Source organism: Bordetella ansorpii, assembly GCF_900078315.1.
Classification (GTDB): domain Bacteria; phylum Pseudomonadota; class Gammaproteobacteria; order Burkholderiales; family Burkholderiaceae_B; genus Bordetella; species Bordetella ansorpii.
Window position 1 is genome coordinate 1255800 of record NZ_FKBS01000014.1, and the last position, 112133, is coordinate 1367932.

Here is a 112133-nt window from a genome sequence, read left to right on the forward strand (position 1 = left end):
TCGGCGATGTACTCGTCGATGGCGTCGGCTGTGATGGTGACGGGAGCCAGGGATGTGACGGAAGGGCGCACCGTGGCGACCTGTCCGCGCAGCGTCGCCGCCAGGCTAGTGCCCGCCAGTGCACGATCCAGCGCCTGCCGCGCGCTCATTTCGCCGCGGATGGCAGGCGCCTGCAAGCCCGCGACCTGGGCCGGGTCGAACAGTACCGACAGGCCGGTATCGCGGCCGAGTTCGACCAGGGTGCGCGCCAGCTCCTGCGCGGGCAGGTCGATCTTGACGATGGTCTGGCTGGCCGATTCCTGCGCGCGCGCCTGCGCTGTGTAGGCGCTGCCGGTGGCCAGACACATCAGCACGCCGAGCGTACGCGCCGCTGCGGCGTTGCGCCGGCGCTGTTTTTTATGTTGCATGTGGGGCTTCTCCAGTGCGAGTCATGAGGCTGACTGGAGGAAAGACACGCGAGCCCGCGAATTCCTGATATTGAGACCGATTTTTATTTGTAAAACTTGGGCGGCCGTCCCGGCCACCTGCAAGAGGGGCTTATTTGGACAACAACCGCATCGCCTGTTCCAGCCCCGCCACCGTCACCGGAAACATGCGGTCCTGCATGATGTCGCGCATCAGCGCGATCGATTGCCGGTACTGCCATGACGCCGTCGGTTCGGGATTCAGCCACACCGCCTTGGGCCACGCATCCAGCAGCCGGCGCATCCACACCGCACCGGTTTCCTTGTTGTAGTGCTCGACCGATCCGCCCGGCTGCAGGATTTCATACGGGCTCATGGTGGCGTCACCCACGACGATCAACCGCCAATCGCCATTGAAGCGGCGCAGGATGTCCCAGGTTTCGAAGCGTTCGGTGTTGCGGCGCCGGTTGCTCTGCCACAGGTTTTCGTACGGGCAGTTGTGGAAGTAATAGACCTCGAGGTTGCGGAACTCGCTGCGCGCGGCCGAGAACAATTCTTCCACGCGTGCGATGTGGTCGTCCATGCTGCCGCCCACGTCCAGCAGCATCAGCACCTTCACGTTGTTGCGCTTTTCGGGCACCAGGCGCAAATCCAGGTGCCCCGCGTTGCGTGCGGTGCTGGCGATGGTGTCGTCCAGGTCCAGCTCCAGGTCGGCGCCATCGCGCGCGAAGCGCCGCAGCCGGCGCAGCGCCACCTTGAAGTTGCGCGTGCCCAGTTCGACCTGGTCGTCGTAGTCGCGGAACTGCCGCATGTCCCACACCTTGATGCCGGTGCGGTTGCCGGCGGAGTCGCCGCCCACGCGGATGCCTTCGGGGTGATAGCCGCCGTTGCCGAACGGCGAGGTGCCGCCCGTGCCGATCCACTTGCTGCCGCCGGCGTGGCGTTCCTTCTGCTCTTCCTGCCGCTCCTTGAAGAGCTCCATCAGCTTGTCCCAGCCGTGCTTCTGGATCGCGGCCTTTTCCTCGGGCGTCAGGCTTTTCTCGAACTGCTTGATCAGCCAGTCGATGGGGATGTCGCGGCCGGCGGGCAGGGCGGCTTCGATGCCGCGGTAATACGCGCCGAAGGCCTTGTCGTAGCGGTCGTACAGCGACTCGTCCTTGACCAGCGCGGCGCGCGCCAGGAAGTAGAACTCGTCCAGCGTGGGCGACATCACGTCGGTGCGCAGCGCGTCGACCAGCGTCAGGTATTCCTGCACGGACACGGGCAGCTTGTGCGCGCGCAGGTGGTAGAAGAAGTCGATCAGCATGGCGCCGCCGCGTCGGGGTCTAGCGGCGCTGTCCGCTGCGGGTCATGGCGGCCAGGCGTTCGAGCAACTGCATGTCCTGCTCGTTCTTCAGCAGGGCGCCGGCCAGCATGGGCACGGCCGTGGCCGCGTGCGCGTCGATCTGCGCGGCGCTGGCGTCCTCGGCCAACAGCAGGCGCAGCCAATCCAGCAGCTCGGACGTCGACGGTTTCTTCTTCAGCCCGGGCGCCTCGCGCAGCGCGAAAAAGGTGTCCATCGCGGCACGCAGCACGTCCTGCTTCAGGTCGGGGAAGTGCACGCCGACGATGTCGCGCATGGTGTCGCGATCGGGGAAACGGATGTAGTGGAAGAAGCAGCGGCGCAGGAAGGCGTCGGGCAGGTCTTTCTCGTTGTTCGACGTGATGATGACCAGCGGACGGTGGCGCGCCACCACGGTCTGCTGCGTTTCGTACACATGGAACTCCATGCGGTCGAGTTCGCGCAGCAGGTCGTTGGGGAATTCGATGTCGGCCTTGTCGATCTCGTCGATCAGCACCACCACGGGCTCGTCGGATTCGAAGGCCTGCCACAGCGTGCCGCGGACGATGTAGTTGCGGATGTCGCGCACCTTCTCGTCGCCCAGTTGCGAATCGCGCAGGCGCGAGACGGCGTCGTATTCGTACAGGCCCTGATGCGCCTTGGTGGTGGACTTGATGTGCCACTGCATCAGCGGCCGGCCCAGCGCGCGCGCCACTTCCTCGGCCAGCATGGTCTTGCCGGTGCCGGGCTCGCCTTTGATCAGCAGGGGGCGCTGCAAGGTGAGGGCCGCGTTCACGGCCAGCTTCAGATCGTCGGTGGCGACGTAGCGGTCGGTGCCTTCGAAACGGGTGGAGGTCTGGGATTCGGGATGAACGGACATGTGGCGGCGCAGTCGTTTAGGAGCCCTGGAACAGGGGCCGTCTACAGTATGGACCCTGATCAATTATCGTACAATCCACCCGTTTGCCGGCCGGGGCACCCCGCCGCCGGCAGCCCAGCTTCAGTCATCATTATTCCTACTAGAGAAGAGACAGACCGATGAAGTTGAGATTACCCCTGGTGCGCCTGGCGCCCCTGTTTGTCCTGGTGGCCACCTGTGCCATCGCCGCCCCGGCAAAGGCCCAGGCGGCAGCTCCCGCGGCGCCCGCCGCCGCAGGGGCACCAGCAACTGCGCCCATCACGGGCAACGTGCAGAACGCGCGCGACAAGGTGTCCATGTGCATCGGGTGCCACGGCATTCCCGGCTACAAGGCGTCGTTTCCCGAGCTGTACCACGTGCCCATGATCGCGGGCCAGAACGCCAGGTACATCGAGGCGGCGCTGAACGAATACAAGAAGGGCGCGCGCAGCCATCCCACGATGGATGCGATCGCGGGCAGCCTGTCCGACCAGGACATCGCCGATCTGGCGGCCTACTACAGCAACCTCAAGTAATCGGGGCCGACACATGAAACGCGCTATCTTTGCCCTGACGGGGTTTCTCGTTGCCGTGTCCGCCCTGCCGTCGCAGGCGCAGAATCTCGCCGCCGGGAAGGCGGTGTTCGACAAGATGAACTGTGCGTCGTGCCACGGCGCCGACGCCAAGACGGCGGTGCAGCCGGAATATCCCATCCTGGCCGGCCAGCACGCCGATTATCTGGCTCACGCGCTGAAGGCCTACAAGCGCGGCGGCTCGAACAGCCCGGCCACGGCCAACGTGCGCAAGAATCCCATCATGGGCGCCTTCGCCGCGCAGATGTCCGACCAGGACATCGCCGACGTGTCGGCGTGGCTGGCGTCGCAGCCTAGTGGATTAAGCGTCAGGAAGTAAGGTCGCTCCGTTGTCGCCATAAAGTAAAACCCCGCATTGCGGCGGGGTTTGTCGGCTTGGCAATGATGATTAGCGGCGAGAGCCGGCCATCACGGAAATCTTGCCGTGCGCCTGCTCCCATTGGTCGACGCTGCGTGCTTTGGTGCGTAACGATTCGGCGCTCAATCCAGGTTTTGCCAGAGCGGCCTCTACGCGCTTGCGTGCTTCCTGCAATCGGGTTGTGATTTGCTTGCTGGCAAGCGTTCTGGCCGACAGGATCAAACCATTGGCCGGCTCAGCCTTGCGCGCCCGGCGCAACGGCTTACGCATGTCGTCTTCCTCGACGCGAGACTTTTTGCGTTCGGCGTGATCTTTGATGAACCGATGAAACTCGGACATGTTTTCTCCTTCGGAGGCTTCTATTTTACGGAAGCCTTAAGTCAATTTAAACATGGCAGAGGCCGATCTGCCTCGTAGTTTCATAGACCTGAAACCAAATGTCCGGTAGTAAGGAATGAGTTCCGGCAAAGGGTCGTCGATTACGATGCGTTTCGAATCCCAGATTGCCGCTATCGCTTCGAGGGTTACGTCCATGACGGACATCGCCACGCCGGCTGGTACGAGGTCTCGATCCTTTTCTACGACCAGCAAGCTCGTGTGCAGGCCCCGGCGACTGACTCGGATCAGTGCTAACAGACAGATGCGGTTTTCCACTTCAATGCCGACAAAGCAGCTTTGCGAATAGCTCCTGCATCGTCTGACGGCTCGGCTCCAATCAATGTGTACCTCCGGCCAATGCTGTACGGCGCGACGGACTTTGGCGCGGTCAATGATACGCAGGCGAGGTGGGGGCGATACCGCCCAGATTTCCGCTGCTCTGGACTCTGCCAAGGCTAGCGCTTGGCCAACCAGGCTATGAAACTCGGTACGGTTGACGGGCACTGTTGGCGAGGCGGTTGGGCTGAGAGCGGAGCGTCAGCCTATATTCACACCCCGTGATTATCAAGACATCCAGGACCAATCGATCCCTGCCGGGAGCCGACTTGCTTACTTGCCGGCCCGTTGCCGGATCAGCTCGATATACGCGTCGCTGTCCAGCGGCGTGCCCAGGCGCTGCGCTTCCCAGACCACCTGCCCCAGACAGTCCATGATGTCGTGGGCGGCCTGGTGGGCATCGCTGCGCGCCACCAGTTGCTGGTAGGCCGCCCGGATGCCGCGCGGATGGTCGATGGACAGTTGCTCGGCAATGGCCAGGTGCATCGACAGGTGCAGGAAGGGATTGGTGCGGCCTTTCTCGACCGGGTATTCCTCTTCCATCGCGCCGGGGCTTTCCAGGTCGGCGTGGTATTCGGGGTGTTCGATCATCCAGTCCAGCGCCATGGCTTCCAGCGGCGTCAGCACTTCGTTGGCCCGGTGCTTGCGCCAGGATTGGATGAAGAATTCGCGAACCTGTTCGCGGGAAGGATTGAACATCGGGGGTCCAACCGGCGCCGGGCGCCGGGCAATGCGGTCAGGGAACGTCCATTTTACGCCCTCGGTTTGCACGAAGCCGGACCGTGCCGGGCCGCGACAGGCTGGGCCGCTCACAGGGCGAGATAGAATGGCTGGATTCCGCCCTGGAGCATCCATGTCTTACCAACACGTCAAGGTTCCCGCCGAGGGCGGGAAGATCACGGTCGGCGCGGATGGCGCGCTGGCCGTCCCCGATCAGGTCGTCATTCCCTACATCGAAGGCGATGGCACCGGCGCCGACATCACGCCCGTGATGATCCACGTCGTCGACGCCGCCGTGAAGAAGGCCTACGGCGGCAGCCGCCGGATCCACTGGATGGAAGTCTATGCCGGCGAGAAGGCCACGCGCGTCTACGGCGCCGACACCTGGCTGCCCGAAGAGACGCTGCAGATCGTCCGCGACTACGTGGTCTCGTTCAAGGGCCCGCTGGCCGTGCCCACCAGCGGCGGCATCCGCTCGCTGAACGTGGCGCTGCGCCAGCAGCTCGACCTGTACGCGTGTGTGCGGCCGGTGCGCTATTTCCATGGCGTGCCTTCGCCCGTGCGCCAGCCCGAGAAGACCAACATGGTCATCTTCCGCGAGAACTCCGAAGACCTGTACGCGGGGATCGAGTACAAGGCCGAGTCCGAGCAGGCCCGGCAGCTCATCGGCTTCCTGCAGGACAAGCTGGGCGTGAAGAAGATCCGTTTCCCCGAGACTTCGGCCATCGGCATCAAGCCGGTATCGCGCCAGGGTACGCAGCGCCTGGTGCGCAAGGCAATCCAGTACGCGCTGGACCACGACCGCTCCTCCGTCACGCTGGTGCACAAGGGCAACCTGATGCAGTTCACCGAGGGCGGCTTCCGCGACTGGGGCTATGCCCTGGCGCGCGAAGAGTTCGGTGCCACGGTGATCGACGGCGGCCCGTGGTGCCGCCTGAAGAACCCGCGCACGGGCCGCGACGTGCTCATCAAGGACGTCTATGCCGACGCCTTCATGCAGCGCAGCCTGCTGCGTCCGGCCGAATTCGACGTGATCGCCACGCTGAACCAGAACGGCGACTACATCTCGGATGCCGTGTCGGCCCAGGTGGGCGGCGTGGGCATCGCCCCGGGCGCCAACGTGTCCGACACCGTGGCCATGTTCGAGGCCACGCACGGCACCGCGCACAAGTACGCCGGCAAGGACTACGTGAACCCCGGCTCGGAAATCCTGTCCGCCGAGATGATGTTGCGCCACATGGGCTGGACCGAGGCCGCCGACCTGATCATCTCCAGCATGGAGAAGACCTTCAAGACCAAGACCGTCACCTATGACTTCGCCCGCCTGCTCGAAGGCGCGAACCAGGTGTCCTGCTCGGGATTCGGGCGGGCGATGATCGATAACATGTGATGTCATTCCGCTGACATCGCTGGCGAGGTAGAAATGGGGTCGCGTCCTGGCGGCGTGGCCCTTCCGGCCTTCGGGCGGCAGCAGGCCCGGGGCGAGGGTGGGGGGGTGATTTTTTACCGCGCCATCCAGACCCGAGCGTTTCCGGGCGAATTGCTGCATAATTGAAGGTCTTATATAAGACCTGAATTCCCGGGCTGCGCCATCCGGCGGGACGGGCGGCCGCTTTTCCTGATCCATCAAGGTAAGCCAAGAACATGTCCACTGCATCGAAGATCATCTATACCCTCACCGACGAGGCGCCCGCGCTGGCGACGTACTCGCTGCTGCCCATCGTCGAGGCCTACACCCGTTCGTCGGGTATTGGCGTCGAGACGCGCGACATCTCGCTGTCCGGCCGCATCATCGCCGCCTTCCCGGAATTCCTGAACGACGCGCAGAAGATTCCCGATGCGCTGGCCGAGCTGGGCCAACTGGCCACCACGCCCGAAGCCAACATCATCAAGCTGCCGAACATCAGCGCCTCGATCCCGCAGCTGAAGGCCGCGATCAAGGAACTGCGCCAGCAGGGCTATATGCTGCCCGAGTACTTCGACGAGCCCGACACGCCCGAAGCCAAGAGCATCAAGGCCCGCTACGACAAGATCAAGGGCAGCGCCGTGAACCCGGTGCTGCGCGAAGGCAACTCCGATCGCCGCGCGCCGCTGTCGGTCAAGAACTACGCCCGCAAGCACCCCCACAAGATGGGCGCCTGGTCGGCGGAGTCGAAGTCGCACGTGGCCCACATGTCGGGCGGTGATTTCTACGGCAGCGAGAAGTCGGCCCTGATCGCCAACGCCGGCAACGTGAAGATCGAGTTCACGGCCGCCGACGGCGCCAAGACCGTGCTGAAGGAAAAGACCGCGGTCAAGGCCGGTGAGATCATCGACGCCGCCGTGATGAGCAAGAAGGCCCTGCGCAGCTTCCTGGAAGCCCAGGTCGCCGATGCCAAGGCCAAGAACGTGCTGTTCTCGGTGCACCTGAAGGCCACGATGATGAAGGTCTCCGACCCGATCATCTTCGGCCAGGTCGTCTCGGTGTTCTACGCCGACGTGCTGGCCAAGCACGCCGACGCCCTGAAGCAGATCGGCTTCGATCCCAACAACGGCATCGGCGACCTGTATGCCCGCCTGGGTGACCTGCCGGCCGACAAGCGCGCCGAGATCGAGGCCGACATCCAGGCCGAATACGCCAAGCGCCCGCAACTGGCCATGGTGAACTCCGACAAGGGCATCACCAACCTGCACGTGCCCAGCGACGTCATCGTCGACGCCTCGATGCCCGCCATGATCCGCGAATCGGGCTGCATGTGGGGGCCGGACGGCAAGCTGTACGACACCAAGGCCGTCATCCCCGACCGCAGCTACGCCGGCGTCTACCAGGCCGTCATCGACGACTGCAGGAAGAACGGCGCCTTCGACCCGGTCACGATGGGCAGCGTGCCCAACGTGGGCCTGATGGCGCAGGCCGCCGAAGAATACGGTTCGCACGACAAGACCTTCCAGATCGCCGCCGACGGCGTGGTGCGCGTGCTGGACGAGTCCGGCGCCGTGCTGCTGGAGCAGCCGGTCGAGGCCGGCGACCTGTGGCGCATGTGCCAGACCAAGGACGCCCCGGTGCAGGATTGGGTCAAGCTGGCCGTCAACCGCGCCCGCCTGTCCAACACGCCGGCCGTGTTCTGGCTGGACAAGAACCGCGCCCACGATGCCCAGATCATCGCCAAGGTCGAGAAGTACCTGAAGGACCACGACACCAACGGCCTGGATCTGCGCATCCTGAGCCCGGTCGAGGCCACCACGTTCTCGCTGGAGCGCATCCGCGCCGGCAAGGACACGATCTCGGTCACCGGCAACGTGCTGCGCGACTACCTGACCGACCTGTTCCCCATCATGGAGCTGGGCACCAGCGCCAAGATGCTGTCGATCGTGCCGCTGATGGCCGGTGGCGGCCTGTTCGAGACGGGCGCCGGCGGTTCGGCGCCGAAGCACGTCCAGCAGTTCGTGGAAGAAGGCTTCCTGCGCTGGGATTCGCTGGGCGAGTTCCTGGCCCTGGCCGCTTCGCTGGAGCACCTGGGCAACGTGGCGAACAACGCCCGCGCCAAGACCCTGGCCAAGACGCTGGACGAAGCCACGGGCAAGTTCCTGGACGAGAACAAGTCGCCGGACCGCAAGGTCGGTGGCCTGGACAACCGCGGCAGCCACTTCTACCTGGCCTTGTACTGGGCCCAGGCGCTGGCCGCCCAGACCGAAGACAAGGAACTGCAGGCGCAGTTCACCGGCCTGGCCAAGACCCTGACCGACAACGAGGCCAAGATCGTGGCCGAGCTGGGCGGCAACCAGGGCCAGGCCATCGAGATCGGCGGCTACTACCGTCCGAACACCGAGCTGGTGAACAAGGCCATGCGTCCCAGCCAGACGCTGAACGCGGCGCTCGCCGCCCTGGGCTGACAGCCGAAAAGCTCGGGCGGGCTGTTTGCCTGCCTGAGCCGGTAAGGTAGCGTGTCTCGAAACCCCCGACAGGTCCGCCTGCCGGGGTTTCTTTTTATGCGGTGTCGTGGCTTGCGGGCCGCGCTGGCGTGTTGCGACCCAGGCGTGACCGTCTCGCTGCCTGCCTGAAATGGAACGTCGCAATTCAGGCGCGGGATCGGCTGGGATGGCCGTCGCCGTCACGCGATAATCGCCTGGAGCATGAAATGGCATGCATGGCGCGTCGGTGAAGTCCCGATGCGGCCGTTCAACAGGTGACAGCAGATGAAGAAGATACTCTCCGCGCTGATGGGTGCGCTGGACACGAACGCGGGCGATGCGGCCTCGCCGCCGAAGCCGCCGCAAAGCGTTCCCGCGGGTGCGATGCTGTATTCCATGCCGACCATCGCCATGGACGACATCGAGTTCGAGAAGCCCGCTGGCGAGCGTGTCGAGGGGGCGCCCCAGTTTCATGAGGACGAATGGGCGCAACTCGAGTTTTTCCCGAAGCACCGCCTGCCCGAGGTGCAACGGCTGCTGGGCGAACTCAAGGCCTTCGATGCCGAGCATCGCGTCGAGCATGGCTGGCGGCAGATCCATCAGCGCGATCTCGCGCGCGAGCCCCTGGACGTATCCCTGGCAGATATCGAAGGCGGTCTCGGCGGGCAGGGGCGTCCGGCGCCGATCCTGACGACGGCTTCGCGGCCGCTGGGGCAGGTGAAGGATGGCTTCAGCGTGGAGCTGGGCACCAACGCCTACCTTTATGGCCTGCGGCAAGAAGGGCGGATTACCGTGCTTGCCGCGTCGCTGCAGGGCGCCGACGACATGCTGCTGACGCGCGCGTTCACGGCGCTGAGCAGGCAGTCTGGACTGGTGCTGGTGGACTGGCGGCAGCAGTTCCTGCTGGTGGGCGTCGACGGCGAAGGGCTGATCGAGGTGTGGCGGCCCTGACGCCTGCCCGCTCCATGGGACCGGTACCGAAACGCCGCGCGGCAGCGGCGGGCGCCCGGCGAATCACGCAGGCGCGGTCGCGCGTTCCAGATCCGTCAGCCAGGAAATGGCGTGTTCGCGGTCCGATCCGCACATGTCCGCCGATGGCTGCAGGCTGCCGCAGAAGCCGGGGCGCTCTGGCTTGCCGAACACCAGGCACAGATTGTCTTCCCCTAGCTGTATGCACCGGACGCCCGCGGGTTTCCCGTTGGGCATGCCCGGGATCGGGCTGGTGATCGATGGGGCGATGCAGCAGGCGCCGCAGCCCAGCCTACAGGCCAGTGCGTCGCCTTTCAGGTCTTGCATGGCGCGTCCTACACCCAGCCGCGCAGCCAGTAGACGAACAGGCCCGCGTACTCCTTGATGATCGAGCGGCTGGCATCGAAGGCGCGTTCATTGGGAATCCAGGGTGCGACCGAGCCGTCGGCCGGCAACAGGATTTGTGGCGGGGCCGGGGCGGCGATGGCTTCGACGCCTTGCTTGGAGAACGCCGCCATGGCACGAGGCATGTGCAGGGCCGAGGTGACCAGCAGTACCTTGTGGATCTCGTGCTGTTTCAGGGTTTCTTCCGTCAGCGCCGCGTTCTCGTAGGTGGTGCGGCTGGCGTTTTCCAGGATGAGGGCCTCTTCGGGAACGCCGCTCTGGCGCATCTGGTGCGCCATGCCGCGGGCTTCGCTGACGTCGCCTTCCAGGGCGCCGCCCGACAGCACCACCTTGGGCGCGCGGCCAGCGCGATACAGGTCGGTGGCGGCGTCCACCCGCACCACCGCCTTGTCGCGGTCATAGGGCAGGAACCAGTTGGCGCGGCCATTGGCGGTATTGCCGCCCAGGACCACGATGGCATCGGCTTCGGGCATCTGCGCGGCGGACTGGTAGGGATAGCGCTGTTCCAGCGCGCCGCCCAGCCAGACCGAGGTGGCGGGCAGGGACCAGGCGGCCGCCCAGATGACGCCTGCCGCGGCCAGCGCCATGCCGGTCCGGCGCACGCGGCGGAACAGGCCCAGCACCAGTCCGAGCGCCACCAGCGTCAGGCAGAGATTCAGGGGAATGATCAGGTTTGCGAGAAACGTCGACATAGTCATGGGCGCAATCTTATCTGCTCAAGCGCTTGCGAGCAGGCGCAGGACCTGGGTTCGGACCGCATCGGGGGGGGGCCAGTTCCCGTCCGAGCCCAGGCACGACGCCGTGGGTGACCACGGGCCGGTACGCTCGGGCTGGGTGACGCCGAACAGTGTCAACTGGCGCGCGCCGACGGCGGCGGCGATGTGCGACACACCCGAATCGTTGCAGACGACCAGCGCGGCCTGCCGGGCCAGCGCGGCGAAGGCGCCCAGCGACAGCGGGGGCAGCCTCTGCGCGGTAGGGGCGTTGCGGCGCGCTTGCTCGGCCTCGGCGGGCGGTGGGCACATCGCCACCGCGTGGCCGTCCGCCTGCAGGGCGCGGGTGAGGGCGTCGAATTCCGGCCAGACCTTGACGCGGCCCCGGTGCAGGCCGGTGGCGGTGGGGGCGATCAGCACCATCGGCCGGCCGGCCAGTCCGCTGTCTTGCAGCGCCGCCTGCGCGGCCTGCCGGTGCGCCTCGGTCAGGGGAAGGTCCAGGGTGGGGCCGGGTTCGGCGGGGCCCTGGGGCAGGTTCCACAGCCCAAGCGCCGTGCGCGACAGGTGATACCAGGATTGCACGGCGTGCAGCGAGGCGGTGGGCTTGGCCACCGGCCAGCGCAGCAGCACACTGCGGCCATCGTCGCGGTAGCCGGCGCCGGCCACGCCCGCCAGCCGGAATACCGCCGCGCTGGACAGCGAATCGGGCAGCAGCAGTCCGCGGGCGTTGCGCGCCCGGGCGCCCAGGCCGCGGCGGTGGGCCGCCACGGTGGCCCGGTCGGCCTTCCACTTGCCCGACATGGGCAGGAAGTCCTGCGTGGAAATCCCCGCCAGCAGGTCGCGAGCCCAGGGGCGGGCGCACAGCACCAGGGGAACTCCGGTTGCCTGCAACAGCCGCAGGCTGGGCAGGCTCATGCAGACATCGCCCACCCAATTGGGCAATCTCAGGTACAAACAGGAAATCTCGGTCATGGATCGGCGCCGGGGCGCGTTGGGGAAAAGGAACAGAGCGGGCCGTCCGCGCCCCGTCGGGCCGGTACAATCGCCGCACAATTGTATTAAAGCGAGTTTGCTTTGACTTCTGCTTCGCGCTACGCGTCCGCCGGCAGCGAGCCGGTACGCGCCACACTCTGGAAGCGCATCTACAGCCGGGTCGGTTCCCATTGGAAGCGGCTGGTGTTGACGTTGCTGCTGATGGCGGTGGCCGCGGGTACGCAACCCTTGCTGGCCGTCATCATGAAGCCGTTGCTGGACGACGGTTTTTCGGGCGCCAAACCCTACTACATCTGGGCGATTCCCATCGCCGTGGTCGCGCTCATCATGGTGCGCGGCATCACCAACTTCTTCAGCGACTACCTGCTGGCCTGGGTGGCGAACAAGGTGTTGCTGCAGTTGCGCGGCGACATGTTCGATCGCCTGTTGCGCCTGCCCGACGCCGACTTCAAGCGGGGCGACACCGGCCGCCTGCTCAACCGTTTCACGGTGGACGCGGGCAATGTCACCAGCTATGCCACCGAGGTCATCACCACGCTGATCAAGGAAACCCTGGTCGTCATCGCGCTGATCTGCGTGCTGCTGTATATGTCGTGGGCGCTGACGGCGATCGTGCTGGTCATCATGCCGGTCTGCATCCTGGTGATGCGCGCCTTCATCCGCCGCCTGCGCCGCATCAGCCGCGAAACCGTCAACATGAACGCCGAACTGACCCGGGTGGTCAGCGAAGGCATCGACGGCCAGCGCGTCATCAAGCTGTTCGACGGCTATGCCACCGAGCGCAAGCGTTTCGAGTTCGTCAGTTCGCGCCTGCGCCGTTTCGCCATGCGCACGGCCACGGCCGACGCAGCCCTCACGCCGATCACCCAGCTGTTCGTCTCGGTGGCGCTGGGCGTGGTCATCGCCGTGGCGCTGAGCCAGGCCCAGAGCGGCGCCCTGACGGTGGGCAGCTTCGCCTCGTTCATCACCGCGCTGGCCCAGATCTTCGACCCCATCAAGCGCCTGACCAACGTGGCCGGCAAGATGCAGAAGATGCTGGTGGCCGCCGAAAGCGTGTTCACCCTGATCGACCAGGTGCCCGAGACGGATACCGGCACGCGCCAGTTGGCCCAGCCGGTGCGTGGCGCCATCGAGTTCCGCGAAGTGTCGCATCGCTTCCCCGACGCCGAGCGCGATACGGTCAGCAGCGTGTCGTTCCGCATCGAGCCGGGCCAGACGGTGGCCCTGGTGGGCCGCTCCGGCAGCGGCAAAACCACGATCGCCAACATGCTGCCGCGTTTCGTGTCACCGACCGCGGGCCAGATCCTGATCGACGGGGTGCCGCTGAGCGACGTGTCGCTGCATTCGTTGCGCACCAACCTGTCGCTGGTCAGCCAGGACGTGATGATGTTCGACGACACCATCGCGGCCAACGTGGGTTACGGGGCACTGGGCGAAGCCGACGAGGCGCGCATCCGCGAGGCCCTGAAGGACGCCAATCTGCTGGAATTCGTGGAGTCGCTGCCCGACGGCCTGCAGTCGCCGGTGGGCGAGAAGGCAGCGCGCCTGTCCGGCGGCCAGCGGCAACGCCTGGCGATCGCGCGCGCGCTGATCAAGAACGCGCCCGTCCTGATCCTGGACGAAGCCACCTCGGCGCTGGACAACGAGTCCGAGCGGCAGGTGCAGTCGTCGCTGGAGCGCCTGATGCAGGGCCGCAGCACGCTGGTCATTGCGCATCGCCTGTCCACGGTGCAGAACGCGGACCGCATCATCGTGCTGGATGCCGGCCGGATTGCCGAGCAGGGCACCCATGCCGAGCTGCTGGCGCAGGGGGGCTTGTACGCGTCGCTCTACAACATGCAATTCCGCGAAGCTTGAGAGCATGACAACTTTCGCGGTATTGCCTGTGTTGTTTCCATGCCAATTCTGCAGTGCAGCATAAGACGTAAACGTAACCGTAATATCTCGTAGTTATTGCTCTATGGCAGGGATCGCACCTTACTGGGGCGGTCCTTTGCATTATTTGGTTTCGTTTTGAGCATTTGAGTTGTAATGGTTTCCAGCCAGATCCCTAGGCTTTGAGGGGTGGCAGATTTCGGTCTGCTGAATTCTCTTCGAACCTCATGTGGAACAGCGCGATGAAACTTACAAAAACTCTGTTTGCGGGTGCCCTGATGGCCGCGATGGCTGGCACTGCCGCCGCCGAAACTTCGGTGACGCTCTATGGCTTGGTCGATCTGGGGATTGTGTATCAACGCGGCAAGGTCGGTACCAGCGACGCCAACCGCCCCGAGTATGGCGGTGATTATCACTCCCGCGTCGGCATGAACAGCGGCAACCAGAGCGGCTCGCGCTTCGGTCTGCGCGGCGTCGAAGACCTGGGCGGTGGCTTGCAAGCCAACTTCGTGCTCGAGAACGGCTTCACGGCCAACGACGGCAATCGTGACCAGGCTGGCCGCCTGTTCGGCCGCCGCGCCACGGTGGGCCTGTCGAACGACGCATGGGGCAGCATCGACCTGGGCCGTACGACCAACATCGCTTCGGACTGGTTCGGCAACATCGATCCGTTCGGCACCGACTTCTGGACGGCGTCGATGGGTACGACCTTCAGCGCCGCCAACACGGTCCGCTACGACAACATGGTCCTGTACACCGGCCCGAACATCGGCGGTTTCCAGGGCGCGGTCGGCTACTCGTTCTCGTTCGACGACGTCGAGCGTCCGACCCAGTTCGCCACCAATGAAAACAGCCGCGCGGTCACCGCCGGCTTGCGTTACAGCGGTGGCCCGCTGCAAGTGGTCTTCACGTACGATCAGCAGATGCTCAAGCCGAGCCAGCCGTCGCCCCAGCAGTTCATTCTGGGCGCGTCGTATGACTTCGAAGTCGTGAAACTGTCGCTGGCCTATGGCCGTTCGTCCGACGGTGTCATGATCGGCCAGGGCTACGACCTGATGGGCGGCCGCTTTAACGACAACACCCCGGCGCGTGGCCAAGGCATGACCAACGACCACTTCACCTGGGACAACCTGAAGATCAACTCGTACATGGTCGGCGTGAGCGCGCCGATCGGCGGCGCCAGCAACGTGTTCGCGTCTTGGCAGCGTGCCGACCCGAACCAGGGCCTGGATACGACCGATGTGTACAGCTTGGGCTACACCTACGACCTGTCCAAGCGTACCAACCTGTACGCCTTCGGTTCGTATGCCGACGATGCCGCCTTCACGGCCGGCAACAAGATTGCGACCGTCGGCGTGGGCCTGCGCCACCGCTTCTAAGCAACACTGCGACTGCAGGGTTCGCCTCGCCTGAGCAGGGCCGGGGCACCCATCTCAAAGCCGCCTTCGCGAGAAGGCGGCTCTTTTTATGACAGCGGCGGCATGGCGCGGCGATCGAGAGACCCGCCGCGCGCGATAAGGCCGGATGCGCGGTCTCAGCCCGGAATGGCCAGGCCGCGTTCGACGGCGGGCCGGGCCACGAAGGCGTCCAGCACGCGGCGCACATTGGCGAACCGATCGAATTCGACCAGCTCGCCCGCGCCGTAGAAACCGATCAGGTTGCGGATCCACGGGAAGGTGGCGATGTCGGCGATGGTGTATTCGCCGCCCATGATCCAGTCGCGGCCTTGCAGGTGCTTGTCCAGCACGCCCAGCAGGCGCTTGGACTCGGCGACGTAGCGGTCGCGAGGACGCTTGTCTTCGTAGTCCTTGCCGGCGAACTTATGGAAAAAGCCCAGTTGGCCGAACATGGGGCCGATGCCGCCCATCTGGAACATCACCCATTGCAGGGTTTCATAGCGGGCGGCGACGTCCTGCGGCATGAATTGCCCGCTCTTGGCGGCCAGGTAGACCAGGATGGCGCCGGATTCGAACAGCGGCAGCGGGCGGCCGTCGGGCCCGTTGGGGTCGAGGATGGCCGGAATCTTGTTGTTCGGACTCAGCGACAGGAATTCGGGCGTCAACTGGTCGTTGCTGCCGAAGTCGACCTTGTGCGCCTCGTAGGGCAGGCCGGTTTCTTCCAGCATGATCGACACCTTCACGCCGTTCGGCGTGGGCAGCGAATAGAGCTGGATGCGGTCCGGGTGCTGGGCCGGCCACTTTTGCGTGATGGGGAAGTCGGAGAGTGCGTTCATGGAAGTCAGGGTCCGATGAAGGGTCGCTGGCGAGGCGCTATGTGTGCTGATCGCCGTCTACGTACAGCCACCGTCCGTCTTGCCGGACGAAGCGGCTGGTCTCGTGCAGGCGCGATGCGCGGCCGTCCTGCCGGCAGCGCGCCACGAATTCGACGATGGCGTGATCGTCATTCTGCTTCTCGTGCCGGCGCACCTGCAGGCCCAGCCACTTGAGGTTCGGCGGATTGGGCGCCAGGTCGGCCGGCCGGGTGTCCGGGTGCCAGGTCTGCCGTAAGTAGTCCAGCAGGTCCAGCACGAAGGCGCTGTAGCGCGAGCGCATCAGGGATTCCGCATCGGGCGCCTGCAAGCGCCTGGGGCCTTGGTGCCAGCGGCCGCAGCAGCCCGCATAGGGGCGCTTGCTGTCGCAGGGGCAAGGCGAGGTCGAGGAGAAGGGGGAGGCTTTCACGCGGGCATTTTGGCATGAAGCCGGGGCGTTCCGGCACTTGCCCGGACGGCATGGCGGGGTAATCCGGTGGGCCGTCGCGAGGGCTGCGGGCCGGTATTCCGGGCCCTGGAAAGGGCTCGGGCCGGTGGGGCCTCAGGCGACCAGGTCGGCGTACTCGGGATGGCGCCGCACGTACACGGCGGCGTACGAGCAAAGCGGGCGCACCCGCCAGTGCTGCTCGCGCGCCGCATCCAGCGCCACGCGCGTCAGGCCGGCGGCGATGCCCCGTCCGCCGACGGCCGGCGGCACACCCGTGTGGGTGATCGTCATCACGCCATCGTCCAACTGGTAGTCCAGCACGCAAAGGTGCCCGTCGACCGTGCATTCGAAACGGCTGGCCGCTGCGTTGTGGGTGATGTCCGTCATGCAAGGTTCCTCGTGGGAGTCTGTCTTTGGCTGGGGGCCCAGCAGGCGGCGTGCCCGAGCAGCCGCGCAGGCCAGCATCGGGTGCAGGCCGGTGCCATGCCGAGGCGGGTCGGCGTGCCCCGGCGCCCGTGCGCATGGCGCCTGCTAGCCTGTCCTCAGCCCACGACGATACATCACCCCCCACGCCAGGCCCAGCATCGCCGACACCAGCGATCCCGCCAGCACGCCCAGCTTGGCCGCGCCCAGCAGCACGGGATCGTCGAAGGCCAGCATGGCGATGAAGATGGACATCGTGAAGCCGATACCCGCCAGCAGGCCGACCAGCGCGATGCCGCTCCAGGAGACCCCGGGCGGCAGGCGGCACCAGCCCAGCCGGACTGCGAGCCAGCCCATGCCGATCACGCCCAGCGGCTTGCCCAGCACCAGCGCCAGCGAGACGCCGGCCACGATCCATTGCGGGCCGGCGGCGGACAGGTCCACGCCCTGCAGGCTGACGCCGGCATTGGCCAGGGCGAACACGGGCATGATGCCGTAGGCGACCCAGGGATGCAGTGCCATCTGGACGCGGGTGACGGGCGGCAGCATTTCCCGCTGGGCCAGGCGCACCTGCTTCAACGGTCCCGCCAGGTGGTGCGGGTCTTGCGAACCACGCAATGTCTCGGCGGCGTTGCCCAGCAGATCCAGCGGGCGCTCGTGCATGGGCCGCGCCACGACCGGCGTCATCATGCCCAGCACCACGCCCGCCAGCGTGGGATGCGCGCCGGTCATCAACAGGCCCGTCCACGTGATCGCGCCGGGAAGCAGGTAGGCGAAGGCCGAGCCGATGCCGATGCGCTGGAACGCCAGCACCATCAGCAGGCCCAGTCCCGCGACCAGGAAGCCCTGGTAATCGAGGCCGCCCGAGTAGAACACGGCAATGATCAGCACGGCGACGATGTCGTCAATGATCGCCAGCGCCAGCAGGAAGACGCGGACATTGGCGGGAATCGATTTGCCCAGCAGCGCCAGCACGCCGACCGCGAAGGCGATGTCGGTGGCGGTAGGGACGGCCCAGCCCCGCAGCCCTGATGGATCGCCATTCACGCCCACGTAGATCAGCGCCGGCACGGCCACGCCGCCCAGCGCCGCCATGATCGGCAGGCCCGCCTGCTTCAGGTCGCTGAGTGCCCCTTCGTGGATCTCGCGGCGGATCTCCATGCCCACGACCAGGAAGAACAAGGTCATCAGCCCGTCGTTGATCCAGAAGTGCAGCGATTGCGAAAACGTGAGGTCACCCAGCCCGATGGAGACCGGCAGGTGCCAGAGATGGTGATAGCTGTCGGACAGCGAGGAATTGGCCCAGATCAGCGCGGCGGCCGCGGCGATGACCAGCACGATGCCGCTGGCGGCTTCGATGTGCAGGAAACGTTCGAGGGTGGCGAAGGCCCGTTCGGCCAAGACTTGGGCGCGCGGCAAGGGCTGCCGCGGGGTGGGGGCGTGCATGGTCGCGAAGACTCCGCGTGGCGGCCCGACCGACGCATGAACCTGCCCGCTGCGGAATGCAACTGACACCCAGCCAATAATTGTATCGGATTTCAGGCCAACCAAGGGCGCGATGCCGCCTGCGTTGGCCGCTGGAACGGTCAGGCCGCCAGCCGCTGCGCGGGGGCTTCTTCGACCAGATGCATCGCGCGCGCGAGCTTTGCCGTCAGTTCGGCGCTGGCCGGCATCATGGGCGGGCGCAGTTCGTCGACGATCAGTCCCTGCATCGACAGCGCGCGCTTCAAGGGCGCGGGATTGGGTTGCGCGAACAGCAGCCGGATCAGCTTGCGCAAAGGGGCGAACAGCGCCTCGGCCCGTGCGGCGTCGCCCGTGCGAGCGGCGTGCATCATGGCCACGAAGCGCTCGGGAAACAGGTGCGCCGCCGCGGGGATGGCGCCCGTGCCGCCCGCCAGGAAATGATCCATCAGCATGTTGTCCGCGCCGCACAGCGGCTGCACGCGGCCATGCAAGGTCAGGGTGGTGAGCAGCGCCGGATGGCATTCCTTCACGGCCGCGTATTGCGGGTCGCGCGCCAGGGTCTCCATGGTCTCGACCGTCAGGGCCACGCCCGTGCGTTCCGGGATGTTGTACAGGATGATGGGCCGCTCGGTGGCCCAGGCGACCTGGTGGTAGTGCCAGATGATGCCGGCCTGGCTGGGCCGCAGATAGCACGGCGGCGGCACCAGGTAGCCGGCCGGCTCCAGGCGGTCCAGGCGGCGGATCAGCGTGGTGACGCTGCGCGTGTCGATGCCGCCCGCACCGACCACGACGGGCAGGGTGTCCGCATCGCTGCGCACGGCTTGCAGCAGTTCGCATTTCTCGGCGACGGACAGCAGGCTGCCTTCGCCGGTGGAGCCGAACAGCACCAGCCCGGCCATGCCGGCCTGGCGGTAGCGGCGGGCCAGTGCCTGGGCGGCATACAGATCGACGCGGCCCTGGCGCAGCGGGGTGACCAGGGGCAGCCACAGGCCGTCGAAGCGGGCGGCATCGTGCGGGGCGGTGTTCATCGCAGCACCGCCGTCAAAGGATGGATGGCGCCGAATTCCGCCTGGGGCAGCGCGCACATGATGACGTGCATGGCCGAGTCGATGTCGTGGCGCGTGCCGCGCAACAGCATGGTGGTGGGGCCGCCCGCGGGATCGGCGTCCAGGATGCGGACTTCGGCGGGCACGTCCCCGGCGCGGCGCAGCGCCAGGTGCAGGTTCATGATTTCGCGCGGGGGGATGCGCACGGTCATCGAAATGGCGTCGCCCAGCGGCATGGGAATCGGCATGGCGGGGCGGGGCTGGCGTTGCGGTTGAAGCATGGCGGTTGGGGGGCGCGGGGCCGCGGTGGGCGGCTGCCGTTGGCCGTGGTTGCTGACGAGTCCACTATAGGAAGCCCGCCATAAACCCCGCGGAAAAATGCCGCCCGCCCGCGTAAAAATGGCGTCAACGCCTTTGCGGATCAGAACGTCCTGGTCAGGGTCAGCAGGCCGGTGGCGCGGCCCATGTCGCGGCCGTGGCTGTTGGTATAGACGCCGCGGTCGGCGTTGGTGTCCAGGTAGGCGGCGCTGAGGCTGAATCCCTGTCCCAGGTCTTTCGTCAGGCCCAGCTTCCAGTCCCAGTAAGAGCCGCGATCCAGGTCGCGCACGTACTGGTAGCCGACGTGGGCGTTCAGGGTCAGGCCCCACACGCCGGTGTCGACGTTGCCGCTCAGGTCAATGTACTGGCTGCCGCTGCTGCGGGCGAAGCCGAACAGATTGGTGACGGCGTACGAGTATTTCAGGAACACCGGGCCATATCCGACGCCGGCGTACAGCTCGGTGGTGTTCGGACTGATGTAGCCGGACGGATAGTCGCCGGGGTAGTAGTACCGCAGCACGCCCACGTCGAAGGGCACGCCGTCGGTGAACTGGCCCTTGTAGCCGCCGTAGAAGTCCATTTCGATAGGAGCGGAGACGTCGGTGTTGCTGTCGTCCAGCCAACTGATGCTGGAGTTCCAGTTGCCCAGATAGAGGCCGCTGGCGTGCGCGACGTCGAAGCCGCCCGACACCGCCGGCCGGTTGTTGCTCTGCATGAGGCCGCGGTAGCGGTACTGGCTGGCCAGCGACAGATTGGCGCTGAGTGTGCAGGAAGGCGAATCTTCGGTGGACGGCTGTTGCTGTGCCTGGGCTTCATGGATCAGGGCCAGCGAGGCCAGCAGGACGCCGGCGGAAAGGGTGGCGCAAAACCTGGGCAGGCGGGTGGACGGCATGGCTTGATTCTCCTGTGTCGGCGCCAAAGGAAGCGCCGAGCGGCACAGTAGAGACAAGCGCATAAGCTGCGCGTAAAGACTGCGGGTGCTCGCGTAAGCGGGACGTAAAAACGGCGCCGGGAAGGCGCCGTGATGGGGCTTCGATGACGCGATGGCGCCTACATTTTCACCACGTCGGTGCCCGCGGGCGGGGTGAACTGGAACTCGGTGGCTGGCAGCGAGGGGTTGGGCTGCAGGTCGGACAGCTCCACGCGCGTGGTCTGGCCGAAGGCGTCGAGCAGTTCGATGCGCACGGGCTGGTTGTCCTTCATGCCGATGTCGACCTGCGAGAAACCGGCGTCGGCGCTGCGCGGCTTGGCGCGCAGCCACTCCAGGCCGTCGCGCGCGGGCAGCGGCGAGACCTGGAAGGCCTGCTCCAGGTTGCCCGAGCCGAACAGGATGGCGGCGGGCGAGGTGCCGATGGCCTGGTCGACCTTGCGCACCGTGACCTGAGCCAGGTCGGGGTCGTATTGGTAGACCTGCTGGCCGTCGGCGACGATGCGCTGTTCGTACGGCAGCTTGACCCGCCAGTTGAACTTGCCGGGACGCTGGAAGGCGAAGGTGCCGCTTTGCGTCTTGGGCTTGGCGCCCTGCGCGCCCGAGGTGCTCTGGGTGAACGAACCCGTGGCGGCCTGCACCGTGGAGACGAAGGTTTTCAGCTGTTCCTGGGCGCTGGCGGCCATGCTGGCCGCGGCGGCCATCAGCGGGCACAGGCCCAGCACCGCCACGGCGGCCAATCGGTGAAGACGGCTTTTCATCATGCTTCCTCCCGCGCGGGAACCAGGATTTCCCGGTTGCCGTTGGACTGCATGGCCGACACCATGCCGGCCTGTTCCATCTGTTCCAGCAAGCGCGCCGCGCGGTTGTAGCCGATGCGCAGGTGCCGCTGCACCAGCGAGATCGACGCGCGGCGATGCTTGAGCACGACCTCGCAGGCCTGATCGTACATGGGGTCGGACTCGGCGTCGCCGCCGATGCCGGTGACGCTGCTGGCGCCGTCGGCGCCATCGCCTTCCGCGCCGCCTTCGAGCAGGCCTTCGATGTAATTGGGCTCGCCCTGGGCCTTCAGGGCCTCGACCACGCGGTGCACTTCGTCGTCATGCACGAAGGCGCCGTGCACGCGCACGGGCAGGCCGGTGCCCGGCGGCATGTACAGCATGTCGCCCATGCCCAGCAGGGTTTCGGCGCCCATCTGGTCGAGAATGGTGCGCGAATCGATCTTGGACGACACCTGGAACGCGATACGCGTGGGAATGTTGGCCTTGATCAGGCCGGTGATGACGTCGACGCTGGGGCGCTGCGTGGCCAGCACCAGGTGGATACCGGCGGCGCGCGCCTTCTGGGCCAGGCGGGCGATGAGCTCTTCGATCTTCTTGCCCACCACCATCATCAGGTCGGCCAGCTCGTCGATGACCACCACGATCATGGGCATCTCGGCCAGCGGCTCGGGCTGGTCGGGCGTCAGCGAGAACGGGTTCGGGATGGGTTCTTCGCGCTTGATGGCGTCGCGGATCTTGGCGTTGTAGCCGGCCAGGTTGCGCACGCCCATCTTGCTCATCAGGCGGTAGCGTTTTTCCATCTCGCCCACGCACCAGTTCAGCGCGTTGGCAGCCTGGCGCATGTCGGTGACCACCGGCGCGAGCAGGTGCGGAATGCCTTCGTAGACGCTCATTTCGAGCATCTTGGGGTCGATGAGGATGAGGCGGGTGTGCGCCGCGTCGGCCTTGTACAGCAGTGACAGGATCATCGCGTTGATGCCGACCGACTTGCCCGAGCCGGTGGTGCCGGCCACCAGCAGGTGGGGCATCTTGGCCAGGTCGGCCACGATGGGGTTGCCGGCGATGTCCTTGCCCAGCGCCATGGTGAGCACCGACTGGCTGGCGTGGTAGGTCTGCGAACCGAGGATCTCGGACAGCTTGACCATCTGGCGGCGCGGGTTGGGCAGTTCGAGGCCCATCAGGTTCTTGCCGGGGATGGTTTCGACCACCCGGATGCTGACCAGGCTTAGCGCGCGGGCCAGGTCCTTGGCCAGGTTGACGATCTGACTGCCCTTGACGCCGGTGGCGGGTTCGATTTCGTAGCGGGTGATGACCGGGCCGGCCTGGGCCGCCACGACGACCACGGACACGCCGAAGTCGGCCAGCTTCTTCTCGATGAGGCGCGAGGTGAATTCGATGGTCTCGGCCGAGACGGTTTCCTGATTGCCCTGGGGCGGATCGAGCAGGCCCAGCGCGGGCAGGTCGGTCTCGCCCGCCGGGGGCGCGAACAGCGATTGCTGCTTTTCCTTCTCGGCGCGGTCGGAGCGCGGCACCACCGTGATGGCGGGTTCGATGCGCACGGGTTGCTCGTGCACCAGCTTTTCCTGTTTGGCCACGACCTGTTCGCTGCGCGCGGCCTGGGCCACTTCGCCCACGCGGCGGTCTTCGCGGGCGGTGTAGGAGTTGCGCACGCTGCGCAGCGCGCTTTCGATGGCGCCGCCGATGCGCTCGGCCAGTTGCAGCCACGAGAAGGCGAAGAACAGGCTCAGGCCGATGGCCACCAGCACCAGCAGGACCAGGGTGCCGCCGGTGAAACCGACGCCGCGCGACAGCCAGCCGGCCAGCATCTGGCCGATGACGCCGCCCGCGCCGCTGGCGCCGTCGGTGCCGCCGGGCAGGTGCATGCCCCAGCTATACATGCGCAGCGCCTCGATGCCCAGCGAGCCGACCAGCAGCAGCGCGAAGCCGACGCCGACCTCCCAGTGCACGCGGGGCAGGGGATCGTCCTTGCCCGGACCGCGCAACTGGGTGGCCAGGCGGCGGTAGCCGGCGCGCACGCGGTTCAGCAGCAGGACGACCCACCACCAGGCCGAGTAGCCGAAAAGGTAAAGAAGTATGTCGCCCAGGTAGGCGCCCAGGGTGCCGCCGCCATTGCGGATGGCGCCGGAGGCGACCGAGTGCGACCAACCGGGGTCGGATGGGTTCCAGGTGGCCAGCACCAGGGTGAGCCAGGCAGCCAGGGCGGCGAACAGGATCCAGCGGGCCTCGCGCAGCAGCGCGGAGATGCGCGTCTGCAAAGCTGAGGGCCCGTTGCGGGTGTTGCGCGAGGCGCGCGGAGAGGCAGTGGAAATACGCGGCATGGGCCTCATTATAATGAGACGTCACTTTAAAAACCGCGATGAAACCACCCCGCGCCCGCCAGGTCCGCTGTCCCCCAAAAGGGCGCCAGCCTCCTTCGGGCGGCCGGGCAGAGGCTGATATGTCCACACCCAAGCACGCAAAAGTCCTGATCCTCGGGTCCGGCCCGGCCGGCTACACCGCCGCCGTCTACGCCGCCCGGGCGAATCTCAAGCCGGTTCTGGTGACCGGCCTGGCCCAGGGTGGCCAACTGATGACCACCACCGACGTCGACAACTGGCCGGCCGACGTCCAGGGCGTCCAGGGCCCCGACCTGATGCAGCGCTTCCAGCAGCACGCCGAGCGCTTCGAGACCGAGGTGCTGTTCGACCACATCGCCCGCGTGGACGTGTCCAAGCGCCCGTTCACCCTGACCGGCGACACGGGCAAGCTGTACACCTGCGACGCGCTCATCATCGCCACCGGCGCCTCGGCCAAGTACCTGGGCCTGCCGACGGAAAGCGCCTTCATGGGCCGGGGCGTGTCGGGCTGCGCCACCTGCGACGGCTTCTTCTACCGCAACAAGGACGTGGTGGTGGTCGGCGGCGGCAATACGGCCGTCGAAGAGGCCCTGTACCTGTCCAACCTGTGCCGCAAGGTCACCCTGATCCACCGCCGCGACAAGTTCCGCGCCGAGCCCATCCTGGTCGACAAGCTGATGGACAAGGTCGCCAACGGCAACATGGAACTGAAGCTGTTCAACACCCTGGAAGAAGTGCTGGGCGACGACAGCGGCGTCACGGGCGTGCGCATCCGCCACACCGAGACCGGCGCCACCGAAGACCTGGACGTGGCCGGCTGCTTCATCGCCATCGGCCACCAGCCCAACACCGAGATCTTCGCCGGCCACCTCGAGATGAAGGACGGCTACATCGTCACGCAGAGCGGCCTGAACGGCATGGCCACCATGACGTCGGTGCCTGGCGTGTTCGCCGCCGGCGACGTGCAGGATCACGTGTACCGCCAGGCCATCACCAGCGCGGCCACCGGCTGCATGGCGGCCCTGGACGCACAGCGCTGGTTGGAAAATGCGGGGCACTAAGACCAGCCTGGCCGACCTGAAGCGGGTGCACGACACGCTCGCCCGCGACCGCGAGCAGGCCGAGCGTTTGGCGCGCGAGGAAGCGGCGCGCCGCGCCCGGGCCGCGCCCGCGCACGACGTCGATGCCTTCAAGAAGGCGATGCAGGCGGCCACGCCCATGAAGACGGCCAACAAGGTCGAGCACCGGCGCGCGCCCGAACCCGCCATCGACCACGCCGTGGCGTCGCGCCGCGCGTCGGCGCTGGGCGAGAAGCCCGCCGTGCGGGCCGATGCCGGGGTGTCCGATGGCGGGGACGTGGCGCACATGCTGTCCGAGAACGGCACGGCCTATGTGCGGCTGGATGCCGCGCCCGATACGGCGCGGCGCCTGAAGCGCGGCGACTGGCGGGTCGGCGCCGAGCTCGACCTGCACGGCCTGCGCGTCGAGCAGGCGCGCCACGCGGTGCTGTCCTTCCTGGACGAATGCCTGGAGCACGGCATCCGCTGCGTGCGCATCGTGCACGGCAAGGGCTACGGTTCGCAAGGGCTCGAGCCCGTGCTGAAGGACAAGGTCCGTACCTGGCTGGTGCAGAAGCCCGACGTCATCGCATTTTCCGAAGCCATGGAGCGCGAGGGCGGGGCGGGGGCGCTGCTGGTGCTGATGCGCCAGCCGGAAGGCGCCCGCCGATGAACTGGCTGTACCTGGCGCTGGCCATCGGCGCCGAGATCATCGCCACCAGCGCGCTGAAAGGCGCCGAGGGCTTCACGCGGCTGTGGCCCTCGGTCATCACCGTCGTCGGCTATGGCGTGGCGTTCTATTTCCTGTCCATGACCTTGCGCACCATTCCCATGGGCGTCGCGTATGCGATCTGGTCGGGCGCGGGCATCGTGCTGATCTCGCTGGCCGGGCTGGTGCTGTACAAACAGACGCTCGACCTGCCGGCCATCATCGGCATCGCGCTGATCGTGGCGGGCGTGGTGGTGATGCAGGTGTTTTCCAAGACGACGGGGCATTGACCGGCTGGCTGCGCCAGGCAGTGGCGCAGCCGCAGGCGCATCGGCGGCCCAACGGTTTACGTGCGGTTTACGTGCCCGGCTTGCGCAGATAGTCCACCAGCGCCAGCGTGGCGGCATCCGGCCGCCGCGTCAGCAGCGACACCACGATGATGGTGGCGAACGCCGCCGGCGCGCCGAACACGCCCGCGGCGATGGGCTGGATGCCCCACCACAGATCCATCGGTGCGGTGCGGGGCACGTTGAACACCCATTCGCGCAGCCACGGATGCGTATGCGCCATGTACGCGAACGTCGTCGACAACCCCACGGCCATGCCCGCCGTCACGCCCCACTTGTTGGCGCGCCGCCAGAACAGCCCCGTGACCAGCGCCGGAAAGAACGACGAGGCCGCGAACGAGAAGGCCGCCGACACCATGAAGAGAATGTCGGCCGGCTTGCGCGCCGCCACCCAGGCGGCGCCGAAGGCCACCAGCAGCAGCAGGATCTTCGACACGATGACGCGCCGCGCCGCAGGCATGCGCGGCGACACCATGCGATACCACATGTCGTGCGACAGTGAATTGGACATTGTCAGCAGCAGGCCGTCGGCCGTGGACAACGCCGCGGCCAGCGCGCCGGCCGCCACCAGGCCGGAGATGACGAAGGGCAGGCCGCCGATCTCCGGCATGGCCAGCACCACCACGTCGGCGCCCATGCCGATCTCGCCCAGTTGCACGATGCCGTCGCGGTTGATGTCCACCACTTCCAGCAGATTGCTGTCCACTGCGCTCCAGGCGTGCACCCAATTGGGCAGGTTGCTGAAGCGGATGCCCACCACCTGCGCGTACACCTCGTACTTCACCAGCAACGCCAGCGCGGGCGCCGTGAAGTACAGCAGCAGGATGAACAGCAGCGCCCAGAACACCGAGCGGCGCGCGTCGCCCACCGAGGGCGTGGTGTACGAGCGCATCAGGATGTGCGGCATGCCGGCCGTGCCCAGCATCAGGCACAGCACCAGCGCCAGGAAGTTGACGCGCATGTCGCGGCTTTCGGCGGGGTCGCGCGCGGGAAAGGGTTGGGCATGCGGCAGCGGCGGCGAGCCGCGCGCCTCGTAGGCGGCGCGGGCCTGCGACCAGGCGATGCGGGCGGCTTCGGGGTCGGCGGGATAGGTGGCCAGTTCGCGTTCCAGGGAGCGCACCTCGACCATCGGCGCGTCGGCCGCGATCTGCGCGGCCAACTGGTTGCGCAACCTGTCCTTTTCGTCTGTCCAGGATTGCGGCAGGGCGTCCAGGCGCGCGGTCATTTCCTGCGCGCGCTCGCGCCACAGGCGGTGCACCTCGCGTTCGGCGGGATCGTTCTGCAGATGGATCTCTTTCTCGGTGACCTGCTGCAGCACCGCGCCCGCCGACAACTGCGGCGCCGGGCTGCCCGTGTGCTTGACCGACAGCCAGATCACCGGCACCAGATAGGCGATGACCAGGATGATGTACTGCGCCACCTGCGTCCACGTGACCGCGCGCATGCCGCCCAGGAACGAGCACACCAGCATGCCGCCCAGCGCCACGAAAATGCCTAGTTCGAACGAAATGCCGGTCAGCCGGGTGGTGATGATGCCCACGCCGTAGATCTGCGCCACCAGGTAGGTGAACGAACACAGCACCGCACAGGCCACGCCCATCAGTCTTGGCAGGTTGCCGCCGTAGCGCGCGCCCAGGTAATCCGGAATGGTGTACTGCCCGAACTTGCGCAGGTAAGGCGCCAGCAGCAGCGCCACCAGCACGTAGCCGCCGGTCCAGCCCATCACGTAGGCCAGGCCGCCGTAGCCGGTCAGGTACAGGGTGCCCGCCACGCCGATGAACGAGGCCACCGACATCCAGTCGGCGGCCGTGGCCATGCCGTTGTAGATCGCGGGCACGCGCCGGCCCGCCACGTAGTACTCGACCTGGTCGGAGGTGCGGCACACGATGCCGATACAGGCGTACAGGCTGACCGTGACGATGAGAAAGGCGTAGCCGATCCAGTTGCGCGACAGCCCGGCCATCTCGGCCAGCGCCAGCAGCAGCACCAGCATGCCGAAGCCGGCCGTGTACAACAGGTAGATGCGGCGCAGCCGCAGGCCGAACTCGTGCTGGGTGCCGGCGGAGAACGGCATCAGCGCGCGTCCTGCCGGCCGGGGGTGGCCTGGGCGTCCTGCCCGGCCTGGGCCTCGGCGTCGGCCCGGTCATCGGCGCGGTTCATGACGGCGCCATACACCGCCACGATCAGCAGGAAGGCCAGCGGTGCGCCATAAGCGGCCAGCCAGAACGGAAAGGGCCAGCCGATGAATTCGAAGGAAAGATAGCGGGTGAACAGCGCGGGCGCGGCGGTCAGGGCGATCCACAGCGCCAGCAGCAGCAGGATCAGCCGCACATTGCGGCGCCAGTAGCGCGAAGCAGTGGAACGGACTCGGGGCATGCTCGACCTGGGTGGGCGCTGACGCATCCGTGTCCGTGCAAGGCCATCCACGGGCCGCGAATGCGACAACGGCCGGCACAGTGTGTCGTGCCAGCCGTTGTGCGTTTGCTTTTCTTGTACTGCTTTTATTTATATACCGGTGCCGCCGGTTGTCTGGAAGCCCTTAAGGGCTTTCTGTCTCCTCACCTGCATGGACTGAATTCTGCACCAGTTACGGGACTGTCACACTAGGGGAATGCCCTAATTCGGCGCATTCATTTAGTTATATGTTGCACTTATATGGTGCATTCGACCCAAAAACATCAAGATTCTCCTTGTTTTATGACCAAAACAAGACAAATTGGCGTCTTTCCGGGTCGAAGCGGGGCATCGCGGCATCCGACGCCGTGATTTCTTTCCGCACCTTATTGGTGCGAATTTGGCGTTTATACCGTTTTTACACGCGCCCGCCAAAGCTATATCCCGTTTTTACCCCCCTCTCCGTAACCTGCGCAGGTCCGGCGGAGGGTGCCTCTGCATTGTTCGGAGGCCAGGCCTCCGGGGAGAAAAACATGGATTTCCTGACCCTCGCCGTATTCGGCGCGATGGCGGGCCTGACCTGGGCGCTGGTTGCCTTCTGCGCCCGCCTGTCCGAGGGAGAACACTCATGAGCGCCATTTATTGGTTGAGCGGCATCGTCGCGGCCCTGCTCATGGTCTACCTGCTGGCCGCGCTGTTCCAACCGGAGAAGTTCTGATGGACACCCAATTCCTGGGCCTGCTGGCGGTCTACCTGGCCGTCGTGCTGGCGATCGCCCCCTTCCTGGGACGCTATATCAGGCGGGCCATGGAGGACGGCAGCTATGGACCGACCCGTTGGGGGCGTCCGATCGAGCGCGTCATCTACCGCCTGGCTGGCGTGGACCCCAAGGCGGACATGGGCTGGAAACGGTACGCGCTGACCCTGCTGCTGTTCAACGCCCTGGGCGTGTTCGCCGTCTACGCGCTGCAGCGCCTGCAGGGCGTGTTGCCGTTCAATCCGGCGGACATGGGCGCGGTCACGCCGGACTCGTCGTTGAATACGGCGCTGTCTTTCGTCACCAACACCAATTGGCAGGGCTACGGCGGCGAGAGCACGATGAGCTACCTGACCCAGATGCTGGGCCTGACGGTGCAGAACTTCCTGTCCGCGGCCACCGGGATTGCCGTGCTCTTCGCGCTGGTGCGCGGCCTGACGCGCCACGGCTCGAAGGCCATCGGCAACTTCTGGACGGACATCGTGCGAGGCACGATGTATGTGCTGCTGCCGCTGTCGTTCGTGCTGGCGCTGTTCCTGGTCGGCCAGGGCGTGATCCAGAACCTCGATCCGTACGTGCAGGCGCAGACCGTCGAGGCGCAGGCCTTCAGCGTGCCCGAGGTCGATGCGCAGGGCCAGCCGATGCCGGGCGCCGATGGCCAGCCCCGGATGCAGCCGCAGCAGACGCAGCAGCAGACACTGGCCATGGGGCCGGTGGCCTCGCAGGAAGCCATCAAGATGCTCGGCACCAATGGCGGCGGCTTCTTCAATGCGAACTCCGCGCATCCGTACGAGAATCCCACGGCGGTATCGAATTTCGTGGAAATGCTGGCGATCTTCCTGATCCCCGCCGCGCTGTGTTTCAGCTTCGGCGAGATGGCCGGCAACCGCCGACAGGGGGCCATCATCCTGGCGGCGATGACCGCGATGTTCGCCGTGTTCGCGTTGACCACGTCCTACTTCGAGCATCAGTCCACGCCCGCCTTGGCGCAGGCCGTCAACGGCCTGGCGCCGGGCGGCGGCAACATGGAAGGCAAGGAAGTGCGCTTCGGCATCGCGCCCACCGCGCTGTTCGCCACCATCACCACCGCGGCGTCATGCGGCGCCGTCAACGGCATGCACGATTCGTTCTCGGCCATGGGCGGCCTGCCGCCGATGCTGCTGATGCAACTGGGCGAGGTGGTGTTCGGCGGCGTGGGCGCCGGGCTGTACGGCATGCTGGCCTTCGCCATCCTGGCGGTGTTCATCGCCGGGCTGATGATCGGCCGCACGCCGGAATACCTGGGCAAGAAGATCGAGGCCTTCGACATGAAGATGGTCGCGATGGTGCTGCTGGCCACGCCGCTGCTGGTGCTGGTGGGCACGGCCGTGGCCGTGCTGGCCGATGCCGGCCGCGCCGGGGTGCTCAATCCGGGCATCCACGGCTTCTCGGAAATCCTGTACGCCCTGTCCTCGGCCGCCAACAACAACGGCAGCGCCTTCGCGGGCCTGTCCGCCAACACGCCTTTCTACAACACGCTGCTGGGCATCGCCATGTGGTTCGGCCGCTTCGCGTCCATCGTCGCGCTGCTGGCCTTGGCCGGCGCGCTGGCCGCCAAGCCGCGCCTGCCGCAGGGCCCCGGCACGATGCCGACCACAGGCCCGCTGTTCGCCGTGCTGCTGATCGGTTCGGTGATGCTGGTCGGCGCGCTGACCTACGTGCCCGCGCTGGCGCTGGGCCCTGTCGCCGAGCACCTGCAGAACGCCGTGCACGCCGCGCAACCCTGAACGAATCCGGTAGACACATCATGGATCAACATTCGCAATCCCTGACCGGGGACGCGGCCGCCGCGCCCACCGGGCAAAACCCATCGACCGGCCGCCAGTTCGGCTTCTGGGTGTCCTCGCTGGTGGGGCCCGCGCTGCGCGACAGCCTGCGCAAGCTCTCGCCAGCCGCGCAGGTGCGCAACCCGGTGATGTTCGTCGTCTACATCGGCAGCATCCTGACCACGGTGTTGTGGGGGATGGCGCTGGCCGGCCTGGCCGAGGCGCCGGCCGGCTTCATCCTGGCCATCACGGTCTGGCTGTGGTTCACCGTGCTGTTCGCCAACTTCGCCGAGGCGCTGGCCGAAGGACGCGGCAAGCAGCAGGCGGCCACGCTGCGCGGCCTGCGCACCACCATCGACGCCCGGTTGCTCAAGACTTTTCGTGACAGCGACGCGTCGAGCGCTCTGCCCGACAACTGGTTGCCGCGTGGCGAATCGCGTCCGTCGGGCGAGTTGCGCAAGGGAGACGTCGTGCTGGTCATGGCCGGCGAGACCCTCCCCGGCGACGGCCAGGTCGTGGCCGGCATCGCCTCGGTGGACGAAAGCGCCATCACCGGCGAGTCCGCGCCCGTCATCCGCGAGTCGGGCGGCGATTTCTCCTCGGTCACCGGCGGCACGCGCGTTCTGTCCGACTGGATCTTCGTGCGCATCGCGGCCGATCCGGGCGAGAGCTTCCTCGACCGCATGATCTCGATGGTGGAAGGCGCCAAGCGCCAGAAGACGCCCAACGAGCTGGCGCTGACGATCCTGCTGGTCGGCCTGACCCTCGTGTTCCTGCTGGTGTGCGTGACGCTGCTGCCGTTCTCGATGTATGCCGTGGACGCGGCCGGCGCGGGCAGCATTGTCTCGGTGACGGTGCTGGTGGCGCTGCTGGTGTGCCTGATCCCGACCACCATCGGCGGCCTGCTGTCGGCCATCGGCGTGGCCGGCATGAGCCGCATGATGCAGGCCAACGTGATCGCCACCTCGGGCCGCGCGGTGGAAGCCGCCGGCGACGTCGACGTGCTGCTGCTGGACAAGACCGGTACCATCACCTTCGGCAACCGCCAGGCCTCGGCGTTCCTGCCGGCGCCCGGCGTGACCGCGCAGGAGCTGGCCGAGGCCGCGCGCCTGGCCTCGCTGGCCGACGAGACGCCGGAAGGCCGCAGCATCGTGGCGTTGGCGGACCGGACGCTGAATGCGCCCGCCGCCGCCCTGGCCGGCGCCGAGTTCGTGCCTTTCACCGCACAGACCCGCATGAGCGGCGTCGACGCGGGCGGCCGGCGCATCCGCAAGGGCGCGGTGGACGCCGTCGGCGCCTGGCTGAAAGCGCAGGGCGCGTCCCTGCCCGCCGCCCTGTCGCGCGATGCCGAAACCGTGGCGCGCCGCGGCAGCACGCCGCTGGCCGTGGGCGACGGCGCTCGAGCGCTGGGCGTGATCGAGCTGAAGGACATCGTCAAGCCCGAGATCCAGCCGCGCTTCGCCGAGCTGCGCCGCATGGGCATCAAGACGGTGATGATCACCGGCGACAACAAGCTGACGGCGGCCTCCATCGCGGCCGAAGCCGGCGTGGACGACTTCCTGGCCGAAGCCACGCCCGAGGCCAAGCTGAGGCTGATCCGCGCCTATCAGCAGGAAGGCCGCCTGGTGGCGATGACGGGCGACGGCACCAACGATGCGCCCGCGCTGGCCCAGGCCGACGTGGCCGTGGCCATGAACTCGGGCACCCAGGCCGCCAAGGAAGCCGGCAACATGGTGGACCTGGATTCCAACCCCACCAAGCTGATCGAGATCGTCGAGATCGGCAAGCAGATGCTGATGACGCGCGGCGCGCTGACCACCTTCAGCATCGCCAACGACGTGGCCAAGTATTTCGCCATCATTCCCGCGGCGTTCGCCGCCGTGTATCCGCAACTGGGCGTGCTCAACGTCATGCAACTGGCCACGCCGGCCTCGGCCATCCTGTCGGCGGTCATTTTCAACGCGCTGATCATCATCGCGCTGATTCCGCTGGCGCTCAAGGGCGTGCGCTATCGCCCGCTGGGCGCGGCCGTGCTGCTGCGCCGCAATCTGCTGATCTACGGCCTGGGCGGCCTGCTGGTGCCGTTCGCCGGGATCAAGCTGGTCGACATGGTGCTGGCCGCTTTCGGCTGGGCCTGATTTCCCCTCGAGGACACTCTCATGCAAACCCCATCCACTTCCATCAAGCAGCAGGGCCTGCTGCGGCCCGCGCTGACCGTCTTCGTCGCGCTGTCCCTCATCACCGGGCTGGCGTATCCGCTGCTGACCACGGGCGTGGCCCGCATGCTGTTTCCGCACCAGGCCGCGGGCTCGCTGATCGAACGTGACGGCAAGGTCATCGGCTCGGACCTGATCGGCCAGGCCTTCCGTTCGCCGGGCTATTTCTGGAGCCGGCCGTCGGCCACCGCGCCGATGGCCTACAACGGCGGAGCATCCGGCGGCTCGAACCTGGGGCCGACCAATCCGGCGCTGGCCCAGGCCGTGCAGGAGCGCGTCGCGGCGCTGCGTGCCGCCGATCCGGACAATCCGGCGCAGATCCCGGTCGATCTGGTCACGGCCTCCGGCAGCGGCCTGGATCCGCACATCAGCGCCGCCGCGGCCGAATACCAGGTGCGCCGCGTGGCCCGCGCGCGGGGCCTGCCCGAGGCCGAGGTGCGCAAGCTGGTGCAGGCGCATACCGACAGCCCGTGGCTGGGGCTGATCGGCGATCCGGCCGTGAACGTGCTGCCGCTGAACCTGGCGCTGGACGCCCTGAAGCCCCTTGCGGGCAGGTAAGCCGCCTGCCTGCCGCGGCGTATAGTATGTCTGCCCTCGAATCCATCCCGCATCATGGCCGATAACGGTAGCGATCGTCCCGACCCCGACCGGCTGCTGAAGCATCTGGACGACACGGCCGCGCAGGCGGGCCGCGGCAAGCTGCGCATCTATTTCGGCGCCTCGGCCGGGGTGGGCAAGACCTACGCCATGCTGGCCGCCGCCCGCGCGCAACGCGAACAGGGCATCGACGTGGTGGCCGGCGTGGTCGAAACCCACGGGCGCAAGGAAACCGCCGCGCTGCTGCAGGGCCTGGACGTGCTGCCGCCCCAGGCGCTGGCGTATCGCGGCCACACGCTGGACGAGTTCGACCTGGGCGGCGCCCTGACCCGCAAGCCGCGCCTGCTGCTGGTCGACGAGCTGGCCCATTCCAACGCGCCCGGCGCACGCCACGCCAAGCGCTGGCAGGACGTCGAGGAACTGCTGGCAGCCGGCATCGACGTCTGGACCACGCTGAACGTGCAGCACCTGGACAGCCTGAACGAGGCGGTCGGCAGCATCACCGGCGTGCGCGTCTGGGAAACCGTGCCCGACGAGTTCTTCGACGCCGCGCACGAGGTCATCCTGGTCGACCTGTCCGCCGACGAACTGCTGCGCCGCCTGAAGGAAGGGCGCGTCTACGTGCCCGATCAGGCGCGCCACGCCACCCGCAATTTCTTCCGCAAGGGCAACCTGATCGCGCTGCGCGAACTGGCCCTGCGCCGCACCGCCGAGCACGTCGATGACGACGTGCAGGAATACCGCCACGAGCGCGAGATCCAGCCGGTCTGGCGCACCCGCGAGGCGGTGCTGGCCTGCATCGGGCCCGACGACCAGGCCGAATACGTGGTGCGCAGCGCCCACCGCCTGGCGCAGCAACTGGAGTGCGAGCTGCACGTCGTCACCGTGGCCGCGCTGCGCGTGGCGCCGATGCCGTCGCAGCAGCGGCAGAACCTGGAACGCGCGATGGCCCTGGCCGACCGGCTGGCCGCCCGTACCGAAACCCTGGCCGATACCAATCTGGTGGATGCCGCCGCGCGCTACATGCGCCGGCACAACGTCACGAAGGCCGTGCTGGGACGCGGCGCGCCGGGCGGCTGGCCGACGCCGTCCTCGCTGCTGGACGCCCTGTTGGCGCCCGGCTGGTGGCGCCGCCGCCGCACCTTCGCCGACGCGCTGTCGGCGGCCTGCCCCGACGTGGACGTGATTCGCGTGGCGGCGCCTTCGGTGGCCGCGCCGCCGCCTGGCCGCGATCCGCTGATGCTGGGCCGCCGCCCCGGCGACGCGCCCGATGCGCGCGGCCAACAGCAGGCAGGCGGCTACGCCTGGGCGCTGGGCTATTGCGTGGCCGCCACCGTCGTGTCGTCGCTGGCCTCGGCGGTGCTGCACCAGACCAACATCGTCATGTTCTACCTGCTGGCGGTGGTGGGCGTGGCCTTGCGGCATGGCCGGGGCCCCTCGGCGCTGGCGTCGGTGGTCAGTGTGGTGCTGTTCGACTATTTCTTCGTGCAGCCGGTGGATTCGTTCGCCGTGTCCGACGTGCAGTACCTGGTCACCTTCGCCGTGCTGCTGGCGGTGGGCCTGCTGATTGGTCAACTGACGGCGGGCCTGCGCGCGCAGGCCAAGGCATCGGCCAAGCGCGAGGCGGATGCGCGCGGCCTGTACGAGTTCGCGCGCGAACTGTCGTCGGCCTTGCTGCCCGAGCAGATCGTCGCCGCCGCCAGCGCCTTCCTGAACGCGGCGTTCGGCGCGCGCAGCGCGCTGTACGTGCAGGCGCTGGACGACCGGCTGTCACTGGCCTCGCCCACTGATCCCGACATGGGGGCGCTGGAGCCTTCGTTGGCGCAGTGGGTATACGACCAGGGCCGCGCGGCGGGGGCGGGCACCGGCACGCTGTCCAACAGCCCGTTGCTGTACCTGCCGCTTACGGCGCCCATGCGCGTGCGCGGCGTGCTGGCCCTGCAGACGCCGGGCAGGCCGTTCTCGGCCATGCCCGAGGCGCGGCGCCAGCTCGACGCCTACGCCACGCTGATCGCCATCGCGCTGGAGCGCCTGCACTACGTCGAGGTGGCGCAGCAGGCGCTGGTCAACATCGAGTCCGAACGCCTGCGCAATTCGCTGCTGGCCGCCGTGTCACACGACCTGCGCACGCCGCTGACCAGCCTGGTCGGCCTGGCCGACACCCTGATGCGCGATCCCGCCGCCTTGCCCGACGCCACCCGCGAGACGGCCGCGGCCATGCGCGACCAGGCGCAGCGCATGCACGCGCTGGTGGTCAATCTGTTGGACATGGCACGCCTGCAAAGCCGCGACACGCCGCTGCGGCCCGAATGGCAATCGGTGGAGGAACTGGTGGGCGCCTCGCTGGCCGCCATGCGCGAGACGCTGGCCCGGCACCGCGTCACGGTTGCCCGCCTGTCAGACCTGCCGCTGGTCGAGTGCGATGGCATCCTGATCGAGCGGGTGCTGTGCAATCTGCTGGAGAATGCCTCCAAGTACACGCCACCCGGCAGCGCCATCCACATCGATGCGAAGACAGTGGACGGTGAACTGCGCGTGGCCGTGCGCGACGAAGGCCCTGGCGTGCCCGAGGACATGCGGCTGCGCATCTTCGAGAAGTTCACACGCGGCGGGCGTGAGTCGTCCACGCCCGGCGTGGGCTTGGGCCTGGCGGTCTGCAAGGCGATACTGGAGGCGCATCGCGGCCGCATCTGGGTCGAGCCCGTGCCGCAGGACGGCGCCCGTATGCACGGCGCCCGCTTCGTCTTCGCGCTGCCGCTGGGGACGCCGCCCGCCGCACCCCCGGAAGCCGCGCTTTCCTGATTCCCGCCATGTTCGACTACCAACCCACCGTGCTGCTGATCGAGGACGATGCCCATATCCGGCGCTTTGTCCGTACCGCCCTGGAATCCGAGGGCTGCGAGGTCCACGAGGCCGACACGGTCAAGCGTGGCCTGATCGAGGCCGGCACGCGCCAGCCCGATGCCGTGGTGCTGGACCTGGGCCTGCCCGACGCCGACGGCATGACGCTGATCCGCGAGTTGCGTGGCTGGACCGAGGTGCCGGTGCTCGTGCTGTCGGCGCGCACCAGCGAGACCGACAAGATCGAGGCGCTGGACGCCGGCGCGGATGATTACCTGACCAAGCCTTTCGGCGTGGGCGAACTGCTGGCCCGCCTGCGCGTGCTGCTGCGCCGCCATGCGCGCGGCGCGGCCGACGGCGCGGCCCAGCTCAGCTTCGGCGACGTCCACGTGGACATGGCGCGGCGCGTGGTGACCCGCGCCGGCCAGCACGTGCACCTGACCCAGATCGAATACCGCCTGCTGGCCGTGATGCTGGCGCACCGGGGCAAGGTGATGACGCATCGCGAACTGCTGCGCGAGGTCTGGGGCCCGTCGCACGTCGAGAGCAACCATTACCTGCGCATCTATATGGGCCACCTGCGGCAGAAGCTCGAGGCCGATCCCGCGCAGCCGGTGCACCTGGTCACCGAGATCGGCGTGGGCTACCGCTTCGCTTCCTGACCCCCCTGTTCGTCACGATGCCGTCTGTGCGCGTGGTGTAATGGGGTTCACCATCGCTGTATCCCGTTTTTTGCCATGACTACCGACCTGTTCGCCGCCGACCCCGCCCACCGGCCCTATGTGCCGCTGGCCGAGCGCCTGCGGCCGCGCACGCTGGCCGACGTCGTGGGGCAATCGCACCTGCTGGGCCCCGACAAGCCGCTGCGCGTGGCCTTCGAATCGGGCCGTCCGCACTCCATGATATTCTGGGGCCCGCCCGGCGTGGGCAAGACCACGCTGGCGCGCCTGATGGCCGACGGCTTCGATGCCCACTTCATCGCCATCTCGGCCGTGCTGGGCGGTGTCAAGGACATCCGCGACGCCGTCGTGGCCGCGCAGGTGGCGCAAGGGCAGGGCCGCCGCACCATCCTGTTCGTCGACGAGGTGCACCGCTTCAACAAGGCACAGCAGGACGCCTTCCTGCCGTATGTCGAAAGCGGCCTGTTCACCTTCATCGGCGCCACCACCGAGAACCCGTCCTTCGAGGTCAACTCCGCATTGCTGTCGCGCGCCCGCGTGTACGTGCTGCAATCGCTGACCGCCGAGGAACTGGCCGAGCTGGTCGATCGCGCCGTCGCTGCCCTGAACGACGGCGCCGAGCCCGGCGCCGGCCTGTCCATCACGCCCGAGGCGCGCGACCAGTTGGCTGCCTGGGCCGACGGCGACGCGCGCCGCCTGATCAGCGCGGTCGAGGTCGTGGCCGAATCCGCCCAGTCCGCCGGCCGCGATACGGTCGACACCGAATGGCTGGAGATCGCGCTGTCGCAGAACCTGCGCCGCTTCGACAAGGGCGGCGACGCGTTCTACGACCAGATCAGCGCCCTGCACAAGTCGGTGCGCGGCTCGCATCCCGACGCGGCCCTGTATTGGTTCACCCGCATGCTGGACGGCGGCGCCGATGCGCGCTACCTGTCGCGCCGCATCGTGCGCATGGCCTGGGAAGACATCGGCCTGGCCGATCCGCGCGCCATGCAGATCGCCAATGACGCCGCCGCCACCTACGAGCGCCTGGGCAGTCCCGAGGGCGAACTGGCGCTGGGCCAGGCCGTCATCTACCTGGCCATGGCGGCCAAGAGCAACGCCGGCTACAACGCCTATAACGCGGCGCGCGCCTTCGTGCGCGAGGACAAGAGCCGCGAGGTGCCCATCCACCTGCGCAACGCGCCGACCAAGCTGATGAAACAACTGGGCCACGGCCACGATTACCGCTACGCCCACGACGAGCCCAACGCCTACGCGGCGGGCGAAACCTACCTGCCCGACGGCATGCGCGAGCCGCGCTGGTATCGCCCGGTGCCGCGCGGGCTGGAAATCAAGATCGGCGAGAAACTGAACCAACTGCGACAACTGGACGAGGACGCGCGCAAGAAGTGACAGTGCACGGCAAGCGCCAGGCCCCACCGCCGCCCGGGCGGTAGAATCCGCTCTGGACCTGACGTCCCGAGGCCGGAACCTGCCGGTTACATCCGCGAATTCCGGTGGCGCCGTCACATGCCGTTCCCGCCTGGCGGGCACAATGGCCGGTTCTTGCCTTTCCTTCCGCCTCGGCGGTTTTTTCACCCACAGCCACACACCATGCTAGATCCGATATTGCTGCGCAAAGACCTGCAAACCGTCGTCGACCGCCTGAAAAGCCGCGGCGTCGACTTCGACACGGAACGGTTCAACGACCTGGAGTCCCGTCGCAAGACCGTCCAGACCGAAACCGAGTCCCTGCAGGCGCGCCGCAATGCGCTGGCCAAGCAGATCGGCCAACTGAAGTCGCGCGGCGAGGACGCCTCGGCCGTGATGGCCGAGTCGCAGTCCATCCCCGAGCGCCTGCGCCAGTTGGAGGAAGACCTGGCCGGCATCCAACAGCAGCTCAACGAAGTGCTGATGTCCACGCCCAACCTGCCGCACGAAAGCGTGCCGCAGGGCGCGTCCAGCGACGACAACGTCGAAGTGCGCCGTTGGCTGCCCGGCGAGGCCGGCTCCGACGGCAACCCGCCGCCTCTGGGCTTCGAGCCGCGCGACCACGTTGCCGTGGGCGAGCCGCTGGGCCTGGATTTCGACATGGCCGCCAAGCTGTCGGGCGCGCGCTTCACCTTCATGCGCGGCCCCATCGCCCGCCTGCACCGCGCCCTGGCGCAGTTCATGCTCGACCTGCAGACGGGCGAGCACGGCTACACCGAGTGCTATACCCCCTACATCGTCAACAGCTCGACGCTGTACGGCACGGGCCAGTTGCCCAAGTTCAAGGACGACATGTTCGCGGTCTCCAAGGGCGGGGACGACGACCGCGTCGACGACCAGGGCAATGCCGTGGCGCGGGAAGACCAGTATCTGATTTCCACCTCGGAAATCACCCTGACCAGCGTGGCGCGCGACACCATCGTGGCCGGGGCCGACCTGCCGATCCGCCTGACCGCCCACACGCCGTGCTTCCGTTCCGAAGCCGGCAGCGGCGGCCGCGACACACGCGGCATGATCCGCCAGCACCAGTTCGACAAGGTCGAGATGGTGCAGATCGTCGCGCCCGACCAGTCCTACCAGGCGCTGGAAGAGATGGCCGGCCATGCCGAACAGGTGCTGCAGCGCCTGGGCCTGCCGTACCGCGTCATGTTGTTGTGCACGGGCGACATGGGTTTTGGCGCCGCCAAGACCTACGACCTGGAAGTCTGGCTGCCCGCGCAGAATACCTGGCGCGAGATTTCGTCGGTGTCCAATTGCGAGGCTTTCCAGGCGCGCCGCATGCAGGGCCGTTTCCGCAATGCGCAGAACAAGCCCGAATTCGTGCACACGCTCAATGGCTCCGGCCTGGCGGTAGGCCGCGCGCTGGTGGCCGTGCTGGAAAATTACCAGCAGGCCGACGGCAGCGTGGTCGTGCCCGAAGTACTGCGCCCGTACATGGGCGGCCTGGCGGTGATCAATCCCTGAACAGGCGCTAGCCAGCCATTTCAAGAACCCGCATTCTTGCGGGTTTTTTTGCGCATATCGTAGCCATATGGCTGTCTTTTTTTTTCCGTATGCTGACGGAGGTAATGCAGTTGCTATTGATGTGAAGAATTGTGTAGTCGCAATAAAAAGGGTCGGTTGTTGCGGCACAATTACGCCCGTGGCGAAACAGCCCTGTCATTTCAATAGAGGAAGCTAAGATGACTTCGCGAACGATTGGCGATTTCCGTGTGCGTTGTACCGTCGTCCAGGAAGAAGACAGGGGCTACGAGGTACGAATCTGTACCCGCCGCATTGGCGGCACCGCACCAGAAAAGCTCTGGCAGGTTCCCGGATTGGCAGCGTATGCCAGCCGCGACGAAGCCGAACAGGGCAGCCAAGAGATATTCGAGAAGGTCAATGGTGTGCGTTTCAACGGAGAACCCGAGTTTGCCCATGCGTCCGCATAATGGTTGGTGGCGCGCTTCGAGCGCCCCGCGTCGCTGGATCGACCTGATCCGCGAGACTTCTTCCCAAGCCGGCGGCAAGTCGCCGGCATCGCTACGCGTACAGGCGCCGACGCCTGTGCCCATGCCGCAACCCTTGAAGCCGGCATAAGAACGCGCCCGATGGGCGCGTTTTTTTGCCCGCTTTTTAATCCAGATGGCCAGGCCGCGTTGCCTGGCCATCGGTTTTTTGGGCGATCAGCGGCGCCAGCCGCGATCATGATGATGGTAGTGATGATGGCGATGGCGGTAATGGCCGCCGCCACGGCCGCCGTAATAGCGCGGGCCGCCGTAATACACCGGCGCCGGATAGTAAACGGGCGGCGGAGGAGCCACATAAACCCGCGGGGGCGGCGCGATATAGACCGGGCGCGGCGCCACGTATACGGGCGGGGGCGGTGCGACATACACCGGCGGCGGGTAGCCATAGCCTGGCACGCCGATACTGATGCCCACGTCCACCCGGGCCAGCGCTGCGCTGGACAGCAGTACGCCCGCTGCGCCCAAGCCTGCGATCAGCCACTTTTTCATGATGCTCCTGCCTTGCTGCTCGAGGCAGCCAAGTTGAAAATATCCAGTTCAATTGTCCGACGGTGCGGCGGGAGAGGGGTGTCTGGATCGCGATCAATGGCGACGATCCGCAACATCCGAATCCACTACGCTCGAGACGATATTGCGCCCCGAGCGGGGTGCGTGCAAGCTGGATGACAGGGTTTGAAATGGGCTGAAATGGGCCTGACATCAAGCCTCGCCGCTCCTCTCTGGAGGCGCGGTAGCATTCGTTTACGCCTGTGGCGCCGCCGCCGCACAATCACCTGCAGGGAGACTGGCCATCATGACGACCGACTCGCACGACCTGAAGCCTGGGTACTACTGGTACACCATGGAAAACGATCCACCGGCCATCATTCACATCCACGACGATGGTGGGGCGACCCTCATGGGCACGGACTTGCGCATGGATGCCGACGCCGTTGGGGACATGATCGCGCAGGGCGAAAAATTCTTCTGGATCGAGCCGCCCCGCCAATAGCGTGCTTCGGACCGGCATTGCCGGTCCACTTTTACATTCTTTACAAAAATCTTAATGTTGCTTCCCGGCGGTGCAATGCCGCCGTTTGCCGGTTTTCCACCGCGCTTCGTATTGCGCAACCGCCGCAAATCACTCCCTTCCCCCATGAACTTCTGGCAAGCAGGCACATTATGTGCGGCATCATGCTAGCGCTTGCATAGTCGCGCAATTTTTCAGCATTCGCCGGAGAATGATGCAATCGCTTTTTCGTGACTTTACGCGCCTCATAGGGAGGTTCTCGCAGAGTTATGAATATGTCATTATGGTTAAGGTTTCCTGGCAGACGTTTGTGCATTTTCATGGGGAGGATGATTTGGAGGCGATACGGGATGGACGCGCAGTGACGTATTCGGGTCGGCGCTACGAGTTTCTTACCGTTGATCAGGCGATGGGTTTCGCCAGATTTTTGTGCCAGGACAAGGGCCTGGACCATGCCTGCAAGATCTGGAAGCCCAAGCGGATCGTCGCCCATGCTCAGCCGCTCAGCGCGGAGAGTCGAGGCAGCGTCGCCAGTCAATAGGTCGCCGAGTCATACCGTCGCCAGGAGGCTGCAGCGGGCGTGCGGTCTGACACCAGCACCTCAGCTGTAAGTAAAAATTCACAAAATGTTCGAATAATTTCATATTTTGTGAATATCCTGCTAAGGTTCGCAGGAATTTATCATTCCTGTGCAAAACTCTCCAGAGCGGCGCCCAGGTCTTGGGATACAGCATGGGCGGTTCGCGGACCTTACGGACAGAACGATTGGGCATGCAGGTCTGGAAGGGCCGGCATGCGGGGTGGTTTGTCGTGCAGACCGTTCTGGTGCTGCTGGCGCCCGCCGTGCTGTGCGCCTTCGCGTCGCTCAGCGAGGCGCGGCGCCTGACTTCCAGCCAGGCCGACATCGCCGCCCGGGTGCTGATGCACCAGGCGCAGACCATGTCGGCCTATGCGTGGCGGGTGGTCGACGAACTGGGGCCGCTGGCGGGGCGCCCGTGTTCCATGGCCGAGCCCACGCTGCAGTACATGGGATCGATCTCCCCGTATCTGCGCTCCCTGCTGTTCGTGCGCGACGACACCATCGAATGCGCCGCCGGCATCCACACTGGCATGCGGCGCCTGTCGGTGCTGTTGCCCACGTTGTCCGCGTTGCCGCCAGGGCGTTCGATCGCCTCGGTGGCCGGTACGGCCTCCAGCGAAAGCCGCCCCGCCGTGGTGTTCGCGCAGAACTGGAACGACGTCACCGTGGTGGCGGTGCTCGACGGCCAATATCTGATAGACCTGCTCAATACCGTGGCCGATCTGCGGTCGTACCACGTCGAGATGCACTTCGGCACCGGGGCGTCCATCCGAAGCCAGGGCTACCCCGTGGGCAACGCCGGTTCCATGGCGCAGGTGCGCCGCCTGCAGTCCGACGACGACACCGTGCAGGTGTCGGTCACCGTGCCGGCCGAGGACGTCTATGCGGCCTGGCGGCGCGTGGCGCTCGAGTTCCTGCCGGCGACGCTGTTGCTGGCCGGCGCGCTGGGCTTCATTGCCTGGCGCTTGCGGCTGCGCCAGCTGTCGCCAGTGGAAAGCCTGCGGCGCGCCATGCGCGCGGGCGAGTTCTACCTGTGCTATCAGCCCATCTACGACGTGAGACAGGGGCAGTGCATGGGGGTGGAAGCGCTGATGCGCTGGCGCACGGCGTCGGGCGAGGAGATCCGGCCCGACGTCTTCATCGCGCAGGCCGAGACGCACGGCATGATCGTGCCGCTGACCTTGCACCTGTTCGAACTGATCGAGCGCGACGTGGCGCAATGGCCGCTGCGCCCGGGCTTCCATGTGGGCGTGAACCTGGCGGCCGAGCACCTGGCCAGCGCGCGGCTGGTGCCGGACGTATCGCAGTTGCGCCGCGTGCTGCAGCAGCGCCACCTCGTGCTGGTGCTGGAGATCACCGAGCGCAGCCTGGTGTCGGATGACGACACGGCGCGGCGCAATCTCGAAGCCCTGCGCGCCACCGGTGCGCTGGTGGCCATCGACGACTTCGGCGTGGGCAACTGCTCGCTGTCCTACCTGCATCGCTTCCCTGTGGACTACCTCAAGATCGACCGGGGGTTCGTCAGCGCCATCGAATCCGTCGACGGCGAGGCGCCCGTGCTGGACGCGATCATCGCGCTGGCTGCCCGCCTCAGGTTGCAGGTCGTGGCGGAAGGGGTGGAGACCGACGTGCAGCTGCGCTACCTGCAGGCCCGTAACGTCTCGTATATTCAGGGCTATTTATATGGCAGGCCGATGCCGTGCGGCAGCCTCGTCACCTGGCTGCTGCAACAGGGCCATGAGCCGTTGCGGTCCGTGTTTTCCCAGGAGGAAGTGGAAGTTCCCGCTTGACAGCCTCACCCCGGAAGTGCAGCTTGGCATGACAGGTTTGGTTGCGCTTTCTGGCCTTATGTCAGGCCTCGCTCACGCCAGTAACAAGGGGGCGGAGTAGAGTTGATCGCACCCTATTAACGAAGTGGGGTCGCCCACTCAAAGGAGAAGCACCATGTTCGGATCTTCCTCTATCCTGCGCCGCAGCGGCCTGGCCGCCGCAACCGTGGCCCTGGCGGGCCTGACCTTCGCCGGTTGCACCACCAATACCCAGAATAATTCGGCTACCCCGGCCCAGCAGCGCTCCGAGATCAACTCGGGCGCGGATGCCACCCTGTCCAAGCTCTATCAGGCCTCGCCGCAGTCGCGTGAACTGGTGCAGCGCGCCAAGGGCGTGCTGGTCTTCCCGGCGGTGATCGGCGGCGGCTTCATCGTGGCTGGCGAATACGGCAAGGGCGTGCTGCGCGTGGGCGGCCAGCCGGTGTCCTACTACACCACCGCGGGCGGTTCCATCGGCTTCCAGGCCGGCGCCCAGTCGCGCGCCACCGTGCTCCTGTTCATGACCGACGCCGCGTTGAAGAAATTCCGCGAAAGCAACGGCTGGACGGTGGGCGCCGATGCCACGGTGGCCGTGGCCAAGATCGGCGCCAACGGCAGCATCGACAGCAACACCTACCAGCAATCGGTCGTCGGCTTCGTGATGAACAACGCCGGCCTGATGGCGGGCGTGTCGATCGACGGCAGCAAGATCACGCGCGATACGGGTCTGTAAGGCGCGTGGCGGCGGGCGGTCATTCCGCCCGTTTGCCGCACCGGCCCGCCGCGCGCGTCGTGCGGCGGGCCAATTTTTGCGCGGCCGGCAGCCCGTAACGCAGGCCCCTGGCGGCTACCACGAAGGCGGCCTGGCCCAGGTTGAAGTCCACGCGAGCCATCAGGCCGGTGAAATCGACCAGCGCATTGACCAAGGCGGGTTGATTAAGATTTTTTTCGATCAAGGCTCTCATGATAGGCTCCGTTCATGGAAAGGTATTCTATGGACGGGTGCTCCTCGTATAAAGAGGGGCTATCGAAAGACACTTGTTCGAAAATGCGAACAATCTGGTGTTGCTGGGCGCACTGTTCAGGCGTTTCTGGATAATGCGCCGGCGGCTGCCCAGGGGGTCCGGGTCCGCTCTGGCTTATGGCACCGGTATCAGGTGTCCAGTTTCACGTCGAACCCCCGCTTGACCGCCGGGCGGGCCATCAGCGCGTCGTACCACCGTTTCACGTTCGGGAAGTCCACGAGGTCGACCTGGTGCCGTTCGTGCCGCCACGCCCAACCCACGATGGCGAAGTCGGCCACCGACAGCGCGCCCGCCACGAACTCCACCTGCGCCAGCCGGCGGTCCAGGACGCCGTACAGGCGGCGCGTCTCGTCCACATAGCGCTTGGCGCCGTAACGTTTGTCGTCCTCGTTCTGCAATCCCAGGAAATGATGCGCCTGGCCCGGCATGGGGCCGAAGCCGCCCATCTGCCACATCAGCCATTCCAGCACCGGAATGCGTTCGGCCAAGGGCGCGGGCAGGAACTTGCCCGTCTTCTCGCCCAGGTACAGCAGGATGGCGCCCGACTCGAACACGCTGACCGGCTTGCCTTGCGGGCCATCGGGGTCGACGATGGCCGGGATGCGGTTGTTCGGGCTGATGCGCAGGAAGCCGGGTTCGAATTGCTTGCCGTTGCGGATGTCGATCGGATGGACGGAATAGGGCAGGCCCATTTCTTCCAGCGCCACGCTGATCTTGCGGCCGTTGGGGGTGTTCCAGGTATGCAGTTCGATGGTCATGGCCGCGGTGGGCTCCTGAAAGAGAAAGGGATCAAGTCAGCGCCGGCGCGATGTGCCGGCGGAAGGCGGGACGTTCCTGCAGCCGTTCGTACCAGGCCTTCAGATGCGGCATGGCCGGACGGCGCAGGCTGTCCAGTTCGGCGCCCAGGAAGCGCCGGCAATAGGCGCCCAGCACGATGTCGGCCAGCGTGAAGGCCTGGCCTTCGATGTAGGCGCGGTCTTTCAGGCGCTCGTCCAGCACTTGCCACAGCTTGCCGGTATCGTCGGCCACCTGCTGCAGGGCCGCCATGTCGCGCTGTTCGGGCGGGGTGCGCACCATGCCCCAGAACAGCGGCCGTTCGGCGGGCTGCAGCGAGGCCAGTGTCCAGTCCAGCCAGCGTTCCATGCTGGCGCGCGCCCGGGCGCCTTCGGGATACAGGCCGCTGGCTGCGCCATATTGCAGCGCCAGGTAGCGCAGGATGGCGTTCGACTCCCACAGCACGAAGTCGCCGTCCTCCAGCGTGGGCACGCGGCCGTTGGGATTCATGGCCAGATAGTCGGCCTCGTTGTTGCGGCCATAGTGCATGCCGGCATCGATGCGTTCGTACGGCACCTGCAGTTCGTCGCAGCACCACAGCACTTTCTGCACATTGACGGAATTCGCGCGTCCCCAGATCTTCAGCATGGTGTCTCCTCGGTTTGTTGGGGGCTGTTCCGGGCGGGCCGCCGCAATGCCGCGGCTTTCGGGAACGGTCGAGGAAATTCTATGCCTATTCGCGGCGGCGCACAGGCCGGACATCCGCGGCGCGAACCCATCCCGCGCTCGGCTATCATCGCGGCATATCCAGGCAGATCGCTTCGCATCCATGTCCGCATCACGCCGCATCGTTCTTGCATCCGTCCTCGTCGCCGGCCTTCTCGGCGCCGCGCCCGTTCTGTCCGCCGAGATCGGCGTGACGGGCAGCCTGACCTTTGCCGGCGGCAAGCCGGTGTTCGTGCCGCCTGCCGACTGGCGCCTCGTGTCCCAGTCGGACAAGAACGGCACGCATTACGCCGAGTACCGTTTTCCGATGAAGTCGGTCTCCGAGCAATTCGCGGTGGCGCGCCTGTCGCTGCGCACGTTGGCGCCTTCGGTCAATTACGCCGACCTGCCGGCCGAAGAGGCCCGCGCGCTGGAACACGCCAGCGATGAAGCCATCCAGGACACCATGCGCGAGGTCGAGAGCATGCCCGGCATGGAGTTCGAGGCGGGCGGCGCGCAGTTGATCTACACGGCCCTGGACAACGGCAAGCGCTATCACTTCGTGCAGTTCATCAGCGTCAAGGGCGTGACCGAGGAAGGCCGCGAGCAGAAGCCGGCCGTGGCGGTGGGGTTGCGCTGCCGCAGCGCGGTGGATGAGACATCGCCCCAGCGCGCCGCGGCCGCCGAAGAGCTGGAGTCTCGTTGCTACGATCTGCTGGCCGACCTGGGCAGCGTCGAGGGCGGGATCGTGTCCGGGGCGGGCGGCGACGGGGATCCGCAGCCCGCGCCGCAGCAGTAGGGCAAGGCTGCGATTATGTACTCCCAGGTGAAGAGTTATATCCAAACCTTTTCATGACCCTCGGCGCGCATGGAGATGCTGGCGGGTTTTGTATGGATTGCTGGCATGTGGAAGGATTCCGTAGGACATTGACTGCCCGAGGCTTGCACAATCGCGGGGCTTTTCCCCGCGCGGCTGGCGACAGCCGTCTTTCTGCCCATTGCGAGAAGGAAGGATGCAAGGCCATGCCCGATATGCTGCTGTATAACGAATCCCCGTTCGCCGTGCCGGCGTTCCGCATCATCGCGTTGTTGGATGGCGAGATCGCGGACGAGGCGAACCGGGGGGCGTTGGCGCAGGCCTATCGGTTATTCGAGGATGCCTGGGGCGCCGCTGCCTATATGGCCTCTTTTCATTTCGTCAAGCACCGCGGCAAGATCCGCAAGATCAATCCGGGCCTGGCGGCCGATGGCCGGGCATTTTTCGAGCAATCCAGCACCGCCTATGGTGAGGGGCTGCGCCGCTACGGTTATGCCCTGTCCGAATTCGAAGAGCCGGCATTGCCGTATTTCGGTGTCGAGCAGCGTAGCGACATGGTGTTCTTCGAGATCGACCTGCCAGCCGAGCACGCGCACAACGTCGCGTTTGCCAATACCATCACCGACCTGTTGCTGGGCACCAGGCTGATCTGCGGCGTGATGGGCTTGGGCTTCTTTCTGCCGCCCTACAACAGCAGCCTGTCGTTCGGCATGGGGCAGGAACTGGAGCGTTATCCGGCTGCCATCCACATATCGCCGTCGATGGTGATGGACGGCGTGCGGCGCGAAGGCTCGATGCACCGCTGGACGCAGGACGAGCAGCCGGGCATCGCCGACATCGGCTGGCGCACCCTGATCGGCTGGTCGTTTTTCAGCCGCCTGTCCACCGCCCTGGCGGCGCTGGAACAGGAGCCCGGCATATCGACCCGCTGCGGCGAGAAAGCCATCGCCGTCACCGCGGGGCCCGAGCCCGTGTGGGGCGATGCCAGCAAGCACGAAAGCCTGTCCGCCTATCGCGCCGTGGCGCGCCATCTGGCGCCGATCCGCTTTCCGCGCCATTGCGCGCGGTGCTTCATGTTCGGCGGCAATGCCTCTCATGACGAGCGCCTGGCCCAGCGGCTGGATGCGTACCTGGGGCGGTTCGGCTGAAGTGTTCCTGATGATGGCGGTTCGGCCATCCGTACCGGACCGTCTCGATGCAACGCCCGGGCCTTGACCTCGTGTCAGTTTGAACAAACCGTTTTCTGCTTGAAAAAATAAGTGGCTACCATCGCCGCGTCACGAACTGGAGCATTGTCGGCATGCCATTCATCGGCCTGGGTTTGCATATCGTTCTGGCGCTGTTGTGCGCCATCCATGTGGTGCGCAGCGGGCAGCAGTTGTACTGGCTGTTCATCCTGTTCGCGTTTCCCATGTTGGGCAGCATCGTTTACCTGTTCGCCGTCTACCTGCCCAGCAGCCGGCTGGAACGCGGCGCCTTCAAGGCCGTGTCGGCCGCCACCCGCGCGCTCGATCCCGGCAAGACCGTGCGCCTGGCCCGTTCCGATTTCGACGAGACGCCCACCGCGCAGAACCAGATGCGCCTGGCCGCTGCCTTGCTGGACGCAGGCCAGGCCGAAGAGGCCGCCACGTTGTACGAGGGTGCGCTGAAAGGGCCTTTCGCCACCGACGCCGACCTGCTCTACGGCGCCGCGCGCTCGTTCGTGGCCTGCCGCCGCTACCAGGATGCCTTGCCGCATCTCGAGATGCTGAGCACGCAGCATCCCAACTACCGCGCCGAGGGCGTGTTGCTGTTGATGGCGCGCTGTTACGCCGGCGCCTCGCGCGACGCGCAGGCGCGCGCTGCGTTCGAGCAGGCGGTGCAGCGCTTCGGCACGTATGAAACCTATGCGGAATACGCCATCTGGGGGCTGGCCAAGGGTGACGATGCGCTGGTGGCCCGGTTGCAGGCCGAGATCGACCGGATGACCCGCAAGTGGACGTCCGCGAACCGCGAACTGAACAGCGAAGTCATGCGGCGCCTGCGCGCGGCCCAACAGGACGCGCGGCGCTAGCCCTTTCGGCAGGCGTTACCGGCGGGCGGCGCCGTCGCCCAGCGCGTGTTCGATACAGGCGATCAGCTGGGTATCGGCGAACGGCTTCTGGATGAAGCAGGTGGCCTGCGCCTCGCTGGCGCGCTGTGCGAAGCCTTCCTGCACATAGGCCGTCATGACGATGACGGGGACGTCCATGCCGCGGCGGCGCAATGCCGCGCACAGCTCGAAGCCGCTCAAACCCGGCATGCGGATGTCGGTGACGACGCAATCCGGTTCGGCCGTGCCGATGTCGTCCAGCAGCGCCTGCCCGCAGTCGTACAGCCGCACCTCCAGATCGATCGAACGCAGCAGACGGCCCACTGCGGTCCGAACGGAGGCGTCGTCGTCGACGATGGCGATTACGGGGAGGGCACTCACGCGATTGTCCTTGTCGTTGTCTTGCGCGGGTAATGGGGCCGGCCGCTGCGGTATGCCGTTCCAGCTTAAATGCGGGTGTCCGGCGGCGGAAGCCATACCTAAGTATGGCTTCCCGCGCATCGGGGCAAAACCGCTCAGGTTTTCTGCGTGTCCTGCGCGTCTGGCCGGGAAGCCTTGTCCACGCCGGTGATGTGCGGCACGCATTCCTGCTTGAACCACGACACCGTCACGGGTTCGCCGGACAGCAGGCGGCGCGCCGGCGGCACGACCTGCTCGCCGATCAGCATGCCCAAGAGGCCGATCAGCGCCACGACGGGAGGCGCGGGGGAGCGGACCTGCAGCAGCGCGTAGATGATGCCGACCAGGATGCCGGCGGCCAGGGAAACGATATAGAGCTTCATGGATCGGATTCCGGAGTGTGAAGGAGAGGATCAGTGCAGCGGGGGTAACTTCATGCCCAGCAGATGCTGGACTTGCGGCGGCGTATCGCCCTGGTGGAACCGCAGCAATTCGCGCTGCAGGTCGGCGTCCGCGTTGTGGACGCGGCGGTGCTGGCGCATGTGCTCGGCCCAGGACTCCACCATGAACCACTCCACCAGCCGCTGGGGATCGGCGGAATCTTCCATCACGCCCCAGTTGAAAGCGCCGTCGCGCAGGCGCTCCTCGGACAGGCGGCGCACCGCGCGCAGGAATTCCTGGCGGTCTTCCTGCTTCACGCGGTACTCGATCTGGATCAGCACCGGGCTGCGGTCATGTTCGACCACCGCGGCCACCTGCGGATCGGGCCAGGCCTGGGCCGGCTGCAGGTCTTCCTCGCCGCGCGGCAGCGCCACGCGGTGCACCAGCAGCGAGGTGGCCACCAGCACGCCCGCCGACACCAGCAGGCCCTGGGCCACGCCCATCTCCTGCGCCACGGCGCCCCACAGCAGGCTGCCGCCGGCCAGGGCGCCGTTGAACACCATCTGGTAGACGGACAGCGCCCGGCCCCGCACCCAGTCGGGCAGGATGGCCTGCGCCGCGCTGCCCAGCGTGGTCAGCGCCGTGATCCAGGCCATGCCCAGCAGCACCAGGAAGGGCGCCGCCAGCCACAGCGGCGGGGAACTGCTGAGCACGGCCATCGACGCGGCCGTGGCCAGGGCCGCGGCCAGGATCAGGCGGTCGGCGTTCAGCACGCCTTGCAGCTTCGGCAGCGCCAGCGCGCCCAGGATGGCGCCCGCGCCCACCATGCCCAGCAGCATGCCGTACAGGCCGGCGTCGCCGTGCAGCAGTTGCTTGGCCACCAGCGGCAGCAAGGCCCAGACGGCGCTGCCCGATACGAAGTACACGCCCGCGCGCACCAACACCACGTGCAGCTTGCTGTGCGCCCGCGTATAGCGCAGGCCGGCCCGCAGGGCGCTGAAGAAGTGCTCGCGCAGGGGATCGCTGGCGCGCGGCACGCGCCGCCACCAGACCAGCGCGCCGATCACGATGAGGTAGCTGATGAAGTCCATCGCGTAGGTCGCCGCCGCACCGAAGCTGGCCAGCAGCAGGCCGCCGGCGGCCGGGCCGATGGCGCGCGAGATGTTCACGCCCAGCGAGTTCAGCGCCACGGCGCCGCGCAACTCGCGCAGCGGCACCAGCTCGGGCACGATGGACTGCCAGGTCGGACCCATCAGCGCGGCGCCGATGCCACCCAGCGCCGCCATGCCGATCAGGATCTCGATCGTCAGCGCGTCGTGCCAGGCCAGCAGCATCAGCGTGCCGCTGACCAGCCCCAGGCCGAACTGGATCACGATCAGCAGTTTGCGGCGGTCCAGGATGTCCGACAGTACGCCGGCGGGAATGGCCAGCAGGAAGACCGGCAGCGTGGCCGCGGCCTGGATCGCCGCCACGGCCGCGGGCGAACTCGACAGGTCGGTGGCGAGCCAGGCATTGGCCACGTCGCGCATGAAGCCGCCGATGTTGCCCAGGATGGTGGCCACCCACAGTACGGCGAAGGTGACGTGCCCCAGCGCGGCGAACGGCTTGGGCGCCGCCGCCGGCGGGGAGGAGGTCGTGCTCATTGTTCAGGGTCTCCGGAAAGGAATGTCCGCGTCGCGGGAATCAGAAGGCCCAGCACGAGCAGCCCAGCGCGCCCCAGAAGCTGCTGGCTTCCGAAGTCGGCACCGGGGCGCCCCAGGCGCCGGCGTGCGCATGGCCGTGCACGCCGCACGAACTGGCGCAGGCGCACAACGGGGCCATCTTGCGGCGTTCGGTCAGGGTGGCGCGGGCCTGGTAGCCGCCCACGTGGCGCACGGGTGACCAGTCGGGCATGGCCGCCGGCAGTTCGGGCGCCAGGCCGGAGAAATCGCCGTCGCCGTGCACCACCTTGCCGCCCAGTACGGTCAGCACCGAGGTGATGTCCTGGATGTCGTCGCCGGGCACTGAGAAGTAGTCGGCCGACAGCACGGCCAGGTCGGCCAACTGGCCGGCCTCGATGCGGCCCTTCTTGCCGGTTTCCGACGAGAACCAGGTATTGGCTTCCGTCCACAGGCGCAGCGCGGTCTCGCGGTCCAGCACGTTGGCCTGCGGGTACAGCTGCATGCCACCCACGGTCTTGCCGGTGGTCAGCCAGTACAGCGACACCCAGGGGTTGTACGAGGCTACGCGGGTGGCGTCGGTGCCCGCGCCGACCTTCACGCCGCGCTCCAGCATGCGGCGGATCGGCGGCGTGGCGCAGGCGGCGCGCGAACCATAGCGTTCGACGAAGTACTCGCCCTGGTAGGCCATGCGATGCTGCACGGCGATGCCGCCGCCCAGCGCCGCGATGCGGTCGATGTTGCGGTCGGAGATGGTTTCGGCGTGGTCGAAGAACCAGTTCAGGCCGTCGAAGGGAAGGTCCTTTGCCACCTTCTCGTACACGTCCAGCGCGCGCGAGATGGTTTCGTCGTAGGTGGCATGCAGGCGCCACGGCCAGCGTTTCTCGGCCAGCAGCCGGATCACGGGTTCCAGGTCGGCCTCCATCGACGGCGCCATGTCGGGACGCTCGACGCGGAAGTCCTCGAAGTCGGCGGCCGTGTACACCAGCATTTCGCCGGCGCCGTTGTGGCGGTACATGTCGTCGCCCTGGCCCGGCCGCACCTTGGAGCTCCAGTTCTGGAAGTCGGCGAGCTCTTCCTTGGGCTTCTGCGTGAACAGGTTGTAGGCCAGGCGCACCGTCAGGTGGCCTTCGCGGTGCAGTTCCTCGATGATCTGGTAGTCATCGGGATAGTTCTGGTAGCCGCCGCCCGCGTCGATCACGCCGGTCACGCCCAGGCGGTTCACTTCGCGCATGAAGTGGCGCGTGGAGTTCTTCTGGTATTCGGCGGGCAGCTTGGGGCCCTTGGACAGCGTGGCGTACAGGATGGTGGCGTTGGGCTTGGCCACCAGCATGCCGGTGGGATTGCCCTGCGCGTCGCGCACGATCTCGCCGCCGGGGGGATTGGGCGTGTCCTTGGTGTAGCCCACCACGCGCAGCGCGGCCGCGTTCAGCAGGGCGCGGTCGTACAGGTGCAGGATGAAGACGGGCGTATCGGGCGCCACGGCGTTGATCTCTTCCAGCGTGGGCAGGCGCTTCTCGGCGAACTGGTGTTCGGTGAAGCCGCCGACGATGCGCACCCATTGCGGGGCGGGCGTGCGGTCCACCTGGTCCTTGAGCATGCGCATGGCGTCGGCCAGCGAACGCACGCCGTCCCAGCGCAGCTCCATGTTGTAGTTCAGCCCGCCGCGGATGATGTGCATGTGGCTGTCGATCAGGCCCGGGATGGCGCGCCGGCCCCGCAGGTCGATGACGCGCGTGGCGGGGCCCGCCAGCTTCATGATGTCGTCGCGGTCGCCCACGGCGCTGAAGCGGCCGTCCAGGATGGCGACGGCGCTGGCCTCGGGGCGGCTGCGGTCCAGGGTGGTGAACTTGCCGTTGAAGAGAATGAGATCGGGCGTGGAGGGGGCGTTCATGGCGTGGCTCTCGATACGGGGCCACGCCGGAGCGCGCGGCCGAAATGAAAAAAGGCGCGTGCCGGTGCGGCACGCGCCCTCAGGGGCATCAACGCTTCAGGAAGGCCAGCAGGTCGGCGTTGACCTGGCCGGCGTTCACCACGCACATGCCGTGCGAAGCGCCCTTGTAGATCTTCAGCGTGGCGTTCTTCACCAGCTTGGCGGACAGCTCGGCCGAATCCGCGATCGGCACGATCTGGTCGTCGTCGCCGTGCAGGATCAGCGTGGGCACGTCGATCTTCTTCAGGTCGGCCGTGTAGTCGACTTCCGAGAATTCGCGGATGCACAGGTACTGACCCAGGATGCCGCCGGTCATGCCCTGCGCCCAGAAGGCGTCGATGGTGGCCTGTTCCTTCCTGGCGTCCGGGCGGTTGAAGCCGAAGAAGGGCACGGCCAGTTCCTGGTAGAACTTCGAGCGGTTCTCGGCCACACCCTTGCGGATGCCGTCGAACACGTCCATCGGCAGGCCGCCGGGGTTGGCGGCGGTCTTCAGCATGATGGGGGGCACCGCGCCGATCAGGACCGCGCCGGCGACACGTTTGGTGCCGTGGCGGCCGATGTAGTGCGCCACCTCGCCGCCGCCCGTCGAGTGGCCGACCAGCGTGGCGTCCTTCAGATCCAGGGCTTCGATCACGGCGGCCAGGTCGTCGGCGTACGTGTCCATGTCGTTGCCGTGCGCGGGCTGGTCCGAGCGGCCGTGGCCGCGCCGGTCATGGGCGATGACGCGAAAGCCGTTCTGCACCAGGAACAGCATCTGCGAATCCCAGGCGTCCGAGTTCAGCGGCCAGCCATGCGAGAACACCACCGGGCGGCCTTTGCCCCAGTCCTTGTAGAAAATCCGGGTGCCGTCCTTGGTGGTGACGTAGCCGTTGCCGTGGCCGCCCTTGGCGGAGCCGGCTTCGTGCTTGGGGGAGGCCTGGGCAGTCGTGCCGGCGATGGCCGTGGCGGCGACAGCGCCGACCGAGGTGGCGCTGGCGACGAACAGCTTGCGGCGCGAGGGGCTCGGGGTCTGGGTGACGGGTTCGATATGCATGGTGGGTGGCTTCGGTTCGTGAGGGTTGAGGTCGCCGTCCCGCGCGCGGCCGGGGGGTCGGGATGCGCAGGGACGGCCGGGGCCATGCCGCGACGGACGGACGCTCGTGGCATCCCGCCGCGGCATGGCCGGCGCGTCGCTTAGCGCTCGATGACCGGGGCGTGCACGGGGGCCAGGACTTCGTGTTCCGTGGCGGTGCGCTGCTTGGCCTTGTGGACCATCGTGTAGGCGTAGTCCACGCCCATGCCGTAGGCGCCCGAGTGTTCCTTGGCGATGGCCATGACGGCGTCGTACGAATCGCGGCGGGCCCAGTCGCGCTGCCATTCCAGCAGCACCTGCTGCCACGTCACCGGCACGACGCCGGCCTGCACCATGCGCTGCATGGCGTAGTCATGGGCGTCCTTGGTGGTGCCGCCCGAAGCGTCGGCCACCATGTAGATTTCGTACTCGCCTTCCAGCATGGCGCACAGGGCGAAGGTCGTGTTGCACACTTCGGTCCACAGGCCGGCCACGACGACCTTCTTGCGGCCGTTGGCGGCCAGGGCGTCACGCACCTTCTGGTCGTCCCACGAGTTCATCGAGGTGCGCTCCAGCACCTTGTGTCCCGGGAACACGTCCAGCAGCTCGGGGTAGGTGTAGCCCGAGAACGACTCCGATTCGACCGAGGTGATGACGGTCGGCACGTTGAAGACGCGGGCGGCCTTGGCCAGGCCCACGACGTTGTTCTTCAGCGTCTGGCGGTCCAGCGATTGCACGCCGAAAGCCATTTGCGGCTGATGGTCGATGATGATCAGTTGGCTGTTATGCGGGGTCAGCACTTCGAGCTTGGGATTGGACATGACGCAGATTCCTGAGGGATGTTGGCAGGCGCCGGACAGGGATAGGCCGGCGCGTTGGAGTCGTCGGCGCGCCTTGGCGACTCGACTGGGAGCAAGACTAAAGAGGCGTCTGCCACCGGGCCATTGTTCGTTGGTATTACCTGGGAGGGACGGCGCGGCGCCCGATGCTGCGGGTTTGTGACGGAGCCGGATGGCGGGTGGGGCGCCAGGGGGGAAATGCGGGGATCCGGCGTGGGGGAAGGGGGGCCGCGGACTCATCCGAAAGTATGAGTAACCAAGGGTTCACGCAGGGTATTCCCCACGCGGGCCGCTTATATAATCGCCCCCGAATACTCAGAGGGAGCGGTCCAGCGCTCCGTCACGGGTGCCGACCGACAACACTCATAGGCAAGCTGGAAAGACCATCGTGACGTCCGCGACCCTGCAAACCCTGGAAACGCCTGCCCACGACGACGCCGTCGTGCTGGTCGTGGACGACGATCAAGCCCTGCGCCAGGCGCTGGGCAGCCTGTTCCGTTCGGTCGGCATGGCCGTGCGCCTGTATGGCTCGGCGGCCGACCTGCTGGCCGACGGCCTGCCCGACTCGCCTTGCTGCCTGGTGCTGGACGTGCGGCTGCGCGGCCCCAGCGGTCTCGATCTGCAGGCCAGGCTGGCGCAGTTGGGCATGCAGGTGCCCATCATCTTCATGACCGGCTTCGGCGACATCGCCATGACCGTCACGGCCATGAAGGCCGGCGCCGAGGACTTCATCACCAAGCCGTTCCGAGACCAGGACCTGCTGGACGCGGTCTCGGCCGCGCTGGAAAAGTCCCGCGCGCGCCGCGACGACACGCGCCGGCTCGACGAACTGCGTGCCTGCTACCAGAGCCTGACGCCCCGCGAGGCCGAGGTCATGGGCCTGGCGGTGCGCGGCCTCTTGAACAAGCAGATCGCGGGCGAGATCGGCATCAGTGAAGTCACCGTCAAGATCCACCGCGGCCAGGCCATGCGCAAGATGAAGGCGCGCACCTTCGCCGACCTGGTGTTGATGGCCCAGCAGTTGGGCGTGCGCGCGGCGGGCTGACCCGCCTTTCAACCCTCGGCAAGCACCGGCAGCCGGAACCAGAAGGCGCTGCCGCCGCCTGCGCGGGCTCGTACCTCCAGCGTGCCGCCATGCGCCTCGATGATGGACCGGCAGATCGCCAGCCCCATTCCCATGCCGTGCGGCTTGGTCGTATAGAACGCATCGAAGATCTGCGGCAGGGTCTCGGGGGCGATGCCGGGGCCGCGGTCCTTCACGCTGATCTCGACGCGGTCATCGCGCAATACCGACGCCACTTCAAGTTCGCGGCGCGCCGGCGCCGTCTCGCCCATCGCGTCCAGCGCATTGGTGATCAGGTTCAGCAGGACCTGCTGCAGCTGGATGCGGTCGGCTGCTATCGTGGCCGTGCCTGCCCGCAGCGGCGCATGCAGCCGCACGCCGCGCGCATCGATGTCCCAGCGGATCATGTCCAGCGCTTCGCGCAGCATGTCGTTCAGGCGCAGCGGGGCCAGCACGGCCGGCGCCTGCCTGGCCAGGGCGCGCAGCGCGCGGATGATGTCCGCCGCGCGCAGGGCGTTCTGCTTCACGTGCCGCATGTCCTGCAGCGCCTCGGCCAGGTCGGGCACGGGCCGGTTGAGCCAGCGCACGCTGGCATCCACCGACGCCACGATGGCCGTCAGCGGCTGGTTGACCTCGTGCGCGATCGACGCGGCCAGGCTGCCCATCACCGTCAGGTTCGAGGTGCGCGCCAGGTCGGCCTGGGCGCGGCGCAGGTCCAGTTCGGCGCGCGAGCGGCGGTCGTTCTCGGCCAGCAGCTGTTCGTATAGCTGCGCGGTCTGCAGCATGATGGCCAGTTGCGGCGCCAGCACTTCCAGCGCCGCGCTGCGGGCCTCGTCGAACACGCCTGCGGCGGCATTGTTCTCGAGATAGAAGACGCCTATGAGCTCTGCGCCGCGCAACAGCGGCAGGCACAGCACCGAGCGCAGCAGGCGCGGCGCGTCGGTGAAGTCCTGCAGCGACGGAGCCTGCACGGTGGCGTCGTCCAGGACCAGCATCCGGTGGGTGCGCAGGACGCTGCGCAGCACCGACAGCGGCAGCGCGTGCTCCGTCGGCGCGCCGCCGCCCGGATGCACCGAGACCGTACCGCCCAGCACGCGGGCCGAGGCCTCGATCATGGGCCCCTGGGGCCGCATCAGCACCAGCAGCCCGTACTGCGCGCCGGCATGGGTGACGATGTTGCTCAGCAGCGCCTGCACCAGCCGTTCCATGACGACTTCGCCTGACAACGCCTGGGCGGCCTTCAGGCCATTTTGCCAATCGGCGGGGCGACCGCGCGCGGCATCGGCCAGCAGTTCGGGTTGGATGCGCGCCAGCAGCGCGACTTTGTGTTCTGCGCCCCAGTGGCGATAGTGCAGCATCGCCGCATGCAGATGCTGTGCGCCCGCCGTGCGCAATCCGTGCTGGTTGCACAGCTGCGCCGCGAATTCGTGCGCCAGCGCCTGGTCGTGCGGAAAGCCCGCCACCTTGCCGGCCTGCGCCGCCTGTTCGTAAAGCGCCAGCGCGGCCAGCGGTTCGCCGCGCAGCCGCGCCAGTTCCGCGTCCAGCAACAGCAGCTTGCTGCGGAAGGTCAGGGGGTTGAGGTCGGCCCAGCGTTCGAACGGTGCGCGGCAGGCCGCCACGGCTTGCACGCGCTCGGCGGGATCGCCGCCGCTGTCGCGGGCCGATGCCAGGCCCAGGAAGAGCTGGCAATCGGCCCCGTTGATGTGGGCGGGGACCATGCCGGCCAGGCTGTCGGCGATGCGCAGGCTGTCCAGCGCCTCGCGCCACTGGCCCAGATAGGCGCGGCCCATGCCGTCGTACAGGGCCATCCAGAAGCGGGTCAACTGCGAGCCGCTGTCGCGCAGGCGCGGGGCCGGCGGCGCGGCCGGTTCGCTGGCCGCCTCGCCGCGCAGGCGCCGCACGAACGCCTGCTGCCCGCGCAGGATGTCTTCCACGTCGCGGTACTGCACCAGGCGCGCCAGCGCCAGGCCATGTTCGATTTCCTCGTCCACCAGCCGCAACTGTTCTCCCATGGCCAACAGGTCGCACACGATGTGGATGCTCGCGTAGCAGGCCATGCCGATGTCGCCCGACGCCCGGCCCTGCCGCACGGCGCGGCGCGCATGCTCTAGCGCGAACCACAGCGGCTGATTCCAGGGACTGACCTGATCCACCGCCACCAGCGCACCGATGCGTTCGGCCTCGTAACCGCGGCGGTCGATCATGTCCAGGGCCGCCCGGCCATAGGCCAGCCCGTCCTCGTACTCGCCGTACAGGCCGGCGGCATACACGCCGAACCAGGCCAGGCCATAGGGAGATTCCGGCGTGGCGCCGTGGTCCAGCGTCAGCTCGACCATCTTGGCCAGATGCAGGAAGCTCAGTCCGCCAGAGACGAACAGCGAGGCGAACAGCGTGGACAACAGGCCCATCGCGGCCTGGATACGGCGGTCGTCGGTGGGGGGCGTCAGTGCAAGCTCGGCGATCCCGCGCGGTCCCCGCGCGCGCATCACGGCGTCGTAGGCCTGGCGCAGATCGTCCGGGCCGGCGTCCCGCGGCAAGTGCACGTCCAGCATGGCCAGGCCGGCCAGCGCCGTGGTGATGGCGCTTTCGTAGTCGGACTGCACGGTCTGCAGCGCAGCCTTCAGGCGATAGGCCGCTGCGCGGTCCAGCACCGGCAGCGGACGCGCCAACAGGCTGTCGATCTCGCATTCGGCGCGGGCCATGTCGGGTTGCGCCATCAGGCATTCGCAAACGAGCAGGCTGGCCTCGTAGGCCAGGCGTTCATGCTCCTCCCACCAATGGGATTGCATCAGGGCCAGCGCCGCCTCCGCGTGGCGGGCCGCCTGTGGCAGCGCCGCCGCGTTCTTGGCGCGCCGCGCCGCGGCCACCAGCGCCTGGGCGAAGGCCACGCGTTGTGCCCCCTTGGGGTCGTAGCCGCAGGACTGCTCGATCTGGTTGCAGATGTCGAACGCGTGCTCAGCCAGTCGGTTGCCGTACAGCGCGATCATCACGCTGGCGATGTGGGCGTGGCGCGCGGGGCGCGATTCCTGCGGGACCATGGCATAAGCGGCTTCCAGCACGCGGTCGTGCAGGAAGGCATGGCCGTCCTGCGCGCGTATCAGCAGCCCGGCCCGCACCAGCGGCGCCAGACCCGCGTCGACCTCGGCATCGCTGCACTGCGCGATGCGGGCCAGCAGGCGCGTGGGCGCATGCTGGCCCACGCACGCCAGGTGGCCCATCAAGGTGGTGCCGGCTTGCGGCAGGCGTGCGAAGCGCCGCGCCATCAGGCGGGTGACGGTGCCGGGGTAGTTTTCCGCCAGCGCCGGTTCGTCCCAGGTCCAGCCATGGTCGCCGGGGCGCAGCACCCCGTCGTCCAGCAGCGTGGCCAGCAGTTGCCGCGCGAAGAAGGGGTTGCCATGCGTCATGCCCTGTATGGCCTGGGCCAGCGGGGCGATCTGTATCGGCGAGGCCCGCAACTGGGCGGCCACCATGCGGCACAGCGAAGCCTCGTCCAGCGGTCCCAGCGCCAGCCTCGTGATCGGCAGCGCGTGCGTGCGGTGGGCATGGTCCAGCCATCCCAGGCAGGACTGCGGATCGATATCGTCCCGGTAGGCTGCCAACAGCAGTACGTGGCGTGGGGCGCGGGCAATGAAGGCCTGCACGAAGGCCAGCGTCGAATTGTCGGCCCATTGCAGATTGTCCAGCAGCAGCACCAATGGCGCGTCGGCGCTGGCAAAGACCTCCAGCGTGGCCAGCACGGCGTCCTGCGCGCGCTGCTGGGCCTGTTGCGCGGGGGCCGGAGGCAGCGGCGCGGCGTATCCCAGCAACTGCAGCGCTTCCGGCACGATCTCGGCCAGCGCGCGGCCCCGTCCGTCCAGCGCGGCCAGCCACGCCTGCCGCAATGCGTCGCGCTGGGCCGGGGGCAAGGTCAGCCCATGCCACACCAGGGTGCGCAGCGCCTGCGCCAGGGATGCATAGGGAATCTCGCGTTGTTGCAGGTCGCTCTTGCCCGCGACGTAGCGGGCATCGTCATTGGCCTGGGCGAGCGCCTCGACCAAGGCAGACTTGCCTGATCCACCCGGCCCGCAGATCAGCGCCAGTTCGGCGCCGCCCTGCGTGCGTACCCGCGCCAGCGCCTCGCCCAGCAGGCGCAGCGAATCTTCGCGTCCGTACAGCGACGACGGCGCCGCTGGCTCGCAAGACAGATACTCCAGAGGATGGGACGACATCATGATTGGGCGGCGGAAGGAAGCTTGCGGCGCGATGCCACGCATTGAAGCATGGCGGACCGGGCTTGGCGAATCGGCAGATGGGACGCCTCAGCGCGGCGCGCGGGGCATCACCGGCGCGTGCTGTGCCATCAGCTCGACGATCCAGTCGATGAACACCCGCAGCTTGGCGCTGACGTGGCGGTTGGGCGGAAACGCCACGTACATCGGCATCGGATCCATTTCCCAATCCTCGAACAGCGGCACCAGTTCGCCGCGCGCCAAGGGCGCCTTCGCCATGTAATCGGGCAGCCACAGCACGCCCAGTCCCGCCAGGCCCGCCTCCAGGTAGGCATTGCCGTCGTCCACCGCCAGGACGTAGCGGCCATGCAGGTGCAGGTCCTCGCCGCCGCGCCGCATGGCGTAGGGCAGGGCGCGGCCCAGCCGCGCCCACAGGAAACCCACCACGCGGTGATGCGAGTCTTCCAGTTCCAGGGGATGGACGGGCGCGCCGGCGCGTTCCAGGTAGCTGGGCGCGGCATAGACGCCCAGTTGCAGGTCGCCCACGTGCCGCGCCATCAGCGACTGGTCGGTCAGCTCGCCGCCGCGCACCACGCAGTCCACGTTCTCGCCCAGCAGATCCACCATGCGGTCGCTGACGCCCATGTCGAACTGGATGTCGGGATAGCGCGCGTGAAAGGCCGGCAGCGCCGGCACGATGACCGTGCGCGCCAGCGGGCTGGGCACGTCCACGCGCAGCCGGCCGCGCGGCGCGGCCAAGGCGCTGGACAGGCTGGTCTCGGCGTCGTCCATGTCGGCCAGCAGCCGCACCACGCGCTCGTAGTACGCCGCGCCATCGGCCGTCAGGTTCACGCGGCGCGTGGTGCGGTTCAGCAGCTTCACGCGCAGCCGGGCCTCCAGTTGCTGCACCAGTTGCGTCACCGTGGTCTTGCTCATGTGCAGCGTGTCCGCCGCCTTGGTGAAGCTGCCGGCTTCCACCACGCGGGCGAACGCCTGCATCGCGTCGAATCGGTCCATGCCGGCCTCCTGTTGTGTCGTGGTTGTTCGGATTCTACAAACAGTGCGCGCGGGATGAGGCGTGAACGGATGCTGCCTGCCCATGTCCAGCGGTAACCGCGTGCAGGGCGCATCCGAACCCGAGCCGATGGGGCTTTGCTGCGGGCTTGCGTATGCGTAAGGTATGCGTTTCGACCATGCACTGCGAGGGCAAGATGTCCGATGCGCTGATTCGACGAATGGATGCCTGGCTGGCCGCCAACCGGCCCGAGTACTACGCGACGCTGCTGCCTGGCGCCACGGACGAGCAACTGGATGCCTTCGAGCGGCGCTTCGAGATGACGCTGCAGCCCGGGTTCCGTGCGCTTTACGGCTGGCGCAACGGGCAGGACCCCATGAGCTTCGATTCCCTTCAGGGCAACTGGATGTTCGCGTCACTGGAAGACGTCACGGACACCAAGGACACCCTGGACGGCATGATCGGCTACGACTTCGAAGACCCGGCCTGGTGGCGCGCCGGCTGGGTGCCGTTCCTGGGCAATGGCGGGGGCAGCCATCTGTGCGTGGACATGCGCGCCGAGGATGGCGGACAGCCGGGCCAGCTCATCGAGTTCTGGAAGGCCGACGCCGACAGGCCGATCGCCTATCCGGACTTCGCCGCGTGGCTGCGGCAACTGGTGGATGCCATGGAAGGCGGGACACTGGAACTGTCTTAGCGGAACGCGTCCGCATTTATCATTGGCCGCGTCGAACTACAGCAAGAGGCACGGACGATGTTCAGAACCTTCCTGGCCACGGCAGGTGTTGCCCTGTTGGCGGGCTGCGCGGCGAATGGCGGCAGCCCGAAGCGGGCCGCAGCGCTGCAATCGACCCAACCGGTCCTGTACCTGTCGATCCGGTCGGCCGAGCAGGTGTACGCCTGCGTCAAGCCCACCGTGGATAACTGGGGCAGCGTGGCGGATGTCGCCGGCTTCCCGGCCGAGAAGCGGGTCGACATCACGGTCTATGAAGACCGTTTCCCCCAGCCGCGCCAGGATTATTACCTGGTTCGTATCGAGCCCACTCCAGGCGGCTCGGCCACCCGATTCTTCGATAATGGGATGAACCATCCGCGCGTGCCGGCGGAGAAAGTCGAGGACGTGCTGCGCGGCTGCACGACCTGAACCGGCGCGGGCCGTCCGCGCCCTGGATGCCCCACGGCATATCCGGTTTCGTTCCGTTTCATTGCGTTCGATTTTGTCGGTGCTTGTTGCAGACCGCCGGGAAAACGCACGCCCATATTAAACAGATCTTCTTCAGATGTAATTCTTGCTAACTGTCACATCACTGGCACGTAGAAAACCTAGCATTGTCGCGAAAGTGTCATAGTCAGACCCAATTAATCTGAATTCAATTAAAACTTGAATAGAGTGGGGCCATGAATAGAGTCGTCGTCGCGGAAACCGCCCTGGGCGCGGTGCTGGAATTCAAGAGCATGCACGGGCGTGAAGCCCTGTCGGAGGTGTACGAGTTCGAGGTGGAACTCGTGGCCGAGACGGCTTCCATCACCGCCGATTCGGTACTCGGCAAGCCCTTGACGCTGGAAATCGAAACCCAGAATGGCGGCAAGCGTTACCTGAGCGGTGACGTCATCCGTTTTGCCTATGTGGGCCAGGATGCCGGTGGATTCCGCCTGGCGCGTTATCGCGCGACCGTCTGCCCGTGGCTGTGGTATTTGAAGCGTAATCGCGACTGCAAGATTTACCAGAACAAGAGCGTCGTGGATATCCTGGACGAAGTGCTGGGTTCGTATCCCGGCTATAACTTCGAGAAGAAATTGCAAGGCAGTTATCGCACCCGGGATTATTGCGTCCAATATGAGGAAAGCGATTTCGATTTCATCAGCCGGCTGATGGAGCACGAAGGCATTTATTATTACTTCGAGCACGGCAAGAACGAGCACACCCTGGTGCTGGCCGATGAGATCGGCGAGCACAAGCCGTTGCCCGATTATCCCTCGCTCGACTATTACCCCCAGGCCGGCAACATCGAAGAGCAGGCGATCCACACCTGGACCAGCGAGGAAGAGCTGCGTGGCATCGAGTACGTCGTCAACGACTACGACTTCAAGAAGTCCAGCCTGAATCTGCAAAGCCGCCTGAAGGAAAGTTATTCCGTCCAACAGGCCAATCACGAAATCTACGAATGGCAGGGCGGCTACGTCGACATCCAGGACGGCGAGCACTACGTCAAGGTGCGGCTGGAAGAGACCCGTTCGGCCAGCGAGCGCAGCAGCGGCACGTCCAACGTGCGCGGCATGGCGCCGGGCTACACCTTCAAGCTGCGCCAGAGCCCGCGCAAGGTGGACCTGCGCGAATATCTGGTGATCTCCACCGAGTATTTCCTGACCGAAGCCGGCTATCAGTCGGGCGAGGGCGACGGCGAATACCGCACCGACTTCGTGGTGCAGCCCACCAGCCTGCCGTTTCGCGCGCCCGTGAAGACGCACATCCCCAAGACCACCGGTCCGCAGACGGCCGTGGTGACCGGGCCCGCCGGCGCCGAGGTCTATACCGACGCCTTCCAGCGCGTGAAGCTGCATTTCCGCTGGGACCGTTATGGTTCGATGGATGAAAGCAGCTCCTGCTGGGTGCGCGTGTCCAACGATTCGGCGGGCAGCGGCTACGGCGCCATCAGCACGCCGCGCATCGGCCAGGAAGTGGTCGTGGACTTCATCGGCGGCAACCCCGACCGTCCGCTGGTCACGGGCCGCGTCTACAACGACCGCCAGATGCCGGCGGGCGGCTTCGTGCCGTCACCCACCATGGTGGGCTTCAGCAGCCGCTCCCATTTCGGCAGCCCGGCCAATGAAAGCCACATGTACATCGAGAACAAGCTCGGCAGCGAATACGTGAAGCTGCACTCGGAGAAAGACCTGCATGTCGTGGTCGAGGGCCTGGAGACGCGTGACGTCGGGCAGTCGCGCGTGACCCACATCGGCACCTTCGAAGAGAACACTGTTGGCGACTACCAGAAGAACATCGTCGAGTCGTACCGCGACACCACCATCAATGGCTACGACACGCTGAAGGTCACGGGCGGCGACCGCACCGAGACGTTCGACCACCGTTACATCAACACCACCAAGTCGGATATCGAGGTCACGTCCAACGACGGCCACATCCACATCAAGGCCGATACCGGCTTCGGCAAGTTCGAGGCCAACGACATCATCCTGGTCAAGTCCACCGGCGACAACAACGTCAACGTGCAAAAGGGCGGCGATGACCACCAACTGGGCCTGGAAGGCGAGAACGCCATCCTGAAGGCGCCCACCGACGTCACGATCACCGCCACCGGCGGCAACAGCGAGTTCTGGGCCAAAGGCACCAAGAAAATTTTCGCGGATGCGGGCCCGCTGGACATCCAGCGCGGCGGCGCGGATCACTCGATCAACATGACGGGCACGGTCATGACGATGAAGGCGCCGGACAAGATCGCGCTGGAGTCGACCGAACTGGTCTGGAACGGCTCCGCGTTGAAGGATACGCACAAGACGCAGTTCACCAACGGCATCTGGAAGGGCGAGGCGTTCGTCGAAGTGTTCCAGGCCCGCGCCTTTCACCAATCCGCGTCGGCATTCCGGCACCAGCTCAACGTGTCGCAGGACACTTACTACGTCAAGAAGGCGGACTTCGGCGTGCTCAAGCTGGACGTGTCGGCGTACAAGGGAACCAACTCGCCCACCGACATCGATTTCGGCGGGTTCAGGACCTGGTTCCAGGCATTCATGCTGATCGTCTGAATCGAGACCCGACCGCCGCTCGATGAAAGTCATCAAACCCAACCGGTTGTCCGGCCTGACGCGTCCGTACCGATTCCTGAAGCAGGATCACCTGGCCATCACCGCGTATGCGATGGTGGACTTCTCGTCCGGGTTCAGCCTGGTCGACGAGCAGCAGCTATGGGCGCTGTTCGGCGAGGAGTCCGCGCAGGTGTTCGGGGCGGAGGCGCTGGATTTCGGTATTCCGAAGCCCAAGCCGGAAATCATTCTGAACGCCTATGGCTTCGGCAAATATGCCGTCCGCGGCAGGACCGCCGTATCCGTCAGCGTCAACAACGTCAGGAAGGACCTGTGGGTAACGGGAGATCGCTATTGGTCGGACGGCAAGCCCAGCGAGGCCCTGCCGTTCGACCGCATTCCCATCTGCTGGCGCAACGCATTCGGCGGCGAAGGCTATCCGGAGAACCAGCACGGCAAGGGTTTCCGGAAAATCGATGTGGATGGCATGCCGGTCCGGTTCCTGCCCAACGTCGAGGATCCGGCCAACCCGGTCGTCCTGGAAGGGCAGCGTTACGCGCCGGCCGGCTACGCGGCCATTCCCATCGAATATCCCGGCAGAAACCGGATGATGGGCACCTACGACGAGAAGTGGCGCATCAATGAATTTCCGGGTTTTGCGCGCGATATCGACTGGGAATACTTCAACCAGAGCCCGCCCCGGCAGCGTCTGAATTACCTGGACGCGGGCGACGAGATCATCTTCACGCACCTGCATCCCGAGAAGCCGCACTTGGCCACGTCCATTCCCGCGCTGGCGGCCAAGGCGTTCATCCGGCGCGCCAGGACGGCCGGGCAGGCCAGCGGGTTTCTGGAGGAAGTGCCCCTGCGCCTGACCACGTACTGGGCGTTCCCGCATCTGGAGAAGGCCATCCTGATCTACCAGGGCGCCGTGTCCATCGATGAGGATGACGCCAGCGACATCAGCCACATTCTGTATGCGGCCGAGCATGCCGACGCGCCGCGCGCGCCAGCCTACTACGAGGACATTTTCCACAAGCGGGTCGATCCGCAGACCAGCGGCATGCATGCGGTGCTCGACGCGCAACTGGTCGACGCCCGTTTCATGCGCGCGCTGGCCGATGACGAGATCGAGCTGTCGCCGCTGTTGCGCAACAAGCTCGTCAAGCTCGAGAAGGAATTGGGTCCAGGTGTTGCGCGCGCCAAATCCGGGGAGGCGTCCGCCGACAGTGCCGCTGGCATCCGGACCGAGCTGGATTGGCTGGAGCGAACCCGCAGCGGCAAGGTTTCCCGAGAGGCGCTCATCGAGGAGATGCTGAAAAAACAGCAGTCGCAGCGGCAGACCCTGTCGGATGCCAGGCGCGATCTGCGAAAAAGCCGCGAAGCCCTGGCCGGCAAGTCCGACGACGTGCCGCAGTCGATGAAGGACGAGCGCGCCGCGTTCCTGAAGGAAAGCCGGCAGTCGCTGCTGGATTCGGTGCGTGAAGCGGCCGAACGCCGCGCCGTGCCCGTGGCGCCAGGCCTGGGCGACAACAGCGCCGCGCAGGACGCACTGCGGCAACTGCGCCTGAAGCAGGCCGGGCAGTTCCAGGAACTGCTGGCCCGGGCGCCTGGCGCGACCGCGGCCCGACGCGACTATTCAGGCCGGCCGAGAGCGCTGCACCGCATTTTTGGCCTGCAGCAGCGCGTGGCGGAACCGCTGCCCGAAGGATGCGAGGGCTATGACCTGCACGATTTCGCCGCCGCGGGCGCGTCCTACGCGGGTTGGGACGTCAGCGGCCTGACCCTGCGCGACAGCCGCATCACGGGATGCGACTTCGGCCGTGCCCGCATGGCATGCGGCGATTTCGAAAGGGTGGTGTTCACGGGCTGCGATTTTTCGTCGGCGGACTGGAGCCAGGCGCACTTCACGCAGTGCCAGTTCATCGATTGCCGCCTGCCCAACGTGGGTTCCGACAAGGCCCGCTTCGTGGACAGCCGGTTCGTGCGCTGCGATCTGGCGCAGTGGATGCATTTCCGCATCACGATGCAGGGCTGCACGTTCGAGCAGTGCCGTTTCGTGAACTTCGCCTACATGCGCGCCCGGCTGGGGCAGCTCGCGTTCAAGGACTGCCGTTTCCTGCGGCACTCGTTCATCAAGGCCAGCATCACGGGCATCCGCATGGAATCCTGCCACATCGACTCGATGGCGTTCGTCGAGATGAAGCCGATGTCGGATGTCAGGGTGCTGCAATGCCAGGCGTCCAAGGTCAACATCGCGCCAGGAAGCACCATCGAGGATTTTGAGATCTCGCACTCCGCGTTCTCGGCGTCCAGCTTCCGCAAGGTCGGCCTGGGCGCCGGCCGCATCGTGGCCAGCGATCTCAGCCATTGCGATTTTTCCGAAAGCCGCCTGCGCGAGGTCAGTCTCGAAGACAGTTTCTTCAAGCGTTCGCTCTTCATCCGCACCGACCTGTCGCGGGTCCGGATCGCCAATTCCGACTTCAGCGAGGCCCAGATGAAATCGGCCGACCTGGCTGGCACGCAGATGCGGCACGTATCTTTCTTCAGCGCCGACCTGGCCATGGTCAAGGTCGACGAGAACACGGTCCAGCAGGACATGTTGATGACCCGTTCCAACATCTATCCGTTGCGTAACTGATCCATGGCCCCCGACGAGATAAAACAGAAGTTCCTGGCCCAGGTAGGCGATGGCGATTCGATTGCCGGCCTGTTGTACAAGGGCCTGCACTGGCGGGATGCGTGGCGGGGCGGCGAGATCCGCCAATGCATCTTCGAAGAGAACACGTTCGCCGACACCGAGTGGCAGGCGTGCCATGCCGACATGGTCATATTCGTGCGCGGAGAATGGTCGCGCGTGGTATTCAATGACTGCGTCTTCTCGAACAGCCGCTTCGTCGACTGCGTTTTCGATGCCTGCACTTTCAATGCGCAGCAGTTCATCGGCTGCGTGTTCGAGCGATGCGTGATGCGTGGCTGCGAGGCCTCGGAAGGCGCGGTCGCCAATACCCAGATGCTCGACCTGCGGGTCGAGGATTGCCGCATCGACAAGTGGGTGCTGACGGGCAACCAGGACGTCACCTTGCGCTTCAAGGATTCGGCGTTCCAGCACCTGGCGCTGGCGGATTTCGACTTCGCCAATCTGGCCATCGAGAACACGCGCTTCACCAACCTGATCGCGCTGGAGTGCACCGCCAAGGCCTATGACTTCTCCGGCTTGCATCTGGTGCAGAGCCAGTTCACGGACAGCAAGATGGCGGGAGCCGACTTCTCGCAGGCGGAACTGTCCCAGTCGTGCTTCAAGGGATGCGACCTGCAGGCATGCCGGTTCGACCACGCGACGCTGCGGCAGGCTTTGTTGCTGGAGGCGAATGCGGCGCACGCGGTGTTCGCCGGGGCGCAGATGGAATGCGCCAATCTGTCGGGCGCCGATTGCGAGCGTGCCGTGTTTCGTGGCGCCGATATGAACATGACGATCCTGAATCAGTGCAACCTGCAACATGCCGATTTCGGCGAAGGCAGCATGCCGTTCACGGATTTTTCCTACTCCAACCTCAGCCATGCCGATTTTCGGGGCGGGCATTTCATGCGTAGCAAACATCACGCGGTGATCGACAGCGATACCCGCTACGGCAGCCGCGACGGCGTCCTGCCGCCGGACCGCGATCTGCTGCAGGCCGAGCAATGGGTGAAACTATGATCCAACGCAGACAGCACGACGGCGAGCGCGCGAATGCCGATCCACAGCCGGACCAACCGGACACGCTGCATCCGTTGCTGCAACGTAACGCCAACGCTTACAGCGGCGACACACCCATTCACAGCGCCTTCCTGGTCGATGCATCGCGGGACGAGGGCTGGTTCACCGTCAGCGACGAGGCGCGGGGGCGCCGGTATCAAGTCAAACGGGCCGCCAGTTGCCTGCTGATGCCGAACGCCGGCGACAAGGTGCTGGTGTCGGGGGACGCGGCGGGTGGCCTGTACATCATTGCCGTGCTGGAGCAGCGCGATCAAGGCCGTTCGGCCTTGCATGTCGATGGCGAACTGACCCTGTCCGCCGACGTGCTGTCCCTGATGGGCGCCAGCCGCGTGTCGGTGGCCGCGGAAACCTTCGCGCTGCGTGCCCGGTCGGGCGCGGTGAACACGGCGGACTGGACGCTGAAGACCCATTCCTACACGCTGGCCAGCGTGGACCTGAGCGTGGCGTCCATCACCGCCAAGTACACGGGCGACCATCGCGAGTCCTATTACCAATCGGTGCGTGAAACCACGGGCCAGTCCACGCGCTATGTTACGGGCACCGACACCGTCAAGGCCGTCAACCTGGACTACGCCGCCGATTTCATCACCCGCCTGAGCGGCAATACGACCTTCATCAACGGCGAGACGCTGGTCAAGGCCGACGGCAAACAGATTCTCGTGGGATAGCAGGGCGTCCAACCGCCCGAATTCCTTTATCGGAGCAAACACATATGTTCGCAAACGCGCAGTTCGGTGGCATGGATCTGGGATTTCCCGATATCTGCAAGACGCCGTTGCCTCCCATCCCTTATCCGAACATGGCCTTCGGCCCCATGACGATTCCGGTGGCCTTCAACATCCTGCTGTGCGGCGGGCCGTGGCACAACATCATGAGCGTACGTCCAATATCGTTGGGCGACACGCCGGGTATCGGCGGCGGGCTGATCTCGCAGACCGTGATGTCGCGCCAGCAGCACCTGACGGGCGCGTTCACGGTTATCGTGCGGGGAACGCCCAGCACCCGGGTAACCAGCCTGGGACCGACGAATCTCATCAATTGCCCGTCGGTGCGCGTGGTGCCCAGCCAGATCAAGGCGCTGGTGCTGGCGCCTTGATGGCGCACCGGAACGCGTAATCAACCTAGCGGACGCAAAGAATCTCCATGGAAACTCTGGTGACGTTGCTGGCCTGGACCATCGACAAGGTATGGCCGTTTCCCGTGTTCATCATCTGCCTGGTGCTGATCGTGCTGGGCATCGCGCGTTTGATGGGCGTGCAGCAGGGCAACATGCCGCTGATGGTGCTGTTGGTGTTGTTGATGATCTGCATCCCCTTCGGCACGCCGGCCCTGTTCATGTTCGGGCCGCGCTGGGTGGCGCCGCTGGTGTACGAGTACGGCACGCCGGGGCAGGGGGTGATCGCCTCCAGCAAGGACACCGGCAATGTCTACAACAACCGTCCGGTGCTGCGGTATGACGTCACCTTGCAGAAGGCGGATGGCGAGAAGATCCAGACCTACTTCGACAGTTCGGATTTCAACGTCTATCCCCAGCGGGATGCCGTCACCTATCCCGCCGCGGGACAGCCGTTTCCGGTGCGCTATCTCAGCAGCCGGCCGAAGAATTTCGTCATCGTGATGGGGGACGGTGCTTCGGCTTCGGCCAAGCCATGAGCCTTCTCGGTGGCGTGTGGAGACGCCTGCGCGGCGGGTCTGGCAATACGCCTGTCGCACAGCCCAGCCCGCCAGGCGATGATCGCTCTTCCGAGCAGGGTGGAATGAAGCGGCAAGGCCAGGCGGCCCAGGACGCACAGCAGACCCGGATGGAGCAGGCCGCGCGCGAATCCGAGGAATACCCTTTGCAGATCGGGCCTGGCTACGTCTGCTTCTGGCACAACGTGCAAACCGATGAGTATTCGGCCTCCGCCGATGAGGCGCATTTCACGTATGCCTTCATCCACGGCAAGCTTGCCGAGATATTCGCCGTTCCCGGCAGCTTCATCGGCGTCAGCGACCGTCACGGCAACACCATCCAGTTCGAGGTGCGGTCCGATACGGAAGTCTGGCTGGATATCCCGCTGGTGCAGCAAGGCGGCTCGATGAGAACGCGGACCAGTCTGGCGCAGGCGCGGGCATTGATATCGCGGGAAGCAGAGGATCTGAGCAGCCTCGACATCGTTGGTCTTGAGTTCGAGGCTTGGCGGTGACGGGGTTTTGAGGCACAGGCAGGGCCCGCGTGGTCAGCCGTCAGGTCTTGCTCACGGGTCGTCTTGCGAAGATGGCAGAGCGCAGAGCAGGCTGCGCGCAAGAACCTGCCGCGCAGCCGCACATGTTCGTCAATACTGGCCCATGTAATCCCGCTTGCCGATCTCCACGCCGTTGTGGCGCAGGATCGCGTAAGCCGTCGTGACGTGAAAGAAGAACTGCGGCAAGCCGTAGTGCAGCAGATAGGTGCTGCCCGACAGTCTCTTTTCCTTTGGCGTGCCGGGACGCAGCACGATTTCGCGCGTTTCGCTGTGCGCGAATTGTTCAGGTGTGAACGCATCGACATGCGCCAAGGTCTTGGCGATGAGCGCTTGCAGATCGGCAAAGCTCGTTTCGGTGTTTTCCCAAATGGGCACGTCCACGCCGGCCAGGCGGGCAGTGATGCCCTTGGCGAAATCGGCAGCGATCTGGACCTGGCGGATCAGGGGGAACATGTCGGGATAAAGACGCGCGCCCAGATAGGCGGCGGGTTCGATGTTTCTGGCCGAGGCCTGGTCTTCTGCTTTTTTCAGCACATCGGACAGGGCCGACAGCATTTGCTTGAGGACGGGAACGGAACTGCTGAACAGGGCTGGGGTCATCGGAATCTTGGCGGTGGGCGGTGGGGGGGTAGGCGCGGGGTGTGCCTGCCGATGGTGAAAGCCTACCAGTAAATGCGCTGTTCGCCCGCGCTTCCCGGCGCCCATTGCGCGCCGCGGCCCGGGCGAAATTTCCCCCACCAGCACCAAAAGAAAAAGCCCCTTTCGGGGCTTCGTCTTCGCACGCAAGTGCTTGAATTCGTTGGCGGAGAGGGTGGGATTCGAACCCACGGTACGGGGTTACCGTACGCCTGATTTCGAGTCAGGTACATTCGACCACTCTGCCACCTCTCCGGGTATCCGTTTTTCCTTGCCAAACCCGAAGATCTGACCTGGAACGATTGCCTGGCCCTGAGTAAACCCAGGGTGCCGTGGTCGTTGGCTTTCGTCCGGACCTCCGCTTCCGTAAAAGCGAAGACCGCGACTATACCAGAAAAAAATCGTGTGGGTAAAGCGTCGCCGCAAAGATGCCAAGGATGCTGCCCTTCTGCCACCGAACCGCCGCCGTCGCTTCCTTGTCAGAATGACGTATCCACCCATCTCATGGCTGGGCCCGCATGGAACTCCTCACCCTACTGCTGCTTGCCGCCGTCCTCTGCGTCCCGCTGGCCACGCGCCTGGGCCTGGGCGCCATTCCCGGCTACTTGCTGGCCGGCATGCTGATCGGCCCATCCGGACTATCGCTGGTCAGCGACGTGCCCGCCATCTGGAACATCTCGCAATGGGGCGTGGTGATGATGCTGTTCCTGGTCGGCCTGGAGTTGGCGCCGGCGCGGCTGTGGGCCATGCGGCGCGAGGTCTTCGGCGTGGGCACGCTGCAGATGCTGGCCTGCGGGCTGCTGCTGGGCGTGGCGTTCGGGACCGGCCTGCGGCACCTGGCCGGCATGACCTGGGTGGGCGCTGTGCTGTGCGGCCTGTCGCTGGCGCTCTCGTCCACGGCAGTGGCCCTGCGCCTGCTGGAAGAGCGCGGCTTGTTGCGCACTCCCTTGGGCCATTCCGCGCTGGGCGTACTGCTGTTCCAGGACATGGCGGCCATCCCCATGCTGGTGGCCGCCGGCCTGCTGGGCGCCAGCGGGTCGGCCGAACCGTCCTTCGGCGCCGCACTGGTGGCGGTGGTGGTGGTGGCGGTCGGCTACAAGCTCAAGCTGCTGGACTGGGCCGCGCGCTCGCAACTGCACGAACTGTTCACCGCCGCGGCGCTGCTGGTGGTGCTGGGCACCGCGCAATTGTTCGACTATGCCGGGCTATCGGCGGGCCTGGGCGGTTTCCTGGTCGGGGTGCTGCTGGCCGACTCGCGCTACCGCGACGACCTGGAACAGAACATCGAACCCTTCAAGGGCCTGCTGCTGGGCCTGTTCTTCCTGGCCGTGGGCATGTCGGTCAACCTGCATGAGGCGCTGGTCTACTGGCCCTACGTGTTCCTGGGCGTGCTGGCGCTGCTGGCGATCAAGGGCGCCATCCTGTACGGCATCGCCCGGCTGGCGGGGCTGCCGCACTATCACCGCCTGATGTACGCGCTGGTGCTGGCCCAGGGCGGGGAATTCAGTTTCGCCATCTTCGCCGAGTCGCTGGACAACCACATCATCACCCGCTCGCAAAGCGATCTGCTGACCATCGTGGTGGCCCTGTCGATGGGCGTGGCGCCGCTGATCCTGAAACTGGCCGAACGCCTGCCTCCGCGCTATGGCGGCATCCGGGGCATGGCCGTGCGGCCCGCGGGCTTTTCCGATACGGATTCCCAGGAGGAACCGGCCGCCAAGGCCGACGTCAAACCGTAGGCCCCGGCCCCTGGACACCCCCCACGCTGGCCAGGTCCATTCATCTTCACACCAGCCGGCAAGGAGTAGCATGCCGGATGTCACTGTCCCCGTAGATCCCGCGCCCGGCGGCTACACTGCCGCCCTGCGCACCACTCTGTAGGAGCACGTTCATGCTGAAAGGTAAAGTTGCCGTCGTCACCGGTTCGACCAGCGGTATCGGTCTGGGTATCGCCACGACCTTCGCGCAAAATGGCGCCGACATCGTCCTGAACGGTTTCGGCGACGCCGCGGAAATCGAGAAGCTGCGCGCCGATCTGGCCAAACAGCACGGCGTGAAGGTGCTGTACGACGGCGCGGACCTGTCCAAGGGCGAAGCCGTGCGCCAACTGGTGGCCAACACCGTGCAAAGCCTGGGCCGCATCGACATCCTGGTCAACAACGCCGGCATCCAGCACACCGCGCTGATCGAGGATTTTCCCGTCGACAAGTGGGATGCCATCATCGCGCTGAACCTGTCCGCCGTGTTCCACGGCATGGCTGCCGCGCTGCCGCACATGAAGAAGCAGGGCTGGGGCCGCATCATCAACATCGCCTCGGCGCATGGCCTGGTGGCCTCGGCCAGCAAGTCCGCCTACGTGGCCGCCAAGCACGGCGTGGTGGGCCTGACCAAGGTCGCCGCGCTGGAAGCCGCCGGCCAGGGCGTCACCGCCAACGCCATCTGCCCGGGCTGGGTCCGCACCCCGCTGGTCGAGAAGCAGATCACCGCCATCGCCAGCAACAAGGGCATCTCGCAGGACGAGGCCGCGCGCGAACTGCTGGGCGAGAAGCAGCCGTCGCTGCAGTTCGTCACCCCCGAGCAACTGGGCGGCACCGCGGTGTTCCTGGCCTCGGAAGCGGCCGCGCAGATCACCGGCGCGTCGATCTCGGTCGACGGCGGCTGGACGGCGCGCTAAGCGATTCATCTCAAGGAAAACGCCATGCTGTTCCTGTTGTCCCCCGCCAAGAAGCTCGACTACGACTCGCCCGTGCACGTGCAGACGCACACGCAACCGCTGTTCGTGGATCAGGCCGCCGCGCTGATCAAGGTCCTGAAGACCAAGACCGCCGAGGACATCTCCGGTCTGATGAGCCTGAGCGCGGCGCTGTCCGAGCTCAACGTCTCGCGCTACGCCGCCTGGAAGAAAACCTTCACGCAGGCGAACTCGCGGCAGGCGGTGCTGGCCTTCAACGGCGACGTCTACGAAGGCCTGCAGGCGGACAGCCTGTCCGAGCGCCAGCTCGAATGGGCGCAGGAACACGTGGTGATCCTCAGCGGTCTGTACGGCGCCTTGCGCCCGCTGGACCTGATGCAGCCGTACCGCCTGGAAATGGGCACGCGCCTGGAAACCGCCAAGGGCGCCAACCTGTACGACTACTGGGGCACCACGATTGCCGACTACCTGAACGAGCGCCAGGACGGCAAGCGCGGCCCGGTCATCGTCAACCTGGCCTCCGAGGAATACTTCAAGTCGGTCGACCGCAAGGCCCTGAAGGCCCGTGTGGTGCAGTGCGTGTTCCAGGACTGGAAGAACGGCGCCTGGAAGATCATCAGTTTCCACGCCAAGCGTGCGCGCGGCCTGATGGCGCGTTACGCCATCGAGCACAAGGTCGCCAAGGTCGAGGGCCTGCAGGGCTTCGATGCCGAGGGCTACGCCTACGACGCCAGCGCCTCCACCGAAGACAAGCTGGTGTTCCGCCGCAAGCTCGACTGAACCCGCTGCAGCAAGCAAAAGCCGCCGGCGCCCTAGGGGACCGGCGGTTTTTTCATGGCTGCTCAGGCGAGAACGGCAGCCTGGCCAAGGACGCCCGGCGGGCGTGGCAACGGCAGGCTGGCGATCACTGCGCCGCCGCCGTCGGCTGCGTGGCCGGCCGCACGGTCGGCTCGGCCAGCCCGATCAGCTCCTGGCGGATTTGCGTGCCCGCCCGCAGCATCTGCTTCAGCGGATAGGCCAGCGCGGCCAGTTCGCCCTCGGTCTCGAACTGGGTGGGCAGCGTGGCCGGGGCAGGGCGGTTCTCGTCCAGCAGGTCCAGGATGCACTCCAGCGCGATGCGCATGTTCTCGGGCGTCTGCGGCAAGCCGGCCAGCGTGGGAATCGAGGCCGTGATCTGCGAGGCCAGCACGTGGTTCTGGATCAGCAGGTTGTTGAACTCGGGCACGTTCACCTGGTGCGACTGCGGCTCGCTCATCATGCGGTAGAACGCCTCGGCATAGTTGCTGAAGGCAATGTGCACGTTCTTGCGGGCCAGCCGCCAGGCCACCTCGGATTCGGACGCCTCGGTGGCTGCTTCGGCGGGCAGCTCGGCCGGCGCGATGCCGGCGTTCTTCTGCATGGCGCGCACGTAGCGCAGCCCCGCGTGCAGGTACTCGCGGTTGGCGCGCGTGGCGGCCCGCGCCAGCGGCGCCATGTAGCGCGCTTCCCACCAGGGCAGCACGTAGCTGCACACCAGCGCCACGGCGCAGCCCAGCACGGTGTCCAGCGCGCGCTCGCTGATCACTTCCAGCGAGACGGTGTCCGGCGCCACGAAGTGGAACACCAGCACCACGTACAGCGTGTTGAAGATGGCGCTGCCCATGTAGTTCAGCAGCACCAGGCTATTGCCCATGATGCACGCGGCCAGCAGGGCGGCGAACAGGATGGCCGGCTTGGTGGTGATGGCGAACAGCCCCAGCGCCGCCAGGCAGCCGATCAGCGTGCCCATCAGCCGCCAGCCGTTGCGTTGCCGGGTCAGCGCGAAGCCGGGCTTCATGATGATGACGATGGTCAGCAGCACCCAGTAGCTGTGCGCCGCCAGGTTGGCGGTCAGCGCGCTGCCGATCAATCCCATGGCCACCGCGGCGGCCAGCGCCACCCGGCTGGCGTAACGGAAGTGGGGCGAGTCCAGCCGCAGGTTGCTGGTGATCATGCCCAGGCGCAGTTCCTGGCGCGACATGAAACGCGTCAATGACTTGTCGATGCGCAGGTCGGTGGTGGGGACGGGATGCACGCTGTCCTGGGTGTCGACGGCCAGCCGGTCGACGATGCGCGAGGCGTTGCGCAGGCGGCGCAGCACCTGCACCAGCAGGGCGATGATCTCCGGATCTTTCTTGACGATCTCGTGGTTGCGCAGTTGCTCGATCTCGTACTCGATGGCGCGCAGTTCGGCCTTCGCGCTGCTGCGGTACTGCGTGGGGCGCGCGCGCGACACGTCCAGCGCGATGCGGTTGAGCTCCAGCGACATCTTCACCATGGCGTCGCGTACGAACAGCAGCACGTCGTGGCCGGCCAGCACGCGGCGCAGCGTGGCGTAGTCGGTTTGCGTGGCCACCAGCGTGTCCAGCAACTGCAGCATGTCCACGAACATGTTCCACAGCATGGTGCGCGCGCCGTCGCGAAAGCCGTGGCCGCGCGGCAGGCTGCGCAGCACCACGTCGCGCGCGGCCTGGTGTTTCTCGGTCATCACCGACTGGCTCTGGATCAGGCGGCGGTACGACTCGTCCAGGTCGGCGGTCTCGTCATAGAAACTGGCGCGGGCGGCCATGTAGTCGGCCGTGGCGAACAGCGCCACCGACATGTTCTGGCGTTCTTCGCGCAGCCAGAAGATGCGGCTGAAGCCCAGGCTGAAGGCCACGTAGAACAGCGCGCCGCCCAGCGTGGCGACCGAATGCAGGAGGACTTCGCTGGGATGCAGCGGCGAGTGCATGGTCAGCGTCATGATCAGCAGGCCGGCGAAGCCGATCAGGCCGCCGCGCTTGCCGAACACCGAGAACATCGAAAAGACGAAGCACTGCAGGATCACCACCAGCCACAGCAGTATCGGGTAGGTGGAGGCCGCGCCGGTCAGGGTGACGGCGACGGTGCCCAGCAGGGCGCCGCCCAGCATCTCGTTGGCGCGGTGGCGCTGCGGGCCGCCCGGCTGGTCGATGATGGCCACGCACTGCGCCCCGAAGGTGGCGACCAGGCCGATGGCGTAGTGTCCGAACAACACGCCGAGCACCAGCACGGGCAGCAGCATGCCCGCGGCCTGCCGCACGCCGCCGAAGAAATAATGGCTGTACAGAAACCGCCGGAGGCTGGCGATGCGCAAATCCATGGTGCGTGCGGGGTGGCCCGAAGAGGGGTTGCCGGGGAGAAGCTCGACGCAGACCCGATCAGGACGTCCGCGGCTGCTGGCTAAGTATAGATAGGGCAGTTACTTTTTGGGGTCGGATAGAGGGGTTTTTACACACGGATAAACGATTTGCTCCCGATGTCGCAACGCGGTACAGTTCCCGCCTTGCGCCGGAAGACTATCCGTACCGGCGCGCGGGACCGCGGGCCCGCCGGACCACCTCCCGGTCTGCCCGCCCCAGCATTACCTGCCGTTGGCCGCGCCAAAAGCGTGTGTTGCCAAGGCTTCCATTTCGACCTCCGACGTCCGCACTCCGGGCGTTTTGCACTGCGATCCTGACGGGCGCGTGCCGGGTCGGCAGGGTGTCCGGGTGGCGTGGCTCCGTGAGCCGCAAAGCGCCGGTCATGTTGTCGAAGCGGTATTCGTCCAGTTGCTGCCGTATCAGGGCAAGCAACGGCCAGGCAAGCAGGGCCGGCAATGAAAGGAATACAACATGGAAACCAATGGCGCCGATATCGTCGTGCGCTGCCTGGCCGATGAAGGCGTGGAACACGTCTTCGGCTATCCTGGCGGCGCGGTGCTCTACATCTACGACGCGATTTTCAAGCAGGACAAGTTCCAGCACATCCTGGTCAGGCATGAGCAAGCCGCCGTGCATGCCGCCGATGCCTATTCGCGCGCCTCGCAGAAGGTGGGCGTGTGCATCGTCACCAGCGGCCCGGGCGTGACCAACGCCGTCACCGGCATCGCCACCGCCTACATGGACTCCATTCCGATGGTGATCATCAGCGGTCAGGTGCCCACGGCGGCGATCGGCGAAGACGCCTTCCAGGAGTGCGACACGGTCGGCATCACCCGTCCCTGCGTCAAGCACAACTTCCTGGTGCGCGACGTGAAAGACCTCGCCGAGACCCTGCGCCGCGCGTTCTACATCGCGCGCACCGGCCGTCCCGGCCCCGTGCTGGTCGACATCCCGAAAGACATCACGCTCACCCCCTGCAAGTACGTGCCGCCCAAGGGCGAGATCAGCATGCGCTCGTACGCGCCCGTCAACAAGGGCCACCAGGGTCAGATCAAGAAGGCCGTGCAGATGCTGCTGCAGGCCGAGCGTCCGATGATCTACACGGGCGGCGGCGTGATCCTGTCCGAGGCTTCCACCGAACTGCGCCAATTGGCGGCGCAGTTGGGCGCGCCCGTCACCAATACCTTGATGGGCCTGGGCGCCATGCCCGCCAGCGACCGCCAGTTCGTCGGCATGCCCGGCATGCACGGCACGTACGAGGCCAACATGGCCATGCAGCACTGCGACGTGCTGCTGGCCATCGGCGCGCGCTTCGACGACCGCGTGATCGGCAACCCCAAGCACTTCGCCCAGAACGCGCGCAAGATCATCCACATCGACATCGACCCCTCGTCGATTTCGAAGCGCGTGCGCGTCGACGTGCCCATCGTGGGCAACGTCAAGGACGTGCTGCAGGACCTGATCGCGCAGTACGAAGCCGCCCGCGCCGAGACCAAGCCCGCTTCCATCGAGAAGTGGTGGCAGCAGGTCGAGGCCTGGCGCGGCCGCGAATGCCTGAAGTACGCGAACTCGGACGAGGTCATCAAGCCGCAGTTCGTGGTCGAGAAGCTGTGGGAAGTGACCGGCGGCAACGCCTTCGTCACCTCCGACGTGGGCCAGCACCAGATGTGGGCCGCGCAGTACTACCGCTTCAACGACCCGCGCCGCTGGATCAATTCCGGCGGCCTGGGCACGATGGGCGTGGGCCTGCCGTACGCCATGGGCGTGCAGATGGCCAATCCGGGCGCGCAAGTGGCGTGCATCACCGGCGAGGCCTCCATCCAGATGAACATCCAGGAGCTCTCGACCTGCCAGCAGTACCGCCTGACGCCCAAGATCGTCTGCCTGAACAACCGGTTCCTGGGCATGGTGCGGCAGTGGCAGCAGATCGACTACGGCTCGCGCTACTCCGAGTCGTACATGGATTCGCTGCCCGACTTCGTCAAGGTCGCCGAGGCCTATGGCCACGTGGGCCTGCGCATCGAGCGTCCGGCCGACGTCGAACCGGCGCTGCGCGAAGCGTTCGTCAAGCACAAGGATCGCCTGGTCTTCCTGGACTTCATCACCGACCGCACCGAGAACGTGTGGCCGATGGTCAAGGCCGGCCGCGGGTTGACCGAGATGCTGCTCGGTTCCGAAGATCTGTAATCAAGGAGAGGCGATCATGAAGCACGTGATTTCGGTCCTCATGGAGAACGAACCCGGCGCGCTGTCGCGCGTGGTCGGCCTGTTCTCCGCGCGCGGCTACAACATCGAAACCCTGACCGTGGCGCCCACCGAGGACGCCACCCTGTCGCGCCTGACGGTCGTCACCGTCGGTTCGGACGAAGTGATCGAACAGATCACCAAGCACCTGAACCGCCTGGTCGACGTGGTCAAGGTGGTCGACCTGACCGAAGGCGCCCACATCGAACGCGAACTGATGCTCATCAAGGTTCGCGCCGTGGGCAAGGAACGCGAAGAGGTCAAGCGCATGGCCGACATCTTCCGCGGCCGCATCATCGATGTGACCGACAAGTCCTACACCATCGAGCTGACCGGCAATCAGGACAAGATCCAGGCCTTCATCGAGGCCCTGGACCGCAGCGCCATCATGGAAACCGTGCGCACCGGCGTGTCCGGCATCGGCCGCGGCGAACGCATCCTCAAGCTTTGAGCGGCGCGCCGCGCCAAACAAGTCCCGCATTCAACAACATCCGAACATTCGAAAAACCTGGAGCACCCCATGAAAGTTTTCTACGACAAAGACTGCGATCTCTCCCTCGTCAAAGGCAAGACCGTTGCCATCATCGGCTACGGTTCGCAAGGCCACGCCCACGCCCTGAACCTGCATGAGTCGGGCGTGAAGGTCGTGGTCGGCCTGCGCAAGGGCGGCGCCTCGTGGAACAAGGCCGCCAACGCCGGCCTGCAAGTGGCCGAAGTGGCCGATGCCGTCAAGCAGGCCGACATCGTCATGATGCTGCTGCCCGACGAGAACATCGCCTCGGTGTACCGCAGCGAAGTGCACGCCAACATCAAGGCCGGCGCCGCGCTGGCCTTCGCCCACGGCTTCAACGTGCACTACGGCCAGGTCGTGCCGCGCGAAGACATCGACGTCATCATGATCGCACCGAAGGCCCCCGGCCACACCGTGCGCGGCACCTACAGCCAGGGTGGCGGCGTGCCCCACCTGATCGCCGTGTACCAGGACAAGTCGGGCGCCGCCCGTGACGTGGCCCTGTCGTACGCCAGCGCCAACGGCGGCGGCCGCGCCGGCATCATCGAGACCAACTTCCGCGAAGAGACCGAAACCGACCTGTTCGGCGAACAGGCCGTGCTGTGCGGCGGCACCGTCGAACTGATCAAGGCCGGCTTCGACACGCTGGTGGAAGCCGGCTACGCGCCCGAAATGGCCTACTTCGAGTGCCTGCACGAGCTCAAGCTGATCGTCGACCTGATCTACGAGGGCGGCATCGCCAACATGAACTACTCGATCTCGAACAACGCCGAATTCGGCGAATACGAGACCGGCCCGAAGGTCGTGACGGACGAGACCCGCGCCGCCATGCGCCAGTGCCTGAAGGACATCCAGACCGGCGAGTACGCCAAGCGCTTCATCCTGGAAAACGCCGCTGGCGCCCCGACCCTGACCTCGCGCCGCCGCATCAACGCGGAATCGCAGATCGAACAGGTCGGTGCCAAGCTGCGCGCGATGATGCCCTGGATCGCCGCCAACAAGCTGGTCGACAAGACCAAGAACTGATGCCGGCGGCGGGGCGGGCGGACCGAACGGTCCTTCCGCTTCGCCAGGCATCACGCCAGGCCGGCGTCCGCCGGCTCTGCGGCTTCGTACGGCACGCCTGCCCCGGCGTGCCGTTTTCTTTTCCGTTTTCCAGCGAGCCGCTGCAGGGCAAAAGCGTCCCTTCGCGAAGGCTTGTACTCTTATTTCTGACTTAAACCTGAATAAAGTTGACAGGTCGAGCCGGGCTTGATGTAATCGCGGTTCACTCTCTCGGGGAGTAGCCGGAGCCTGCAGGTTGGCTCCTGCAGTGTCGTCAGTACGGAAGCCAGGTGGCCAGGATGCGCCGCCGTGGAATCCCGGCACTGTGGTCCGCGTCACGAGCGCGGCTGGCGAGACCGGCATGGGTTTTTTCATCCTCCCATCCCGTTCAAAGGGTCTCGCCATGGTATCTGTCGGTACGCCACTCCTGTGGTCGCTGTTCACGGTTTTCGTGATCGTCGCACTGCTTCTCGATTTCTTCGCCCTCAATCGCCAGGGCGCCCAAAAAGTCTCCATCCGCGCGGCCGCCGTCTGGTCCCTGGTCTGGGTGGCAACCAGTTTCGTGTTCGTCGGCCTGCTGTGGTGGGGCCTGGGCGGCATGGGCGACGACGCGGCCGCACGCGCACTCGCCAACGACAAGGCGCTGGAATTCATCACCGGCTACCTCGTTGAAAAGGCGCTGGCCGTCGACAACATCTTCGTCTTCCTGCTGCTGTTCAGCTACTTCGCGGTGCCGGCGGAATTCCAGAAGCGCGTGCTGATGATCGGCATCCTGCTGGCGCTGGTGTTGCGCGGCATCCTGATCCTGGTCGGCGCGTGGCTGATCGCCCAGTTCCACTGGATCCTCTACGTCTTCGGCGCCTTCCTGGTCTTTACCGGCGTCAAGATGTGGTGGGCCGCGGGTCAGGAGCCCGACCTGGACAACAACCCCGCGCTGAAGTGGGTGCGCCGCAAGCTGACGATTTCGCCCGACTATGACGGCGAGCGTTTCTTCACGAAGATCGATGGCAAGCGGATCGCCACGCCCATGCTGGTGGTGGTGATGCTGATCGGCATCGTCGACGTGGTCTTCGCGGTGGACTCGATCCCGGCGATCTTCGCGATCACGACCGATCCCTTCATCGTGCTGACCTCCAACGTCTTCGCGATCCTGGGCCTGCGCGCCATGTACTTCCTGCTGGCCGGCATGCACGAGCGTTTCCATCTGCTGCCTTACGGCCTGGCCCTGGTGCTGGTGCTGATCGGAACGAAGATGCTGCTCATCGACATCTACAAGATCCCGGTCATGTGGTCCCTGCTGGCCACGGCCACCATCCTGGCAGTGACGATGATCCTGTCGCTGGTCCTCCCGGCCAAGCAGGACGAGCCCACCGGCGGCGCCTATCCCTTCGGCGGCAAGGACGGCGAGAAGAAGGCCTCCTGATCCGTCCGCCTGACCGAGTAACGCGCCCCATGTGGGACGGCGCTCCAAAAGTCGGATATGGATCCGACCTTCGGGGCGCCGTTCACGTGGGGCATTGTTTCCGCCGGGCCGCCCCAAGGCAAAAAAGGCGCGCCTTCAGGGCGGGCGGCGAGCCGAAGGCGCAACGGATGGCGCGTCGCAGCACGCAATGTCGCATCTGCCCGGCGCGCGGGGACGGGACATGGGTTAACCTCTCAGTTGTCCCCGGTATGCGCGAGCAACTAGCACTGATGCCACAATTTTCCATGCGCGATCCCGAAAATCGCCATCGCAGCATTTACCTGCTGCCCAACGCCTTCACCACGGCCGCCCTGTTCGCGGGTTTCTACGCCGTCGTGCAGGCCATGAACGACCGCTTCGAAACGGCCGCCATCGCCATCTTCGTGGCCATGGTGCTCGACGGCATGGACGGCCGCGTGGCTCGTCTGACCAATACCCAGTCGGCCTTCGGCGAACAATACGATTCGCTGTCCGACATGACGTCCTTCGGCGTGGCGCCCGCGCTGGTGGCCTACGAATGGATCCTGCAAGACCTGGGGCGTTGGGGCTGGCTGGCGGCCTTCGTGTACGTGGCGGGAGCGGCGTTGCGCCTGGCCCGCTTCAACACCAACATCGCCGTGGTCGACAAGCGCTTCTTCCAGGGCCTGCCCAGCCCGGCCTCGGCCGCGCTGGTGGCGGGGTTCGTCTGGCTGGCCATCGACAACAAGCTGCCCATCCACGATGGTTTCATGGCCTGGGCGGCCTTCATCATCACCATGTATGCCGGCGTGTCCATGGTCTCGAACGCGCCGTTCTTCAGCGGCAAGAGCTTCGCGTTGGGCCGCAGCGTGCCCTTCTGGGGCATCCTGGTGGTGGTGGCGGTGTTCGTGTTCGTCTCCAGCGATCCCCCGGTGGTGCTGTTCGGCCTGTTCATGCTTTATGGCCTGTCGGGCTGGGTGGTGATGGCCTGGCGCTGGAACCGCGCCCGCCGCCTGCAACAGGGACGCCGCCTGCCGCCGCCGTCGGCCTGACCGCGGGGCGGGGAGGCGATCTCGGGGCCGCCGGTGCGGCCCCGTTTGCATGGAACGTTTCCGGCCGGATGCCTACCAGCCCCAGCCGAAGCGGTCCTCGTCGTACATGGGGTCGGGGCCGGGATGAAAGCGCGTCACGCGCTGGCCGTCGCGGCCCAGGTACACGTACATCAGCGAATTCCACACGGTGTCCTGGCGGTAGCGATACGACCACACCACTTCCCGCACGCTGGGCAGGCCGACCTGCTCGATGCGGGCGGGCGGGCCGAATTCGCACTGCACGCGCTGGGCGGTCCATTCGGTGCCGTCGGCCAGCAGCTTGAAGTGCTCGTCGGTCAGGATGGATTCCATGCGGACCACGCGGCCATCGGGCGTGACGTCCGTGCCCCAGGCGTACTGGCCCAGTGGTTGCTGGGTCCAGATGGCGCGTTGGACGCCGTTGGGCCTGGTGCAGGTGAAGTTGGGACGGCCATACTGGCTTTCGGCGGTGGCCATGGGCGAGCCGGGCGGAATGTTTTGCACCATTGTGGTGCATGCGCTCAGGGCGGCAAGCGCGATGGTCAGTGCGGTGGTACGGACAAGCAGACGGATGGGCAGCATGGTCTGTCTCCTGGAAGCGACTGTCCGGGCGCGAATGCCCGGCCAGGTTTTGGACATTCTAGCGAATCGGCTACAATGCTTTTTGCCCGACGAACGTTGTCGGGCATCGTTGTTTGAACGGCGTGCCTTGAAGTGCGTCGTTTTCGAATGGCGTGCCTGTTGCCGGGCACGCATACGCAGTGTGCATTTGTCGTACACGTTATTGCCAACCCACGGCTGGGCGCCTCGGCCCTGCCGCATGTCCGAAGAGGTCATCAATGTCTGTCGCTGACATCAAAAAGTCTGAAATCGTCTCGCAATTCCAGCGCGCCCAAGGCGATACCGGTTCCCCCGAAGTTCAGGTGGCTCTGCTCACCGCCCGTATCAACGAACTGACCGGTCACTTCAAAGAACACATGAAGGACCACCACTCGCGCCGCGGTCTGCTGCGCATGGTCAGCCGCCGCCGCAAACTGCTCGACTATCTCAAGGGCCGCAATCCCGACTCGTATCGCGCTCTGATCGAAAAACTCGGTCTGCGCAAGTGATCGACGGGGCTGGCTCCCCTTGGGGTATAGGCTCCCCATAGCAACCGTGGTCGCCGCGATGTCATCGCAGCGGCCACGGTTTTTTATTTGCAAGGGATATCCGTCATGTTCAATAAAGTCACCAAAACGTTCCAGTACGGCCAGCACACGGTCACGCTGGAAACCGGCGAGATCGCTCGCCAGGCATCCGGGGCCGTCGTGGTCTCGATCGAGGATACCGTTGTCCTGGCCACCGTCGTGGCCGCCAAGAAGGCCAAGGCCGGCCAGGATTTCTTCCCGCTGACCGTCGACTACATCGAGAAGACCTACGCCGCGGGCCGCATCCCCGGTGGCTTCTTCAAGCGCGAGGGCAAGCCCTCCGAGAAGGAAACGCTGACGTCGCGCCTGATCGACCGTCCGCTGCGTCCGCTGTTCCCCGAAGGCTTCTACAACGACGTGCAGGTCGTCCTGCACACGCTGTCCGTCAACCCGGAAATCGATCCCGACATCGCCGCCATGATCGGCGCCTCGGCCGCGCTGGCCATCTCGGGCATCCCGTTCAACGGCCCGATCGGCGCCGCGCGCGTGGGTTACATCAACGGCCAGTACGTCCTGAACCCGACCGCTTCGCAGGTCAACGACTCGGACCTGAACCTGGTCGTCGCCGGCACCGAAACCGCCGTGCTGATGGTCGAATCCGAAGCCAAGCAATTGTCCGAGGAAGTGATGCTGGGCGGCGTGGTCTACGGCCACGAGCAGATGCAGACCGTCATCAACGTCATCCATGACCTGGTGCGCGAAGCCGGCAAGCCCGACTGGGACTGGCAGCCCGCCGCCAGGAACGAATCGCTGATCGCCGCCGTGTCGGCCGCCGCCCAGGAAGGCCTGGTCGCCGCCTACCAGATCCGCGAAAAGCAGGCGCGCACCACCAAGCTGCGTGAAGTCTACGCCGACGTGCACGCCAAGCTGGCCGAACAGGCCGCCACCGCCGGCCAGGTCGCTCCCGATGGCGTCGCCGTCGACAACGTCCTGTTCGACATGGAAGCCCGCATCGTGCGCGGCCAGATCCTGAACGGCGAACCCCGCATCGACGGCCGCGATACCCGCACCGTCCGCCCGATCAGCGTGCGCCTGGGCGTGCTGCCCCGCGCGCACGGCAGCGCCCTGTTCACCCGCGGCGAAACGCAGGCCCTGGTGGTTGCCACGCTGGGCACCAAGCAGGACGAGCAGATCATCGACGCGCTCATGGGCGAGTACCGTGACCGCTTCATGCTGCACTACAACATGCCTCCCTTCGCCACCGGCGAAACGGGCCGCATCGGCGTGCCGAAGCGTCGCGAAATCGGCCACGGCCGCCTGGCCAAGCGCTCGCTGGTCTCGCTGCTGCCGGCGCCGGAAGACTTCCAGTACACCATCCGCCTGGTCTCCGAAATCACCGAATCCAACGGCTCGTCGTCGATGGCATCGGTGTGCGGCGGCTCGCTGGCCATGATGGACGCGGGCGTCCCGCTGAAGGATCACGTGGCCGGCGTGGCCATGGGCCTGATCCTGGACAACGGCAAGTTCGCCGTGCTGACCGACATCCTGGGCGACGAAGATCACCTGGGCGACATGGACTTCAAGGTTGCGGGTACCGACAACGGCATCACCGCGCTGCAGATGGACATCAAGATCCAGGGCATCACCAAGGAAATCATGCAGGTGGCCCTGGAGCAGGCGCGCGAAGGCCGTCTGCACATCCTGGGCAAGATGCGTGACGCCCTGGGCGAGTCGCGTGGCGAGCTGTCGGCCTTTGCGCCGCGCATGCTGACCATCAAGATCAACCCCGAGAAGATCCGTGACGTGATCGGCAAGGGCGGCGCCACCATCCGCGCGCTGACCGAAGAAACCGGCACGCAGATCGACATCTCCGACGACGGCACCATCGTCATCGCCAGCGTCGACGAAAGCAAGGCCAAGGAAGCCCAGCGCCGCATCGTCGAACTGACCGCCGACGTCGAAGTGGGCCAGATCTACGACGGTTCGGTACTGCGCCTGCTGGACTTCGGCGCCATCGTGCAAGTGCTGCCGGGCCGCGACGGCCTGCTGCACATCTCGGAAATCGCCAACTACCGCATCGCCAACATCAACGATGTGCTGAAGGTGGGCCAGGCGGTTCGCGTCAAGGTCATCGAAGCCGACGACAAGGGCCGTCTGCGCCTGTCCGTCAAGGCCATCGGCGGCATCGAGCAACAGCAGGCCCAGGCCGCTGAAGCCGCGCCCCAGGCAGCTCCCCAAGCCGAGTAATCCATGACGGCGTGCGGTCCGGTTTGCCGGGCTGCACGCGGTGCTGGTACTCGCCACGCAAGGCCCCGACCGGGTTTCCGGCCGGGGCCTTGTTTTTTTGCAGCGGCAGAGCGGAGCTTTTACGGTAAAGTCATGCCACTCTCGATGGCGGGCGGTTTGCGCCGTCCCCCCGGAAAACGGCGGTCCTTCCCCGGGGCCGGCCCGGCCGCATCGGCGTGGCCTGGCTTTTCAGACGGAGCACGATGGCGACCTGGCTTGCGACCGCGCGCGTACTCGGGCTGGCAGGCGTGATGCTGCTGGCGGGGTGCGCCATGCCCCAGGGAACCCCGCCGTCGGGTGCGTCCTCCAAGGGACCGCGCCACGAAGGCATGTCGGCCGACCAGTTGATGCAGACCGACTTCAACCGCACGGTCACACTGGCCATGCGGGACAACCTGTCCAGCCTGTACACGCTGCTGGACAAGCTTTACCGCCGCAATCCGCGCGAATGGCGCAAGGCCGGGCAGACCGATCAGACGGCCGCCGTGGCCCGTGTGCGCGGCATGATCGAGCAACGCCGGCCGCCGCCGGGCCTGGCTGGCCTGCGCGACATCCAGGTGCTGGCGGTGGCGCTGGACCCGGCCTACCAGGGCGACCGCGTGGCCGCGTTCGTCTACGGCCTGGCCGACACCATCCTGGCCGCCCACGACGGCAAGACCCGCTTCTATGCCACCGACGCGCTGGACGGGCAGCGGATCTACAATGCCGCTCGCAATGTCGAGGCCGCCGCGTGGCTGCTGGCCTCGCGCCGCAACCCGCAGGGCGAGCCGCTGCTGCTGGCAAACGAGATGTCCGCAGAGGCCATCAACCTCAGCTTCGAGCGCGAGTTCGGCGCGCTTATCGGCCGGCTCGATCTCATCGCCAACCTGTTGGGCGAAAACACGCGGCGCATCGGCATCAATTACGCGCAAGGGCTGCTGTTCTTCAACTTCCTGCCTGTGCGTTGAACTGGAAAGACCTATCGTGATCGACCTCGCTGCCATTCAAGCCGCCCGCCTCCAGTTGCAGGGCCAGGTGCAGAAAACGCCATTCAAGCACTCTCGCACCCTGTCCGACATCCTGGGCGCCGAGATCTGGCTGAAATTCGAGAACCTGCAGTTCACCGCTTCTTTCAAGGAGCGTGGCGCGCTCAACCGCATGCTGGCGCTGTCCGAGCAAGAGCGCAGACAGGGCGTCATCGCGGTCTCGGCGGGCAACCATGCCCAGGGCGTGGCCTATCACGCGCAGCGGATGGGCGTGCCGGCCGTCATCGTCATGCCGCGTTTCACCCCCACCGTGAAGGTCGCCAACACCCGGCGTTTCGGTGCCGAGGTCGTGCTGGCCGGCGATACCTTCGACGATGCCAAGGCGCATGGCTACGAGCTGGCCAAAAGCCGTGGCCTGGTCATGATCCACCCCTACGACGATCCCGCCGTGATGGCGGGGCAAGGCACGCTGGGGCTGGAAATGATGGAGGCCCAGCCCGACCTGGACATGCTGGTGGTCGCCATCGGCGGCGGCGGGCTGATCTCCGGTATCGCCACGGCCGCCAAGGCCATCAAGCCGGACATCGAGATCATCGGCGTGCAGACCGAGCGTTTCCCGTCGATGTATGCCGCGATACAGGGGGTGCCCATGGCCTCGGGCGCCTACACCATCGCCGAAGGCATCGCCGTCAAGTCGCCGGGTACGTTGACCGAGCAGGTCGTGCGCCGCCTGGTCGACCGCATCGAGCTGGTCAGCGAGGGCGAGATCGAGCACGCCATCGTGGTGTTGCTGGAAATCGAGAAGACCGTGGTGGAAGGCGCGGGCGCCGCGGGTCTTGCCGCGCTGCTTCAGGCCCAGGCCGCGGGCCGGACCGACTTCCGGGGCAAGCGCATCGGCCTGGTGCTGACGGGCGGCAACATCGATCCGCTGATGTTGGGCGAGCTGATCGAACGCGGCATGGTGCGCGCGGGCCGCCTGGCGCGCATCCGCGTCGACCTGCGCGACCTGCCGGGCGCGCTGGCGCACGCCACCAAGCTGATCGCCGATGCGCACGCCAACATCACCGAAGTGCATCACCAGCGCGCCTTCACATCGCTGCCGGTCCGCAACGTCGAGGTGGATTTCGTGTTGCAGACGCGCGGGCCCGAGCATATCCAGGAAGTGATCGAAGTCTTGAACGCGGCGGGATTCGCCGCGAGCAATCACGACCACTGAGCCTCGGCGGCAAGCCTGCGTGGCGTCAGCCTTGCTGGCGGCCCTGTCCCGACACCAGCTTTTTCAGGCGGTACAGCCGCTCGCGATGCAGGGTGTTTTCCAGCGGCTCAGGCTCGCGGCCCAGCGCCACATAGTCTTCGGACACCTGCCGCACCGCGGCATCCAGTTTCTGCGCGTCGGCCTGCCACCACTGCGCCAGGAAGTGGTCGGGCGCAAAGGCGTCCAGCCCCTGCCGGCGCAGTTCCGAACGGTTGAAGTCCTTCAGGTTCCAGGTCATCACGTGCACCGTCGGCGTGTATTGCAGGCCGCAGCGCGCACGGCGGGCCAGGCCGGCCGCGATCACGTGGAAATCCTTGGGGTCGCTGTAGCGCAGCACGGCCTCGTAGGCCTGGATATCCGACTCCAACGCGCCGGGAAAACGCTGATTCATGGCGTCCCATCGCTCGGTCAGCATGTCCTGTGGCACCTGCCACAGGCGCGCGGCGTTGCGCCGCCATTCCTCGCCGATGCGCTCCGTCCACACGGGCTGGAACACCCCCAGATCGGCCACGCGCAGCAATAGCTGGCGCAGCACCGTGGACATCAATACGCAGGCGTCCAGGACGACGAAAGGCGGGGAAGCGGTAGACATTGTGCAGCGAAGGGGCGTGGCGACGGAGAGGGGACTGCCGCGATTGTTGCGCCACGCCGGCCGATGTGCAAATACAGGCTGGCGCGAGGTCCCGCAGGATCCCTGCGCGTCGGTGCATCAATCGGCCCGCGGCACTAACTGGCGGCGGACTCGGCCGCCAGGCTCAGGCGTGTGATCAACAACAGCAACTCGGCCTGGCGGCGTGTGCCGGTCTTTTGGAACAGTGAAGCCAGTTGCGTCTTTACCGTGGCGTACGACACGCGCAGCGATTCGGCGGCCTGCGCCAGGCTCAGGTCCTGTTGCAGCAACTCCAGCAGGCGCGTCTCGGCGGGCGTCAGCCGAAACAGATCGGTCAGGCTGCCTTGCAGGGACAGCGGCTGCCCGGCGGCGCTGCGCACCAGCACGAGCGCCAGCGGCTGCGTGTGCGCGGCCGCGTAGCGGTGATCGGCAGGCAACGGCGTGGCGACGACGTAATCATCGCTGGGTGTATGCAGACGGAAGGCGGCCGCCCGCGCGGGGCCCTGGCGGCCACAGGCCGTGTGCAGCACGCGTTGCCAGTTCGCGTGGGTACGCAGCTTCTTGCCGTGCTGCGCCTGCCATTGTTCGCCAGCGGCATTGGCCAGCGCCACGTGGCCGTCCGCATCGGCGATCAGCAAAGGCGCGGCGACCGCATCCAGGGAGGTCCTGGCCAGCGCAGCCTGTCGCTCCATGTCCGCCAGGCGCAGCCGCAGCCGGATCGACTCGCGCAGGTGCGGCACGAGCCGCAGCAGCGCGCTTTCGTCTTCGGCGGCGAACGGCCCGCGATCCTTGGCGCGCTGGAACGAGATGTACCACTCGGCGCCGGGCAGGCGCACCATGGGCGCGCACATCAGGGCGCCCATGTCGTGGCGATGGAAGAAATCCTGGTAGAACTCGGAGGCCCGCATGCGGGCTTCGCCGAAGTCGCGGTGGTCGACGTAGCACTCGCCCACCGGCGTCCGGGGAGCGAACTCGTGGCCGGGGTCGTGCGCCGCGTAATAGGTTTCGTAGTCGTCGATGACGGGCTGCGGCAGATCGGGCGTGTCGGCCACCACCACGCGGCCGGGCGGCTCCAGCAGCATCAACGCCGAGTGTTGTCCGCCGACGTGCGCGCAGACGGCCTTCAAGGCCGTGTGCCAGCGGTCTTTGTGCAGAATGCCGGCATACAGCTTGCCGACGATTTCTGCTTCTTCCCTCGTGGTTTCGCCCATGCCTGTGCCGGAGTCCGGTGTAGACCTGCCAGTGACGGAATGCAATCCAGCCAGATGGTACCGTTAACAATCGGGCGCTGCGAGAGGTATAACCCTGAAACGGGCTATCTGGAAAGGGGGAGGGTCTGTGGTGGTGCATCCACCCGGGATCGAACCGGGACGCCTTGCGGCGAGGGATTTTAAGTCCCTTGCGTCTACCAATTTCGCCATGGATGCGCGGCGCCGGAGGGCCGGGCTTGCGCCGGATCCAGGCCGAAAGAGGCGGCAACTATACCATCGGCCTGGAGTGGGGCATTTGCGACGGAATCACATATTGCAATCCTGGTGACACATTGCAACGACAGCATGACAGCCTTCCTTAACAGCCACCAGAGCTCAAGAGCGTCCATGCCCATCCAGACCGCATCCCCGTCCCAACCTTGGTTCCAACTGCACCGCCGCGCCGCCCGTGTGGCCGCGCTGGCCCTGCTGCCCCTGGCGCTGGCCGCGTGCGGCGGCAGCGATGACGACGACGAAGTCGCCGACGACACGCCCGTCACGCAGCCGTCGACGCCCGACACCCCCGCCGATACGCGCAACCAGACTTACCTGAAGGCCGCCGAAGGCGACATCCTGAAGGTCAAGATCAAGGAACTGATCCCCACGCAACCGGCGCTGGGCTACGACCAGATCTACTACAAGCTGGGCCGCTGGCAGGGCGACTTCGACCGTCCCACGTGGACCGCCGATCCGGATTCGCAACTGGACTACATCAACGACACGGTCGCCAAGAAGTTCGGCGATTACTGCGAAGACACCGGCCAGCATGATTTCGGCGGTTTCGACACCATTGCCGACGCGCGCGCCGCGACGCTGGCCGACCTGAGTTCGTTCCAGTGCGACAGCGAGCCGGGTGCGGATCCCGAAGACAAGGCCGTGATGAAGACGGTCGTGATCGGCTACGACGGCAACCTGTACCTGACCGACGGCCATCATTCGTTCAGCGCCCTGCGCGAGATCTTCGACGGCGGCCCCGAGCTCGAGGTGTACGTGCGCGTGTCGGCCAACTACAGCGACATCGCCACCAAGGAAGCCTTCTGGCAGAAGATGGTCGACGAGAAGCAGACCTGGCTGATCGACGGCAACAACCACCCCATCACCGTCGACCAACTGCCGACGCGCCTGGGCATGGCCAACGACACCGAGCCGGGCGGCATGGCGGAAGACAAGTACCGCTCGCTGGTCTACTTCACCCGCGACATCGCCTACAAGCAGGGCGAGCTGCCCGAGTTCGCCGAATTCCTGTGGGGCGACTGGATCCGCCGCCAGCAGCAGGTCATGGGCACGCAGATCCGCGTCCTGCCGTACTACGCGCTGTCGTCCACGACGACGGCCGGCCTGGCCGACGTGGTCGCCAAGAGCTCGATCGAGGAGAGCGCCACGACGCCCGGCACGTACGAAGCGGTCGCCGGCGAGAGCGACATCAGCTACTCGGCCGCCGTGCGCGACGTCACGCTGCAGATGATGAAGCTGAGCGACACCGACGCGGTCTATGGCGACTACACGGCGGCTAGCCTGGGCCATATCACCCTGGGCGCCGACGCCGACGAGACCGACGACGCCCTGACGGAACTGGACGAGCTGTCGCGCGGCGACGTGAAGAGCAACGGCGAGTCGCGCAAGGCCGGCAAGCTGTGGTACGCCGCGCACTATCGCACCTGCGGCAAGCCTGCCGCGGGTACGTGCTGGGGCTATTGATCGGCATGTCCGTGCATCTTCGGATGCACGGATGCCTGTGTCGATGCTATGAAAACGGCCGCATCGCGGCCGTTTTCCATTTGAAGGTATGCGGGACGCAACAGGCGTGCCTGCGCCCTGATTCGCTGGCGGAAGCTCAGGGATTCGAACCCTGGAACCCTTGCGGGTTGCCGGTTTTCAAGACCGGTGCAATCGACCACTCTGCCAAGCTTCCTGCGGCATTCGTGACGCTTGCTGGCCGGTGCGGACAGCCGGGCGGCTTGACGCCCGTTGGTCACTGAAGGGCTGCAATCATAATCGATCCAGGCAACAGGCGTCTGCCGCATGGCCGTTGCGGTTGCGCGGGTCCCTGCAAACAGCGGGATAATGGACGCCTCAACCAAGTTGGAGGCAATCCCATGCGTGCAGTCGAGATTTCCAAGCCCGGTGGTCCTGAAGTACTGGTACCGGCCGAGCGCCCCATGCCCGAGCCCGGTCCGGGCGAAGTGCTGATCAAGGTGGCCGCGGCCGGCATCAACCGGCCCGACGTGTTCCAGCGCAAGGGCAACTATGCGCCGCCGCCGGGAGCCTCGGATCTGCCGGGCCTGGAAGTCGCGGGCGAGATCGTCGCGGGCGATGCCGCGGCCGGCGGCTTCGCGCTGGGCGAGCAGGTGTGCGCGCTGGTGGCGGGGGGCGGCTACGCCGAGTATTGCGTGGCCCCGGCGGTGCAGTGCCTGCCGATCCCCAAGGGCCTGAGCCTGATCGAGGCCGCGGGCCTGCCCGAGACCTATTTCACCGTCTGGAGCAACGTGTTCGACCGCGGCCAGTTGGCCGAAGGCGAGGCGCTGCTGGTGCATGGCGGGGCCAGCGGCATCGGCACCACGGCCATCCAGATCGCGCGGGCCATGGGCAATCCGGTCTACGCCACGGTGGGCAGCGACGACCGCGTGCGCGCCGTCGAAGAACTGGGCGCCACCAAGGGCATCAACTACAAGTCGCAGGATTTCGTGAAGGAAGTGCTCGACGCCACGGGCGGCGCTGGCGTCGACGTCATCCTGGACATGGTGGCGGGCGACTACATCCCTCGCAACATCAAGTGCCTGGCCGACGACGGCCGCATCGTCATCATCGCGTTGCTGGGCGGGGCCCAGGCGCAGGTCGATTGCAATCATGTGTTGCGCCGGCGCCTCACCATCACCGGCTCCACGCTGCGTCCGCGTCCGGTGGCGTTCAAGGGCCGGATCGCGCGCGCCCTGCAGGCCCGCGTGTGGCCGCTGCTGGAATCGGGCGCGATCAAGCCCGTCATCCACGCCACGTTGCCGCTGGAGCAGGCGGCAGCCGGCCACGCCATGATGGAGTCGGGTGAAAACATCGGCAAGATCATCCTGACGATTTAAGGCTGTAACGGTCAGGCGCGTTGCGCGGCAACAGGATACAATCTTGGGTTTGACCGGGATTTTCCCTTCCGGTCTTCCCCTATCAGAGATCATCCCGAGATCCATTGACAATCCTGTTGACAACCCATCGCCCAATGACCACGACCCAAGCTCGCGCCCGCCTTGTGCTGGGCAACTGGAAGATGCACGGCAACCTGGCCGAGAACGCCGCGTTGCTCGAAGCCTTGGGCACCGCCGACCCGGCCGCGCATTGCCAGTTCGGGGTTTGCGTGCCGTTCCCGTACCTGGGCCAGGTGCAGCAACTGCTGGAAGGCAGTTCCATCGCCTGGGGCGCGCAGGACGTCAGCAAGCACGACAAGGGCGCCTACACCGGTGAAGTGTCCGCCGCCATGCTGGCCGAGTTCGGCTGTACCTGGGCGCTGGTGGGCCACTCCGAGCGCCGCTCGCTGCACGGCGAGTCCGATCAGATGGTGGCCGACAAGGCCGCCGCCGCGCTGGCCGCCGGCATCACCCCGGTGGTCTGCGTGGGCGAGTCGCTGGACGAGCGCGAGGGCGGCAACACCCTGGGCGTGATCCAGCGCCAGTTGGCTCCGGTGCTGGCCCTGGGCGCCGACGCCCTGGCGCGCATGGTGCTGGCCTACGAGCCCGTCTGGGCCATCGGCACCGGCCGCACCGCCAGCCCCGAGCAGGCGCAGGAAGTGCACAGCGCCATCCGTGTGGCCCTGCAAGGCCTGGGCGTGCCCCAGGTTCAAGTTTTGTACGGCGGCAGCGTCAAGGCGGCCAATGCCGCCAGCCTGTTCGCCATGCCCGACATCGATGGCGCCCTGGTGGGCGGCGCGTCGTTGGTGGCCGATGAATTCCTGCGCATCGCCGCAGCCTAAAGTTTCCGTTCGGAGTTTTTCATGTCTATCAATACTGTGTTGATGATCATCCAGGTCCTGTCGGCCCTGTCGATCATCGTGCTGGTCCTGCTGCAGCAGGGCAAGGGCGCCGACATGGGGTCGGCATTCGGCACCGGCTCGGCCGGCAGCCTGTTCGGCGCGTCCGGCGCGGCCAACTTCCTGTCGCGTTCCACCAAGTGGGCCGCCGTGGTCTTCTTCGTGTCCACCGCCGGCCTGGCTTACGTCACGCATTCGCTGCACATCGGCAGCGCCAATCCCGTCGAAAGCGGCGTGATGCAGAACTACCAAGACCGCTCGGTGCCCCAGGTGCCGGGTGGCGCAGCCCCGTCGTCGTCCGTGCCGGGCGCGGGTTCGGTGCCCGCCGCGCCGTCCACGCCGGCTCCGGCTGCGCCGGCCGCTTCCGACAACTCGGTGCCCAAGGCCCCGGCGGAAACGCCCGCTGCCCCCGCACCGGCCAAATAAGTCTCTCGTATCGCCGGCACGCGGACGCCTCATCGTTCGCCGCCGGCACGCAAGACCCCGACAGCCTGGCGCCGTATCGCGCCAGGCTTGTTCATTTCATGGCGCGGGCCGCATGCGTGCCCCGCGCCATCGGCCTCCCTCGATCAGTTCGCGCACCAGGCTGACCAGCGCGTGTTCCACCGCCTGGCAGGCCAGGCTGGTCTCGGCCGCCGCCGACACGCACAGCGCGGCGCGGCGGCGCAGGGTGTCGTCCAGGATCGGTATGCCCACGATGTCAGAGGCCACCGAATTTCCTTCCGCCAGCGCCGACCACGGCAACACCGTCCAGCCCCGGCCATGCCGCGTGCAGGTCAGCAGGATGGACACCGCGCTGGTCTCGGCCACCAGCGTCAACGGCAGCCCCGCTTCCGAGCAGGCACGCTCCACGATCACCCGCACCGAATTCGGAAAGCTGGGCAACAGCAGCGGCAACGAGGCCGCCTCCGCCAGGCTGATCGCCTGCTGCCGGGCCTCTATCGGCAAGCCGACCAGCATCAGTTCCTCATCGAACAGCGGCACCGTGCGCATGCCGTGGCGCGGCCGCACCTCCATGGCGATGGCCATGTCCAGGCGTTGCGTGGCCACGGACTCGGCCAGGCTGTAGGTCGACGCCTCGATCAGTTCCAGCGTGACGCCAGGCAGCGTCTGGGCCACGCGGTCGATCAGCGGCAGCGCCAGCACCCGCGACGTGCTGGTGGGCAGGCCCACGGTGACGTGGCCCGAGGGTGTCTCGCGGGTGCGTGCCACGGCGGCGCTGGCCTCTTCCACTTGCCGCAGCACGGCCTTGGCGTGCTGGTATAGCACCAGGCCGGTATCGGTGGGGCGCACGCCCAGCGGGCTGCGTTGCAGCAGCACAGTGTCCAGCTCGGCCTCCAGGTTGGCGATGTGCTGGCTGAGCGAGGGTTGCGCCACGTGCAGCGCCTGGGCAGCGGCCGTGATGCTTTCGAGTTCTACGATGCGGGCGTAGTAGCGCAGTTGCCGCAGGTCCATCGGGTCGGGGGATAGGCTGGTGTTATGGGCAGAGGGTGCAGAGGCCCAGACTAGGCCTTAACCGGTCCGCATGCACTAGAGATAACCCCTATAAAAAGGGCCTGCCGAGACGGCCATGCCCCTACCATCGTTTTTTCCTATGGGTGCATCGGCAATGCGTATTTGGTTCGCGGCGCCGCACGCGCCGATGATGCGTTCGATCGGCGGGCATGTGGCCCGCCGCAACGTATCACCGGTAGTGCCATGTCCGCAGAAACCATCGTGTCCGACGACGCCTGGAAGGTGTCGCCCCAGCAATATGGGCAATCGCGTCCCCCCGAATTCGCCTTGCCGTCCGCGCCGCAATCGCGTTATCTGACGATGCGCGACGGCTGCCGCCTGGCGATCGACGTCTACCTGCCGCAAGCCCACGAAGGTCGCGAGCCACCGGCGCAACTGCCCACGCTGCTGTTCTTCACGCCTTACTACCGCCGTTTCAAGATGGCCGAAGGCGCCACGGGCGAGAACAATCCCAACACCGGCAAGTTCCGCGATTACTTCGTGCCGCGTGGCTATGCCGTGATCGTGATCGACGTGCGCGGCACCGGCGCCAGCTTCGGTACGCGCGACAGCTTCCGCTCGCCGCGCGAGCGCGAGGACAGCCGCGAAGTGGCCGATTGGGTGGTCGCCCAGCCGTGGTCCGATGGCGTGCTTGGGGCGACGGGCGTGTCCTATCTGGGCGCGGCCTCCGATTTCCTGGCCAGCACAGGCCACCCCGCGGTGAAGGCCATCGCGCCGCTGTTCTCGGTATGGGACACCTATATCGACAACTACTTTCCGGGCGGCATCCAGCTCAAGGCGCTGACGCAAAGCTACGACGACCTGATGGTGGCCATGGACCACGACCGCCGCGAGATGCTGTCGCGCTTCGTGTACTACGCCAACCCGGATTTCCGCGGACCGCAGCCGGTGGACGAAGACGGCGACGGCACGTTGGTGCAGCAGGCTGTGCGCGAGCACCTGGGCAACTTCCGCCAGACCGAGTTCATGCCGGAGTTCCGTTTCCGCGAAGAAGCGCTGCCGTACGATCCGACCTTCAGCTCGGCCTCGTTCAGCCCCTATGCCGTGGCCGAAGGCACGCGCGAAGACGTGGCGATCCTGTCGGTGTCGGGTTGGATGGACGGCGCGGGCTACGCCAATGGCGCCATCGCTCGCTTCCTGACGTTGTCGAAGAATCCGCGCCATCTGCTGCTGGGTCCTTGGGATCACGGCGCGCGCATCGACGTGTCGCCTTGGCGCCGCTCTGAATCGCCCGATTTCCCCTGGCTGGCCGAGATCCTGCGCTTCTTCGACCATTACCTGATGGGCCGCGATACCGGCCTGCAGCATGAGGCGCCCGTGCATTATTTCAGCCTGCATGCGCAGGCCTGGCGTGGCGCGGAACAATGGCCGCCGCAACTGGAGCACACCGCACTGCACCTGAACGGCGAGGGCCGGTTGGAGACCCAGCCGTCCCAGGCCGAGGGCTCTGACGACTACCAGGTCGATTTCACGTTGGGCACGGGCCACGGCACGCGCTACGAGCGCATCGCGGCCATCAACAGCACCGAGTACTACCCGGACTGGCAGGGCCGTACCGACCGCCTGCTGAGCTACACCTCGGCCCCGCTGGACAGCGCCGCCGAACTGGCTGGCCATGCGGTGATCGAGCTGCACCTGTCCAGCAGCGAGCCCGATGCCGCGCTGTTCGTCTACCTGACCGAGATCGAGGCCGATGGCCGCGAGCGCTACGTGACCGAGGGCCTGCTGCGCGCGCTGCATCGCAAGGAAGCGCCGTGCCCGCCGATGTTCCGCACCTCGTGGCCGTTTCGCACCTTCCGCCGCGAGGATGCCAGCCCGCTGGTGCCGGGCCGGGCCGAACTGATCCGCTTCGCCATGCTGCCCGTGGCCTGGCGTTTCTCGCCGGGCAGCCGTATCCGCGTGTCGCTGGCGGGCGCCGATGCCGATCACTGCGGCCAGATTCCGCATGGCCGTCCGCCTCGGCTGACCGTGCATCGCGGGCCCGGCCAAGACTCCCGCCTGCTGCTGCCGCTGCGCAAGCTGGCCTGACCTTTTTCGCTTTCTGAATCGTTGTCCCTGAAGACCGGAGATCCGACATGCCTCACCTGACCCGCCGTCAACTGCTTTGCGCCGCCATGGCTGGCGCGGCCTTTCCGGGGCTGTCGTTCGCCGCCCGCCAGCAACTGGTGGTGGGGACGTGGGGCGGCGACTTCGGCAACATCCTGAAAGCGTCCGTCGACGATGCATTGATGGAGCCCAAGGGCATCGAAGTCGTCCAGTCCATCGGCGCGCCCATGCAACGCCGTGCCAAGCTGCTGGCCGAGCGCAATTCGCGCCGGGGCAGCATGGACGTGGCCTGCCTGGCTGACTTCGACATCCACGCCGCCGCTGGCATGAATGCGCTGGCGCCCGTGAACGAAGACACGGTGGCGCGTACCCGCCACGTGCTGCCCTTCCTGAAGAAGTCGCACGCGATTCCCCATATCTATTCGGCCTACGTCATCGTCTACAACACCGACATGGTGAAGACCCCGCCCACCTCGTTCGCCGATCTGTGGGATCCGAAATGGCGCGGCCGCGTGGGCCTGTGCGATTTCCAGTACACGACCAACACTGCCATCGCCGCCATCGTGGGCGGAGGGTCGATGAGCAACTTCGCGCCCGCCCAGGCCAAGCTGGACGAGATGAAGGCGCTGGACGCCAAGGTGCTGCCGTCCACCGAGGCGGTGGCCGTGGCGCTGAAGTCGGGCGAGATATGGTTCACCATCATCGCCGCGGCCCGTGCCTACATGTGGCGCAAGCAGGGCGTGCCGGTGGCGCGCATCGTGCCGTCCGAGGGAGGCATTCCCACTTCGTACGAAGCCGCCGTGCCCGCCAACACGCGCCAGAAGGAGCTGGCCTACGGCTACCTGGACGCCATGCTGTCGCCCAGCGCGCAATCCGCGTTCGCCAGCCGCATGGGCTACCTGCCCACGGTGGACGACGTGAAACTGCCCGAGGAGCTGGAGCGCGAGATCAACTTCACGACCCAGCAGCGCGAGAAAATGATGCAGTTGGACCTGGATTATCTGCAGCAGAACCAGGCCTCGATCCTGGACGCCTGGAACAAGACGTTCAAGGGCTGATGGCCGCGCGGGCGCATGCCTGCGGGCGATTGACAAACCGGGCCTCATGCCAAGGTATGGGGCCTTTTCACGCTCGTGCCTTCAAACAGCCTTTATGATGCGGCCAAACAACGCATACAGGAAAGGCTCGCCATGGCAGTGGAATCCGGGGCAGGTGGTTTGGAGCAGGTGCTGACCCTGCTGGGTGCAGCGGTGGTGGCGGTGCCGCTGTTCCGCAAGTTGGGGCTGGGCTCGGTATTGGGGTATCTGGTGGCCGGCCTGGTCATCGGCCCCTTCGGCCTGGGGCTGATCAACGACGACGGCACCTTGCTGCACGTGGCCGAGCTGGGTGTGGTGATGTTCCTGTTCATCATCGGCCTGGAGATGCGGCCCTCGCATCTGTGGGGCCTGCGCCGCCAGATCTTCGGCCTGGGCAGCGCACAGATCCTGGTCTGCGGCCTGCTGCTGACCGGCGTGGGCCTGGCGTTCGGCTTCCCCCTGGCGGTGTCGTTCGTGTCGGCGATGGGATTCGTGCTGACGTCCACCGCCATCGTCGTGCAGATCCTGAACGAGCGCGGCGACATCGCCCAGCCGGGCGGCCAGCGCATCGTCTCGGTGCTGCTGTTCGAAGACCTGCTGATCGTGCCGCTGCTGGCCATCGTGGCCTTCCTGGCCCCCGAAGGCGCCGCGCCGCGCGAGCCGGCCGCCGTGCTGCAGAACATCGGCATCGCCGCCGGCGCGATCGCCGTGCTGGTCGCCGCGGGCCTGTGGCTGCTGAACCCCCTGTTCCGCATCCTGGCCCGCGCCAAGGCGCGCGAGGTGATGACCGCGGCCGCCCTGCTGGTGGTGCTGGGGGCGGCCGTGTTGATGGAGAAAAGCAACCTGTCCATGGCCATGGGCGCCTTCATCGCGGGCGTGCTGCTGTCCGAGTCCAGCTTCCGCCATCAGCTGGAGGCCGACATCGAGCCGTTCCGGGGGCTGTTGCTTGGGCTGTTCTTCCTGGCGGTGGGCCTGTCGCTGCGCCTGGACGTGGTCTATGCCAACTGGATGCTGATCTGCGCCGGCGTGGTCGCCATGATGGTGGTGAAGGCGCTGTGCATCTATGGCGTGGCACGGTTGCTGAAGAGTTCGCGCGGCGAGGCGTCGGATCGCGCCATTTTGATGGCGCAGGGCGGCGAGTTCGCTTTCGTGCTGTATCAGGCGGCTGCGCACGGGGGCGTGATCGACGCGCAGGTCAATGCCAACATGACGGCGATCATCGTGCTGTCCATGGTGCTGACGCCGCTGGCTGTGATCGCTCAGAAGCGCATGGCGCGCAAGGAAGCGCCGTCGATGGATGGCGTGGACCGTGCCCAGGACCTGAAGGGCTGCGTGCTGATCGTGGGTTTTGGCCGCGTGGGGCAGATCGCCAGCCAGGGCCTGCTGGCCAGTGGGGCGGATATTTCCATCATCGACAACGATCCCGAAGTGATCCGCAATGCCGAGAAGTATGGGTTCAAGGTGTACTACGGCGACGGGGTGCGGCCGGATGTGCTGCATGCGGCGGGGATCGATAAGACGCAACTGATCCTGATCTGCGTGGATGACAAGGTGGCGGCTACGCGGATTGTCGAGAACGTGCAGGAGGTCAACCCGCATACCGAGATTCTGGTGCGGGCGTGGGACCGGGAGCATGCGGTGGAACTGATCAAGCACGATGCCGATTTCGTGGTCCGCGAGACGTTCGAGTCGGGGATGGCGATGGGGCGCGAGGCGGTGCTGCGGCTGGGGGCCACCGAGGAAGAGGCGCAGGGGTACCTGGACGAGGTGCGGCGGCGGGATGCGGAGCGGCTGGTGCTGGAGACGACCGGGGGGATCTTTGCTGGAAGGGATTTGATTCTGGGGAATATGGCGAAGAAGCAGGGGGCGTGAGTGGGCGTGGTCGGTGGGGCGGCTTGATGGGTAGTGCTCAGGCCGCGGCCCGTGCCCGGTTACAACGGCCGCAGCGGGCTCCAGGCATGCCGATTTGAGTGCTGATACAGACTCATGCTAGAATTTCCGACTTCCTTGGCGAAGTGCGGCCTCAGTACTTGCAGCCAGGAAAGATCAGGAAGTCCATCGAGCCACATCGCCTTCGCGGCAGGGGTTCGGTCGGTGAAGTGCCCAATGCCGACGTGGTGAAATTGGTAGACACGCTATCTTGAGGGGGTAGTGGCGAAAGCTGTGCGAGTTCGAGTCTCGCCGTCGGCACCAAGAATTTGTCCGGGTTGTCCCCGGGTGTACCAAGAGCCCGCAGTTCTCCTATGAGAATGCGGGCTTTTTGTCGTTCTGGATGCGCCGCTGCTGGCTGAGGCGATTGCGGCTTTGTCTGAAGCCTGGCACCGCCCGCCGGGCCTCAACGCGACGGGCGGATGAGTCACTGACCTGCCTTTGCGATGGCGCGCGCTTTTGAGTTCTGCAGCCTGTGCTCCAGCAGCATCTGTTGCTCGGTGCCGATGGGGCCCTTGCGCACGCTGACGACGCCCGGTTCGCTTATCAGCCAGTATTCGCCCCGGTTGCGCTCGTCTCCTTCGCAGATGGCAACTTGCAGTTCGCGTTCCGTGCCTCCCCCCAACGCATTGCCGCTTGAAATACGCGCGCATCGCGCTATTTCCTTGACCGCATGGCTGCCATCGAGCACATGCACTTCAAGCGCATATCCGGATTTTTTCTCGGCAAGCATGCTGTCGCCGCCGGTATTTGCCTGCAGATAGGCGACGGGACTCTCTGTCGAGCCGGGGGCCGTGGCCTGCTTGTCATCCGGGCCTGATGACGCTGCGCGGGCCGTGGGCTGCGTGGCGCCAGCGACCAGCATGGCAATCGATAACCCCAGGACGGCGAGCCATTGCCGCCGCGGCGAATCGCGTTTCGTGCTGTGCATGAGTCTCCCTTTGGTTGGCGAGAAAAGCTGCGCATGCCGATTGCAGTGCTTCGATGCTAGCCAAGGTGGATAGGAAGAAATCGATACCGCAGCGATTTGATGCAATTCCCAATATCTCGCTATTCCAGTGCTATCTCCGGAACGGGCGTCCGCCTTCCCTCGATGGATTCGCAAGCGCCCGGCCAATGACAAGCAACCGATATTCCCCAGAGCGCCCGCTTGTGAGGTCTGGACGCGGCGCATGGCGGGCCGGCATCCCGGTAACGATCTGCCCCGGATTCCATCCAGGGTTTTCCCGTATGATTCGCCCTCCGGGCACCGGTGCATACACAAAATACGCACCCATCTGCCCATTTTTTGTACCTGCTCGCCCGCCGTGCTGCTCCCCGGCGGGCGGCAGCCGCCTTTTCCGCACCACTGAACGCGCCCCGCCACGAGCCCGGCGCGCCGCCACGAGGAACCTCAGCAATGAAGAACCGCCTGACCCTGAGCATCGCCATCGCCATGCTCCTGGGTGTCGCCGTCGGCTACGCATGCCACGTCAGCATCACCGATGCCGCGCAGCTCAAGGAAGTCGCCGGCTACTTTTCCATCATCACCGACATCTTCCTGCGCCTGATCAAGATGATCATCGCGCCGCTGGTGTTCGCCACGCTGGTATCCGGCCTGGCCGGACTGGACAGCGGCGGCGAGGTGGGGCGGATCGGCTTGCGGTCGGTGCTGTGGTTCGTCTGCGCGTCGCTGGTCTCGCTGGGCATCGGCCTGGTGATGGCGAACGTGACCGCGCCGGGCGCGGGCCTGAACCTGACGGCGCCCGCGACCGAGGTGGCCACGGGCTTGAACACCTCGGGCCTGAACGTGAAGGACGTCATCACGCACGCCTTCCCGACCAGCGTGCTGGACGCGATGGCGCGCAACGACATCCTGCAGATCCTGGTGTTCTCGGTGTTCATGGGCCTGGCGCTCAGTGCACTGAAGCGCGATCCCAAGGTCGCCTATGTGGTCAACGTGGTCGACGGCATGGTGCCGGTGATGCTGCGCCTGACGGACTATGTGATGCGTTTCGCGCCGTTCGGCGTGTTCGGCGCCATTGCATCGGTGGTGACGGTGCGCGGCCTGGACGTGCTTTTTACCTACGGCAAGCTGCTGGGCTCGTTCTACCTGGCGCTGCTGCTGCTGTGGATCGTGCTGTTCGCGGTGGGCTGGGCCTTCCTGGGTTCCAAAGTGATCACGCTGCTGAAGACGATCCGCGAGCCGGCGATGATCGCCTTCTCGACGGCCAGCAGCGAAGCCGCCTTCCCGCGCCTGACCGAAAAGCTGGAAGAGTACGGCGTGGACAAGAAGGTGGTGGGCTTCACGCTGCCGCTGGGCTATGCCTTCAACCTGGACGGCTCGATGCTGTATCAGGCCTTCGCGGCGATCTTCATCGCGCAGGCGTTCGGCGTGGAGATGTCGGTGTCGCAGCAGGTCACCATGCTGCTGATCCTGATGATAAGCAGCAAGGGCATGGCCAGCGTGCCGCGCGGCGCCGTGGTGGTGGTGGCGGCGGTGGCGCCCATGTTCCACCTGCCAGCGGCGGGGATCGCGCTGATCCTGGCCATCGACCAGTTGCTGGACATGGGCCGCACGATGACCAACGTGATCGGCAACAGCGTGGCCACGGCGGTGATCGCCAAGTGGGAAGAACAGCGCAAGCCGGGGGCTGACGCGGCCTGATAAGGCCACCCACGGGTCGCGTCCGACGCCGTTGGGCCCTGCTACGATGGCTGCCGTGTCCCACGCCTGCGCAGCACTTTCCGCACCACGCACGCATGCTCGTACGCCTGACCTTCGACGACGGCCCCGGCCCGTCCACCCCGGATCTGCTCGACGTCCTGCGCGATGCCTCGTGCAGGGCCACCTTCTTCCTGCTGGGCGGGAACCTGGCGGCCGGCTGGGAGGTGGCGGTGCGGATGGCCACGGAAGGGCATGTGCTGGGCAATCACACCTACTCGCACGCCAGGGCGGGCGAGCTGCCCCAGGCCGGGCTTGCCGCCGAGATCGACGCCACGGACGCGTTGATCCGCAAGGTCTATATGGATGCCGGGCTGAAGCCTTCCGCATCGATTCCCCTCCGCCTGCCTTACGGCGTGCAGCCCGAAGACCCGCGAGTACGCGTGCTTGAAGGATTGGGCCGCGAATCGCTGGGATGGACGCTGATCCTGGACGATTGGCATCAGCCGCAACCCGCGCCGGATGTGCTGCTTGCCAGCATCGGACGGCATGTCGAGGAGCAAGGCAGGGCGGGGCAGGACGTGTTGCTCTGCCTGCACGACGGCTCGCGCCATCGCGAGGCGCGTCCGGCCACGGTGGAAACCGTGCGGCGTTTGTTGATCGATCCGCATCTACGGGCGCTGGTGCGGGAATCAGGGCCAGCGGGCATCCCATAACTGGCGCACGCAACCCAGGAATCCCATGCCCGGGCCCGGCAGCCACAGGCCGCGCTGCGCGGCATGCAGATGGATCAATACCTGGTCTGCGCAGAACAGATGCATGAGCATGCCGCGGTTGCTGCGTAGCCACCCGATGGGAGCCCCCGGCTGGATCCGCGCGTAGGCGTGCAGTCCGTCGTCCCAGACCGAGGCATCGAAGACGAAGGCGTCTTCACGCGCGACATCCCGCGACAAGGCAAACAGCGCGAACGCGGTCTCCACCCAAGGCGATCCCTGCCCGACATCGTCGAAATCCAGGATGCCGCAGACGTGCTGATCGCGGTAAAGCAGATTTCCCGCATGATAATCGCCATGCAGCCATTGGACGGGGCCGGGAACACCAGCGTCTTCCTCCGACAGGCGGTCGGCGATACGCGCCAGCAGGAAGCCGCATTGTTGCGGTGTCATCGATGGCAGCATCGGGCCGGCCAGATCGGCCACCCGCGCCTGTCGCCTCCGAAGCCAGGACAGCGGATCGTCGGTATCGGTGGCGATGCCACCCGCCAGCGCCGCATGCAGGCGGGCCAGCGTGTGCATGGCGCTGGCGACCCCTGTCGCGCGCGCCGCATCGCTCGTGTCCGACGCCGGCGGATAGACGCCATCGCGGGCATCGACAGCCGCTTCGCCGAATTCGCCGACCTCGCCGGGAATGACGTCGAACACATGCAGCCAGCGGCCATGCACTTGCACGCACGCCTGGCCATCCCGCGTAGGCACGAGACAAGGCACGGCGGGCAATGCCTGCGCGCCCGCCAGATGCCGCAGCACGGTCGTCTCATCGCGCACCTGCCGTTCGGACTTGTCTTTCCACGACATCCGCAGCACGACCTCGCGCGCATCCACCCGCGCCACATACGTTTTGTTAGTATGGCCCGTCGGCGTGGCCCGCACCGAGTCCGCCCGCAGCTCCCAATGCCTTTCCAGCAGGGCGGCAACGTCCATTTTTTCCACGCTATCCATCATGTCCGAGCGCATCTCCGCCCGCATGCGGGACATCAATATCGAATGGCTGGCGCGCGCCGCGGAATTCGATCATCTGTTCAACATCCGCTGGCTGGGCGAGCGCTTCTTCCATCTGCCGGGCGACATGCTGGCCTTGCAGGAACTGGTGTGGCGCATCCGCCCGTCGGTCATCGTGCAGACGGGCATCGCCGCGGGCGGCGGCGTGGTGTTCTCGGCGTCGATGCTGGAATTGGCGACGGACACGGGCCGCGTCGTGGCCATCGAGCCGCGCCTGCGCGACGAGGTGCGGCAGACGCTGCAATCCCACCGCCTGGCCCATCGCATGCATCTGGTCGAAGGCGAGTCCTGCTCGCCGGATGTGTTGGCCCAGGTGCGGCAACAGATCGAGCGGAACGGCGGCCAGGGGCCGGTCATGGCCATCCTGGACCTGACGCACACCCATGCGCACGTGCTGGACGAGTTGCGCTGCTACGGCGAACTGGTCACGCCTGGCAGCTACGTGGTGGTCATGGACACCATCATGGAATACCTGCCCGCCGGGATGTTCCAGGGCAAGCCCTACGGGCGCGGCAACAACCCCGCCACGGCGGCAGCGGCGTTTCTCGAAGGCGATACCCGCTTCGAGGTCGATCATGACATCGAGGACCGCGTCATCATGACGCTGTCTCCGGGCGGTTTCCTGAAGCGAGTGCGCTGATCAACTGCGCGGCCCGCGCCGAGCCGTCCTGCCCTGCGTAGCTGGCGGCGATGCGAGCCGCGTTGTCGTGGAAGGCGCCGGGCCGTTGCAGCAGGGCGCCGATGGCGTCGGCAATCTGCGCCACACTGGCTTCGCGCAGATCCAGGCTGCAACCCGCGCCCGCGCGCTCGACGAAATGCGCCGAATGGAACTGGTCGTTGCACAGCGGCGACAGCAGCATGGGCACGCCGCAGGCCAGCGACTCCATCACCGAGTTCGCGCCGCCGTGGTTGATGAACACGCTGGCGCGGCGCAGCACCGCCAGTTGCGGCGCGTAGCGCACGGCAATGGTCTGCTCGCCCAGATCGGGCATCTGGTCGGCGTCCGCCAGTTCGCCGGCCGACACCACCAGTTGCACCGGCGTGCCGTGCACCGCCTGCGCGACTTTGGCGAAGACGTCCGGGTGGTAGTAAAGCTGGCTGCCCAGCGACAGGTAGACCAGGGGCCGCGCCGGGTCCAGGCGTTCCCAGGGGAAATGCAGTTCGTCGCCGCGCGGGCCGTGCGGCATGGCGGGGCCGGCCAGTTCGACGCCCGGCGGCGCCTTGCCCACCAGGGCTTCCGTGGCGAAGGCCAGGGTGAGATGCGGCGACAGCACGTCGCAGCCGCGAAATTCCGCCCGCAAGCCATGGCGGGCGAACAGCGCGTCGCGTTCGGGCGACAGCCAGCGCACGGTGCGCAGCAGATCCGAATCCAGGTGGTCCGGCAGCACGGGATTCAGCGAGTTCGACATCGACACCCAGGGCACGCCTTCCAGCGAAGCCGCGATGGCCGAGGCATACAGCAACGGATCGATCACCACGACGGTGGGCTGCCACTGCCGGATGAGGGCTCGGATGCCGTCCACCAGATCGGCGGCACGCTCCACCAGCAGCGTGTGGATCCATCGGCGCAGCCAGGCCGCGTCGCGGATGTTGGCCGCGAAACCCGCGCCGCGCGACAGGTCGTGCCGCTCGGGCGTCTCGCGCGGGCCCAGGAAGGCGAAGCCGCCCGCGCCGTGCAACTGATCGCTGATGTCGGCGGGGGCGTAGAAGGCGACCTCGAAGCCGGCCGCGCTCAGGTGCTGGGCGGGGCCGATGCACGGATTGACGTGCCCCTTCTCGGGGACGACGCAGAACAGGATGCGTTTCATGGCTGGAGAGGGGCTTGAAGGTGATCCAGGGTCAGGGCCAGCGTGGTCCACTGCATGCGCTCGATGTCCGTATCCAAGGTGGGGGCGTCCAGGTTCAGCATGCCGGCCAGCGCCAGGATGCGGCCGCGGTCCATCACGGACGACAGATCCATGGCGGGGGCCAGGCGGCCGCGCTTGGGACCGCGCACCAGGCGGTCGGGCAGGCCCAGTGTCGATCCCAGGTCGCGCAGGCATTGCTTGCCGGGATCGGGCGGTAGCGAGATCAGGTGTTGGACGACGGCGGTATCGATGAACGGGGCATGCAGCCGCACCGATGCGGCGCCGAACAGGGCGTTGCACAGCGGCAGATAGTTGGCCGACACGTCGCGCCGCATCACCTGGTCGGCGCCGTCGCCCGACAGCGCGGCCTGGATGCCGTCGGCGGCCATGGCCTCGGCCAGCAGCAGCTTGGCCACGGGATGCAGGTTGAACATGGGCTCTTCCACGCACCGGGTGGCGCGGGGCAGCGCGCGCACGAAGTCCGGTCCCGTCACCTGCACGACCTTCACGCGGGCGCCCAGGCGTTGCGCGATGTCCAGCGCGGCGTCGCGTTCGCAGTAGTCGGGCATGCCGGTGGCCAGGATGTAGGCGGGGATGTCCTGTTGCACGCCCAGTTCCTTCAGCAGGACCAGCAGCAAGGCCGAGTCCAGGCCGCCGCTGAGTGCCAGGGCGACGCGTTGGCCGCTGGCCAGTACGCGCTGGATGGCGTCGCGCAACAGGGCCTGCAGATCGCCAGGCTGAGGGGCGATTGGCCTGGCGTGAACCCTCAGGCCAGAGGACGTCCGTTCCAGCATGTGCCCCGGCGGCACGGCGCGGACGTTGCGCAGCACGGTGCGTCCGGCAAGGCGTGCGCTGCTGCGGATCTCGTGGCGCGGGCTTGCCTGCGAATCACGGCGCTGTTCATCGCGGTTGGCACCGGGCATGCAAATGCCGAGCGATGCCTCGCGCACGTCGTGGCGTACGCCACCTGAAGCCCCGGTGCTCTGACCGCCGCGCATTTCGCTCAGATACCCGCGAATCGCATCCACGTCCGCCTCACCGGCCGCTCCGCCACTGACTTGCAGGAGATTCCGGATACCCGAGCCCCACGGCACGGCGCCGTTCACCGCCACGGCTTGGGGTTCGGCCGCATCCCCTCCGCCGAGCAGGCCTTCTTCACCCACGAGGTAATGCAGCCGCTCAAACCCAAACGGATCCCGCGCGCCGACGATCATGCGTATTCGGCCTTCAAGGCGATGACCTCGCCGCGCTTCATGATGCGATGCGGCGCTTGAGGCGCGCTGCCGCCGTGGCAATGCAGACAGGCCTGCAACGGGGCCTCGCGCAGCAGATAGGCCAGCAGGTCGTCCCGCATGCCATCGTCGTCGCGCAGCGCCAGCCCATCGGCCTGGAAATCCCGCTTGCCTTGATACAGCGTATGGAAATGCGCCGGCCGCGTGCAGGTGTAGAACATGCCGTCGCGGATCATGTGGCAACGCTCGCGTATCCAGCAGTCCTGGTAGATGCGCCGCGCGGTCTCGGCGTCGTCGTCGGGATGCACGCGCGTCATGGTCGAGAACTCGTCCTGCGCTTTCCAGTTCAGCCGTACGCCATGCCGAGCCGCCTGGGTTTCGACGTGGGCGATCAGTTCAGCGGACAGCCGCGGCTTGGGATAGCGCGATATCGTCAGCGCATCCACTTCCCGCCAGAACACGTCCGGCATCTCGCCCAGCTTCAGGCCGTTGGTGGTGAGGGAGATGACGGGGGCGATGCCCGATGCCCGCGCGATGCGCACGATGTCGATCAACTCGGGATGCAGCAGCGGTTCGCCGCCGACCAGCTTGAACATCCTGGGGCTGAGCACGCGCGCGGCGCGACGCAGGTCGGCGGCCAGCGATTGCGGGCTGGCGTGCCACTCGGGCAGCAAGGGCGACAGCGAACAGCATTCGGCGCAGGTCAGGTTGCAGTGGTCGACGATGTGCGTTTCCAGCGAGCGGGTCTGGATGCGGCCATCGACCACCGGATAGTCTCGGTCCATCGGCGGCGGAAACACGTGCGTGCGGGCGGGGGCGTTCATGTCGGCGTCCTGCGGTTCAGTGCGGCGCATCCAGGCAGCGGCCGTAGAAGTCGATCAACTGGCCGCGCGCGCCATCCATCATCGAGACCATGCGCAGCGCGCCTTGCAGAAGCGTGCCGAAGCGGGGCGGATCGGCCAGCCAGCCCCGCAGCATCCAGCGCTTGCCGGCGTGCTGCAGGCAGGCCGCATCCACGGCCCAGGCCATGCGTTCGGGGTGCAGCGGACGCACGCGCAGATAGGCGTGCACGAAAGTCCGTGCCAGTTGCGCAGCTTCCAGCGGCAGGTGGTTCAGGCAACGCACGAGTTCGTATTCGCGAGGCGCGCCTATCGACGCTTCCCAATCCAGCACCAACGGCGGCAAGGCGTCGCCGAACAGATAGTTGAATTGATTGTAGTCATTGTGGATGGGGCGCTGCGGATCGTCCGTGGGAAAGGCGGCGAGGCTGCCGGCGTGGTGCGCATCGAGCAGGCGCAGGCAGGTTTCCGTGTACTGGCGCAGCCGCGCCGCGTCGGCGCCGGGCGGCGCCAGCGCGGGGGCATCGGCCAGTTCCTGCCGCAAGGCATCGGCATCCAGCGCCTGCAGGCGCGACAGCAGCGTGTCCTGCATGGGCAGCCTGTCCAGCGTGTCCAGGCAAGTATGCAAGGCCGCCAGGCTGGCGCCCAACGCGGCCCATTCTTCCGGGGTGAAAGTGTCGTAGGTCCGGGACTGGCCGCCGTTCCAGCGGGTCAGCATGGCGGCGCTGCCGTCGCCTGATGTCCATACGGCATCCCCGCATGTCGTGCGCAGCAGCGATTGCACGCGAAAGCGCGGATCCGCGTGGGCATTGAAGTGCGTCAACAGCGCGGCCTCCCTGGCGGCCCGGTCATCCTGGCCGGCGCGATACAACTTGGCCGCCACCTCACCCGCAGACGTCGGGACGCGCCACACGCGTTCGCTGATCCGCCGTGCAAGGCCATTCTGTTTCAGGCCATAAGCCCGGCAGAGGGCGGTCAGCGCTTCAGGCTGGACGGGCGAGTCTTCCATGTGGGCTCAGATCCGCTGCGCCGGGCCATGCCGGTATGGGTGCCCCGTGACGAAGGTGTTGTGCCCGACGTAGCGCAGCT

General features: G+C 66.4%; 102 protein-coding genes and 4 tRNA genes (2 of these 106 cut by a window edge). 59 read left to right on the plus strand and 47 right to left on the minus strand.

What is annotated here, in order from left to right:
- The 3 genes from A7W11_RS13445 to A7W11_RS13455 all read right to left on the minus strand — a co-directional run.
- Window positions 1–407, minus strand: partial view of a TonB-dependent siderophore receptor gene (locus A7W11_RS13445; RefSeq protein WP_066412884.1) — the 5' portion only. Its footprint begins 2161 nt before the window's first position; 407 of the gene's 2568 nt are visible here — the first part of the coding sequence; its start codon is at window positions 405–407; the stop codon falls past the left edge of the window.
- Window positions 408–537: 130 nt separating this feature from the next.
- On the minus strand, window positions 538–1710 hold the full coding sequence (locus tag A7W11_RS13450; protein WP_066412886.1) for a vWA domain-containing protein: 1173 nt from the start codon (window positions 1708–1710) through the stop codon (window positions 538–540).
- A 19-nt stretch (window positions 1711–1729) separates the two neighbouring features.
- The gene (locus tag A7W11_RS13455; protein WP_066412888.1) at window positions 1730–2605 is read right to left on the minus strand and encodes an AAA family ATPase; all 876 of its coding nucleotides are present in this window, start codon (window positions 2603–2605) and stop codon (window positions 1730–1732) included.
- 158 nt (window positions 2606–2763) lie between these two features.
- Here A7W11_RS13455 and A7W11_RS13460 point away from each other — a divergent pair, with 158 nt between their 5' ends.
- Both A7W11_RS13460 and A7W11_RS13465 read left to right on the plus strand, forming a co-directional pair.
- Window positions 2764–3159 (plus strand): c-type cytochrome, encoded by a 396-nt coding sequence (locus A7W11_RS13460; protein WP_066412889.1) that lies wholly within the window; start codon window positions 2764–2766, stop codon window positions 3157–3159.
- 13 nt (window positions 3160–3172) lie between these two features.
- Window positions 3173–3535: a c-type cytochrome gene (locus A7W11_RS13465; RefSeq protein WP_066412893.1), complete on the plus strand. Its 363-nt coding sequence runs from the start codon at window positions 3173–3175 to the stop codon at window positions 3533–3535.
- A gap of 69 nt (window positions 3536–3604) precedes the next feature.
- Here the strand turns inward: A7W11_RS13465 and A7W11_RS13470 are convergent, their stop codons facing one another.
- Entirely contained in the window at window positions 3605–3913 is a 309-nt protein-coding gene (locus A7W11_RS13470; RefSeq protein ID WP_066412896.1) for a hypothetical protein, read from the minus strand.
- Window positions 3914–4561: 648 nt separating this feature from the next.
- The gene (locus A7W11_RS13475) at window positions 4562–4987 is read right to left on the minus strand and encodes a DUF1841 family protein (protein ID WP_066412899.1); all 426 of its coding nucleotides are present in this window, start codon (window positions 4985–4987) and stop codon (window positions 4562–4564) included.
- Between the two features lie 154 nt (window positions 4988–5141).
- Between A7W11_RS13475 and icd the strand changes: the two genes are divergently transcribed.
- The 3 genes from icd to A7W11_RS13490 all read left to right on the plus strand — a co-directional run bounded on the left by icd (window position 5142) and on the right by A7W11_RS13490 (window position 9850).
- The gene (gene icd / locus A7W11_RS13480; RefSeq protein WP_066412902.1) at window positions 5142–6398 is read left to right on the plus strand and encodes an NADP-dependent isocitrate dehydrogenase; all 1257 of its coding nucleotides are present in this window, start codon (window positions 5142–5144) and stop codon (window positions 6396–6398) included.
- A gap of 254 nt (window positions 6399–6652) precedes the next feature.
- Entirely contained in the window at window positions 6653–8881 is a 2229-nt protein-coding gene (locus A7W11_RS13485; RefSeq protein WP_066412912.1) for an NADP-dependent isocitrate dehydrogenase, read from the plus strand.
- Window positions 8882–9184: 303 nt separating this feature from the next.
- Complete coding sequence (locus A7W11_RS13490; protein ID WP_066412915.1) at window positions 9185–9850, plus strand: hypothetical protein; 666 nt, start codon at window positions 9185–9187, stop codon at window positions 9848–9850.
- A 63-nt stretch (window positions 9851–9913) separates the two neighbouring features.
- On the opposite strand, the gene A7W11_RS13495 is transcribed toward A7W11_RS13490, so the two are convergent.
- From A7W11_RS13495 to A7W11_RS13505, 3 genes are read right to left on the minus strand one after another with little or no spacing between them, the layout of a single operon-like run.
- Window positions 9914–10195 carry a YkgJ family cysteine cluster protein gene (locus A7W11_RS13495; RefSeq protein ID WP_066412918.1) on the minus strand — a complete coding sequence of 94 codons (282 nt, stop codon included), beginning with the start codon at window positions 10193–10195 and terminating at the stop codon, window positions 9914–9916.
- Window positions 10196–10203: 8 nt separating this feature from the next.
- Entirely contained in the window at window positions 10204–10971 is a 768-nt protein-coding gene (locus A7W11_RS13500; RefSeq protein ID WP_066412920.1) for a YdcF family protein, read from the minus strand.
- A gap of 18 nt (window positions 10972–10989) precedes the next feature.
- Entirely contained in the window at window positions 10990–11958 is a 969-nt protein-coding gene (locus A7W11_RS13505) for a glycosyltransferase family 9 protein (protein ID WP_066412922.1), read from the minus strand.
- Window positions 11959–12060: 102 nt separating this feature from the next.
- Here A7W11_RS13505 and msbA point away from each other — a divergent pair, with 102 nt between their 5' ends.
- Together msbA and A7W11_RS13515 are read left to right on the plus strand one after the other, a co-directional pair.
- Entirely contained in the window at window positions 12061–13836 is a 1776-nt protein-coding gene (gene msbA / locus A7W11_RS13510; protein WP_066412923.1) for a lipid A export permease/ATP-binding protein MsbA, read from the plus strand.
- 260 nt (window positions 13837–14096) lie between these two features.
- A complete protein-coding gene (locus tag A7W11_RS13515; RefSeq protein ID WP_066412926.1) occupies window positions 14097–15233 on the plus strand; it encodes a porin in 1137 nt (378 codons plus the stop codon).
- A gap of 155 nt (window positions 15234–15388) precedes the next feature.
- Here the strand turns inward: A7W11_RS13515 and A7W11_RS13520 are convergent, their stop codons facing one another.
- The 9 genes from A7W11_RS13520 to A7W11_RS13560 form a co-directional block, all read right to left on the minus strand.
- On the minus strand, window positions 15389–16087 hold the full coding sequence (locus tag A7W11_RS13520) for a glutathione S-transferase N-terminal domain-containing protein (RefSeq protein WP_066412930.1): 699 nt from the start codon (window positions 16085–16087) through the stop codon (window positions 15389–15391).
- A 37-nt stretch (window positions 16088–16124) separates the two neighbouring features.
- The gene (locus A7W11_RS13525; protein ID WP_066412933.1) at window positions 16125–16532 is read right to left on the minus strand and encodes a YchJ family protein; all 408 of its coding nucleotides are present in this window, start codon (window positions 16530–16532) and stop codon (window positions 16125–16127) included.
- A 132-nt stretch (window positions 16533–16664) separates the two neighbouring features.
- Complete coding sequence (locus A7W11_RS13530) at window positions 16665–16937, minus strand: GNAT family N-acetyltransferase (RefSeq protein ID WP_066412937.1); 273 nt, start codon at window positions 16935–16937, stop codon at window positions 16665–16667.
- A gap of 144 nt (window positions 16938–17081) precedes the next feature.
- Window positions 17082–18419 carry a Na+/H+ antiporter NhaA gene (gene nhaA / locus A7W11_RS13535; RefSeq protein ID WP_066412941.1) on the minus strand — a complete coding sequence of 446 codons (1338 nt, stop codon included), beginning with the start codon at window positions 18417–18419 and terminating at the stop codon, window positions 17082–17084.
- Window positions 18420–18559: 140 nt separating this feature from the next.
- Window positions 18560–19465, minus strand: coding sequence for a 4-hydroxy-tetrahydrodipicolinate synthase (dapA, locus tag A7W11_RS13540; RefSeq protein WP_066412944.1), 906 nt, complete (start codon window positions 19463–19465; stop codon window positions 18560–18562).
- Window positions 19462–19764 carry a hypothetical protein gene (locus tag A7W11_RS13545; RefSeq protein WP_156523067.1) on the minus strand — a complete coding sequence of 101 codons (303 nt, stop codon included), beginning with the start codon at window positions 19762–19764 and terminating at the stop codon, window positions 19462–19464. The genes dapA and A7W11_RS13545 overlap by 4 nt, the downstream gene beginning before the upstream one ends.
- A gap of 140 nt (window positions 19765–19904) precedes the next feature.
- Window positions 19905–20693 (minus strand): TorF family putative porin, encoded by a 789-nt coding sequence (locus A7W11_RS13550; RefSeq protein WP_066412950.1) that lies wholly within the window; start codon window positions 20691–20693, stop codon window positions 19905–19907.
- Between the two features lie 158 nt (window positions 20694–20851).
- Window positions 20852–21490 (minus strand): outer membrane lipoprotein chaperone LolA, encoded by a 639-nt coding sequence (gene lolA / locus A7W11_RS13555; RefSeq protein ID WP_066412951.1) that lies wholly within the window; start codon window positions 21488–21490, stop codon window positions 20852–20854.
- Window positions 21490–23850 (minus strand): DNA translocase FtsK, encoded by a 2361-nt coding sequence (locus tag A7W11_RS13560; protein ID WP_156523068.1) that lies wholly within the window; start codon window positions 23848–23850, stop codon window positions 21490–21492. The genes lolA and A7W11_RS13560 overlap by 1 nt, the downstream gene beginning before the upstream one ends.
- Before the next feature lie 119 nt (window positions 23851–23969).
- Between A7W11_RS13560 and trxB the strand changes: the two genes are divergently transcribed.
- From trxB to A7W11_RS13575, 3 genes are read left to right on the plus strand one after another with little or no spacing between them, the layout of a single operon-like run.
- Window positions 23970–24929: a thioredoxin-disulfide reductase gene (trxB, locus tag A7W11_RS13565; RefSeq protein WP_066412955.1), complete on the plus strand. Its 960-nt coding sequence runs from the start codon at window positions 23970–23972 to the stop codon at window positions 24927–24929.
- Complete coding sequence (locus A7W11_RS13570; RefSeq protein ID WP_066412958.1) at window positions 24916–25599, plus strand: Smr/MutS family protein; 684 nt, start codon at window positions 24916–24918, stop codon at window positions 25597–25599. The genes trxB and A7W11_RS13570 overlap by 14 nt, the downstream gene beginning before the upstream one ends.
- A complete protein-coding gene (locus A7W11_RS13575; protein WP_066412961.1) occupies window positions 25596–25925 on the plus strand; it encodes a DMT family transporter in 330 nt (109 codons plus the stop codon). Before A7W11_RS13570 ends, A7W11_RS13575 begins: the two co-directional genes overlap by 4 nt.
- Before the next feature lie 67 nt (window positions 25926–25992).
- On the opposite strand, the gene A7W11_RS13580 is transcribed toward A7W11_RS13575, so the two are convergent.
- Both A7W11_RS13580 and A7W11_RS13585 read right to left on the minus strand, forming a co-directional pair.
- Window positions 25993–28056 carry a sodium:solute symporter family protein gene (locus A7W11_RS13580; protein ID WP_066412964.1) on the minus strand — a complete coding sequence of 688 codons (2064 nt, stop codon included), beginning with the start codon at window positions 28054–28056 and terminating at the stop codon, window positions 25993–25995.
- Complete coding sequence (locus A7W11_RS13585) at window positions 28056–28358, minus strand: DUF4212 domain-containing protein (RefSeq protein ID WP_066412974.1); 303 nt, start codon at window positions 28356–28358, stop codon at window positions 28056–28058. Before A7W11_RS13585 ends, A7W11_RS13580 begins: the two co-directional genes overlap by 1 nt.
- Window positions 28359–29004: 646 nt before the next feature.
- Here A7W11_RS13585 and kdpF point away from each other — a divergent pair.
- The 9 genes from kdpF (at window position 29005) to A7W11_RS29060 (ending at window position 40676) form a co-directional block, all read left to right on the plus strand.
- Window positions 29005–29094: a K(+)-transporting ATPase subunit F gene (gene kdpF / locus A7W11_RS13590; protein ID WP_066133137.1), complete on the plus strand. Its 90-nt coding sequence runs from the start codon at window positions 29005–29007 to the stop codon at window positions 29092–29094.
- A complete protein-coding gene (gene kdpA / locus A7W11_RS13595) occupies window positions 29094–30899 on the plus strand; it encodes a potassium-transporting ATPase subunit KdpA (protein WP_066412975.1) in 1806 nt (601 codons plus the stop codon). The genes kdpF and kdpA overlap by 1 nt, the downstream gene beginning before the upstream one ends.
- Before the next feature lie 20 nt (window positions 30900–30919).
- The gene (gene kdpB, locus A7W11_RS13600) at window positions 30920–33076 is read left to right on the plus strand and encodes a potassium-transporting ATPase subunit KdpB (RefSeq protein ID WP_066412976.1); all 2157 of its coding nucleotides are present in this window, start codon (window positions 30920–30922) and stop codon (window positions 33074–33076) included.
- A 21-nt stretch (window positions 33077–33097) separates the two neighbouring features.
- Window positions 33098–33712: a potassium-transporting ATPase subunit KdpC gene (gene kdpC / locus A7W11_RS13605; protein WP_066412978.1), complete on the plus strand. Its 615-nt coding sequence runs from the start codon at window positions 33098–33100 to the stop codon at window positions 33710–33712.
- Between the two features lie 54 nt (window positions 33713–33766).
- Window positions 33767–36553: a sensor histidine kinase gene (locus tag A7W11_RS13610; protein WP_066412987.1), complete on the plus strand. Its 2787-nt coding sequence runs from the start codon at window positions 33767–33769 to the stop codon at window positions 36551–36553.
- An 8-nt stretch (window positions 36554–36561) separates the two neighbouring features.
- Window positions 36562–37254 (plus strand): two-component system response regulator KdpE, encoded by a 693-nt coding sequence (kdpE, locus tag A7W11_RS13615; RefSeq protein WP_066133120.1) that lies wholly within the window; start codon window positions 36562–36564, stop codon window positions 37252–37254.
- A gap of 75 nt (window positions 37255–37329) precedes the next feature.
- Window positions 37330–38667, plus strand: a complete 1338-nt coding sequence (locus A7W11_RS13620; RefSeq protein ID WP_066412989.1) for a replication-associated recombination protein A — start codon at window positions 37330–37332, stop codon at window positions 38665–38667.
- A 201-nt stretch (window positions 38668–38868) separates the two neighbouring features.
- Complete coding sequence (gene serS, locus A7W11_RS13625; protein WP_066412991.1) at window positions 38869–40209, plus strand: serine--tRNA ligase; 1341 nt, start codon at window positions 38869–38871, stop codon at window positions 40207–40209.
- A gap of 218 nt (window positions 40210–40427) precedes the next feature.
- Window positions 40428–40676, plus strand: coding sequence for a hypothetical protein (locus A7W11_RS29060; RefSeq protein ID WP_066413000.1), 249 nt, complete (start codon window positions 40428–40430; stop codon window positions 40674–40676).
- A 234-nt stretch (window positions 40677–40910) separates the two neighbouring features.
- On the opposite strand, the gene A7W11_RS13635 is transcribed toward A7W11_RS29060, so the two are convergent.
- On the minus strand, window positions 40911–41243 hold the full coding sequence (locus A7W11_RS13635) for a virulence factor (RefSeq protein WP_066413004.1): 333 nt from the start codon (window positions 41241–41243) through the stop codon (window positions 40911–40913).
- Between the two features lie 304 nt (window positions 41244–41547).
- Here A7W11_RS13635 and A7W11_RS13640 point away from each other — a divergent pair, with 304 nt between their 5' ends.
- The 4 genes from A7W11_RS13640 to A7W11_RS13655 all read left to right on the plus strand — a co-directional run bounded on the left by A7W11_RS13640 (window position 41548) and on the right by A7W11_RS13655 (window position 44884).
- Window positions 41548–41745: a hypothetical protein gene (locus tag A7W11_RS13640; protein ID WP_066413007.1), complete on the plus strand. Its 198-nt coding sequence runs from the start codon at window positions 41548–41550 to the stop codon at window positions 41743–41745.
- 229 nt (window positions 41746–41974) lie between these two features.
- Window positions 41975–42304 carry a hypothetical protein gene (locus tag A7W11_RS28775; protein WP_235816868.1) on the plus strand — a complete coding sequence of 110 codons (330 nt, stop codon included), beginning with the start codon at window positions 41975–41977 and terminating at the stop codon, window positions 42302–42304.
- Between the two features lie 230 nt (window positions 42305–42534).
- Window positions 42535–44133: an EAL domain-containing protein gene (locus A7W11_RS13650; RefSeq protein WP_066413010.1), complete on the plus strand. Its 1599-nt coding sequence runs from the start codon at window positions 42535–42537 to the stop codon at window positions 44131–44133.
- 154 nt (window positions 44134–44287) lie between these two features.
- On the plus strand, window positions 44288–44884 hold the full coding sequence (locus A7W11_RS13655; protein WP_066133096.1) for a BPSL1445 family SYLF domain-containing lipoprotein: 597 nt from the start codon (window positions 44288–44290) through the stop codon (window positions 44882–44884).
- 19 nt (window positions 44885–44903) lie between these two features.
- Here the strand turns inward: A7W11_RS13655 and A7W11_RS27480 are convergent, their stop codons facing one another.
- The 3 genes from A7W11_RS27480 to A7W11_RS13665 all read right to left on the minus strand — a co-directional run bounded on the left by A7W11_RS27480 (window position 44904) and on the right by A7W11_RS13665 (window position 46598).
- A complete protein-coding gene (locus tag A7W11_RS27480; protein WP_082887221.1) occupies window positions 44904–45116 on the minus strand; it encodes a hypothetical protein in 213 nt (70 codons plus the stop codon).
- Window positions 45117–45304: 188 nt separating this feature from the next.
- A complete protein-coding gene (locus tag A7W11_RS13660; RefSeq protein WP_066413015.1) occupies window positions 45305–45934 on the minus strand; it encodes a glutathione S-transferase family protein in 630 nt (209 codons plus the stop codon).
- A 31-nt stretch (window positions 45935–45965) separates the two neighbouring features.
- On the minus strand, window positions 45966–46598 hold the full coding sequence (locus A7W11_RS13665; protein WP_066413019.1) for a glutathione S-transferase family protein: 633 nt from the start codon (window positions 46596–46598) through the stop codon (window positions 45966–45968).
- A gap of 181 nt (window positions 46599–46779) precedes the next feature.
- Between A7W11_RS13665 and A7W11_RS13670 the strand changes: the two genes are divergently transcribed.
- The 3 genes from A7W11_RS13670 (at window position 46780) to A7W11_RS13680 (ending at window position 49525) form a co-directional block, all read left to right on the plus strand.
- A complete protein-coding gene (locus A7W11_RS13670; RefSeq protein ID WP_066413022.1) occupies window positions 46780–47454 on the plus strand; it encodes a hypothetical protein in 675 nt (224 codons plus the stop codon).
- Window positions 47455–47678: 224 nt separating this feature from the next.
- Complete coding sequence (locus A7W11_RS13675; protein WP_066413024.1) at window positions 47679–48620, plus strand: type VI immunity family protein; 942 nt, start codon at window positions 47679–47681, stop codon at window positions 48618–48620.
- A gap of 152 nt (window positions 48621–48772) precedes the next feature.
- Window positions 48773–49525, plus strand: coding sequence for a tetratricopeptide repeat protein (locus A7W11_RS13680; RefSeq protein WP_066413026.1), 753 nt, complete (start codon window positions 48773–48775; stop codon window positions 49523–49525).
- A 15-nt stretch (window positions 49526–49540) separates the two neighbouring features.
- On the opposite strand, the gene A7W11_RS13685 is transcribed toward A7W11_RS13680, so the two are convergent.
- The 6 genes from A7W11_RS13685 to A7W11_RS13710 form a co-directional block, all read right to left on the minus strand.
- Window positions 49541–49924: a response regulator transcription factor gene (locus A7W11_RS13685; protein WP_066413027.1), complete on the minus strand. Its 384-nt coding sequence runs from the start codon at window positions 49922–49924 to the stop codon at window positions 49541–49543.
- A gap of 134 nt (window positions 49925–50058) precedes the next feature.
- Window positions 50059–50325 (minus strand): XapX domain-containing protein, encoded by a 267-nt coding sequence (locus A7W11_RS13690; RefSeq protein WP_066413028.1) that lies wholly within the window; start codon window positions 50323–50325, stop codon window positions 50059–50061.
- Between the two features lie 30 nt (window positions 50326–50355).
- Window positions 50356–51966, minus strand: a complete 1611-nt coding sequence (locus tag A7W11_RS13695) for an MFS transporter (protein WP_066413037.1) — start codon at window positions 51964–51966, stop codon at window positions 50356–50358.
- Window positions 51967–52006: 40 nt separating this feature from the next.
- Complete coding sequence (locus tag A7W11_RS13700; RefSeq protein ID WP_066413039.1) at window positions 52007–53875, minus strand: amidohydrolase; 1869 nt, start codon at window positions 53873–53875, stop codon at window positions 52007–52009.
- 88 nt (window positions 53876–53963) lie between these two features.
- On the minus strand, window positions 53964–54947 hold the full coding sequence (locus tag A7W11_RS13705; protein ID WP_066413041.1) for an alpha/beta fold hydrolase: 984 nt from the start codon (window positions 54945–54947) through the stop codon (window positions 53964–53966).
- Between the two features lie 140 nt (window positions 54948–55087).
- Window positions 55088–55786: a hydrolase gene (locus A7W11_RS13710; RefSeq protein ID WP_066413049.1), complete on the minus strand. Its 699-nt coding sequence runs from the start codon at window positions 55784–55786 to the stop codon at window positions 55088–55090.
- Window positions 55787–56192: 406 nt separating this feature from the next.
- On the opposite strand from A7W11_RS13710, the gene A7W11_RS13715 reads away from it, so the two are divergent.
- Window positions 56193–56849: a response regulator transcription factor gene (locus A7W11_RS13715; RefSeq protein ID WP_066413054.1), complete on the plus strand. Its 657-nt coding sequence runs from the start codon at window positions 56193–56195 to the stop codon at window positions 56847–56849.
- Window positions 56850–56857: 8 nt separating this feature from the next.
- Here A7W11_RS13715 and A7W11_RS13720 read toward each other — a convergent pair whose 3' ends face one another.
- Window positions 56858–61078 (minus strand): trifunctional serine/threonine-protein kinase/ATP-binding protein/sensor histidine kinase, encoded by a 4221-nt coding sequence (locus tag A7W11_RS13720; RefSeq protein WP_066413066.1) that lies wholly within the window; start codon window positions 61076–61078, stop codon window positions 56858–56860.
- A gap of 87 nt (window positions 61079–61165) precedes the next feature.
- Entirely contained in the window at window positions 61166–62092 is a 927-nt protein-coding gene (locus A7W11_RS13725) for a LysR family transcriptional regulator (protein ID WP_066413071.1), read from the minus strand.
- 194 nt (window positions 62093–62286) lie between these two features.
- Between A7W11_RS13725 and A7W11_RS13730 the strand changes: the two genes are divergently transcribed.
- The 9 genes from A7W11_RS13730 (at window position 62287) to A7W11_RS13770 (ending at window position 71798) form a co-directional block, all read left to right on the plus strand.
- The gene (locus A7W11_RS13730) at window positions 62287–62787 is read left to right on the plus strand and encodes an SMI1/KNR4 family protein (RefSeq protein ID WP_162270271.1); all 501 of its coding nucleotides are present in this window, start codon (window positions 62287–62289) and stop codon (window positions 62785–62787) included.
- A gap of 57 nt (window positions 62788–62844) precedes the next feature.
- Window positions 62845–63234 carry a hypothetical protein gene (locus A7W11_RS13735; RefSeq protein ID WP_066413082.1) on the plus strand — a complete coding sequence of 130 codons (390 nt, stop codon included), beginning with the start codon at window positions 62845–62847 and terminating at the stop codon, window positions 63232–63234.
- Window positions 63235–63488: 254 nt separating this feature from the next.
- Window positions 63489–65855 carry a type VI secretion system Vgr family protein gene (locus A7W11_RS13740; RefSeq protein ID WP_066413085.1) on the plus strand — a complete coding sequence of 789 codons (2367 nt, stop codon included), beginning with the start codon at window positions 63489–63491 and terminating at the stop codon, window positions 65853–65855.
- 22 nt (window positions 65856–65877) lie between these two features.
- A complete protein-coding gene (locus A7W11_RS13745) occupies window positions 65878–68493 on the plus strand; it encodes a DUF2169 family type VI secretion system accessory protein (protein ID WP_066413088.1) in 2616 nt (871 codons plus the stop codon).
- Between the two features lie 3 nt (window positions 68494–68496).
- Entirely contained in the window at window positions 68497–69552 is a 1056-nt protein-coding gene (locus A7W11_RS13750; protein WP_066413092.1) for a pentapeptide repeat-containing protein, read from the plus strand.
- Window positions 69549–70280, plus strand: coding sequence for a DUF3540 domain-containing protein (locus tag A7W11_RS13755; RefSeq protein ID WP_066413094.1), 732 nt, complete (start codon window positions 69549–69551; stop codon window positions 70278–70280). Before A7W11_RS13750 ends, A7W11_RS13755 begins: the two co-directional genes overlap by 4 nt.
- 44 nt (window positions 70281–70324) lie before the next feature.
- Window positions 70325–70708, plus strand: a complete 384-nt coding sequence (locus tag A7W11_RS13760; protein ID WP_066133038.1) for a DUF4150 domain-containing protein — start codon at window positions 70325–70327, stop codon at window positions 70706–70708.
- A 47-nt stretch (window positions 70709–70755) separates the two neighbouring features.
- Entirely contained in the window at window positions 70756–71265 is a 510-nt protein-coding gene (locus A7W11_RS13765) for a hypothetical protein (RefSeq protein WP_066413097.1), read from the plus strand.
- Between the two features lie 104 nt (window positions 71266–71369).
- Entirely contained in the window at window positions 71370–71798 is a 429-nt protein-coding gene (locus A7W11_RS13770; RefSeq protein WP_066413100.1) for a hypothetical protein, read from the plus strand.
- A gap of 129 nt (window positions 71799–71927) precedes the next feature.
- On the opposite strand, the gene A7W11_RS13775 is transcribed toward A7W11_RS13770, so the two are convergent.
- Window positions 71928–72437: a DUF1993 domain-containing protein gene (locus A7W11_RS13775; RefSeq protein ID WP_066413103.1), complete on the minus strand. Its 510-nt coding sequence runs from the start codon at window positions 72435–72437 to the stop codon at window positions 71928–71930.
- 200 nt (window positions 72438–72637) lie between these two features.
- Window positions 72638–72728: transfer RNA gene (locus A7W11_RS13780), tRNA-Ser, on the minus strand.
- Between the two features lie 263 nt (window positions 72729–72991).
- Here A7W11_RS13780 and A7W11_RS13785 point away from each other — a divergent pair.
- The 3 genes from A7W11_RS13785 to yaaA all read left to right on the plus strand — a co-directional run bounded on the left by A7W11_RS13785 (window position 72992) and on the right by yaaA (window position 75945).
- A complete protein-coding gene (locus tag A7W11_RS13785; protein WP_066413106.1) occupies window positions 72992–74212 on the plus strand; it encodes a cation:proton antiporter domain-containing protein in 1221 nt (406 codons plus the stop codon).
- Between the two features lie 152 nt (window positions 74213–74364).
- Window positions 74365–75147, plus strand: coding sequence for a 3-hydroxybutyrate dehydrogenase (locus A7W11_RS13790; protein WP_066413109.1), 783 nt, complete (start codon window positions 74365–74367; stop codon window positions 75145–75147).
- Between the two features lie 24 nt (window positions 75148–75171).
- The gene (gene yaaA / locus A7W11_RS13795) at window positions 75172–75945 is read left to right on the plus strand and encodes a peroxide stress protein YaaA (RefSeq protein WP_066413110.1); all 774 of its coding nucleotides are present in this window, start codon (window positions 75172–75174) and stop codon (window positions 75943–75945) included.
- Between the two features lie 124 nt (window positions 75946–76069).
- Here the strand turns inward: yaaA and A7W11_RS13800 are convergent, their stop codons facing one another.
- A complete protein-coding gene (locus tag A7W11_RS13800; protein ID WP_066413112.1) occupies window positions 76070–78304 on the minus strand; it encodes an FUSC family protein in 2235 nt (744 codons plus the stop codon).
- Between the two features lie 511 nt (window positions 78305–78815).
- On the opposite strand from A7W11_RS13800, the gene A7W11_RS13805 reads away from it, so the two are divergent.
- From A7W11_RS13805 to pssA, 5 genes are all read left to right on the plus strand, one after another.
- A complete protein-coding gene (locus tag A7W11_RS13805) occupies window positions 78816–80531 on the plus strand; it encodes an acetolactate synthase 3 catalytic subunit (RefSeq protein ID WP_066413118.1) in 1716 nt (571 codons plus the stop codon).
- A 16-nt stretch (window positions 80532–80547) separates the two neighbouring features.
- Window positions 80548–81039 carry an acetolactate synthase small subunit gene (gene ilvN / locus A7W11_RS13810; RefSeq protein ID WP_066132986.1) on the plus strand — a complete coding sequence of 164 codons (492 nt, stop codon included), beginning with the start codon at window positions 80548–80550 and terminating at the stop codon, window positions 81037–81039.
- A gap of 69 nt (window positions 81040–81108) precedes the next feature.
- Complete coding sequence (gene ilvC, locus A7W11_RS13815; RefSeq protein ID WP_066413121.1) at window positions 81109–82125, plus strand: ketol-acid reductoisomerase; 1017 nt, start codon at window positions 81109–81111, stop codon at window positions 82123–82125.
- 421 nt (window positions 82126–82546) lie between these two features.
- Window positions 82547–83566, plus strand: a complete 1020-nt coding sequence (locus A7W11_RS13820; protein ID WP_066413125.1) for a TerC family protein — start codon at window positions 82547–82549, stop codon at window positions 83564–83566.
- A gap of 269 nt (window positions 83567–83835) precedes the next feature.
- On the plus strand, window positions 83836–84615 hold the full coding sequence (gene pssA / locus A7W11_RS13825; protein WP_066413128.1) for a CDP-diacylglycerol--serine O-phosphatidyltransferase: 780 nt from the start codon (window positions 83836–83838) through the stop codon (window positions 84613–84615).
- A gap of 72 nt (window positions 84616–84687) precedes the next feature.
- Here the strand turns inward: pssA and A7W11_RS13830 are convergent, their stop codons facing one another.
- Complete coding sequence (locus A7W11_RS13830) at window positions 84688–85215, minus strand: hypothetical protein (RefSeq protein WP_066413130.1); 528 nt, start codon at window positions 85213–85215, stop codon at window positions 84688–84690.
- Window positions 85216–85472: 257 nt separating this feature from the next.
- On the opposite strand from A7W11_RS13830, the gene rpsO reads away from it, so the two are divergent.
- The 4 genes from rpsO (at window position 85473) to A7W11_RS13850 (ending at window position 90227) form a co-directional block, all read left to right on the plus strand.
- Complete coding sequence (rpsO, locus tag A7W11_RS13835) at window positions 85473–85742, plus strand: 30S ribosomal protein S15 (RefSeq protein ID WP_066132974.1); 270 nt, start codon at window positions 85473–85475, stop codon at window positions 85740–85742.
- Between the two features lie 105 nt (window positions 85743–85847).
- Window positions 85848–88007: a polyribonucleotide nucleotidyltransferase gene (gene pnp / locus A7W11_RS13840; protein WP_066413133.1), complete on the plus strand. Its 2160-nt coding sequence runs from the start codon at window positions 85848–85850 to the stop codon at window positions 88005–88007.
- A gap of 242 nt (window positions 88008–88249) precedes the next feature.
- Window positions 88250–88993: a hypothetical protein gene (locus A7W11_RS13845; protein ID WP_066413143.1), complete on the plus strand. Its 744-nt coding sequence runs from the start codon at window positions 88250–88252 to the stop codon at window positions 88991–88993.
- A 16-nt stretch (window positions 88994–89009) separates the two neighbouring features.
- Entirely contained in the window at window positions 89010–90227 is a 1218-nt protein-coding gene (locus A7W11_RS13850; RefSeq protein WP_066413148.1) for a threonine ammonia-lyase, read from the plus strand.
- A 25-nt stretch (window positions 90228–90252) separates the two neighbouring features.
- Here A7W11_RS13850 and A7W11_RS13855 read toward each other — a convergent pair whose 3' ends face one another.
- From A7W11_RS13855 to A7W11_RS13865, 3 genes are all read right to left on the minus strand, one after another.
- The gene (locus A7W11_RS13855; RefSeq protein WP_066413160.1) at window positions 90253–90858 is read right to left on the minus strand and encodes a PIN domain-containing protein; all 606 of its coding nucleotides are present in this window, start codon (window positions 90856–90858) and stop codon (window positions 90253–90255) included.
- 134 nt (window positions 90859–90992) lie between these two features.
- Window positions 90993–92087: a helix-turn-helix transcriptional regulator gene (locus A7W11_RS13860; RefSeq protein WP_066413171.1), complete on the minus strand. Its 1095-nt coding sequence runs from the start codon at window positions 92085–92087 to the stop codon at window positions 90993–90995.
- 131 nt (window positions 92088–92218) lie between these two features.
- Window positions 92219–92303: transfer RNA gene (locus A7W11_RS13865), tRNA-Leu, on the minus strand.
- Window positions 92304–92474: 171 nt separating this feature from the next.
- On the opposite strand from A7W11_RS13865, the gene A7W11_RS13870 reads away from it, so the two are divergent.
- On the plus strand, window positions 92475–93824 hold the full coding sequence (locus A7W11_RS13870) for a ParB/Srx family N-terminal domain-containing protein (protein ID WP_082887225.1): 1350 nt from the start codon (window positions 92475–92477) through the stop codon (window positions 93822–93824).
- Between the two features lie 126 nt (window positions 93825–93950).
- On the opposite strand, the gene A7W11_RS13875 is transcribed toward A7W11_RS13870, so the two are convergent.
- Window positions 93951–94038 (minus strand) — tRNA-Ser (locus A7W11_RS13875).
- A gap of 184 nt (window positions 94039–94222) precedes the next feature.
- On the opposite strand from A7W11_RS13875, the gene A7W11_RS13880 reads away from it, so the two are divergent.
- From A7W11_RS13880 to secG, 3 genes are all read left to right on the plus strand, one after another.
- A complete protein-coding gene (locus A7W11_RS13880; RefSeq protein ID WP_066413175.1) occupies window positions 94223–95200 on the plus strand; it encodes an NAD(P)H-quinone oxidoreductase in 978 nt (325 codons plus the stop codon).
- Window positions 95201–95334: 134 nt separating this feature from the next.
- Window positions 95335–96081 carry a triose-phosphate isomerase gene (tpiA, locus tag A7W11_RS13885; RefSeq protein WP_066413182.1) on the plus strand — a complete coding sequence of 249 codons (747 nt, stop codon included), beginning with the start codon at window positions 95335–95337 and terminating at the stop codon, window positions 96079–96081.
- Between the two features lie 21 nt (window positions 96082–96102).
- Complete coding sequence (gene secG, locus A7W11_RS13890; protein ID WP_066413184.1) at window positions 96103–96564, plus strand: preprotein translocase subunit SecG; 462 nt, start codon at window positions 96103–96105, stop codon at window positions 96562–96564.
- Window positions 96565–96660: 96 nt separating this feature from the next.
- On the opposite strand, the gene A7W11_RS13895 is transcribed toward secG, so the two are convergent.
- Window positions 96661–97593: a LysR substrate-binding domain-containing protein gene (locus A7W11_RS13895; protein WP_066413187.1), complete on the minus strand. Its 933-nt coding sequence runs from the start codon at window positions 97591–97593 to the stop codon at window positions 96661–96663.
- A 243-nt stretch (window positions 97594–97836) separates the two neighbouring features.
- Between A7W11_RS13895 and A7W11_RS13900 the strand changes: the two genes are divergently transcribed.
- From A7W11_RS13900 to A7W11_RS13915, 4 genes are all read left to right on the plus strand, one after another.
- On the plus strand, window positions 97837–99681 hold the full coding sequence (locus A7W11_RS13900; RefSeq protein WP_066413197.1) for a CocE/NonD family hydrolase: 1845 nt from the start codon (window positions 97837–97839) through the stop codon (window positions 99679–99681).
- Window positions 99682–99728: 47 nt separating this feature from the next.
- Complete coding sequence (locus tag A7W11_RS13905) at window positions 99729–100757, plus strand: extracellular solute-binding protein (RefSeq protein WP_066413202.1); 1029 nt, start codon at window positions 99729–99731, stop codon at window positions 100755–100757.
- 132 nt (window positions 100758–100889) lie between these two features.
- A complete protein-coding gene (locus A7W11_RS13910; RefSeq protein WP_066413204.1) occupies window positions 100890–102647 on the plus strand; it encodes a monovalent cation:proton antiporter-2 (CPA2) family protein in 1758 nt (585 codons plus the stop codon).
- 236 nt (window positions 102648–102883) lie between these two features.
- Window positions 102884–102968: transfer RNA gene (locus A7W11_RS13915), tRNA-Leu, on the plus strand.
- A 163-nt stretch (window positions 102969–103131) separates the two neighbouring features.
- Here the strand turns inward: A7W11_RS13915 and A7W11_RS13920 are convergent.
- Window positions 103132–103635: a hypothetical protein gene (locus A7W11_RS13920; RefSeq protein ID WP_156523071.1), complete on the minus strand. Its 504-nt coding sequence runs from the start codon at window positions 103633–103635 to the stop codon at window positions 103132–103134.
- A 468-nt stretch (window positions 103636–104103) separates the two neighbouring features.
- On the opposite strand from A7W11_RS13920, the gene A7W11_RS13925 reads away from it, so the two are divergent.
- Together A7W11_RS13925 and A7W11_RS13930 are read left to right on the plus strand one after the other, a co-directional pair.
- Window positions 104104–105351, plus strand: a complete 1248-nt coding sequence (locus tag A7W11_RS13925; protein WP_066413209.1) for a dicarboxylate/amino acid:cation symporter — start codon at window positions 104104–104106, stop codon at window positions 105349–105351.
- 95 nt (window positions 105352–105446) lie between these two features.
- Window positions 105447–106064, plus strand: coding sequence for a polysaccharide deacetylase family protein (locus A7W11_RS13930; protein ID WP_066413212.1), 618 nt, complete (start codon window positions 105447–105449; stop codon window positions 106062–106064).
- On the opposite strand, the gene A7W11_RS13935 is transcribed toward A7W11_RS13930, so the two are convergent.
- Window positions 106041–107069 (minus strand): phosphotransferase enzyme family protein, encoded by a 1029-nt coding sequence (locus A7W11_RS13935; RefSeq protein WP_066413216.1) that lies wholly within the window; start codon window positions 107067–107069, stop codon window positions 106041–106043. The genes A7W11_RS13930 and A7W11_RS13935 overlap by 24 nt on opposite strands.
- Between A7W11_RS13935 and A7W11_RS13940 the strand changes: the two genes are divergently transcribed.
- Complete coding sequence (locus tag A7W11_RS13940) at window positions 107068–107766, plus strand: cephalosporin hydroxylase family protein (protein WP_066413220.1); 699 nt, start codon at window positions 107068–107070, stop codon at window positions 107764–107766. The genes A7W11_RS13935 and A7W11_RS13940 overlap by 2 nt on opposite strands.
- On the opposite strand, the gene A7W11_RS13945 is transcribed toward A7W11_RS13940, so the two are convergent.
- From A7W11_RS13945 to A7W11_RS13965, 5 genes are all read right to left on the minus strand, one after another.
- The gene (locus A7W11_RS13945; protein ID WP_066413226.1) at window positions 107723–108934 is read right to left on the minus strand and encodes a glycosyltransferase; all 1212 of its coding nucleotides are present in this window, start codon (window positions 108932–108934) and stop codon (window positions 107723–107725) included. The genes A7W11_RS13940 and A7W11_RS13945 overlap by 44 nt on opposite strands.
- Window positions 108931–109896, minus strand: coding sequence for an asparagine synthase-related protein (locus A7W11_RS13950; protein ID WP_235816869.1), 966 nt, complete (start codon window positions 109894–109896; stop codon window positions 108931–108933). Before A7W11_RS13950 ends, A7W11_RS13945 begins: the two co-directional genes overlap by 4 nt.
- Before the next feature lie 287 nt (window positions 109897–110183).
- Window positions 110184–111029, minus strand: a complete 846-nt coding sequence (locus tag A7W11_RS13955; protein WP_235816870.1) for a GTP 3',8-cyclase MoaA family protein — start codon at window positions 111027–111029, stop codon at window positions 110184–110186.
- A 16-nt stretch (window positions 111030–111045) separates the two neighbouring features.
- Window positions 111046–112053 carry a phosphotransferase enzyme family protein gene (locus A7W11_RS13960; protein WP_066413241.1) on the minus strand — a complete coding sequence of 336 codons (1008 nt, stop codon included), beginning with the start codon at window positions 112051–112053 and terminating at the stop codon, window positions 111046–111048.
- Between the two features lie 6 nt (window positions 112054–112059).
- Window positions 112060–112133 carry the 3' portion of a class I SAM-dependent methyltransferase gene (locus tag A7W11_RS13965; protein WP_066413251.1) on the minus strand. Its footprint extends 676 nt past the window's final position, so only the last 74 of its 750 coding nucleotides appear in the window; the start codon falls outside the window, past its right edge — the gene reads right to left on this strand; the stop codon is at window positions 112060–112062.

What these genes read in the sequence shown, in the direction of transcription:
- secG (WP_066413184.1), top strand. Translation starts at nt 96,103, where the DNA reads ATGTCTATCAATACTGTGTTGATGATCATCCAGGTCCTGTCGGCCCTG.
- A7W11_RS13585 (WP_066412974.1), bottom strand. Translation starts at nt 28,358, where the DNA reads ATGCCCCGAGTCCGTTCCACTGCTTCGCGCTACTGGCGCCGCAATGTG.
- A7W11_RS13705 (WP_066413041.1), bottom strand. Translation starts at nt 54,947, where the DNA reads ATGCATATCGAACCCGTCACCCAGACCCCGAGCCCCTCGCGCCGCAAG.
- kdpB (WP_066412976.1), top strand. Translation starts at nt 30,920, where the DNA reads ATGGATCAACATTCGCAATCCCTGACCGGGGACGCGGCCGCCGCGCCC.
- trxB (WP_066412955.1), top strand. Translation starts at nt 23,970, where the DNA reads ATGTCCACACCCAAGCACGCAAAAGTCCTGATCCTCGGGTCCGGCCCG.
- A7W11_RS13845 (WP_066413143.1), top strand. Translation starts at nt 88,250, where the DNA reads ATGGCGACCTGGCTTGCGACCGCGCGCGTACTCGGGCTGGCAGGCGTG.
- kdpC (WP_066412978.1), top strand. Translation starts at nt 33,098, where the DNA reads ATGCAAACCCCATCCACTTCCATCAAGCAGCAGGGCCTGCTGCGGCCC.
- A7W11_RS13660 (WP_066413015.1), bottom strand. Translation starts at nt 45,934, where the DNA reads ATGACCATCGAACTGCATACCTGGAACACCCCCAACGGCCGCAAGATC.
- A7W11_RS13950 (WP_235816869.1), bottom strand. Translation starts at nt 109,896, where the DNA reads ATGCCCGGTGCCAACCGCGATGAACAGCGCCGTGATTCGCAGGCAAGC.
- lolA (WP_066412951.1), bottom strand. Translation starts at nt 21,490, where the DNA reads ATGAAAAGCCGTCTTCACCGATTGGCCGCCGTGGCGGTGCTGGGCCTG.
- A7W11_RS13905 (WP_066413202.1), top strand. Translation starts at nt 99,729, where the DNA reads ATGCCTCACCTGACCCGCCGTCAACTGCTTTGCGCCGCCATGGCTGGC.
- A7W11_RS13700 (WP_066413039.1), bottom strand. Translation starts at nt 53,875, where the DNA reads ATGAACGCCCCCTCCACGCCCGATCTCATTCTCTTCAACGGCAAGTTC.
- yaaA (WP_066413110.1), top strand. Translation starts at nt 75,172, where the DNA reads ATGCTGTTCCTGTTGTCCCCCGCCAAGAAGCTCGACTACGACTCGCCC.
- A7W11_RS13730 (WP_162270271.1), top strand. Translation starts at nt 62,287, where the DNA reads ATGTCCGATGCGCTGATTCGACGAATGGATGCCTGGCTGGCCGCCAAC.
- nhaA (WP_066412941.1), bottom strand. Translation starts at nt 18,419, where the DNA reads ATGCACGCCCCCACCCCGCGGCAGCCCTTGCCGCGCGCCCAAGTCTTG.
- A7W11_RS13610 (WP_066412987.1), top strand. Translation starts at nt 33,767, where the DNA reads ATGGCCGATAACGGTAGCGATCGTCCCGACCCCGACCGGCTGCTGAAG.
- A7W11_RS13945 (WP_066413226.1), bottom strand. Translation starts at nt 108,934, where the DNA reads ATGAAACGCATCCTGTTCTGCGTCGTCCCCGAGAAGGGGCACGTCAAT.
- A7W11_RS13495 (WP_066412918.1), bottom strand. Translation starts at nt 10,195, where the DNA reads ATGCAAGACCTGAAAGGCGACGCACTGGCCTGTAGGCTGGGCTGCGGC.
- A7W11_RS27480 (WP_082887221.1), bottom strand. Translation starts at nt 45,116, where the DNA reads ATGAGAGCCTTGATCGAAAAAAATCTTAATCAACCCGCCTTGGTCAAT.
- A7W11_RS13735 (WP_066413082.1), top strand. Translation starts at nt 62,845, where the DNA reads ATGTTCAGAACCTTCCTGGCCACGGCAGGTGTTGCCCTGTTGGCGGGC.
- pnp (WP_066413133.1), top strand. Translation starts at nt 85,848, where the DNA reads ATGTTCAATAAAGTCACCAAAACGTTCCAGTACGGCCAGCACACGGTC.
- rpsO (WP_066132974.1), top strand. Translation starts at nt 85,473, where the DNA reads ATGTCTGTCGCTGACATCAAAAAGTCTGAAATCGTCTCGCAATTCCAG.
- A7W11_RS13560 (WP_156523068.1), bottom strand. Translation starts at nt 23,850, where the DNA reads ATGCCGCGTATTTCCACTGCCTCTCCGCGCGCCTCGCGCAACACCCGC.
- A7W11_RS13650 (WP_066413010.1), top strand. Translation starts at nt 42,535, where the DNA reads ATGCAGGTCTGGAAGGGCCGGCATGCGGGGTGGTTTGTCGTGCAGACC.
- A7W11_RS13760 (WP_066133038.1), top strand. Translation starts at nt 70,325, where the DNA reads ATGTTCGCAAACGCGCAGTTCGGTGGCATGGATCTGGGATTTCCCGAT.
- A7W11_RS13675 (WP_066413024.1), top strand. Translation starts at nt 47,679, where the DNA reads ATGCCCGATATGCTGCTGTATAACGAATCCCCGTTCGCCGTGCCGGCG.
- A7W11_RS13775 (WP_066413103.1), bottom strand. Translation starts at nt 72,437, where the DNA reads ATGACCCCAGCCCTGTTCAGCAGTTCCGTTCCCGTCCTCAAGCAAATG.
- kdpA (WP_066412975.1), top strand. Translation starts at nt 29,094, where the DNA reads ATGGACACCCAATTCCTGGGCCTGCTGGCGGTCTACCTGGCCGTCGTG.
- A7W11_RS13680 (WP_066413026.1), top strand. Translation starts at nt 48,773, where the DNA reads ATGCCATTCATCGGCCTGGGTTTGCATATCGTTCTGGCGCTGTTGTGC.
- A7W11_RS13955 (WP_235816870.1), bottom strand. Translation starts at nt 111,029, where the DNA reads ATGAACGCCCCCGCCCGCACGCACGTGTTTCCGCCGCCGATGGACCGA.
- serS (WP_066412991.1), top strand. Translation starts at nt 38,869, where the DNA reads ATGCTAGATCCGATATTGCTGCGCAAAGACCTGCAAACCGTCGTCGAC.
- A7W11_RS13500 (WP_066412920.1), bottom strand. Translation starts at nt 10,971, where the DNA reads ATGACTATGTCGACGTTTCTCGCAAACCTGATCATTCCCCTGAATCTC.
- A7W11_RS13740 (WP_066413085.1), top strand. Translation starts at nt 63,489, where the DNA reads ATGAATAGAGTCGTCGTCGCGGAAACCGCCCTGGGCGCGGTGCTGGAA.
- A7W11_RS13725 (WP_066413071.1), bottom strand. Translation starts at nt 62,092, where the DNA reads ATGGACCGATTCGACGCGATGCAGGCGTTCGCCCGCGTGGTGGAAGCC.
- A7W11_RS13470 (WP_066412896.1), bottom strand. Translation starts at nt 3,913, where the DNA reads ATGTCCGAGTTTCATCGGTTCATCAAAGATCACGCCGAACGCAAAAAG.
- A7W11_RS13515 (WP_066412926.1), top strand. Translation starts at nt 14,097, where the DNA reads ATGAAACTTACAAAAACTCTGTTTGCGGGTGCCCTGATGGCCGCGATG.
- A7W11_RS13580 (WP_066412964.1), bottom strand. Translation starts at nt 28,056, where the DNA reads ATGCCGTTCTCCGCCGGCACCCAGCACGAGTTCGGCCTGCGGCTGCGC.
- A7W11_RS13860 (WP_066413171.1), bottom strand. Translation starts at nt 92,087, where the DNA reads ATGGGCGAAACCACGAGGGAAGAAGCAGAAATCGTCGGCAAGCTGTAT.
- A7W11_RS13910 (WP_066413204.1), top strand. Translation starts at nt 100,890, where the DNA reads ATGGCAGTGGAATCCGGGGCAGGTGGTTTGGAGCAGGTGCTGACCCTG.
- A7W11_RS13940 (WP_066413220.1), top strand. Translation starts at nt 107,068, where the DNA reads ATGTCCGAGCGCATCTCCGCCCGCATGCGGGACATCAATATCGAATGG.
- A7W11_RS13550 (WP_066412950.1), bottom strand. Translation starts at nt 20,693, where the DNA reads ATGCCGTCCACCCGCCTGCCCAGGTTTTGCGCCACCCTTTCCGCCGGC.
- A7W11_RS13710 (WP_066413049.1), bottom strand. Translation starts at nt 55,786, where the DNA reads ATGTCCAATCCCAAGCTCGAAGTGCTGACCCCGCATAACAGCCAACTG.
- A7W11_RS13830 (WP_066413130.1), bottom strand. Translation starts at nt 85,215, where the DNA reads ATGCTGCCCATCCGTCTGCTTGTCCGTACCACCGCACTGACCATCGCG.
- A7W11_RS13460 (WP_066412889.1), top strand. Translation starts at nt 2,764, where the DNA reads ATGAAGTTGAGATTACCCCTGGTGCGCCTGGCGCCCCTGTTTGTCCTG.
- A7W11_RS13820 (WP_066413125.1), top strand. Translation starts at nt 82,547, where the DNA reads ATGGTATCTGTCGGTACGCCACTCCTGTGGTCGCTGTTCACGGTTTTC.
- dapA (WP_066412944.1), bottom strand. Translation starts at nt 19,465, where the DNA reads ATGAACACCGCCCCGCACGATGCCGCCCGCTTCGACGGCCTGTGGCTG.
- A7W11_RS13520 (WP_066412930.1), bottom strand. Translation starts at nt 16,087, where the DNA reads ATGAACGCACTCTCCGACTTCCCCATCACGCAAAAGTGGCCGGCCCAG.
- A7W11_RS13785 (WP_066413106.1), top strand. Translation starts at nt 72,992, where the DNA reads ATGGAACTCCTCACCCTACTGCTGCTTGCCGCCGTCCTCTGCGTCCCG.
- pssA (WP_066413128.1), top strand. Translation starts at nt 83,836, where the DNA reads ATGCCACAATTTTCCATGCGCGATCCCGAAAATCGCCATCGCAGCATT.
- A7W11_RS13720 (WP_066413066.1), bottom strand. Translation starts at nt 61,078, where the DNA reads ATGATGTCGTCCCATCCTCTGGAGTATCTGTCTTGCGAGCCAGCGGCG.
- A7W11_RS13475 (WP_066412899.1), bottom strand. Translation starts at nt 4,987, where the DNA reads ATGTTCAATCCTTCCCGCGAACAGGTTCGCGAATTCTTCATCCAATCC.
- A7W11_RS13690 (WP_066413028.1), bottom strand. Translation starts at nt 50,325, where the DNA reads ATGAAGCTCTATATCGTTTCCCTGGCCGCCGGCATCCTGGTCGGCATC.
- A7W11_RS13485 (WP_066412912.1), top strand. Translation starts at nt 6,653, where the DNA reads ATGTCCACTGCATCGAAGATCATCTATACCCTCACCGACGAGGCGCCC.
- A7W11_RS13640 (WP_066413007.1), top strand. Translation starts at nt 41,548, where the DNA reads ATGACGACCGACTCGCACGACCTGAAGCCTGGGTACTACTGGTACACC.
- A7W11_RS13755 (WP_066413094.1), top strand. Translation starts at nt 69,549, where the DNA reads ATGATCCAACGCAGACAGCACGACGGCGAGCGCGCGAATGCCGATCCA.
- kdpE (WP_066133120.1), top strand. Translation starts at nt 36,562, where the DNA reads ATGTTCGACTACCAACCCACCGTGCTGCTGATCGAGGACGATGCCCAT.
- A7W11_RS13450 (WP_066412886.1), bottom strand. Translation starts at nt 1,710, where the DNA reads ATGCTGATCGACTTCTTCTACCACCTGCGCGCGCACAAGCTGCCCGTG.
- A7W11_RS13670 (WP_066413022.1), top strand. Translation starts at nt 46,780, where the DNA reads ATGTCCGCATCACGCCGCATCGTTCTTGCATCCGTCCTCGTCGCCGGC.
- A7W11_RS13665 (WP_066413019.1), bottom strand. Translation starts at nt 46,598, where the DNA reads ATGCTGAAGATCTGGGGACGCGCGAATTCCGTCAATGTGCAGAAAGTG.
- A7W11_RS13545 (WP_156523067.1), bottom strand. Translation starts at nt 19,764, where the DNA reads ATGCTTCAACCGCAACGCCAGCCCCGCCCCGCCATGCCGATTCCCATG.
- A7W11_RS13635 (WP_066413004.1), bottom strand. Translation starts at nt 41,243, where the DNA reads ATGAAAAAGTGGCTGATCGCAGGCTTGGGCGCAGCGGGCGTACTGCTG.
- A7W11_RS13745 (WP_066413088.1), top strand. Translation starts at nt 65,878, where the DNA reads ATGAAAGTCATCAAACCCAACCGGTTGTCCGGCCTGACGCGTCCGTAC.
- A7W11_RS13695 (WP_066413037.1), bottom strand. Translation starts at nt 51,966, where the DNA reads ATGAGCACGACCTCCTCCCCGCCGGCGGCGGCGCCCAAGCCGTTCGCC.
- A7W11_RS13920 (WP_156523071.1), bottom strand. Translation starts at nt 103,635, where the DNA reads ATGCACAGCACGAAACGCGATTCGCCGCGGCGGCAATGGCTCGCCGTC.
- A7W11_RS13505 (WP_066412922.1), bottom strand. Translation starts at nt 11,958, where the DNA reads ATGACCGAGATTTCCTGTTTGTACCTGAGATTGCCCAATTGGGTGGGC.
- A7W11_RS13655 (WP_066133096.1), top strand. Translation starts at nt 44,288, where the DNA reads ATGTTCGGATCTTCCTCTATCCTGCGCCGCAGCGGCCTGGCCGCCGCA.
- A7W11_RS13800 (WP_066413112.1), bottom strand. Translation starts at nt 78,304, where the DNA reads ATGGATTTGCGCATCGCCAGCCTCCGGCGGTTTCTGTACAGCCATTAT.
- A7W11_RS13935 (WP_066413216.1), bottom strand. Translation starts at nt 107,069, where the DNA reads ATGATGGATAGCGTGGAAAAAATGGACGTTGCCGCCCTGCTGGAAAGG.
- A7W11_RS13870 (WP_082887225.1), top strand. Translation starts at nt 92,475, where the DNA reads ATGCCCATCCAGACCGCATCCCCGTCCCAACCTTGGTTCCAACTGCAC.
- A7W11_RS13880 (WP_066413175.1), top strand. Translation starts at nt 94,223, where the DNA reads ATGCGTGCAGTCGAGATTTCCAAGCCCGGTGGTCCTGAAGTACTGGTA.
- A7W11_RS13960 (WP_066413241.1), bottom strand. Translation starts at nt 112,053, where the DNA reads ATGGAAGACTCGCCCGTCCAGCCTGAAGCGCTGACCGCCCTCTGCCGG.
- A7W11_RS13930 (WP_066413212.1), top strand. Translation starts at nt 105,447, where the DNA reads ATGCTCGTACGCCTGACCTTCGACGACGGCCCCGGCCCGTCCACCCCG.
- A7W11_RS29060 (WP_066413000.1), top strand. Translation starts at nt 40,428, where the DNA reads ATGACTTCGCGAACGATTGGCGATTTCCGTGTGCGTTGTACCGTCGTC.
- A7W11_RS13790 (WP_066413109.1), top strand. Translation starts at nt 74,365, where the DNA reads ATGCTGAAAGGTAAAGTTGCCGTCGTCACCGGTTCGACCAGCGGTATC.
- A7W11_RS13900 (WP_066413197.1), top strand. Translation starts at nt 97,837, where the DNA reads ATGTCCGCAGAAACCATCGTGTCCGACGACGCCTGGAAGGTGTCGCCC.
- icd (WP_066412902.1), top strand. Translation starts at nt 5,142, where the DNA reads ATGTCTTACCAACACGTCAAGGTTCCCGCCGAGGGCGGGAAGATCACG.
- A7W11_RS13750 (WP_066413092.1), top strand. Translation starts at nt 68,497, where the DNA reads ATGGCCCCCGACGAGATAAAACAGAAGTTCCTGGCCCAGGTAGGCGAT.
- A7W11_RS13530 (WP_066412937.1), bottom strand. Translation starts at nt 16,937, where the DNA reads ATGACGGACATCACCCACAACGCAGCGGCCAGCCGTTTCGAATGCACG.
- A7W11_RS13925 (WP_066413209.1), top strand. Translation starts at nt 104,104, where the DNA reads ATGAAGAACCGCCTGACCCTGAGCATCGCCATCGCCATGCTCCTGGGT.
- ilvC (WP_066413121.1), top strand. Translation starts at nt 81,109, where the DNA reads ATGAAAGTTTTCTACGACAAAGACTGCGATCTCTCCCTCGTCAAAGGC.
- A7W11_RS13765 (WP_066413097.1), top strand. Translation starts at nt 70,756, where the DNA reads ATGGAAACTCTGGTGACGTTGCTGGCCTGGACCATCGACAAGGTATGG.
- A7W11_RS13490 (WP_066412915.1), top strand. Translation starts at nt 9,185, where the DNA reads ATGAAGAAGATACTCTCCGCGCTGATGGGTGCGCTGGACACGAACGCG.
- A7W11_RS13770 (WP_066413100.1), top strand. Translation starts at nt 71,370, where the DNA reads ATGAAGCGGCAAGGCCAGGCGGCCCAGGACGCACAGCAGACCCGGATG.
- tpiA (WP_066413182.1), top strand. Translation starts at nt 95,335, where the DNA reads ATGACCACGACCCAAGCTCGCGCCCGCCTTGTGCTGGGCAACTGGAAG.
- kdpF (WP_066133137.1), top strand. Translation starts at nt 29,005, where the DNA reads ATGAGCGCCATTTATTGGTTGAGCGGCATCGTCGCGGCCCTGCTCATG.
- A7W11_RS13465 (WP_066412893.1), top strand. Translation starts at nt 3,173, where the DNA reads ATGAAACGCGCTATCTTTGCCCTGACGGGGTTTCTCGTTGCCGTGTCC.
- A7W11_RS28775 (WP_235816868.1), top strand. Translation starts at nt 41,975, where the DNA reads ATGATGCAATCGCTTTTTCGTGACTTTACGCGCCTCATAGGGAGGTTC.
- A7W11_RS13855 (WP_066413160.1), bottom strand. Translation starts at nt 90,858, where the DNA reads ATGTCTACCGCTTCCCCGCCTTTCGTCGTCCTGGACGCCTGCGTATTG.
- ilvN (WP_066132986.1), top strand. Translation starts at nt 80,548, where the DNA reads ATGAAGCACGTGATTTCGGTCCTCATGGAGAACGAACCCGGCGCGCTG.
- A7W11_RS13570 (WP_066412958.1), top strand. Translation starts at nt 24,916, where the DNA reads ATGCGGGGCACTAAGACCAGCCTGGCCGACCTGAAGCGGGTGCACGAC.
- A7W11_RS13805 (WP_066413118.1), top strand. Translation starts at nt 78,816, where the DNA reads ATGGAAACCAATGGCGCCGATATCGTCGTGCGCTGCCTGGCCGATGAA.
- A7W11_RS13895 (WP_066413187.1), bottom strand. Translation starts at nt 97,593, where the DNA reads ATGGACCTGCGGCAACTGCGCTACTACGCCCGCATCGTAGAACTCGAA.
- A7W11_RS13575 (WP_066412961.1), top strand. Translation starts at nt 25,596, where the DNA reads ATGAACTGGCTGTACCTGGCGCTGGCCATCGGCGCCGAGATCATCGCC.
- A7W11_RS13620 (WP_066412989.1), top strand. Translation starts at nt 37,330, where the DNA reads ATGACTACCGACCTGTTCGCCGCCGACCCCGCCCACCGGCCCTATGTG.
- A7W11_RS13455 (WP_066412888.1), bottom strand. Translation starts at nt 2,605, where the DNA reads ATGTCCGTTCATCCCGAATCCCAGACCTCCACCCGTTTCGAAGGCACC.